The organism is Rhizobium sp. CG4 (assembly GCF_023701965.1).
In the GTDB taxonomy this organism is placed as follows: Bacteria; Pseudomonadota; Alphaproteobacteria; order Rhizobiales; family Rhizobiaceae; genus Agrobacterium.
This window is the reverse complement of the sequence record NZ_JABAEG010000003.1, coordinates 113,386-228,728: the sequence shown is the minus strand read 5'-3', so window position 1 is coordinate 228,728 and position 115,343 is coordinate 113,386. Positions and strand designations below refer to the sequence as shown.

Here is a 115,343-nt window from a genome sequence, read left to right as displayed (position 1 = left end):
GTAATGAGCCATACGCCCTCGCCTCGCTCGAACCGAAGCGGGGCTCTGGAAAAAGTATCGAACAATGGCGCGGCTTCGGCCATGGCAGTATCACTCCTTCGCGCATCTCGCGCTTAAAATCGTTTGTCAAGCGGCGCGGCAGGTTATCCAACGCCTGAAAATCAAAAATGCCGCCTTGCGGCGGCACCGGCACTATCATCACTTCACCCTGCGCTGTCAACAAAAGTCAGCGTTTTCCGGTACTTTCCGGTATTTTTAGATCCCGTTCAACCGCAGATAATTCTTTCGGCGACGCTTCAGGACCGCCGCATTTTCGCAGCAAGTTGGGGAAAACCGGAAAATCGATTCGCGATGATTCCCTCGACTCTTGTCACGGAGTCAGCCTCACACTAGGTTAATAGGCAATTACTAGACTGCAAGCGGCGGAACTAGTCACCACAAAATACCTGTTAGGGCGTGTTCGCGGCTTGCCGCGGCAAGGGTGACGGATTCTGCCTACAACACGCGAACAGCGGAGAGCGGCATGAACTGGACAGACGAACGCGTCGAAAAACTCAAGAAACTGTGGTCCGAAGGACTGAGTGCGAGCCAGATTGCCACTCAGCTCGGCGGCGTAAGTCGTAACGCTGTTATTGGCAAGGTTCACCGCCTTAGCCTGCCGGGCCGCGCAAAGGCTGGCGGCACAGCAACCTCCGCCCGCACCCAAACCAAGCGCACGACATCTGCTCCGCGCGCTCCGAACTACGCTTCGCGCGTTGTTACCCGCACGGTAACCCGCGCTTCCGGCGCCAATCTCATCAAGGAAGAGATTGAAGTCGAAAGCGGTGAAGTTCTCGAGTTTGCACCAGCCAGCAACGTTGTTGTTCCAATTTCGCGTCGCCTTAGCCTGACGGAATTGACCGAACGCACCTGCAAGTGGCCAGTTGGCGATCCAATGGCGGAAGACTTCCACTTCTGTGGTTGCGACTCCCAGGATTCTTCGCCTTACTGCAAGTTCCACGCAAAGATGGCTTACCAGCCTGTCAGCGAACGTCGCCGGGCCTGATCAAATATCCAAGTCACCGAAAAGGCCGCTAATGCGGCCTTTTTGTTGTCTACGTTTCCCGCATTTAAGCGGCGAAGCCAACCCTTCCTCAGGCGACACGCTCTTCCTGCAGAAGACGGATTGCCAGATGCTGCAACAGAATGATTGTCTTGGCATCGCGAATTTCACCGCTGGAAATCATCGTCATGGCGTTCGACAAGCTCACTTGCATAACATCGATGTCTTCGCCCTCGTCTGCGGACCCGCCACCATCACCGACCTTCTGCTTTTCTGAATATTCGCCAATAAAAAACGCCAGATATTCTGTGACAGAGCCGGGGCTCATATAGACATCAAACAGGTGGGTGAGCGCCGACACGTCATAACCGGTCTCCTCGATCAATTCTTCGCGCATTCGCACTGCCGGTTCGGCTCCCTCAAGCAGGCCAGCAGGCGCTTCGATCAGCGTCTCCAAACCGCCATTCAGAAAAACAGGCAGGCGAAACTGGCGGGTCAGCAAAACAGACCCAGTTGCCGGATTATACAACAGGCAGGTTGCGCCATTGCCACGATCATAGGCTTCCCGTTGCTGGCGTTGCCAACTGCCGTCCCTCAGCCGAAGTTGATATTCATATTTGGTCAATCGCCCCCAATCACTCGCCAGAACGCGCTCTGATATCGGCCGAAAAATACTATCACTCATAACGTCACCTCTTTTCAATTCGTGTATTTTCGTGCAAACTCGTGCAGAGTCAAGGATTGAATTGAATGTTGGTACAAGAGCGAAAAGCCCATTTGCTGCGTCTGCTGGCGCAGACAGGTAGCGTGGTTGCAACGGATGCAAGCAAAGCGATGGGCGTGTCCGAGGACACGATCCGCAGAGATTTGCGCGAGCTGGCAAAAGATGGGCAGTTAAAACGCGTGCATGGCGGCGCGGTGCCGCTTTCTCCAGCGGTCGCGCCTTTTGCAAATCGTGTGACGATTGCCAATGATGAGAAGGCAGAAATTGGCAGACATGCGGCAAGGATGATCGAGCCGGGCCAACTGGTGTTTCTGGATGGCGGCACCACGGCCCTGCACATTGCCCGGAACCTTGCACCGGATTTGCGGGCGACAGTCATCACGCACAGCCTGAATGTTGCGCTGGAACTGATGAACCATAACAACATCACCGTAGAGATTGTTGGTGGCCGGCTTTTCCGACATTCTGTGGTCACGGTCGGCGCGGCCACTCTGGCGTGGTTATCGCGTTATCGCCCCGACATCTGTTTTATTGGCGCCACCGGCTTGCACCCGGATCAGGGCATCACGACGGGCGACAGCGAGGAGGCGGAGGTCAAACGGTTCATTATCTCGATATCTGGCGCCGCCTATATCCTCGCCTCATCCGAGAAAATTGGCGCAGTCTCCGCCTTCGAGATCACCGAACTCAAGAATATCGATGGGATTATCGCCACGGCCAAAGCCGAAAAAGCCACGCTCACTGGCTTGGAGCATCGTGGATGCCGGGTAATCCGCGCTGATGAAATGGCGACGTAACGAGCGCTGATAGGCCCAAGGCAATCCGTTAGAGACTGCCTTGGGTCAATTCATGGTCTGTTATTTTTAGATAATGCCACCGCTTCCGGCCTTGGAGGCCGGCCGTTCAGCGGCAATTTTTGCGCGGTAACCACTGGCACGATAGGTCGAAACCGGATCAATCGCACCACCGGCACGGCGGCGGGCTTCCGCCAGGATAGGCTCGACATCAGTGCGATAAGCACGCTTCAATGCATGAGATGCCATCAGCGCATCATTGTCCTGCTGATACCCTTCCAATGCCTTGCGGTCGACCAGCAATGCCTGTGCATAGGCGCGACGAATTTCGTTGGCGCTGGAAATCAGGCTTTCAATGGGGTCCGTGACGTTGTGCGACTGGTCGATCATGTGAGCGGGGTGGAAACCCTTCACGCCGCGATAGTCTGCATCCACCAATTCATTGAACACCAGGAACAGACGGTACGGCTCAATGGAGCCCGCATCAAGATCGTCGTCACCGTATTTGCTGTCGTTGAAATGGAAGCCGCCGAGTTTACCGAACTGGATAAGTCGGGCGACAATCATCTCGATATTGGTGTTGGGCGCATGGTGACCAAGGTCCACAAGGCAATAGGCTTTTTCGCCGAGCGTGTTGGCGATGAGGTAGTTGGTACCCCAGTCCTGCACGACGGTGGAATAGAAGGCCGGCTCATACATCTTGTGCTCGGAGAAGATGCGCCAGTCATCCGGCAGCGCCTTGTAGATATCCGCCATACCGCTGAGATAACGCTCGAAACTCTTGGTGAAATTGCTCTGGCCGGGGAAGTTCGAGCCATCACCAACCCAGACTGTCAGCGCCTTGGAGCCTAGCGCGTTGCCGATTTCGATACATTCGATGTTGTGATCGACGGCCTGCTGGCGGGTCGCCGCATCGGTGTGGCTGAGCGAGCCGTATTTGTAGGAGTGGGCCTGATCCGGCGCATCCGAGAAAGTATTCGAATTCATGGCATCGAAACCAAGACCCAATGCATCAGCGTGAGCTTTGAGGCGCTTTGGGTCTTCCTTGTCCCACGGAATATGCAGCGAGACATTCGGCGTAGCACGGGTCAGTTCATTGATCACCGAGCAGTCATCCAACTTGTCGAAAATGCCGCGTGGTTCACCCTGTCCCGGAAAACGGGCAAAACGGGTGCCGCCGGTGCCAACACCCCAAGAAGGGACGGCGACAAAAAACTCCGACACCTTTTTCGTGACGTTTTCGATGTCAACACCACGGCGTGCCAGCTGGGCACCAAGGGCTGCATAATCGTCCTTCAATGCCGCAGCGTGTTTGGCATTTTCCGCCTCGATCACATCAGCAGCAATTTTCGTATCTGTCATCTTTTCCTCCCCGGCCTATTGAACCAATAGCCGTCAATCGCGTTTCAACAGTCCGGATATTTCAAAAACCAAAGGTTTAATCGTGGACGTTATTCGCATTCTTCTCGCCATCATCCTGCCGCCGGTCGGCGTGTTCTTGCAGGTCGGCATTGGCTTGCATTTCTGGCTAAATATTCTTCTCACGTTATGTGGATATGTGCCCGGCATTATCCATGCCATCTGGGTTATCCTGCGAAAGTAGCGACATCACCCCCGGCCTTAAGGGACCGAGGGTGAAAGCGTTTTGTACTAGCGGGTGAAGCTTTGTGCATTTCCGGCATCGACATTGATGATATTGCCGGTCGATTTTGCCGAAGCATCCGAAGCCAGGAAGTAAATCGCTTCCGCAATATCTTCCGGGAACACATTCAGCTTCAGCATCGAGCGCTTGCGGTAATGCTCTTCCAGATCCGTGACCTCGATCTTAGAGGAAGCCGCACGCTGTTCACGCCATTCGCCATTCCAGATTTTTGAACCGCGCAGAACCGCATCCGGGTTGACCGTGTTAACGCGGATGCCAGCATCTGCACCCTCAAGTGCAAGGCAACGGGCCAGATGGATTTCAGCGGCCTTGGCCGTGCAATAAGCGGACGCATTCGGTGACGAGGCAAGACCGTTCTTGGAGGCGACGAATACGATGTTGCCACCGATATTCTGTCGACGGAACAGTTTGAACGCTTCCCGCGACACGAGGAAATAACCGGTCGCCAGAATGTCGATATTCTTGCTCCACATGGCAAGCGTGGTTTCTTCAACCGGTGCGGATGAGGCAATACCGGCATTGGACACCAGAATATCGACGCCACCAAATTCAACGCTGGCTTCGATAAACGACGCAATCACGCCGTCTTCCTTCGTCACGTCAAGTTTGACGCTACGCACGGTATCTGCGCCGAAACGTTTTTCAAAATCACCCTTTGCACTGGCAAGAGCTGTCTCATCAATATCCGCCAGCACAACGCAGGCGCCCTCACCTGCAAGCCGCTCTGCCGTCGCACGGCCGATGCCGCCAGCACCGCCGGTGACGAAGGCCACCTTGCCGGCAAGGCTCTTTGGTTTTGGCATGCGCTGAAGTTTTGCTTCTTCGAGCAGCCAGTATTCGATATCGAACGCTTCCTGCTCCGGTAGTCCTTGATATTCGGAAACCGTCGAGGCGCCGCGCATCACATTGATGGCATTCACGTAGAATTCACCGGCGATACGTGCCGTTGCCTTGTCCTTGGCAAAGGAGAACATGCCGACGCCTGGAATCAGGAAAATGACCGGGTTCGGGTCACGCATTTTGGGTGAATTGTCGTGTTTGCAGGTCTCGTAATAACGCGTGTAATCGGCGCGGTAGTCTTCGAGTGCCTTGTCCAGGCCGGTCAGCAAACCATCGACGTCAGGATTTGACGTATCGAGATCCAGAATGAGCGGGCGAATTTTGGTGCGCAGGAAGTGATCCGGGCAGGACGTGCCCAAGGCGCCGAGTGGCTTGAGGCTTTGCGAATTGACGAATTCGAGAACAGCATCCTGATCATCGAAATGACCGAGCTTGCGCTCATCACGGCCGATACGGCCACGGATTTCCGGCATAAGACGGGCGGCAATGGCGCGACGTTCTTCAACGGCCAGGCTTTTTGCAACGGCCCCACCAAAGATTGTCTTGCCTTCTGTCTGGGCAGCAAACCATTCAATGGCCTTGTTGATGATGGCCAGAGTCAGCTCATAGCACGTCTTGGCATCGTTATCCCAGGTGAACAGGCCGTGGCTTTCCAGCACAACGCCCTTTGCAGTCGGGTTTGCCTTGACGAAAGCTTCAAGGTCGAGACCAAGCTGGAAGCCAGGACGGCGCCATGGAAGCCAGCCAATGTCCGCACCAAAAATCTGCTGTGTCAGTTCTTTGGAATTCTTCGCCGCAGCAATCGCAATGATGGCATCGGGGTGCATGTGATCGACATGATCGAACGGCACAAAACCATGCAAAGGCGTGTCGATGGAGGCAGCACGCGGATTGAGGTTGAACGTGCAATGCGGAAGGAAGCCGACCATGCGGTCTTCGTCTTCCACACCCTTGTAGATACCCTTCAACGCTTCAAGTTTGTCCATGTAAAGGGTGGCAAAGCCATCGAGCTTGATAGTACCGACGTCACCGCCAGATCCCTTCACCCACATGACACGAACTTTTTCGCCGGTTAGAGGATCAGTTTCCAGCACCTTGGCGGACGTATTGCCGCCACCATAATTGGTAATACGCTTGTCACCGCCCAACAGGTTGGAGCGGTACAGAAGCTTGCCGGGCTCATCGAGTTTTGCGGCGTAAGCATCATCCCAGCGATTTTCGAGAAGGCGGGTTTGGCCCGTCATGTCTTCCTCCCTAGTGTTTCGTTCGCGAACCAAACACGGTCCGCCTCCCGTTGTGTGCAGATATCGCGCAATCAAAACCGCGATGTCAATCAAAAACGATCATAATTTTTCATTGTGCGACGCACCATTGATTAATTTGATCGATCTTGATTGACAACGTAAAGAGTTTGCGAATAATTGCCAATCAGGAGGACCCCAATGCACGAAAGCGAACGCCATCGCATTATCTTGAGCGCCATACAGGAAAAGCCTGTGGTGACGGTGCAGGATATTGCCGAACTGACGGATGCTTCCGAAGCAACGATCCGTAGGGATATTGCGTCCCTTCATGTGCAAGGTAAGTTGCGCCGAGTGCGCGGTGGAGCCGAAGCTGTTCACCCGCCACAGTTGGGAAATCTGGCCGCGCGACCGTTCCGCGTTTCCGAATCAGTCAACATCGATAAAAAACGCGCAATTGCGCGCAAAGCTGTCGATTTGTGCGACGATGGCGATGCAATCATCATCAATGGCGGTACAACGACATTCCAGATGGTGCATTACATGTCGGCGCGTCGCCTTCAGGTCATGACGAATTCATTTGCGATCGCTGAACATCTCGTCAAACATTCCAAGTGCAATGTCAGCGTTCCCGGCGGCGCGATCTACCGCGACCAGAGCCTGATCCTTTCGCCGTTTGACAATGATGCAATCCGCAATTTTTACGCACGCCGTATCTTCATCGGTGCACAGGGTGTTGGCGCACTCGGCATCATGGAATCGGACGCGCTGGTTATTCAAAGTGAACAGAAGCTGATGCGGCAGGCGGAAGAATTGATCGTGATGATCGATTCCAGCAAGTTCCGCAAACGCTCCAGTCTCATTCTCTGTCCGCTGGAAAATGTCTCCACCATCATTACCGACGAAGGCGTGCCCGACGACGCGGCACGCATGGTGGAGGATGCGGGCATAAAACTGATTGTCGCCGGTGCATCGGCGAGCGCGGTGGCCGATGTGCCGCCCGATAAAAGAGGTTCCACGTCGGTTGCTTGAGGAGCGCTGACGGGAGGGTTCAAGTTTTCAACTGGGAGGAAAAGGCATGAAACTTACACGCAGAACATTGTCCCGCGCCTTGATGCTGGGTGTCGCCATGGGCGTCGCCGGCATCGGAGCCGGTTTGAGCACGACGGCACAGGCTGCCGACATGAAGATCGCGCTCGTCGTTAAATCGCTCGGCAACGGTTTCTTTGAAGCTGCCAACAAGGGTGCGCAGGAAGCGGCCAAGGAACTTGGCGGCGTTGAAATCATCTATACCGGCCCAACCTCGACCACGGCAGAAGGCCAGATCGAAGTGATCAATTCACTGATCGCACAGGGCGTTGACGCCATCGCGATCTCTGCAAACGACCCGGACGCTGTCGTTCCAGCCCTGAAGAAAGCTGCGCAGCGCGGCATTAAGGTTATCTCCTGGGACAGCGGTGTCGCACCGGAAGGCCGTATTCTTCAGCTGAACCCGTCTTCCAACGCGCTGATTGGCAAGATGTGCCTGCAGCTGGCAGCAGCCCACCTTGAAGGTGGCAAGGGCGACTTCGCCATTCTGTCCGCTACCACAACATCCACGAACCAGAATATCTGGATCGAGGAAATGAAGAAGCAGCTGGGTGACTTCCCAGGCCTCAACCTCGTCACAACGGTTTATGGCGATGACCTTGCCGACAAGAGCTACCGTGAAGCACAGGGCCTGTTGACCTCGCAGCCAAATGTGAAGGTTATCGTGGCACCGACCACCGTTGGCGTTCTCGCAGCCTCGCAGGCCGTCAAGGATGCCGGCAAGATCGGCCAGGTTTACGTAACCGGCCTTGGCCTTCCGTCCGAAATGGCCGGCGCGATCAAGTCTGGCGCCACCAAGGAATTTGCGATCTGGAACCCGATCGATCTCGGTTACTCCGCAACACAGATTGCCTATCACCTCGTCAAGGGTGACGCAGACGGCAAGCCGGGCTCGGAAATCGAAGCCGGCCGCATGGGCAAGATCAAGGTTGGCGAAAATAGCGAAGCCGCAATGTCGGAACCGTTCATTTACAACTCTTCAAACATCGATGAGTTCTCGAAGATTTTCTAATCTGCGACAGCATATCCCGGCGGCGAAAGCCGTCGGGACCTTAGACCGCAACTGCATACTCAACGTCATCGCCATCTGAGATGGATCGACTTCGTCAACGCGGTTGGATCCCCGGATCCAGCCTGAAGAGTGACGTCGGGTGTGAGGTGCGCTTTCTGCTCAATCATGAGCACCCGGATTCGTGACAATGACCATGGCAATTGAAAAAATGGCTGAACCCACTGCACCAGACATGTTGGCTTCCGCCAGCCAATCGCCCATTCTGGAGATGCGCGGCATCAGCCAGATCTTTCCCGGCGTAAAAGCGCTGGATGGTGTCAATATCGCACTTTATCCCGGCAAGGTCACCGCCTTGATCGGTGAGAACGGCGCTGGAAAATCGACGCTGGTGAAAATTCTGACCGGCATTTACCGGCCTAATGAAGGGGAAATCCTGCTCGACGGTCAACCCGTGCAATTTCAAAGTGCGCAGGATGCCATCGATATGGGCGTCACAGCCATCCATCAGGAAACCGTGCTGTTTGACGAACTTTCCGTTGGCGAAAACATCTTTCTCGGGCACGCACCGAAAGGCCGTTTTGGCCTGATCGACTGGAAAACCATCAACAACCGTGCGCGTGTTTTGCTCGAAAAGCTTGAGAGCACCATCGACCCTTCGATCCGGCTGAAAGACCTGTCCATTGCCCAGCGCCATCTGGTGGCGATTGCCCGTGCGCTGTCGGTCGAAGCACGCATCGTCATTATGGATGAGCCGACCGCCGCACTGTCCCGCAAGGAAATTGACGATCTGTTTCGCATCGTTGAAAACCTGAAAAGGCAAGGCAAGGCGATCCTGTTCATCAGCCACAAGTTTGATGAAGTGTATGAAATTGCCGAAAATTACGCGGTGTTCCGCGACGGTAAAATGGTAGGCGCTGGCCAGCTTGCCGACACACCACAGGAAAACATAGTTCGCCTGATGGTAGGTCGTGACGTCAAGGATGCGTTCCCCAAACAGGCCGTCAATATTGGCGCCACTGTGCTGTCGGTCAAAAACTACTGCCACACGACGGAGTTTCGCGACATTTCCTTCGATCTGCGCAAGGGTGAAATTCTTGGCCTTTACGGCTTGATCGGTGCAGGACGTTCTGAACTCTGCCAATCGCTGTTTGGTATCACCAGACCGGCGTCCGGCACCTTGTCGCTCAACGGCCAGGATATCCAGATACATTCTCCCGGCGACGCGATTGGTGCTGGCATCGTTTATGTTCCAGAGGAACGTGGGCGCCACGGTCTGGCGCTCGACATGCCTATTTATCAGAACATGTCGCTACCTTCTTTGGCGCGCACGTCCCGCAAGGGTTTTCTGGCAGCGGCCAACGAGTTCGCGCTGGCGCGCAAATATGCCACGCGACTTGATCTGCGTGCCGCGGCGCTTTCAGTTCCGGTTGGCACGCTGTCCGGCGGCAACCAGCAGAAGGTTGTTATTGGCAAATGGCTGGCAACACAGCCCAAAGTGATCATTCTTGATGAACCGACCAAGGGTATCGATATCGGCTCCAAAGCCGCCGTGCACGGTTTCATCAGCGAACTGGCCGCAGAAGGCCTGTCCATCATCATGATCTCATCGGAACTGCCGGAAATTCTTGGGATGTCCGATCGCGCGCTGGTGATGCGTGAAGGCCTGATGGCCGGCATGTTTGAGCGTGCCGAATTTTCGCCGGAAGCGCTGGTGCGCGCCGCAACTGGCAATATCTAGGAAATTGACGATGCAGCGACTTTTAAAAAACCGCGAAATTTTGCTGGCCGGCATCATCATCCTGATGATCATTGGCTTTTCGATGCGCGCTCCCGGTTTTGAAAAACCGGCCAATCTCGTCAATATCTTCAACGACACGTCCATTCTCATCATTCTGGCGCTTGGCCAGATGGGCGTGATCCTGACGAAATCAATCGATCTGTCCGTCGCCGCAAATCTTGCATTTACCGGCATGGCCGTGGCGATGACCAATGCAGCTTTTCCCGGTGTGCCATTGCCGCTGCTCATTGCCATGGCTGTTGGTATTGGCGCGTGTCTTGGCGGTATCAACGGCTTTCTCGTCTGGGCGCTGCGCATTCCACCGATCGTTGTGACACTGGGTACACTCACCATCTATCGCGGCATGGCCTTTGTGCTGTCGGGTGGTGGCTGGGTCAATGCACACCAGATGTCGCCGAGTTTCCTCAATATTCCGCGCCTGCCGATCCTTGGTGTTCCGGTCCTGTCCTGGATTGCGGTGTTTATTATCGCCGGAGCATGGCTGGTTCTGACACGCACCTCGTTTGGCCGCTCTGCCTATGCATCGGGCGGCAACCCCAACGCCGCAATCTACGCGGGTATCGATGTCGGGCGGACGCGGTTCCTGGCCTTCGTGTTATCCGGCGCGCTGGCTGGCCTCGCCGGTTATCTCTGGGTTTCGCGTTATGCCGTCGCTTATGTCGATATCGCCGCCGGTTTTGAACTCGACAGCGTCGCCGCGAACGTGATTGGCGGCATTTCGATTGCCGGGGGTATTGGGTCGGTGGCCGGCGCGGTCCTTGGTGCCTTGTTTCTTGGCGTCATCAAAAATGCCCTGCCGGTGATTGGCATTTCTCCTTTCGCCCAAATGGCGATTTCCGGCATCGTTATTGTCCTTGCGGTTGTTTTCAATGCCCGCGCCGAAGCCAAGAAGGGCCGCATTATCCTGCGGGACCAGGCCGCAAAAGATACAGCTAAGGAGGCTGCGGCATGAGTGTCTCGCAAACAGAAAACACACCTGCTCGCGTTATCCCGGACAAGCTCGGCACACCTTTCAAGCGCATCATGGCCAGTTGGGAAGTACTGCTGCTGGGTGTGGCGATCCTGATCTTCATCGCCAACTCCTTTGCATCGCCCTATTTCCTTGATGCCTGGAACCTGTCGGACGCCACCTTCAACTTCACCGAAAAGGCGATGATTGCCTTTGCGATGGCGTTATTGATCATTGCAGGTGAGATCGATCTTTCGGTTGCCGCCATCATTGCACTCGCCTCCACAGCGATGGGTTATGCAGTGCAAATGGGCGTCGGCACGCCGGGCCTGGTTGCCATTGGCATTGGCACGGGCCTTATCTGTGGCGCCTTCAACGGCTTTCTGGTAGCCGGACTGAAACTGCCTTCCATCGTTGTCACCATCGGCACGATGAGCCTGTTTCGTGGTATTTCCTACATGGTGCTGGGTGACCAGGCTTATGGCAAATACCCGGCAGATTTCGCCTATTTCGGACAGGGTTACGTGTTCTGGGTGATTTCCTTCGAATTCGTTTTGTTCATCGTGATGGCTGTCATTTTCGCCATCCTTCTGCACGCCACGAATTTCGGTCGCCAGGTCTTCGTCATCGGCACCAACCCCTTCGCCGCCCGCTTTTCCGGCATCCCGGTCGAGCGCGTGAAATTCATCCTGTTTCTGTTGACCGGATTGATGAGTGGCATTGCTGCCGTATGTCTGACATCCCGCCTCGGGTCCACCCGTCCTTCGATTGCACAAGGTTGGGAGCTGGAAGTGGTCACAATGGTGGTGCTTGGCGGTGTTTCCATTCTCGGCGGCTCCGGCACGATCGGCGGCGTCGTTATTGCGGCCTTCGTGATGGGCCTTGTGACATTCGGGCTTGGGCTTTTGAACGTGCCTGGCATTGTCATGTCGATCTTCGTCGGTTTGCTTTTGATCAGCACCATTGCCCTTCCGATCATCGTTCGCCGCATTCGGACCATGAGGTAACCAATGTCAGAGCTTGAAAAACACGCTTTCAAGATGAAGCTGTTTCCCGGAATGGAAGCGGAATACAAAAAACGCCATGATGAGATTTGGCCCGAACTGGTGACGCTTCTTCGGGAGGCGGGGGTAAGCGACTATTCTATCCATCTCGATCATGAGACCAATATCTTGTTTGGTGTGCTGACCCGCTCGAAAAATCACGGCATGGCGGCGCTGCCCGATCATCCTGTGATGAAGAAGTGGTGGGCCCATATGGCCGATATCATGGAAAGCAATCCTGATAATTCACCCATCGCGACCGATCTTGTGACGGTGTTTCATCTGAAATGATCAATGCTACTCCATTCCGCCACGTCGCCGTTATCGATATCGGCAAGACCAACGCCAAAGTGGTTGTCCTTGATACGGCGAGTGGTGCCGAAATTACGGTTGAACGCCGGCCCAATACGGTCATCAAAAGTGGACTTTATCCGCATTACGACATTGATGCGCTCTGGCAATTCATCCTAGCAAGCCTCAAGACATTCGCCATTAAACCTGGCTTCGATGCCATATCGATTACCACCCATGGTGCTTCGGCTGCTTTGCTGGACGACAAGGGCGATCTGGAGATGCCTGTTCTGGATTACGAGCATGAATATCCGGCGGAGATCCGGCAGGATTATGCCCGCCTGCGCCCAGCCTTCTCGGAGACCGGTTCTCCACCGCAGTCCATCGGGCTTAATCTCGGTGCGCAGATCCACTATCAGAAAACCGCTTTTCCCGAGGCGTTTGCACCGGTTCGCAGCATTGTCACCTACGCACAATATTGGGCGGCACGTCTGACCGGCGTTTTGGCCACTGAAGTGACGTCGCTTGGTTGCCATACGGACTTGTGGAACCCGGGTGCCAACACCTTTTCATCCCTCGTCGATACGCTGGATATTCGCTCGCTGATGGCGCCGGTCCGTTCCGCTTTTGATGTTCTGGGACCGGTCAAACCAAAGATTGCTTCTGAGATTGGCCTGTCGTCAGACATACCAGTTTATTGCGGCATTCACGATTCCAACGCTTCATTGCTACCGCATCTTTTAAAACGGCAGGGCAATTTCTCTGTTGTTTCCACCGGCACATGGGTCGTGAATTTTGCAATTGGCGGTACGCTCGATCAACTCGACCCAACACGAGATACGTTGACCAATGTCGATGCCTATGCCCGCCCCGTTCCATCATCACGTTTCATGGGCGGCCGTGAATATGAAATGCTGAGCCAGCAGTTCGGCGACGTATCGGCCTTAGAGATTGAAGCCGCGTTACCCGCAGTCCTGACACGTGGCATGATGTTGTTGCCAAGTGTGGTGAAAGGGTCTGGTCCCTTTCCGAATGAGGATGCCCGGTGGGTTGCCGACAAGGACGCCAACAATGCCGAGCGGCACGCAGCGGCAGCGCTTTATCTCGCGCTAATGACAGACGTCAGCCTGAGCCTGATTGGTCGCAAGGGACCAATCCTTGTTGAAGGACCATTTGCGAAAAACACCCTTTACCTCAGGGCGCTCTCCAGTTTTGCCAATACGGATGTGATTGCTATTGGGGGCTCCACGGGCACCAGCGCTGGCGCAGCGCTGCTAACGGGGCCATCACCCACCGCACAAGATAGTCGCGAAATTGTTGCAGGAAGGCTGGAAGTTGGTGATTACAAACGCCGCTGGCATGCGGCAATGGAGCGTGTTACCAGCTGATAAGAAATCCATCAATCGCTGAGATCAAGGGCTTCCCGATCAATAAACGGGGAGCCCTTTTTGTTTCAAGCGTCGAGGCTGATGGCGCGAACACCATCCTTGTCGAATACATGCAGATGCTGGCCCGGGAAATCGACCCGGACTTTTGGACCAGCCGACAGGGCAGCGCGATCCAGCGTAAAGATTTTGAACGGCAGACCGTGCAGCGACAGATGGATGATGATGCCAAAGCCAGTTGGTTCGATCAGATCCACATTGGCCTCAATGCCACCGGTTTCGACCATTGTGACGTGTTCCGGCCGAATGCCGAGTGTCACGGATGTCCCCTCTTCCAGTTTCACCGGCTTTGCCAGTTTCATCACCATGTCATCGGCAAGGCGCACACCATGGGTGCCATCCTTGGCGACATAGGTTCCGGTCAGGAAGTTCATGCCCGGAGAACCGATAAAGCCGGCAACGAAGAGGTTTGCCGGAGTGTCGTAAAGTTCAAGCGGCGTACCAACCTGCTGCACCACGCCACCATTCATGGCAACGATACGATCTGCCAGTGTCATCGCCTCGATCTGATCGTGGGTCACGTAGATCGATGTGGCTTTCAGGTCGGCGTGCATTTTCTTGATTTCAGCGCGCATCTGCTCACGCAGACGGGCATCAAGGTTGGAAAGTGGTTCGTCAAACAAAAACGCCTTGGGCTGCCGCACAATGGCACGTCCCATGGCAACGCGCTGGCGCTGGCCACCGGAAAGGGCTTTTGGACGTCGTTCCAGGAAAGGTTCAAGACCAAGCTTGGACGCCGCACCGCTGACGGCAGAGGCAATCTTTTCCTTGGCTGTTTTGCGCAGGCGCAGACTGTAGCTCATATTGTCGGCAACCGACATATGTGGATAAAGCGCATAGGACTGGAACACCATTGCGATGTCGCGGTTCTTCGGTGCAACATCGTTGACCCGGTTTCCCTCAATGTGGATATCGCCGGACGAAATGTCTTCCAGGCCGGCAATCATGCGCAGCAGAGTGGACTTGCCGCAGCCGGACGGACCGACGAGAACGATAAATTCCCCGTCCTGAATTTCCAGATCGACCCCATGCAGCACCGGATAGTTGCCATAGGTTTTGCGAACATTTTGAATATCAATAGATGCCATAATAGAGCTCCTAGCCTTTCACCGCACCGGCGGTGAGGCCTTGAACAAGGTAACGCTGGATCAGCAGGAAGAAGACGCAGGCAGGAATAAGCGCAAGAACGCCCGCTGCCATCATCTGTCCGAAGTCCACCGAGAATTTTGAAACGAAGGTAAGAAGGCCGACCGGGAATGTCGCCGCGTCATTGCCGGAGATCAGCATCAGGGCGAACAGAAGTTCACTCCACGCTGCGGTAAACACGAAGCCGAGGGTTGCCGCCACGCCGGGAAGCGTCAGGGGCAGAATGATCTGCCGGAAAGCAACGAAACGGCTTGCACCATCAATCATTGCCGCCTCCTCAAGATCCTTCGGAATTCCGTCGAAGAAGGACTGCATCAGGAAGGTTGCAAATGGCACGTTGAAGGCGGTGTAGACCACGACAAGTCCGGTCAGACTGTTGGTCAGACCAAGTGGCGACAACATCTTGAAGATCGGCGCAACCAGCATGACCAGTGGGAACATCTGCGTCAGCAACATAAGGCCGACGATCCAGTATTTCGCCTTGAAGTCGAAACGCGACAGGGCGTAACCGGACAGCGATGCAAGGATCGTCACGACAATGGCTGTCGACCCGGCAACGATCAGACTGTTCTTGAAGAACACCGGAAAGGCGCTGTGGGCGATAACGAAGCTGAAATGGTCGAATGTCATGCGCGATGGCCACATGCGCACGCCCTCGCTGTAGAGCAGGTCATTTGGCGTGACCGACACCTTCAACAACCAGAACAACGGGAACAGCGCAACGATGACATAAAGCAGGATCGCAATACGATGAGCGCCGATGGAGATAACTTTACTGGCTCTCATGGGATCAATCCTTCTTCAGCAGTGATTGGCGCAACAGGATAATCAGCATCGAATAGGCTAGGAGCAGCACCAACAACACCAGCGCAATCGCCGAGGCGTAACCAAAATCCAGCCGCTTGAAGGCTTGCGTGAAGATATAGCTGGCAACGATCTGCGTGCGGTCTGCCGGGCCACCATTGGTCATGACAATGATGAGATCTGCGAAGTTGGAAATCCACACGGTTCTCAGCAGCACGGTGATGGCAATGGTCGGTGCCAGAAACGGCAGGGTAATCGACATGAAGCGCTGGACAGGACCTGCGCCATCAATTTCGGCGGCTTCATAAATATCACGCGGGATAGCCTGCAAGGCAGCTAGAAGCGTGATGGCAAAAAACGGAATGCCCCACCAGATATTGGCGACGATCGGTCCCCACATTGCCAGCTGAGGGTCGGAAAGGATGTTGTTTGGCGCATCCAGAATGCCGAGAGCATATAGCCAGTGCGGCAGCGGACCAATCAAAGGATTGAACAGCCATGCCCAGTTGAGGCCGGCCAGAAATGTCGGGACCGCCCAAGGCAAAAACACCAGCGCCTGTACAAGACCACGGCCATAAAAGGGTTTGTCCAATAGCAACGCCAGAATAAGGCCGAACAAGAACTGCAGAAACACCGAGGCGCCAGTCCACCACAGCGTGTTTTTCAACGCTCGGTAAAAGGCCTGATCCTGCGACAGCGTTTTGAAGTGTTCAATACCGATAAAGCCACCGGAAAACGGGTTGAGAAGCTGCACATCCCGAAACGCATAGGACAGGCCGAGTGCCAGCGGCACCAGCATGACGGCGGCAATCAGGATGAGCGATGGCGCGCTGTAGAGCCAAGGCTCACTCTTATGCGCCAGCCGCTGCAGAAACGGTCGTCTGTCCTGGCGCCGCGTGTGCGGAAGGGCAGTGTTATTCATGGAAGGCAATCCTGTTCTGGCCTTTTGGCAGGCGCACTGCACTGCCGCTATTTTCTTGGGCTGGCGCAGAACATTCCGGCCAGCGAGTTGCGGTGCGGGACATGAAGTCCCGCACCGCACTTTGTATTACTTCTTGGCGAGGTGCTTCTGCTGCGCCTTCGTCAGGTAGTCGGCCCACTGGTTGGCCAGATCTTCCGGGGTGATGTCACCCAAGAGAGCTTCCTGCGAGGTCTTGATAACCAGCGAATCCTTGAAGAACGCAAATTCTTCGAGATAGGTCGGCATGGTTGTCGGAACGGCGTTCTTGTCTTCCAGCTCGGCAAACCAGCCCTTGAACTGCTCGCTTGCGTAGAACGGATCTTTTTCAGCCGACTTGTGAACCGGAAGAGCGCCTGTCTTCTTGTTCCACTCGATGTTGCCTTCTGGGCCTTCGAGCGTCTCAATCAGCTTCCAGGAAAGATCCTTGTCCTTGGACGACGCCATCATCGACCAACCGGCAAAACCGATTGTCGGGAAGGTCTTGCCGTCAGGACCCTTTGGCATGGTCATGATGCCGTAGTCTTCCGACTTCATGCGCTCAGCGATCGCAATGAGGGCATCCGGGTCCTGGTCAAGGAAGGCGCAAGTGCCGGTGTAGAAGCCGGCCACGATTTCGTTGAAGCCCCAGTTGACGCTGTCCTTTGGTGCATAACCGTTCTTGTAGAGATCGATCAGCCAAGTCAGCCCCTTGACCCAGCCTTCGCTGTTCATCGTCGAGGTGCCGTCTTCGTTGAAGAACTTGTTGGAGCCGGCCATAGAGGCGCCGAACATGATCCAGCCGTTCAGGCCACCGGGACCACCACGAAGGCAATAACCGTATTTACCGGGCAGAGCTGAGATCTTTTTCGAGGCCTCTGTGAACTCGTCCATGGTCTTTGGCGGCTCGGTCACGCCGGCTTCCGACAGAAGCTTTTTGTTGTAGAACATGGCGCGCAGATAGAAGCCGTATGGCAACATGTAAGCCGTGTCCTTCACATCGCGGCCAAGTTCCAGCGCGCGTGCAGTCAGACCCGGTGTGTGCTCCCACTTAGCGAGATAAGGCTCAAGGCTTTCGAGCATGCCATTGTTGGCATAAAGCGACAGCCATGTATCCGGCATTTCGATGACGTCAGGGACTTCACCGGCCGATACCATGGTCGCGAATTTCTGGAATGCCTCCCCCCAAGGAAGCGAAATGATCTCAACCTTGGTGCCAGGGTTCGCTGCCTCAAACTTGGCAACGATAGACCTCAAGGTTTCGGTACGTTCTGGGCTGGTAATAACCTCCACCAGCTTCAATGTCGTGTCCGCAAGTGCCGTCCCTGCCATCATCGAGGCAAAAACCGCAGCGGTCAGCAGCTTCTTCATCATTCCAGTTCCCCCTATTGTTGGGTTTCGTTGGTTGTCGTTACTCCATCAGGTAGCAGCAGCGATGGCCGCTTCCAGATCTCCCCAAAGCGCATCCGTCCCCTCAAGACCGACATGCAGACGCACCGAACGCGCGCTGATGCCGAAGGTCTGAGCCGAATTTGGCTGCGCTTTTTGTTCCAGCACCACCTCACCGGGAACGATCAGGCTTTCGTGACCGCCCCAGCTGACGCCGAGCTTGAAAAATTTAAGCTGATCCGCAAAAGCGCGCACATTCACGCCTTCCCGGAAAATGAATGAAAACAGGCCCGACGTGCCGTTAAGACCGGTAGGCAGGCGATTGGCCAATGCCGGATGGCAGACGGTTTCCACAACATCGAGTTCCTGAAGCTTGCGGGCAATCGCCAAAGCCGATTGTTCATGCGCCTTCATACGAATTGGCAGCGTGCGCATACCGCGGATCAACAACCAGGCATCAAATGGCGACAGCTTGCCGCCGAGATACGGGTAGGCTTCGCCACGAATGCGGCCAATCAGCTCCTTCGAACCGGCAACAACACCGGCAACCACGTCGCTGTGACCACCCAGATACTTGGAGGCCGAATGCAAGACGATATCGACACCCAACTTTAATGGCTGCTGGAAGATCGGGCTGGCCCAACTGTTGTCGATGACGCTGATGATGCCGTGTTTGCGGGCGATTGCTGCCAGTGCGCCAACATCATGTGCTTCCATGACCCAGCTTGTCGGGCTTTCCATGTAGAACAGCTTTGCACCGGGGAGGGCCTTGGCAACAGCCTCTTCGTCGCGGCCATCCACATAGGTGACCTCAACCTTCATGCGCTTCAGCAACGTGCCAAACAGACGGAATGCGTCCGGGTAGACGTGGCGCACGGCAACAATGCGGTCACCCGGCTCTACGAATGACAGGACAGTCGAAGAAATGGCCGACATGCCGCTGGCAAACCCGATGGCGTCTTCCGCACCCTCCAGCTTGGCCAGCATTTCCTCAAATGCCCGGACCGTCGGGTTCAGACCACGGGTATAGACCGGACGGGATTTTTCGCCGCGATAGGTCGAGACCATCTCGTCATAGCTGGAGAAGGTGAACAGCGACGTCTGCACGATCGGCGGCACAACGGCTTCAAAAGCATTTGTTTCGTCATGGGCCACGATCTGTGATGCAAGATCGAACGTGCCGGCTACATCATTCATTTGGACATTTCCTTGATATCTTCCTCGACGATGTCGAGAATCTTGAGTGTTTCGCGCCGTGCCGCCTCGGTATCCTGGGCGGCGATGGCGTTAAATAGCGTGCGATGGAATGGGAATGAGCGCCTTGCAAAGTCCGGGCGGTCAAATGGCTGATCCCAAAACTGCTCGAAAGCCTCTCGCATCTGTTCCAGCAACTGGCGGAAAAGCGGGTTGTGGGTGGCATCATAGATGGCAAGATGAAACTCGAGGTCCTGGCGACCGGAGGTGCCTTTTTCGATATGCACCCGCTCCATTTCATTAAGTTTTTGTTCGATGTTGGCGACATCTTCAGCGGTACGACGGCGGGCTGCTACCATGCTGGCTTCGACCTCTATGCCGCGCCGCACTTCGAGCGTCTGCAGCAGGATGTCGCGCAGATTTACCGTCTCAAGGGATAGCGGCATATGAATCGTCGCGGTGGTGACGGGCTTTAACAGATAGGTACCGCTGCCTTTACGGGTTTCCATCACGCCGAGCGCCTGAAAATGCCGGATCATTTCGCGGATGGTCGAGCGGCCAACCGCGAGAGCTGCCATCAGCTCGCGTTCGGCAGGTAAACGGTCACCTGTCTTGAGGCTGGCTCTATCAATATAGTCCGACAATGCACTGGTAACCTGTGCCACACGATCGATCGGTGGCAGTGGCGCGATTGGCGGCCTCTCCTGTTTCAGCTTCACTCTTTCTTCCCCGACGACCTATTAATTGGTCTGACATCTTAGCATTATGCCGCATTGGCAATCTGTCAAGGCCGAGGTTGAGCGACTTTGTTCTGTTTTTAAGATGTTGGAAAATGGCTGGAAGGCGCCGACAGCTGTATATGACGACGCAAAAAATCAAACAATAACAATGAAAAAATACTATAGCGCACTATGGAACACGCGAACCAACCGCCACTCTCACGCAATTGAATTGCAGTGCTTGATCGGTAAAACCAATTAGAAGCGATCGGCGACCTGAATGCCTGCAGGCCCGAGAATAACCGCGATAAGCACTGGCAGAAAAAACAAGATCATCGGCACGGTGAGCTTTGGCGGCAAGGCGGCAGCCTTTTTTTCTGCCTCGTTCATACGCTCGTCTCGACCTTCCTGTGCCAAGACACGCAGTGCCTGCGCCAGCGGCGTACCATAGCGTTCTGCCTGAATTAGGGCTTGCGTAACGCTCTTGACGATATCGAGCTGTGTACGGATGCCAAGGTTTTCAAGCGCCGTGCGGCGATCCTGAAGAAACGACAATTCAGCCGTTGTCAGCACCATTTCTTCCGCAAGTTCCGGTGACTGGTCTGCCATTTCTTCCGCCACACGCCGCATGGCTGCTTCCATAGAAATACCAGATTCAACGCAGATCAACATCAGATCGAGTGCGTCTGGCCAAGCACGTTTGATGGAATGCTGACGCTTTTTCATTTGGTTGGAGATGTAGATGTTTGGCGCATAGAAACCGATATACGCCACAACGATCACCACCAGAATACGTATCGGCATGGCCTTCTCGGCCAAGTTCCCAAGTCCAAAAACCCAAAGGACAGCAAGGACCAGAAATACGAATGGCAGAATAAAACGGGCAGCAAGGAACGTGTTGAGCGCATTCTGTGAGCGATAACCCGCCGCCCGCAGCTTGTTCATGGTGTTTTCATCAACAAGGGCTTCGCGAAGGTTGAAGCGTTCCACGATCTTGCGCGCTGACTTGTTGTTGGAGGTGCGTAGTGAGCCCTTGTTGCTTAGCTCCGCTTGCATGCGCTCACGTTCACGGCTGCGGATCTGATCGCGTTCTGTGGACACAGCCTTCATGCGCTTGTTGAGATCACCCTTTTCAAAATAGGGAATGACAAGCGTGTAGAAAGTTGCAAATACGGCCAGCGCAACAAGCAGCGCGATGATCATCGTCGGATTGGTCAGGCTTTTTGCGAGTTCCTCAGACATGCGCTGCCACCCTCAAATATCGAAATTGATCATGTTGCGCATCACAAGGATGCCAATTGACATCCAAACACCAGACACGCCGAGGATGATGTGACCTCGAGGATCGGTAAACAAGTGCATGATGTAGTCGGGCGAGGTCATGTAGACGAGAAAGGCCACAATGAACGGCAAAGCGCCAATGATGACAGCGGAGGCTTTTGCCTCCATCGACAACGCACTGACCTTAGCCTTCATTTTTTTACGCTCACGCAGCACTTTTGCAAGGTTGGACAGCGCCTCTGAAAGGTTACCGCCGGCCTGCGCCTGAATGGTGATGACCGTGGCAAAAAAGTTCACTTCGGAAAGTGGCATGGTCAGCGTCATGCGGGTCGCCGCTTCGGGAATACTCAGCCCAACTTGCTGCGCATCAAGAATGCGCTGGAACTCGGTTTTCACCGGTTCCTGTCCATCGGCAGCAATCAAACGAACAGCGTCATTCAGCGGCAGACCGGATTTGATGGATCGGCACATAACGTCAAGCGAGTTTGGAAATTCATCCAGAAACTTGCGTTGCCGGCGTCCGACAAGAAAACCCAATATCCAGCGCGGTAACCCTAGGCCGCCGACGAAAGAAATGGCCAGAACGATCAAAAACGGCAAGCCCGAGATAAGAGTCAGCAAAAAGATAACCAGACCGAGCACAGCGCTCAGCATGTAAAATTTGCCAATGGTGATGGTTAAGCCGGCCTGCGTGATCTTGCCCTTCAGGGTGACATCACGGTTCTTTTTGGTTTTTTCCTGCTGTCGCTTTTCGAGGTCCTTCAGGTTGTCCTGAACGGATTTTCTCCGTTTGCTCAGTTCCTGGACCCTATCACGGGCAGCCTTGATTTTAACGCGGTCCGTTTCGGCCGATTTGACGCGGTTAACACGGGTTGCGGTCTTGTTTTCAACCTCGATGCGTTGGAAAAGAAACGCATAGGCAAGGGCGGCGGCAGAGATGCCGACCAGCGCAACAAGCATAAATATCGTCAGCCCATTTCCAGCCATTTATCGCTCAAATCCTATTGCGATTTCTTTTCCATCTCATCAAGGGCCGCCGCCAAACGGCGTTCCTCGTTATAGTAGCGCGCACGGTCCCAGAAATGCGGCTTGCCGATGCCGGTCGAGACATGGCGACCAATCAGCTTGCCCTGCGCATCTTCGCCTTCGATTTCGTAGCGCACGAGATCCTGGGTGATGATCACATCGCCTTCCATGCCGATCACTTCGGTGATGTGGGTGATACGGCGCGAACCATCCCGGAGGCGGGTCGCCTGAATGACAATATCAACGGAGCCAGCGATGATTTCACGCACCGTTTTGGCAGGTAAAGTAAATCCGCCCATGGCAATCATCGATTCCATACGGCTGAGGCACTCTCGTGGTGAGTTGGAGTGGATCGTTCCCATGGAACCGTCATGACCGGTGTTCATCGCCTGCAACAGGTCGAAAACCTCTGGTCCGCGCACTTCGCCGACGATGATACGTTCTGGGCGCATACGAAGGCAGTTCTTGACCAGGTCACGCATGGTGATCTCGCCTTCGCCTTCAATGTTTGGTGGACGGGTTTCCAATCGCACCACATGCGGCTGCTGCAATTGCAGTTCCGCGGTATCCTCGCAAGTAATCACCCGCTCATGTTTGTCGATGTAGCTGGTCAGGCAGTTGAGCAGTGTCGTTTTACCCGAACCCGTACCACCTGATATAACCACGTTACAGCGCACCCGACCGATGATCTGCAAAACTGCGGCACCTTCTGGGGTGATCGCACCAAACCGCACCAGTTGGTCAAGCGTCAGCTTGTCCTTCTTGAACTTACGGATGGTGAGCGCGGGTCCATCAATCGCCAGAGGCGGAGCAATAACGTTGACACGCGAACCGTCAGGCAGACGGGCATCGCATATCGGGCTTGCTTCATCGACGCGACGGCCAACCTGGCTCACGATACGCTGGCAAATGGAGAGAAGCTGCGTGTTATCGCGGAAGCGCACTTCCGATTCAATGGTTTTACCATCCACTTCGATAAATGTCTGACCGGAACCGTTGACCATGATATCGGCGATATCATCACGTGCCAGAAGGGGCTCCAGTGGACCATAACCGAGAACGTCGTTGCAGATATCCTCAAGCAGTTCTTCCTGCTCGGAAATCGACATGGCGAAATTTTTGATAGTGATGATATCGTTGACGATATCGCGAATTTCGTCGCGGGCGCTTTCATTATCCAGCTTGGAAAGCTGCGAAAGATCGATCGTGTCGATAAGGGCGGAGAACACCTGCCCTTTGGTCTTATAGTACTCTTCGGTGCGCGCCATTTTTTTGCGCTGAGGCGGTTGAGAATTCGCCTGGAGTGGTGGCGTCGGAACCTGCTGACGGGAGATTACCGGCTCGAGCGTTTCGATTTTTTCGGGTTTCGGCATGACAGGCGCAAGAATTGGCGCAGGCGCCCTCACCTGCCCGATGCCAATACCTCTTCCAGCGTCTTCGTTTCCGCGTTTTCCAAACATGCCAGTTTTCCAGTTTCATCGAGCAGCGGTTTATTTCCGCTTCAGCAATTCCATAATCTTACCCAGCCCCGGTTTCTTGGCCTTCTTGGCGCTCGCACGCCCGGTCACGAGGTGGGCAATCTGCGAAAATGTCTCCGCAACAGGTGATTTCGCATCAATCTCGCTGATCATGCGACCGCTATTGGCCGCATTGCCAAACAACTGGACATCAAATGGAATGATGGCAATCGGAGAGATTTCCAGCGGCTCGAAGAAATCGGCGGGCGCAATCTCCGGGCGTTTCGCCATGCCGACCTGGTTGAGGACCAGATGTGGCGGCTTGTCGTTCGGGCGCATTTTTTTCAGGGAATCCAGCATGTTCTTGGTGTTGCGCAGGTTGGCAAGGTCAGGAACGGCGGTGATCACCACCTCGTCTGCCTCTGCTAGAACGCTGCGTGTCCACTCACACCAACCATGTGGAATATCCAGTACCGCGACAGGCGCGGTTCGCTGCAGCAGTTCCATCACCGGCTGGAATGCAGCGCGATCAAAATCATAGGCACGATCAAGCATTGACGGCGCTGCCAGCAGCGAAAGATGTTCGGAACATTTCGTCAAAAGGCGGTCAAGAAACATCTCATCCAAACGTTCCGGCGAAAACACGGCTTCGGCAATGCCTTGCGCAGGATCCTGATCGAAGTCGATATTGGCAGTCCCGAATGGAAGGTCAAAATCAGCAAGAATGGTTTCTGTCGAAAACAGGTTTGAGATGCCAAAGGCGCAGTTATGCGCAATGGTCGACGATCCAACCCCACCCTTCGCTCCGATGAAGGCGATATTGCGTCCCAAAGGTTCAGCCTCTGGATCGACAAAGATGGCTGAAATAGACGAGAGGAGATCCGACATCTTGACCGGAGCAACGAGATATTCGGAAATGCCGTTGCGGATAAGGTCCCGGTAGAGTGAGATGTCATTGTAATGACCAACAATGACGACACGCGTGGAGGGATCACAGACTTCGGCCAGCGGGGACAACTCATCCATCAGCTTTGATGGATCACATTTCGTTTCGAGAATGATCAGGTTGGGTGTCGGTGACGATGAAAACATGCCTGCAGCGGCTGCAATATCACCATTGGTAATACGCAGGCTGACTTTACCCATACGCCGGTCACTGCCCAGACGCTCCATGACGCGCAGCATAACTTCGCTTTCGCAAAAGCTATGGATGGAAATCCGCGGCAAGGGCCGCAGATTATCCATGTCGGAAGGCTTGTGCAGGTCGTCGAAGTTCACTTCGTCGTCACCACTGCCTTTGATCTCGTATTCTATCGCGCTCATGTTTCACCTGTCAGGAAATGGAGTACCGGCCTGCATTAGTCAGCGGAGGCGGTATTATCTCCGTTGCGGTACCCATCAATGACAACAGACCGGCGTTCAGCATCAATTGGCGTCATGCCACGGGGGGCTACAAGGTCCATCGGATTGGCGATCTGGGCCGCGAGGTTATTTTGCGTCGCGCAACCGAAATTATGCCAGTTACGATTTTTGGAGGTGTTACTGGTCAGATCTTCGGGCCACTCGCCGCACTGCCCTGTCATGGCCGTCACCGCGACATAGCTGAGACGAATTGGCGCTGCATCACCCTGTGGGCCAGCAGCGTACACTGTTTCAACGATCTTGCCGGCAGGGACACCAGAACCCGTCAAGATCGTGCGGATCTGCTTGCCCATGCGTGACGCGGCTGCCGCATTGGGCGAGCCGGATGGCAACTGTATCTGCACGATACCGGTGGACGTTCCCTTGTAGCTGGAAACGAACCCCCTGATATTATCGGCCGCCGGTGTGGTTAAACGGCTGTCGCCTGACGAGACCGGAATATCGATCGTATGTTCCGCTTCATTCAGTGTAATTGGGTGGCGTGTGCGGTAATCGTCCGGGATAGCGCCAGTGTTCATGCCATCCCGCGTGCCACAGGCCTGCAGCAAGCTGGCCATCGCAGTCACGGCAAGCGCAAAGGATACCCTGCGAAGCGGCGAAGCGTAAACGGTTGTCTGTGTTGCCAGCATGGTGGCCCCCCTCGTGCCGGGAGCAGCGGCATACGGTTTCATCTGAAGCTCCATCGTCATTTGTAGATAAACCCAACAGTGCCCTGGTACGGTGCGGCAGGAGCCTTTTCCTTGCGGCCGTACACCTTGTTGACGCGGTTCATGAAATACATGGCGGCATCGTTTTCCGGGTTAAAGTTATCATCCGGGCGAGCAATCTGATTACGCGCCACCGGGCGAACGAGATACGGCGTGGCAATGATGACCAGTTCCGTTTCGTTGCGGATGAAGTCCTTGCTGCGGAAAAGCGTGCCGAAAATTGGCACCTTGGAGATGCCCGGAAGACCGGACATGGCCTGGCGAATGTTATCCTGCACCAGACCGGCAATCACAATCGAACCACCTGACGGTAGCTCTACAGTAGTTGACGCCTCACGTTTGCGAATGGACATATAGGTCGCGCCTGGCGTGCTGCGCATAGTGCTGCCGGTGACGACGCTACCTTCATAGGTCGGTTCGGAAACGTTGGTCTCAATCTTGAGGCTGATACGACCAGGCGACAGAACAACCGGGCGGAAGTTCAGTTCGATGCCGTAATCAACCGTGTTTGTCTGGCGGGTCAGAACTGGACGTTCAGCGCCGGTTACTCCATTTTCCTCAGTGGAAATTTCCTGAGTACCCTGCATGCGGAATTCACCGCCAACATAGAACTTTGCCTGTTCTCCCGAAATAGCGGTCAGGCTCGGTTCTGCCAATGTCCGCATGACACCAGCCTGCTCCATGGCATTGATGTAGGAGGAAAAACGCATGGAGCCGGATCCGATCGAGCCGGTGATCAAACCGGAGGATGGATTGACCGCACCACCGAGATTGGCCGGGTTTGCAAATGAGAAGCCATTGCCACTGCTCGTGCTGCCAATAGAACCACTGAAACCAAGTTGCTTCAGCACCTGCCTGCTGACCTCAGCAACCGTGACCTTCAGCGTGACCTGATCTTCGCCCTCAATCGTCAGCATGTTAACGATCTGTGATGTCTGGCGCTGTTCGGCGAAAATTGCCGCGTCGCCACCATTATCGCCGCCTGTCAATGTTACGTTGCGGGTGGTAGCTTCACCGCCTTTGAGGAAGGCTTCAGCGAGTTGAACCGCACGTGCTGAATCCTGTGGTGTCCGCACTGTGCCCGTCAGAACAATGTTGTCCGAAACGATCTCAACCTTGATATCGGAATCTGTGATGAAGCGACGCAGATTCGCTTCAAGACCATTAATGTCACGCTCGACCTCGAGATCGAGGCTGACGATTTCCTCACCATGGGCACCGAAAATGAAGATGTTTGTCTGGCCGACAGATTTGCCAAACAGGTAGATGCGCCGGGATGTGCGTGTGACAGCGTCTGCCATGCTTGGATCTGCAACGAGAATATCATGCGCATCCTGTGGCAGGTCGACAACCAGCGCCTTGTTCAGGCCAAGTTTCAGACGCTTACGTGTGCCCTTGCCACTTTCGGTAATACGAATGATGCTTTCAGACGCGGCTTGCGCTTCAGCTTGCTGGAAGCCGCGAGGTGTAAAGTCACCCGGAATACCGGAAAAAGCCAGGCAGAATGCCAGGCTTGCCGTGACGGAGGAACGGAGTGTCCGTTTGATGTTTCTCACGTTACCTCTCCCGCTCATTGTGATGCACCTTGCTGTTGGCCGTTCTTGACGATCGAGCCGGATTTAATGACCTGAATTTCAGGTTGGCCAGTGCCGCCGCTCAGCAGGTAATCCGCGGAAACAGTGTCACTTTCCTGGGCGTCTGATACGGAACGCAGCGACAGGGTCAGCCGATCAGCCATCTGCTGCGCAACAGTAATGATGCGGGCCTGATCCGGTGTCAGTTCCAGCGTCGCGGTTGCACCGACAACGGATGACACACCATCTTCGCCCTCACGGATTTGCTGGTCGATTGCCAGAACCCGCACGTTGTTGAGAACATTTTCCGTCTGGAAAGAGCCTTCATCGCCCTTGCGAACCATGATGACATCCACCCGGTCGTTGGGCAGGACAAAACCACCCGCGCCGGTGGCGACCGATATTTCCGTTGCAACAGCGCGTTTGCCGGCTGGCAACAGGGCAGACATGATGCGGCTGCTGGAATCGACAACTTTTTCGGGACGTACGGGTTCGCCTTCAAACATTGGCAAACGCACGATAGCACCAGTCAACTCTGTCAGAGCTTCTGGGCGATTGTCCTGCGTGACATATCCTTCAACGACGCTGCCTTGCGGCCATGGCACCCAACGGACTGAATCAGGATTCAATCGGCTGCCAACCGGCAGGTTGACCGACGATACAAGCACGTTGACCGTTGGCTCTTTCTGTATGATTGCTTCTGCCTTCTCCACGACCTGTGGAGTGCTGGCAAGGTTCATTGCAATCATCCCGGCGAGACCGGCAGCAATGACTGCAACGGACAGAATGATGATGCGTGCGGGTTTCATGACCAATCCTGAGGCTTTGAATTCGCCTTTTAGGATGGCCCGCAATTCGTGTAATTATGGTTAACGCACCACTTACATTCGTGGTTAACAAGAGATTTCCGGAAAATATTGTTGTAAACGGTCTATTTACTGACTGATAATCTCAGGAAAGGCTGGCAATCGCCGCTTTGACGATAGGCGCTTCGACGTATGTTATCAAACCTGCTGCGCCAATAGCGATGCCATAAGGCACTTTCTTCGCCGTCATAAGGGAATTGGGAATTGGTAACCCAGTTGCAAGCAATGTCACCGCCTGCGAACGCATCAGCAGGATCAGCAGTGTCAAAACACCACCTGCATAACCGACAGCTGTCAGAAACAGAAAAAGTGATTGATCAAATCCAAACCACACTGCAGCAGCCGTCAGGAGTTTTGCGTCACCGCCACCCATGACATTCATGGCAAATAGGCAGAAACAGATTGCAAAAACGGCGAATCCGGCCAGTAGGCTCATGCCGATTGCCGACCATGCCATGCCCGTAAAGGGTGCTACAACAAGGAATGCACCGAACAGGATCAAAGAAACCCTATTGGGTATGGTCATAGTGAAAAGATCAGTGAATGCCGCTAGCGTGAGGCATAAAGGCAGGATCAGAAAAATCGCAGCAATAACCATGATTATCTCTCCTTTATGTCTTTGGATACGCGAGTTCAAAAGTTCATCTGAACAATGTGAATAAAACAGTACTGCCCCGAATAAACGGGGCAGCGTCGTTCAACATATATATTGAATTATGGAGCCTTCGCGCCAACTGTCAGGTATGTGGACAAATTGTTGAACTGAGTGTTCAGCTTGTTGCCCAGGGCAGTGGCACCGGTGATGAGCGCGACGGAAATCAGCGCTGCAATCAGGCCGTATTCGATAGCGGTTGCGCCGGATTCGTCCTTGACGAAACGTGCGAAAATCTTGGTCATGGAAACTCTCCTGGTCTGTTGTTTGTTGTTCAGCACACCGACAACTGTTTCCGTTGTTCGGTTGGACAAAACCTACACAGAAGCGATTGCCATCCCCTTAAGAAATCGCCTTAACAAAGTGTGAACGCATTTCTAATTTTGGGATGGTAAATAACTTACTCAATACGTTGAAAAACCGACTCTATTCTGAAAATTACACAATTTCATAAGTATTCGGACTGGCAATCAACCTCGGATATGCTTCATTTCGAGATTCACCCGCGAACCAAAATGAAACGCAGGCGTCCAGAATGCCGACAGCAGTGTTTAATGTGACCCATATTGAAATGGTTAAACCGACTTTCGCCTTAACGCTTCATTAACCAAACCTGAGCATTATCTCTCGAATAGGAAATATTGTTCCGGCGTAAAAAAGGCATTTGATGGCAATGGCACTCCGTTCGCTGGCAAAAATCACAATTGCTGCCATGGCAATCCTGTTGCCAATGGCTGGCATTGCCACGTCTGACGACGACATGCTGCGGGTGTCAATGAACCATGCGCGGGTTCTGCGGCTGGATCGTCCCGTCAGCAAAGTGATTGTCGGAAACGCCAAGGTGGCGGACGCGACGGTTTCAGACGCGCATACAATTGTGCTGACTGGCCGCAGCTATGGGACAACCAATCTTGTGCTTCTGGATGCCGACGGCAACGCCATTGTCGATGAACGCATTCTGGTGTCGATTGACGAAGGCAACACGGTGCGCGTGTTCCGTCAAACTGAACGGACGGTGTTGTCCTGTACACCGAACTGTGAGCAGCACTCACAAAATGAAGGGCCTTAACACATCCCTTCATCAGAAGAAAGAAAAGCGGCCCGAAGACCGCTTCTCTTGAAAATATGGACTGGAAAAATCAGGCGTTATTCTCGTTGATCAAACGCTTTAGAAGTTCAACCTCATGGCCGAGCTTGGTATCTGCGCCAATCAGTTCCTCGATCTTGCGCACGGCATGCAGAACAGTGGTGTGATCGCGGCCACCAAAACGACGTCCGATTTCCGGAAAGGAACGCGGGGTCAGCATTTTTGACAGGTACATGGCGACCTGACGTGGTTTGACGATAACGCGTGTGCGACGGTTCGAGACAAGCTCCTGTCGAGACACGTTATAATGACGGGCCACAATACGCTGGATGTCTTCGATACGAACCCGCTTTGCTTCCCCGGCCCCTACCAGATGCGACAGAAGCTCGTCGACGCGTTCAACCGACAATAATGGCTCGAATGAACGACGGAAAATGAGCTGGTTGAAAGCACCTTCCAGTTCACGACCACTTGCCGTTACGCTGCGCGCAACATGGGTGAGAATTTCCTCGGGAATTTCCAGAGCCGGATCATCCTGTCTGGCAGTGCCGAGACGACGGTTCAGCATTTCATAACGCATGTCGTAGTCGGGGCCTTCGATTTCGACGGCCATACCGCCCTGAAGACGCGAACGAACACGCGGATCGAGCGATTCCAACTCCCATGGAGCACGGTCAGCGGCCACAACAACCTGCTTTGCACTATCAAGCAACATATTCAGCAGATGGCAGAACTCGTGTTGGATCATCTTGCCCTGCAGGAACTGCATGTCATCGATGACCAGAAGGTCGATGTTACGCAGTGTATCCTTGAGGGTCAGGGCATCGTTGTCGCGGATCGCGGTCGCGAAACGCCACATGAAATATTCAGCTGTCAGGTAGACCACGCGCGAATTGCGCGGGCTATCGATTGCAGCATTGGCAATGGCCTGAAGAAGGTGGGTTTTGCCCAAACCAACACCTGCATGGATAAACAGCGGGTTGAAGCGCACAGCACCTGCACCAGCTTCAGCAATCGTCTTGGCCGCCGCCAGCGCAACACGGTTGGAAGAACCTTCAACGAAGGTATCAAAGGTAAAACGGCTGTCGAGCGGCGAACCGAACAGCGGTCCACCCGATGTCTGGCGTGCAGGCTGAGCCTGGCTTGCGGCGGCTGGTACAGACATACCAATCGGCTGGGCTGCTGCAGTTTTGCTGCGGGCAGCGACCGGTGCCATGGTCTCTGTTGCCGGTTCGGCGCGTTCAGCAGTCTGCGGAACGCGAACATTTGTACGGGTTGCCGAACGGACGAGAATCTCGACCTTCAGAACCTCAGGATCCTCACTCTGCACAAGGCTGGTGATCAGATCAATATAACGGTTGTTGATCCAGGACTTCAAAAACGTCGTTGGAACTGTGAAACGAACGACACTCTTGGAAACCGAATGAAGTTTAAGCCGCGCAAACCAGCTTGCGTAAACTTCAGGACCAACCTGCGCCTTCAAGCGTGCACTGAAGCGTTCAAACAGTGCATCTTGAGTCATCTTCGATTTGTCCCCTACCGGTTCAGAGCAAACGTCATCACATGCCTGCGATGCGCGGTCCCCGTTTACCGCCGCACCCATCACCAAATTCATTTGCATATTGCCGCCTTTCAAATTGCCAATCATAGCCTGACGAAAATACCCCGCCAGGGAAAACCTTCTCGTTATTGCCTTGAGCTACCCCCTCGTTAAGAATCGCTCAAAGTTCGTTTATTGCTCGCGAGCCGGTTGTCCCATTTCCCTCTTCATCATGGAGAGGCCTGCGATGCACTTGTCGGTGCTCCTTTCGTTTCAACTTCAGATCACTTTTTTCAAGACAAAGAAATTCCGCTCTACAACCATCACAGTTGCAGTTTGCATCGTGTCGATATCTGAAAAAACGGGATGAAAAACATCCCGCCGCAAGGAACTATCGAACCTTCGAATTCAATACTCGAAACAGTTGATGGATTGTAATCCGTGCCCCCTGACGAGGTGCATTTAGGCAGGATCGTAGGTTGAGATCAATGGTCATTTTTCTGCAAAGCCGAAGATCAGCCATTGACTCTGACTAACCATTTTGCATCACGCCGGGCCTATTTTGGAGAATCGCTTATGAATCAATGAGATTCAAATTTCTAGGCTTTCGCGAGGCTATCCAAATAAAAAAATTAAAAAAAAACTTGACTCGAAACCTCTGCCACCTTTCGCAGAGAAAGATAGGCTACTTGATAAAGACCTCTCGCAAGCATTTGATTTTAAAGGATTTTTTGTGTCATCAGCTTGACTTGGGATTGTCATGTTAAATGCCGAGAAGTTAATAAACGGTTACAAGCACAAAAAGCCCGGTCCGAAGACCAGGCTTTTAAAATTATATTCCAAAAGGATTATATTAGGCTGCGAGAGCCTTAACACGCTGTGCCAAACGGGACACCTTGCGGGATGCGGTGTTGCCGTGAAGAACACCCTTTGTGGCTGCGCGCTGGATTTCCGGCTGAGCGGCCTTCAGAGCTTCGGTTGCAACAGCGAGATCGCCAGTTGCAATCGCTTCTTCAACCTTACGGATGAAGCCACGAACGCGCGAACGACGAGCCTTGTTGACTGCAGTGCGGCGAGCGATCTTGCGGGTCGCCTTTTTCGCCGAAGTTGTATTGGCCATGTATGCCTCTCTTCGAATTCGATTTAATTTCCACAACCACAGGACAGAGTCTTTCAAAGACCTCACGTTCCAGAATTGCGGGAGTTATTTGGACAAGCCTGACGGGCTATCCTTTACCGTGGGCGGGCATATAGCTCGAATGCGCGCGCCCGTCAACGCGCATTTTCAACGAAACCAGAGATTCCGACTCCATTGCGCGAAATATCAGCGATTGCGAAACGCCGGTTTCCGCTTCTCCACGAATGCAGCCATACCTTCTTTCTGGTCCTGTGTGGCAAAGAGCGAATGGAACATACGCCGCTCAAACCGCAGACCTTCTGCAAGCGGCAGCTCAAAGGCGCGGTTGACGCTTTCCTTGGCCATAAGAACGGAGGCACGCGACAGGGAGGCTATACGTGTGGCGGCCTCCACAGCCTCGTCCAGCAGTTTTTCTGGCGCCACTATGCGGGACACAAGGCCAGCACGCTCAGCCTCTGCAGCGTCCATCATACGGCCCGTCAAAATGAGATCCATTGCCTTTGCCTTGCCTACGGCGCGGGTTAACCGCTGCGAGCCACCCATGCCGGGTATAATGCCCAGTGTAATTTCGGGCTGGCCAAACTTTGCCGTCTCCGATGCGATGATGAAATCGCAGATCATGGCAAGCTCGCAACCACCACCCAGTGCGAAACCGGATACGGCGGCAATGACGGGCTTACGGGTAGCCGCAACATCGTCCCAGCCACCGATAAAGTCGCCCAGATAGGCGTCGACAAAATCGAGCGTCTGCATTTCCTTGATGTCGGCACCAGCCGCAAATGCCTTTTCCGATCCGGTGATGACAATGGCGCCGATGGAATCGTCTGTCGTGAACGACTGCATAATGTGGCGCATCTCTTTCATGACCGTCGAGTTCAGCGCGTTCAGAGCCTTGGGACGATTGAGGGTGATGACACCAACCTCATCGCGCTTTTCCACCAGCAACGTTTCATAATCCATGGCCGTTCTCCCTAGGGCTCGTGTCAGGTCTGGCAAACCGCGCAATAAAAAGTAGAGCGACCTGCCTGCGTGATGCGTGTCACCGTACCCGCGCAACCGGGTGTGCGGCAAGCGTGCCCTTCCCGGTCGTAGACGGAAAAGGAGTGCTGGAAATAACCGAGCGTACCATCCGTCTGGATATGGTCTTTCAGTGACGATCCTCCTGCGGCGATGGCATCGGCAATCACGTCACGAATTTTCTGGGTCAGCAGAACCAGTCGGTCACTCGCCTCACCCGCTTTGGTCACCAGCGTACCGGCGGCCCGCTCCGGCGACAGGCCCGACCGCCACAGGGCCTCACAAACGTAGATATTGCCGAGACCTGCGATGATCTTCTGGTCAAGCAACACTGTCTTCAAGGGCTGCTTACGGCCCGCAAAACGGCTGGCAAGATAATCGGCACTCAAGCTGTTACCTGTGGGTTCCGGGCCAAGGCTTTCAAATGCCGGATAGCGATCGATATGGCGCCGATTGATCAGATGCATGAAACCAAACCGGCGCGGGTCATTATAGATCACGCGCTGCGGCCCACTTTCCGTTTGTAAATGAAAGATCACATGATCGTGCTTTTCATCCTTTGAACGTGGGTGATGGAACCCACCCGGCGTCTCAGGTTCACCCTTGCCACTGCTAACGCCCCCCGCCTCGATACGGAACGATCCGGACATACCAAGATGGGCAACGACCGTGCGGTCTTCCTCCAGATCAATCAGCAGATATTTGGCGCGGCGGCCAAGCGACAGAATCTTGCGACCGGCGAGATCAGAGCCAAAACCTTCCGAGAACGGAAACCGAAGATCAGCCCGACGCAATTCCACCGCGTCAACCAGCGCGCCTTCCATGGTGGGCGCCAGACCGCGCCTGACTGTTTCTACCTCTGGCAATTCGGGCATGGCATTCATCCAGTTGTTTATCGATGCGACTTTATGCTCTATAGACCACCTGCACATATCGCGGCCATTTGATACCGCCACAGATAGCGTCGCGAAAGCGTTTCCGCTATGGTCCGCCGCGCAATAAAGAATGGAGACAGACAATGACCGAGGCCCGCACCACCGCAGATGGCGGCATGGAAACGTCTTACGGCTTTCACAAGGTCGAAGAAGGCCAGAAGCAGGGCATGGTCAACGAGGTCTTCCATAAGGTCGCCAAGAAATATGACATCATGAATGATGTGATGTCTGCCGGTCTGCACCGCCTATGGAAAGATGCGATGGTATCCTCGCTCAATCCGCGCAAGGATCCGACCTACAAGGTGCTGGATGTTGCGGGCGGCACGGGCGACGTTGCGTTTCGTATCGTCGAGGCGTCGAACCGGCTGGCGCATGCCACGGTTCTCGACATTAATGGCTCCATGCTGGGTGTCGGTCAGGAACGGGCTGCCAAGAAAGGTCTTTCCGAAAATTTGACGTTTGTTGAGGCCAATGCCGAAGAGCTGCCACTGGAAAGCAACAGCTTTGATGCATACACGATTGCATTTGGCATTCGTAACGTACCGCGTATCGATTTCGCCCTGAAAGAGGCCCACCGCGTTCTGAAACGTGGCGGCCGTCTGCTGGTGTTGGAATTTTCCGAAGTGGAAATGCCGCTGCTCGACCGGGTCTATGATCTGTGGTCGTTCAATGCCATTCCGCAGTTCGGCAAGATGATTACCGGTGATGCCGAGCCCTATCAGTATCTGGTCGAATCCATCCGCAAATTTCCCAAGCAGGAAGATTTCGCGACGATGATCCGCACCGCCGGTTTCTCGCGCGTCAGCTACACAAATTATACCGGCGGCATCGCTGCACTGCATTCCGGCTGGAAACTGTAATCCAATGACTTTCTACCGTCAGAACAGAGCATTTGCATGAGCTTACCGGGTGCATATTTCCGGCTGGCACGGGTCGGCTGGGTTCTCGTGCGTGAGGGCGTGTTTCTGGCACTGCCGTCCGATGATCTGCCCGCATCGGCAAAATTTGCCAAAGCGCTGCTGAAACCCTTTGCGCGCAACCGTGCCAAAAGTCGCGAGCGTAGCGACAGGCTGGCGCGTGCGGTGGAACGGCTCGGGCCGTCCTATGTCAAGATGGGCCAGTTTCTGGCGACCCGCCCTGATGTGGTGGGTGCCGAATTTGCCGATGACCTGGCTGGTCTTCAGGACCGTATGGCATTTTTCCCGATCAGCGCGGCAAAGGCCAATATCGAGGGATCGCTCGGCCGTCCGGTGACCGAGCTTTACCGCGAGTTTGGCGATCCGATTGCCGCCGCTTCAATTGCGCAGGTGCATCCGGCCATCGTGGATACGCCACAGGGACCGCGCAAGGTTGCCGTCAAGGTCATCCGCCCCGGTGTGCGACAGCGCTTCCAGAACGATCTGGAAGCAATGTATCTGATTGCCGACCTGCAGCAGCGTTTCGTTCGTTCTGCCCGGCGCCTGCGTCCGGTTGAAGTTACCCGCGCGCTGGAGCAGACGACCAAGATCGAGATGGACCTGCGCCTTGAGGCTGCAGCCCTTTCAGAGATTGCCGAAAACACCAAAAACGACCCCGGTTTCCGCGTGCCTGACGTGGACTGGGAACGGACCGGCCGTGATGTCGTGACCATGGAGTGGATCGACGGCATCAAGATGTCTGACGTGGAGGCGCTGAAAGTGGCGGGCCACGATCTCGACAAGCTGGCCGATACGCTGATCCAGTCATTCCTGCGCCACACCCTGCGTGATGGCTTTTTCCACGCCGATATGCATCCCGGCAATCTGTTTGTCGATGCCAAGGGCATGATCGTTGCCGTCGACATGGGCATTGCTGGCCGTTTGGGGAAAAAGGAACGCCGATTCCTCGCCGAAATTCTCTATGGCTTCATTACCCGCGATTACATGCGCGTCGCCGAGGTGCATTTTGAGGCGGGTTATGTGCCCGGCCATCATGATATTGCGAGCTTTGCGCAGGCCATCCGCGCCATTGGCGAGCCGATCCACGGTCAACCAGCCGAAACCATTTCAATGGGCAAGTTGCTGACGCTGCTGTTTGAGGTTACCGAGCTTTTCGACATGGAAACCCGGCCTGAGCTGGTGATGCTGCAAAAAACGATGGTGGTAGTGGAAGGCGTTTCGCGCATTCTCAACCCACGCTTCAACATGTGGAAGGCTGCCGATCCGGTGGTTGGCAGCTGGATACGCGACAATCTCGGTCCCAAGCGCATCGTCACTGACTTGAAGGACGGCATGAAGGCGGCTGTAAAGCTGGCCGAGGCCCTTCCGGAAATTGCCGCCAAGACCGAAAAACTGCATGGCGAACTGGTCTATATGAGCGAAAACGGCGTGCGTTTCGATCCGCAGACCGCAGAAGCCATCGGCAAGGCAGAAGCGCGTCACACCCGATGGGGCCGTATCGCGCTTTGGATCATTGCTTTGGTGCTGGTTTACATCGCAATACGGATCAGCTGATAGCGATCCCCAGCTCCGTGCGCAGCTTCTTGGTTAGCCCAGATGCTACCATGTCATAGGAGCGGCGCACATAATGCTCGAGTTCCTCGCGCTTCAGCGGGGAATGTTCTGCGATCGATATCCATTTGCGTTTGGCGAAATAGGGCGCCTGACCTATGCCTTCGAGCGAGGTGAGGATTTCAAAACTTTCCTCGGAGCACTTCACGACAAGACGCCAGTTATCGCTGTTGCCGAGAACGGCAAAAACCTTACCCCCGACTTTGGCAACGTGCGAATCCCACTGGTCGACAAAGGTTACACCCGGCCACTTCGACAACAGGTCATCAAAACCATTGCGGTCAAAAATGCTCATGCCAGTTTCTCCGCAATCATCGCTGCGAGACGGTCGGCAACTTCATCCTTGCCCATATCCGGCCAAGCCTCGACGCCATCTTTCGAAATCAGCTTTACCTGATTGCGCAGTCCGCCCATCACACCGGTTTCTGGGGATACGTCATTGGCGATGATCATGTCGGCGCCCTTGCGTTCCAGCTTGGCGCGGCCATTATTTTCGACGTCCTGTGTTTCCGCAGCAAAACCGATGACCAAAGTCGGACGTTTTTCATGATGACCGACGGTTTTCAGGATATCGGGGTTCTCTGTCAGCATGAGTGCCGGTGGTGCATCACCCGGCTGTTTCTTGATCTTCTGATCGGACGCAGTGGCCACCCGCCAGTCCGCAACCGCTGCCACAAAGACGGCAATGTCGGCTGGCAGACGCTCAATCACCGCATCACGCATTTCCTCGGCCCGCTCGACATGCACGGTGCTGACACCAGCGGGATCGGCAATGGTGACAGGGCCAGAGACCAGGGTCACTTTGGCACCCAGGCGTGCAAGGGCGGCAGCTATGGCGTGGCCCTGCCGGCCAGAGGACCGGTTGGCGATATAACGTACGGGATCAATCGGTTCATGGGTCGGACCTGAGGTCACAATCGCCGTTTTACCGGCCAGTGGTTTGGGCGCAGTATCAAAAAGTCCCGCGACGGCCTCAACGATCTGCAGCGGCTCGGCCATACGGCCCGTGCCGCCCTCGCCTTTCTCGGCCATTTCACCAGCCATCGGGCCAATGAAATGAATACCGTCGTTTTTCAATGTCACGATGTTGCGCTGTGTTGCACTGGCCGACCACATTTTCGGGTTCATGGCCGGAGCGATCAAAATTGGCTTGTCGGTGGCCAACAGCACGGTTGAAGCCAAATCATCGGCCAGACCATGTGTCATCTTGGCCATCAGATTTGCAGTAGCTGGGGCAACCAGAACAAGATCGCAATCGCGCGCCAGCCGGATATGGCCGACATCCTGCTCATCCTGCCGTGAAAAAAGCTCGGTAAAGACGTGGGTGGCTGACAGTGCACCAACCGCGAGCGGCGTGACAAATTCCTGCGCACCTGCGGTCATCACGGGCGTTACCTTTGCGCCACGCTCTTTCAGGCGGCGAATAAGATCAAGGCTCTTATAAGCCGCGATCCCGCCAGAAATGACCAGAAGAATGTGTTTGCCTGAAAGTGTCATGCGCGAAGTAACCGATTGATGTTTCAACCGACCCTAGCGCATCGCCACAAAAATCGGAATCGATTTTCGCAAGGTGCAAAACATCCCTCAAAAGCATGAAAGCGCCGTTCATCTTTGACACACGGCGCTCTCGGCATTGATCCCGGGGATGCTTTTGATCGGCTATCACGCCGCCTTGGCAGCGTGATATTCCTTGATGGCAACCATCTTGATAGCCGGATAACGCTCAGATTCGTAGCGCAGCGAAAATGCATCCTGTGCTAGGAATACCGGATCGCCGTCCAGATCGCGGGCGATGTCGCCACGCTTGACGTTGAGGAACTTGTCCATTTCCGCAGGCTGGTCCGAGGAAATCCAGCGGCAAACCGAAAAGCGCGACATTTCAAACGACACCGGCAGGCCATATTCGCCCATCAGACGCTCTTTCAAAACGTCCAACTGCAGCGCACCGACCACACCGACGATCGCAGGGGAGCCGTCCTCTGGCGAGAACAGCTGCACAACGCCCTCTTCCGCCATCTGTTGTAGTGCTTCTTTCAGCTTCTTGGCCTTCATCGCATCTTCCAGTCGCACGCGACGCAGAATTTCTGGCGAGAAGTTCGGAACGCCTTGGAACACAAGGTTTTCACCCTCGGTCAGCGTATCGCCGATACGAAGTGTGCCGTGGTTGGGAATGCCCACCACGTCACCGGCAAAGGCCGTATCAGCCAATTGGCGCTGCGAGGCAAAGAAGAACTGCGGCGCCGTTAGACCCATCTGCTTGCCGGTACGTGCCAGACGCGCCTTCATGCCGCGCTCCAGCTTGCCGGAGCAGATGCGGGCAAACGCGATACGGTCGCGGTGGTTCGGGTCCATATTGGCCTGAATCTTGAACACGAAAGCCGTCATCTTGTCTTCCGCCGCATGAACGGTGCGAGTGTCTGCCACCTGGTCACGCGGTGGTGGCGCAAAATCGCCCAGCGCGTTGATGAGATCACGAACACCAAAGTTGCGCAGTGCCGAACCAAAGAACACGGGGGTCATGTGGCCTTCGAGAAAAGCCTGACGATCAAATGGGCGGCAAGCTTCTCTCGCCAGTTCCGTTTCTTCGATAAAGGCTTCACGCTCATTTTCTGGCAGACGGTCAGCAACTGCTCTTGGGCCATCAACCGGCAAAGATTCAACCTGCGTATCGACACCACGGAACGTGTTGTTGGCCAGATTATATGCACCGGAGAATGTCTTGGCGCGGCCAACTGGCCAGGTTACAGGCGCGGTGTCCAGCGCCAGTTTTTCTTCCACCTCATCCAGAATTTCAAATGGGTCGCGGCTTTCACGGTCCATCTTGTTGATGAAGGTGATAATCGGGATGTCGCGCATACGGCAGACTTCAAACAGCTTCAGCGTCCGCGGCTCGATACCCTTGGCGGCATCGATAACCATGATCGCGGCATCCACTGCCGTCAGCGTGCGATAGGTATCGTCCGCAAAGTCTTCGTGGCCCGGTGTATCGAGAATGTTGAACACCCGGTCATTATATTCAAAGGTCATAACAGAGGTGACGACCGAGATGCCGCGCTCGCGCTCTATCTTCATCCAGTCCGAACGGGTCTGGATACGGTCCTTCTTCGCCTTCACTTCACCGGCCAGCTGGATAGCTCCGCCGAACAGCAGCAGTTTTTCGGTCAGCGTCGTCTTACCGGCATCCGGGTGCGCAATAATCGCGAATGTGCGACGGCGGGATACCGCCTCGGCGAGTGTTTCAGCCATTGAGAAATTCCTGTTGATTGGCGCCGTCTTTACAGTTTCAAGCCGCGATATGCAATTGACCTGCGCCACCGTGACAAAGCAAATGGCACCATGCCTTATGATATGTCCTCATCTCCGCAGCTTAAACTAATCCGTCTTGCCAATGGCAAGGGGGTGGAACTGCCATCTTACGAAACCAGCGGCGCTGCTGGCATGGACCTGCGCGCTGCCGTGGATGCCGATTCTCCGGTTATCCTGAAGTCCGGTCAGCGCATGCTTGTGCCGACAGGTTTCATCTTCGAAGTGCCCGTTGGCTTTGAAGCGCAAATTCGCCCTCGTTCCGGTCTTGCGATCAAGAACGGTATCACCTGCCTCAATTCACCAGGCACTGTGGACAGCGATTATCGCGGTGAAGTCAAAGTCATTCTCGCCAATCTCGGGCAGGAAGACTTCGTCATCGAACGCGGCATGCGCATCGCACAGATGGTGATTGCACCTGTGACGCAGGTTGTTGTGACCGAGGTCAGTGAGACCTCCGAGACCAGCCGTGGAACGGGCGGCTTCGGTTCAACTGGGACTGCCTGAGGGGTCTTAAAACGCATCGGTTTGCGCGCGTCTGCATCGCCCGAATTGTCATGATTGAAAAGTTCATGCCAGTTGGATACACCGCACAGCAGAATGTGTTTTCGGAGCCTTCCATGACAATCGGTACCCTGCTTGCCTACGCCACAGCCCTGTTCATTGCCGCTGCCATTCCCGGCCCCGGCATGACTGCCATTGTGGCGCGTGCTTTGGGCTCCGGTTTTCGCGAAACCTTCTTCATGGGGCTTGGGCTTGTTCTGGGAGATATGGTCTATCTGACAGCCGTTATTCTTGGACTGGCCTTTGTCGCGCAGACCTTCCACGAAGCGTTTCTGGTGCTGAAATTCGCGGGCGCTGCCTACCTCATCTATATTGCATGGAAGCTTTGGACGGCGGGGCTTTTGTCGACCGACCTGAAAGCGCGTAAATCCACCAGCATCGGCATGTCATTCATGTCAGGTCTTCTGATCACGCTCGGCAACCCCAAAACTATGCTGTTTTACGTGGCACTTGTTCCAACGTTAATTGATATTCGTGTTATCGGTATCACGGAATATCTGACGCTGATTGCCGTTACATTCGTGGTTTTGTTGGCAGTGCTTCTGCCCTACATCCTGCTTGCCACCAAGGCGCGCACTCTGCTGAAGAAACCCCTCGCATTGCAAATTCTCAACCGCACAGCCGCCGGTATTCTGGCGGGAACAGCGGCAATGATTGCCACCCGCGCCAGTTGAAATATTTGTTCGACTAAAGTGGAGATTTCACGAGAATTTTCCAAGTAACGGCTCGCATAAGAACAAACGTTCGCTAGCCTGAAACCGTGATTGCTCCTATTCTGCGCGGTAATTTCTGCCGGTTGCATGTTAAAGGAGACTATCATGTCAGAAGCCCGAAAGCCCGGACGCGGACGTATCTATTCGTCGATCACCGAGACGATTGGTGATACGCCGATCGTACGCCTCGACAAGCTGGCCAAGGAAAAAGGCGTCAAGGCCAACCTTCTGGCAAAGCTCGAATTCTTTAACCCGATCTCCTCGGTCAAGGACCGTATTGGCGTAGCGCTGATCGAAAGCCTTGAAGCACAGGGCAAGATCACCCCCGGCAAGACAACGCTTGTTGAGCCGACATCCGGCAATACCGGCATCGCGCTCGCCTTCGCGGCCGCTTCCAAGGGTTACAAGCTTATTCTGACCATGCCGGAAACCATGTCGGTCGAGCGTCGCAAGATGCTGGTGCTGTTGGGTGCCGAGCTTGTGTTGACCGAAGGCCCGAAGGGTATGAAGGGCGCCATTGCAAAGGCGCAGGAACTGGCAGAAACACTGCCTGACGCCGTTATTCCGCAACAGTTTGAAAACCCAGCCAACCCTGAGATTCATCGCAAGACAACTGCCGAAGAAATCTGGAACGATACCAACGGTTCTGCCGACATTCTCGTGTCCGGTATTGGCACCGGCGGCACCATTACCGGTGTTGGCCAAGTATTGAAGGCACGTAAACCAGGCTTTAAGGTGGTTGCGGTTGAGCCTGCTGACAGCCCCGTTCTGTCCGGAGGCAACCCCGGCCCACACAAGATCCAGGGCATCGGCGCAGGTTTTGCTCCCGCCGTTCTCGACACAACCATCTATGATGAAATCGTCACCGTCACCAATGACGAGGCGTTTGAAACGGCACGCCTCGTTGCGCGCCTTGAAGGTGTTCCGGTTGGCATTTCCTCCGGCGCTGCGCTTGCAGCCGCCATCAAGGTGGGCAGCCGCGAAGAAAACGCTGGCAAGAACATCGTCGTGATCATTCCGTCCTTTGCGGAACGTTATCTTTCGACAGCATTGTTTGAAGGTCTCGGTCTCTAACACAAAAAAAGGCCCGCCATGCTGTCGCGCACGGCGGGCCAATTCTACACCCAAGTTTTTAAGCCTCACGCCGCAGCGGTGAGCCTTTCTCCAGCAATACGATAGGAAATGGCTTCAGCCAGATGGATGCGGCTGACGATGTCGTGCCCCTCAAGGTCGGCAAGTGTCCGCGCCACCTTGAGAATACGGTGATAACCGCGCGCTGAGAATTTCAGGCGTTCTGCGGCATCACGCAGAAGCTGCAAGCCACCGGCGTCCGGTTCTGCAAAACGTTCAATAAGGGCGGTGGAGCAACGGGCATTGGTCCTGATCTCGGCAAAACCGGCACTGGCATACCGTTCCTGCTGACGTTCACGGGCACGCGCTACACGCCTTGCAACATCCACGCTGCTTTCAGCCGCCATTGGGCGGATGAGGTCTGCCGCCGAAACAGCGGGAACATCGACGCGGATATCGATACGGTCCATCAGTGGACCGGAAATCCGGGCCTGATAATCGGAAACGCAGCGTGGTCCTCTGGCGCAGGTGAAGCCAGGTTCGCCTGCCATACCGCATTTGCAGGGGTTCATCGCTGCAACCAGCTGAATTTGCGCCGGATAGCTCACGCGATGATTGGCACGCGCTATGATACATTCGCCGGTTTCCAACGGCTGGCGCAAAGCATCCAGCACCTGCGGTGAAAACTCCGGGAACTCATCCAAAAACAATACGCCATTATGGGCCAGCGATGCCTCACCCGGCTTGGCACGCAAACCGCCGCCGACAAGGGCTGCCATGGTGGCAGAGTGATGCGGCGTCCGAAACGGCCTGCTATCGGACAGTTTTCCGCCAGAAAGCTGGCCTGCAATGGAATGCACCATCGAGACCTCCAGCAATTCTGCTGCCGACAGGGGCGGCAAGATAGACGGCAGTCGGGAAGCCAGCATCGACTTACCAGATCCCGGAGGTCCAACCATCAGCATGTTATGACCGCCGGCGGCAACAACTTCGAGCGCCCGTTTGGCGCTCTCCTGCCCCTTTATGTCGGCAAGGTCAGGCATGTTGGCGGGTGTCGCACGGATGGCGGGTTGCGGGCGCGACAAAAGCTGCGTACCGCGAAAATGATTGGCCAGCGCAATCAGGCTGCGCGGTGCCAGAATATCAATATCCGCGCCGGCCCATGCGGCTTCCGGGCCGCTGTCCGCCGGGCAAATGAGGCCTCTACCCATGGCATTGGCACCGATAGCAGCAGGCAGTGCGCCGGCTACCGCACCAATCGTTCCATCAAGGTTCAGTTCTCCCAAAACAACGTAACCGGCCAGCGCTTCAGCAGGTATGGCCCCGAGCGCCGCCATGAGGGCAAGCGCAATGGGCAAGTCGAAATGACTGCCCTCTTTTGGCAAATCTGCCGGGGCAAGATTGACGGTGACCTTCTTTGGGGGGAGCGCAAGCCCGGACGCATGCAAGGCGGCCTGGACGCGTTCACGGCTTTCCGCAACGGCTTTATCCGGCAGTCCGACGATCTGTATGCCGACGCGGCCCGGTGCAACCATCACCTGAACTTCAACGGGCACACCTTCGATGCCCTGAAATGCGACCGTATTGACCCGAGCCACCATGGCCTGCTCCCGTAAACCGCATCCGCTGGTTCGGCGCCTCATGGCAAGAGACCGGCGGAAGACCTGATTATAGCGGCCATGGCCAGACATGATCTGCCCGTTGTCCGGCCGCTTCAAACAGCCTGACACAAGTGACGTTGCAAAACAAGAACGTTACGTGAACAATTTCACGTATATGGTGTGTTGGAGTTGTAATGGATGCAAAGGAATGGCTATTCCTTCACATCCAGACAGACAGAGCCAATCAGCCCTGCGCTTCGCGCTTGCGCTCAATGGCGTCCCACAACAGGCTTGCCACGTCGGCACCACCGAATTTTTTCACTTCGCGAATGCCGGTCGGCGAGGTCACGTTGATCTCGGTCATGTAGTCACCGATCACATCGATACCGACGAACAGGAAACCGCGCTCACGTAGTGCAGGACCAATCCGCTCGCAGATTTCCTTTTCACGCACCGTCAGTTCTGTCGGCTCGGGGCGACCACCGGCATGCATATTGGAGCGGGCATCATTTTCAGCCGGAACACGATTGATGGCACCAACCGGCTCACCATCCACCAGCAGGATACGCTTGTCGCCCTTGCGGACGTCAGGCAGGTACTGCTGGGCGATATAGGGCTCGCGGAACATCTGGCCGAACATCTCCAGAAGCGACGAAAAGTTGCGGTCGTCACGGGTCGAATGGAATACGCCAGCGCCACCATTGCCGTAGAGCGGCTTCAGAATAATATCGCCCATTTCCTGACGGAAGCGGGCAATCTCGGTCACGTCCTTGGTGATCAGCGTTGCCGGCATCAGGTCTGCAAATTCGGTGACGAAGATCTTTTCAGGCGAGTTGCGTACCCAGGCCGGATCATTGACCACCAATGTTTTGGGGTGAATGCGCTCCAGCAGATGCGTGGAGGTAATATAGGCCATGTCGAAGGGCGGATCCTGGCGCAGATGAATGACATCCATCGTCGACAGATCAACGCGCTCCGGTTCTGACAGCGAATAGTGATCGCCATTGATGTCGCGCAGTTCCATCTGCTCGACAGTGGCGTAAATCTTGCCGTCACGCATGCTGAGACGGTCCGGTGTGTAATGAAACAGCCGGTAGCCTCTGGCCTGCGCTTCAAGGCTCATGGCAAAGGTCGAATCCCCGGCAATATTGATGCCGGCTACATGATCCATCTGGATCGCAACGTTCTTGATTTTTGCCATGCGCAGTCCCTTTTCTCAAAGCCCGACAGATTTAGGATAGAGGGGCTTTAAAGGCAACTGCTGCAACATGCGGCATCTATGAGTTTTATTGATACTCTACCTGGCAAGGCTGTAGGAGCGAGCCGAGAAAATCTTGTTCCAGACACGATAGGCCAGAGCCAGCATTGTCGGGAACGGACGGCGCATAAAAGCCACTTTGCGCACGTAGTTGTCCACGCGCCATGTCGCCCATGTTCCGGCGCGGAAATAAGCAACGTCACCGCTGCGCAACACACTCACCACACCGTTTTCAGCCGTGACATGCACTTCACCTTCCAGGATATAAACGGTCTCATCCCAACCGAAAAACCAGCGAAATTCACCGGCTGTGCAGTCCCACATTGCAGTGCTGGAGGCGCGATCACGACTTCTGGAATGGTCTGCGGCACGCGCACGTGGCGTGCCTGACAAAATCCAGTCCGGATTGATTGGCGCGTCCTTCATATCCATGCCATGGCTTGAAGCGGCAACGACGGCGTCCAGATTGCCGCGACGAGACGTCAAGGGAATAAGCGGCACGCTACGAATTGCCATAGCCAACGAACTTGCCAACATGATCTTGATCGACATACGCTTTCCCCAACCGGTTTTGTCGATTGGGGTTTAGCGCAAACAAATAACGATACCGTTCATCCAGTCCGTTCAATTTTATCGATCTGGCCTCAAATGCAGACGTTTCATCCCGCAAATAAAGGGATAGCAGCGGTCTGTTGTTCTGCATTGAAACGCGCATGTTGCTGCTCAATCCGCTTTCCTGTTTCAACAGAGAAGAAGTGCAGCTTCTCCGGCGCGATGGTCAGCGAGAACTCCAGCGGTACTGGCAGATCCGGCGGGAAGGCAGCCGTCATTGCCTGATCGCCGACAAAACCATGTACGAGGCGCTGCGAACCCAGCTCTTCCACATAATCGACACGGAATGCCAGCCCCTTTTCCTCGGGCCCGGCGATGCGGAAATCTTCGGCTCGCATGCCAACCGTGACAGCACCGGATGCCGGCGCAAAGCTCTTCAGTGTCATGATTTCAGGGCCGATGGCGAGACGATCGCCATGTAATTCACCGGCAACGAGGTTCATGGCCGGCGAGCCGATGAAGCTTGCGACAAATGTCGAGGCTGGCGTGTGATAAACATCCAGAGGTGCGCCAATCTGCTCGATACGGCCACCGTTCAGTACAACCAGACGGTCGGCCAGTGTCATGGCTTCCAGCTGGTCATGGGTGACGTAAAGCGATGTCGTGCCAAGACGCTTTTGCAGACGCTTGATTTCACCGCGCATCGAAACACGCAGCTTGGCATCCAGGTTGGACAGAGGTTCATCGAACAAGAACGCAGCCGGTTTGCGCACGATGGCGCGACCCATGGCAACGCGCTGACGCTGACCACCGGACAGGGCCCGCGGCTTGCGCTCCAGATAGGGCTGCAGTTCCAGCATGCGCGCTGCTTCCTGCACGCGTGCGTCAATCTCAGCCTTTGGTGTCTTGCGGTTTTTCAGACCGTAGGCGAGGTTTTCATACACAGTCATATGCGGGTAAAGCGCATAGTTCTGGAACACCATGGCGATGTCGCGGTCAGCAGGGTCAATATTATTGACAACACGCCCCCCGATTTTCACCGTGCCTTCGGAGATTTCTTCGAGACCCGCGACCATGCGCAAAAGTGTGGACTTGCCGCAGCCGGATGGGCCAACGAGCACGATGAACTCGCCGTCATTGATGGAGATATCGACCCCGTGAACGGCGCGTACGCCACCATGGTAATCCTTGCAGACCTGACTGATTTCGATCTCGGCCATGTTACCTATCCTTTATTTATCGCTTTCGGTGAGGCCCTTGATGAACCACCGCTGGAAAATCACCACGATGAGAACCGGCGGCAGCATGGCGAGCACCGCAAGCGCAAACGCTTCGTTGTAATCGGGGATCTGGGAGCCGATCCAGACCTGGAGAATGGATTTGATGCCACGCATCAAGGTGAAGAAACTCTCATCCGTGGTCATCAGCATGGGCCAGAGATACTGGTTCCAGCCATAGACGAACATGATGATGAAGATGGCGGCCATCATGGTGCGCGACAGCGGCACCAGAACATCAATGAAAAACTTGAGCGGACCGGCGCCGTCGATGCGGGCCGCTTCCAGCAACTCGTCTGGCACAGACTTAAAGAATTGCCGGAAGTAGAAGGTTCCGGTGGCAGAAGCCAGCAACGGCAAGATCAGACCACTATAGGTATTAAGCAGACCAAGCTGGCTCATCACCTGATAGGACGGCATAATGCGCACTTCGAGCGGCAAAAGCAGAGTCGTGAAGATGATCCAGAATGCGAGAGTGGCAAAACGGAAACGGAAGTAGACGATGGCGTAGGCCGCCATCATCGACAGCACGATTTTGCCGACAGCAAAACCGACACCGAGGATCAACGAATTGACGACCATATTGAAGCCGGTGATCTGGCCGGTAAAACCGCCCTTCTGCGTCAGTACCTTCTTGTAGGTGGCCACCATGTTGTCACCTGGCAGAATGGTAATACCATTGCTGTGAATTTCTGCCGCCGTATGGGTGGACGTCATGAAAGCGACCACGACCGGCAGCATCAAAAACAGCGAACCTAGGATCAGCACCAGATGGTCGAGAGGTTTTGTCTTGTACATGTCTGTTTCCCGCTCAGCTGTAGTGAATGCGCTTCTCGAGGAAGCGGAACTGGATGATTGTGAGAGCAAACACCACGAGCATCAAAATGACGGACTGGGCGGACGAACCACCGATATCATTGCCACGGAAACCATCCATGAAGACCTTGTAGACAAGGGTAATGGGGTTGTTGGCGGCCTTGTCCTTTACCATCACGTCAATGATCGCGAATGTGTCGAACAGCGCATAGGTGATGTTGATGATAAGCAGGAAGAAGGCGGTTGGGGTCAGCAATGGCAGGATAACCGTCCAGAACCGGCGGAAACCTGAACGGCAATCGATGGCAGCTGCTTCACGAACAGATACGGGTACGCCCTGCAAACCAGACAGGAAGAAGATGAAGTTGTAAGGGATCTGCTTCCACACGGCGACGGTAATCATCGCAAATGCCGTATCGAAGTAGTTCAACCCAACTTTCATGTCCCAGCCAAACCACGAGGCAAGTTTTACGAACGGACCGATGTGCTGGTCAAAGAACATCATGCCGATCAGGCCCGCCACTGGCGGTGCGATCGCGTATACCGAGATCAGCAAGGTCTTGTAGGCGGAACTGCCACGGATAATCTTGTCGGCCTTGATCGCAAGAAGAAGGCCCAGCGATAACGAAAACAGTGTGACAAGTGCCGTGAAGATTACGGTAAACCGGGCAATATTTCCGTATTCCGAACTGGAAACTGCATCGGTGTAATTGTCGAAACCGACAAAGGTCGAACCGAAACCGAACGGGTCTTCAATATAGAATGAAGACTGAACCGCCTGCACGGACGGCCAATAAAAGAAGATAAAAATAACCGCCAACTGCGGCGCAAGAAACAGATAGGGAAGAAACGACGAGGAAAACTGCACCCGTTTCATGCCAGCCGGTTCGGCCAAAACAGCCGGCTTATTCGCCTTTGTGATAAATCCGGGAAGAAACCGGATGCGGCGAGGTTGAGAGGATGTGTAAGCCACGCTCGTTGCTCCTGAAGCAATCCCGGCAAACCGCATGGCGGACAACCTCTAGAATTGCGCAATAGGGGTAATCGCTGAATGGACCTCCCTTCCACAAGGGAAAGGAGGCCCAGTTTACATTCGACTATCGGGGATCGCTGATATCAGCCAGCCGTCTTGGCGAAACGTGCGAGAAGCTCGTTGCCTTCCTTTTCGATGGTTTCAAACGCCTGCTTCACAGTCGTTTCGCCAGCGAAAATGCGGTTGTATTCGCGTTCCATGATCGAACGGATCTGTGGGTAGAAACCGAGACGGTAACCCTTGGACCAGTCGCCACCCTTGAGCATCAGCTGCTTCATACCAACTTCAGCAACAGGCTGCTTTTCGTAGTAGCCTTCAGACTTCGTCAGCTCGTAAGCAGCATTGGTGATGGCAACATAACCGGTTGCTTCATGGTAGAACTTCTGGATTTCCGGCGATGTCAGGAACTGGAAGAAGTCAGCAGAGCACTTGTTTTCTGCCTCAGGCTTGCCAGCCATCGCAAACAGGGCTGCACCGCCGATGAAGGTGTTGGTGCCAGCGCCTTCAACCGACTTCCAGTAAGGCAGGAAATCAGCCGAGAAAGGCATGGTTGCAGTCTTCTGCAGACCACCGAACGAACCGGAAGAACCGATCCACATAGCAACCTTGCCCTCTTCGAAAGGCTTCTGGTTGTCGGCCCAGCCAGCGCCGTAATAGGCGTAGTAACCGTTGTCAGCCCAGGACTTCAGCTTCTCGAACATGTTGATCAGGTTCGGGTCGGTGAGGTTCATCTTGGTGTCAACAACGCTGTCGTAACCATTGTTGTTGGTTGCGAACTGCAGGTTATGACGCGAGAAGAAGTTTTCGGTGAACTGCCAGGTCAGCTGCGAGGCGGTCAGCGCGGTGTAACCGGCTTCTTTCAGCTTCGGTGCAACAGTTTCGAATTCTTCCCAGGTCTTTGGCACTTCAACGCCAGCCTTTTTGAAGGCTTCGGTGTTGATGTACATGATCGGAGCGGAAGAGTTGAAAGGCATGCCGACAAACTTGCCTTCGGAATCCGCGTAGAAATAACGTACGCCCTGGATGAAGGCTTCGCGGTCGAACTTGTAACCGGCGTTGTTGATCAGGTCTTCAGCAGGAATAACTGCGCCCTTGGCGTTGATGATGGTGGCGGCGCCAGCATCAAAAACCTGAAGGATGTTTGGCTGTTCGCCCGAACGGAATGCTGCGATACCGCTGGCGAGAGCTTCTTCATAAGTGCCCTTGGAAACCGGGGTCAGCGCACATTCGGCCTGCGATGCGTTGAACTTCTGCGAAATCTCGTTGATGACTTCGCCGTTACGACCACCCATGCCGTGCCACCAAGTGATGTTGGTTGCCGCCATGGCAGACGTTGCCGAAACGCTGATGGCCAGTGCGGCCATGGAAAACTTTTTGAGCATTACTCGATCCTCTCCACCAGTTGATTGGGGTGAGCATGCGAATAGTGACGTTCCATGACGCCACTTTAACAGTTACATGTCAGATTTGTTACAGTTGTGCATGGTGCTGATTGCACGTCTTTATTAGAGCACGCCGTTATGCCGATAAATCACTACGCAGACGCAAATATTGCTGAACCGTTGCCAATTGATGCACGCCGAACAAAAACAGCAGCCGAGTTCACCACTCCCGCCCCTGCCATAGGCACGACGCTAACCCTTCCCGATGGCTGAAACGCCTTAGAAAGCGTCGCGGAAATGCCGGGGCCATGACCATGGCAGGATGGCGACAATATCAAACCGCAGCGACAAGTGGCCTGTGCCGCGCATGCGGGCGAGCCAGACATCGGCGGCCGCGCGGATACGTCGTTGCGATTCAAAACTGACCGCATCCACAGCCGTCGTTTCGGCTCTACGCGCCTTGACCTCAACCATCGCCACCAGTTCACCCTTGCGGGCGATGATATCGATTTCACCGAGCGGCGTGCGATAACGCAGCGCCAGAATGCGGTACCCCTTGAGGACAAGGTAAAGGGCGGCGAGATATTCCGCGAGATGGCCGCGCCGGTGCGCCCTTTTTCGTTTCTTTAGCCGGCCTTCAACCGCCATTGGCATTCTTCATGTCGAGCAGTCGCTGATAAAGCTCCTTGCGTGGCAGGCCGGTAAGCCTTGATGCTTCGGCCGCAGCCTTTGCGGTCGGCATGGTGGAGGCCAGATCCTTCAACAGATCCTCTACGTCCTCAATGTCAGGTACCTCGTCAAAGGACGGAGGCTCAATCAACAGCACGATCTCGCCCTTGACCACACGATCCTCATTGTACCACTCGGTCAATTCGCCAAGGGTGCCGCGACGAAACTCCTCAAAGGTCTTGGTCAGTTCACGGCACACCACAGCACGGCGGTTTACCCCGAGAACTTCAGACGCAACCTTGATGGTCGCGCAAATACGATGGGGTGATTCAAAAAAGATCAATGTTGCCGGCGTTTTGGCCAGTTCCGACAAACGATCGCGTTTGCCGCGGTCCTTGACCGGCAGAAAGCCTGCAAACATAAATGCGTCGCTTGGCATGCCCGAACCAACAAGTGCGGCAAGTGGCGCGGACGCACCGGGGATGGGAACTACGCGGTAACCGGCTTCGAGCGCCAATTGACCGAGACGATAACCGGGGTCGGAGACCAACGGTGTGCCTGCATCGGAAACCAGAGCGACGGATTTTCCGGCTTCGAGCGCTGCCAGCAATTTTGGCCCCGCTTCATTGGCATTGTGCTCATGATAAGAAAACGGCCGGTTGCGAATGCCGTAACGGTCCAGCAGGATGCGGGTGACGCGGGTATCCTCGCAGGCCAGAACATCAACCGAGGCCAGGGTCTCGAGAGCCCGCAGGGTGATATCGCCGAGATTGCCGATCGGGGTGGCAACAAGATACAGCGCCACATCCAGCGGGCGGGCCGGCACTGTCACGCCACCAACCAGATATCCCTTCACGCCACCTGATGACGTGCCGCTCGTTTCATTATCCGTCACTCTTATTTCCGATCATTATCCGCATCTTTCCTGTCTTTATGGTAAAGAGACGATGCCTGAACAAGGGCACCAAGGTGTTTTTGGCTGTGGATCATGTTGTATAGCACCAAAATGGCGCGCGCCGTGCGCATTCGCCTCTTGCATTTTTCGGTATATCTCTGCCATTTTGCCCGTCCCACAGTTTCTGGTTCAGCCAGACATGCATACAATTGTCGATCCGGGTTTCCGGTTCGCGCGGTCGAAAGCGGTAGTGTCCATGCGTATTACTCTTGAGCGTTCCAACCTTCTGAAATCGCTAAACCACGTCCATAGGGTCGTGGAGCGCCGGAATACGATTCCGATCCTGTCGAACGTATTGCTGCGCGCCTCCGGTGCGAGCCTCGACATGAAGGCAACTGACCTTGACCTCGAGATAACAGAAGCAACACCGGCCATGGTCGAGCAGGCTGGCGCAACAACCGTACCAGCGCACCTGCTGTACGAAATCGTGCGCAAGCTGCCTGACGGTTCCGAGGTCCTGTTGGCAACCAATCCGGACGGTTCCTCGATGACGGTTACTTCCGGCCGTTCGAAGTTTTCCCTGCAGTGCCTGCCGGAGACAGACTTCCCTGACCTGACAGCCGGCACGTTCAGCCATACATTCAAGCTGAAGGCGTCCGATCTGAAAATGCTGATCGATCGCACCCAGTTCGCCATCTCGACGGAAGAAACCCGTTATTACCTGAACGGAATTTTCTTCCACACGATTGAAAGCGACAACGACCTCAAGCTGCGCGCTGTCGCAACCGATGGCCACCGTCTGGCACGCGCCGATGTCGAGGCACCATCCGGCTCCGAAGGCATGCCGGGCATCATCATTCCACGCAAGACCGTGGGTGAGTTGCAAAAGCTGGTCGATAACCCTGAACTGATCGTGACGGTGGAAGTTTCCGACGCCAAGATCCGTCTGACCATCGGTTCGATTGTCATGACATCCAAGCTGATCGACGGCACTTTCCCGGATTACCAGCGCGTCATCCCGACCGGTAACGACAAGGAAATGCGCGTTGCCTGCCAGAGCTTTGCCCAGGCAGTTGACCGCGTATCGACCATTTCTTCCGAGCGTGGTCGTGCGGTGAAGCTGGCAATCACCAGTGGTCAGTTGACGCTTACCGTCAATAACCCCGATTCCGGCAGCGCGACTGAAGAAGTCGCGATCGACTACGACAACGACTCGATGGAAATCGGCTTCAACGCAAAGTACCTGCTTGATATCACCTCGCAGCTTTCAGGCGACGATGCTATTTTCCTGCTGGCCGACGCGGGATCGCCGACGCTAGTGCGCGACACTGCCGCCGATGATGCTCTTTACGTCCTGATGCCGATGCGCGTGTAACACAGCCGGCTCGACATATAGTCATATCTGTTGAAACGCCGGAGGTTCACCCCTTCGGCGTTTTTCATTCAATGTGATTTAAAGCGTCCAGACGCATTGCAATAGAAGCCTTGAGCGTCAGGCCATCAGGTTATCGCCTGTCGTTATCAAAACACCGTGGCGTTCTTCGGCACGATAAGCTGCAGAAAGAAAATATCTGCAAAGAACCCAATTGCGACATTTTGCCTTGTTTTTGCGGCAAACGAGCGCAACATAACTGCAGACAATGACTGTCGCCGTCAAACGGAGAGGGAACAGATGGGTTTAAGCCTAAAGGAACGTTTTGGGAGAAAATTTGAAGAGGAAATTCGCTTCTTCAAGGGAATGGTCAGCCAGCCAAAGGCTGTTGGCGCAATCGTTCCAACCTCCTCCGTCACCGCACGCAAGATGGCAAGCGTCATCACTCCGCAGTCAGACCTTCCCGTTCTTGAGCTTGGCCCAGGCACCGGCGTTATCACCAAGGCCATTCTGGCCCGTGGCATCAAACCGGAAAACCTGACAGCAATCGAGTTTTCGACCGATTTCTATAACCAGCTTCTGCGTCATTACCCCGGTGTTAATTTTATCAATGGCGACGCGTTTGATCTGGAAAAGACGCTTGGCGAACAAAAAGACCAGATTTTTGACAGCGTCATTTCCGCTGTGCCACTGCTGAACTTCCCGATGTCGGCCCGCACCAACCTTCTGGAACAGCTGCTGGACCGCGTTCCGGTTGGCCGTCCTGTCATCCAGATTTCCTACGGCCCGGTTTCGCCGATCATTGCACAGCCATCGCGCTACCATATTCGGCATTTCGACTTCATTGTCCGCAACATTCCGCCGGCACAGTTGTGGTGTTACACCCGCAGCTGAACCAGCAGACTTCGCCAAGAGCCTTTTCAGTGAACATGAAAAGGCTCTCACCATTTGTGGGGTCCGTTTTTTCTTGCGGAACAGCCCATCTCATGCGACTTGGACGCGACCAAAGCATATTGTGTTTCATCACACCGGTGCAACGCAGCGCCGCGCGTCTTTGCGCGGAATGCTTTCAACGAACGGGGAGCCGAGATGACCGCACGTGATCGCCTGATCGTCGGACTTGATATTCCGACAGTAAAAGAAGCCGAAACAATCGTCAGCCAGCTTGGTGATGACGTTCTGTTCTACAAGGTAGGTTATCAGCTGGCCTTTGCTGGTGGGCTTGAATTTGCCCGTGATCTTGTCCAGAGCGGCAAGAAGGTTTTCCTCGATATGAAGCTGCTGGATATCGACAACACGGTTGCATCAGGCGTCGAGAACATTGCCAAGATGGGCGTTTCCATGCTGACGCTTCACGCCTACCCCAAGGCCATGCGGGCTGCCGTCAAGGCTGCACAGGGCTCCGACCTCTGCCTGCTGGGCGTTACCGTGTTGACCTCCATGGACAATGACGACCTCATCGAAGCCGGCTACAGTGGCGACGCCCGATCACTTGTTCTGCTGCGCGCCAAACAGGCCCGCGAAGCTGGCATGGGCGGCATTGTCTGCTCTGCCGAAGAATCAAGCGCCGTTCGCGAAGTTCTTGGACCAGATATGGCCGTCGTTACCCCGGGTATTCGCCCGGCAGGTGCCGATCACGGAGATCAGAAACGTGTGATGACACCTCTTGATGCCATCCGCGCCGGTTCGAGCCATCTTGTGGTTGCGCGCCCGATCGTCAAAGCTGCTGATCCGAAAGCCGCTGCACGCGCTATTCTCGCTGAAATGCAGACTGCACTTTAAAGGAGTTGAACTGATGGCCAAGGCTTATTGGATTGCCCGCATCGATGTACACGACACCGACCGTTACAAGGACTATGTTTCGACCGCCAAACCTGCCTTTGAGCGGTTCGGCGCAGTGTTTCTGGCCCGTGGAGGTGAGTTTAGCGAACTTGAAGGCAAAGCACGCCAGCGTAACGTGGTAATCGAATTCCCTTCGAGACAGGCGGCCGTCGATTGTTTCAACTCGCCTGAGTACCAAGAAGCCCTGAAAATTCGCCAGGCAGTTTCCGATGCAGAGCTGGTTGTTGTCGAGGGAATTTGACGCAAAACAAGTGTGAATGGAGAACCGTTCATCAAAGGGTAATCCTTGATGCTGTTCTCTCTTCACCTGCTGCCCGCTTTCAGCTAAGAGACCATTAAAACCTCAGTAATTCCGTTCGCAGGAGCCTGTCATGACCTTGGCAAACCTTCCCCCTCTCGTCACCGTGTTCGGCGGTTCGGGCTTTATCGGGCGTCATGTAGTCCGGACGCTGGCAAAGCGCGGTTACCGCATTCGCGTTGCTGTCCGCCGTCCTGATCTTGCCGGCTTCTTGCAACCACTCGGCAATGTTGGCCAGATTTCCTTCGCCCAGGCCAATCTTCGTTACCGCCAATCGATCGACAAGGCTGTCGAGGATGCCGATTACGTGGTCAACTGTGTTGGCCTGCTGCTTGAAAGCGGCCGCAACACATTTGACGCTGTGCAGGAATTTGGTGCTCGCGCAATTGCCGAAGCCAGCCGCGCCGCCGGTGCGAAGCTGACCCATCTCTCGGCAATTGGTGCCGACGCCAACTCTGCATCGTCCTATGCCCGCACCAAGGGTCGTGCGGAAGCTGCCGTACAGAGCATTCTGCCAGACGCGGTTATCCTGCGTCCTTCCGTCGTATTCGGCAATGAAGACGAATTCTTCAACAAGTTTGCCCGCATGGCGCAGACCATGCCGTTCCTGCCGTTGATTGGCGGCGGCAAGACGAAGTTCCAGCCTGTGTATGTTGAAGATGTTGCGGAGGCTGTTGCAAAGTCCGTTGATGGCGCCTTGAAGCCTGGCGCAATCTACGAACTCGGCGGTCAGGAAGTCATGACATTCCGTGACTGTCTTGAGGCAGTTCTGGCTGCCACCTATCGTGAGCGTCCGTTCGTATCACTGCCATTCCCGATCGCTTCGCTGATCGGCAAGATTTCCTCGATGGTTCCACTGATCAAGCCGGCTCTTACTGCTGATCAGGTTACGCTGTTGAAGAAGGACAATGTTGTTTCCGAAAGCGCGGAGAAGAATGGCCTGACACTTGCTGCCATGGGCATTACCCCTGTTCGCGTCTCGTCCGTTTTGCCGACATACATGGTGCATTACCGCGCCCACGGCCAGTTCGCCAAGACTGGAAAAGCCGCCTGAGAGCAAGGCTCAAAATTTTAAAACATCGACAATCGCCCGGGAACCATTTCCGGGCGATTTTCGTTTGGGCCAACAATCGTCAGATACGAAAGCGTGGCACAAGCGCAACGCTGAATAAGACTTTGCATTAACCGAGCATTCAGCAAGCTGTACTATTGATAATGGGCGGTGGGACACATATACCCCAGCCTCGCATCCCCAAGATGGACGACCCGTCATGTGGGCAATATCATTTGAAAGGCATATATAATGGGCAGGTCTATCGCACTGTTTTTTGCGTGTGCGGCATTGGTAGTTCTGGCAGGTTCTTTCATGGCGCCGGGTACTGTGGCCGCCGGAAAGAGTGAATGCGCCCCGGCTTACGGTGTGGATCCCTGCGCAACCGGTGCAATCCACTAAATCACATCTGATTTTCAGGTTTGACGAACGGCGCACGGTATTTTCATCGTTGACGCCATTTTGAGCCTTTCCCGTTTTCATGAAACAGGAAAGGCTTTTGCATTTCTGGTGTCCAGCGGGCCAGACATGATCTTCACATCCAGCTTGGTTTTGTTCTCAAAATTTAGCCGACCGTCAGAAGAGCGATCAGACCTATGGTGCCGATCACTATGCGCCACCAGGCGAAGACGGCGAAACCACGCTTCGACACGAAATCGAGCAGCGAACGCACCACAAAGAGACCGGACACGAAGGCCGCGATAAAGCCAACGGCGATAAGCGCACCATCATCGAAGCTCAGTGCGTCGCGGTTCTTGTAGAGATCAAGTGTGAAGGCGCCGAGCATGGTCGGCATGGCCAGGAAGAATGAAAACTCTGCCGCAGAGCGCTTGTCAGTCCCCATCAACAACGCACCAACGATGGTGGCACCGGAACGCGACGTTCCGGGAATCATCGCCAGGCACTGGAAGAAACCGATCTTAAGAGCCAGTGACGGCGGGTAGTCCATGACGTCGGTATATTTCGGCGTCAGCGTCATGCGATCAACGGCCAGCAGGATAACGCCGCCGATGATCAGCACGACACAGATCAGCATCGGCGTTTCAAATAGCACTTGCTTGATGAAATCATGGGCAAAGGCACCGATGATGGCAGCTGGCAGAAAAGCCAGCAGGACCGCCAAAACAAAGCGGCGAGCCTTGGCACTTGTCGGCAGAGCCATGGCAATCGACAGCAGTTTTTGGAAATAAACCAGCAGGATGGCCAGGATCGCGCCGAGCTGGATCAAAACTGCGAATGTATTGCCAGGAGACTTGAAACCGAGGAAATGTCCGGCAAGCAGCACATGTGCGGTAGACGAAACCGGAATAAACTCCGTCAAGCCTTCTATGATACCAAGCAGCAATGCGCTGATGATCGATTGGTCCGCCATGTGGAATCCTTTTATATGCCGGGGAGAATGTGGATGATGGTCTCTTGGGTTTAAACTTGTTTTGAAATAGCTAAGCTCTTATAGCTTTTGCCACAGGCGCATATTTGCAGCACTGCAGCACGAGCTTTTCACAAATCACCAATCTCTAAATTCGAGCATCAATGCCTACTCTTTATCATTCACCGATGTCTACTGCATCCCGGTTTGTCCGTCTTATTCTGTCAGAATACGGCTTTCAGTGCGATTTGGTGGAGGAGCAGCCGTGGGAGAAGCGTAGGGAATTTCTGGCGCTCAACCCGGCCGGCACGCTGCCGGTGTATGTTGATGATAATATGAGAGCACTTTGCGGCCCGAATGTGCTTGCCGAGTTCCTGGACGAAACCCACGGTGTGCTGAAAAGAGATCGTCGTCTGCTGGCCGAAGATCCGTTCCAGCGCGCCGAAATTCGCCGCTTGACCGAATGGTTCCTTCAAAAGATGGAAAATGACGTCACCCGCCCCTTGGTACGGGAACGTGTCTATAAACTGCAGATGACCGCCGCACAGGGCGGTGGGGCCCCGGATTCCAAACTGCTGCGCACCGCACGCGCCAACATTCGCCAGCATATGCGTTATCTCGAGTGGCTGTCCGGCTCACGGACCTGGCTTGCCGGAGACCGTCTGAGTTACGCCGACCTTGCGGCGGCAGCTGGTGTTTCCGTGCTGGATTATCTGGGAGAAATCGACTGGCTCGAATCCCCCATTACCAAGGAATGGTATCAAAGGCTGAAGTCCCGGCCGTCCTTCCGCCCGATGCTCGGGGAACGGATCCGTGGCCTTGCACCTTCTTCACACTATGCGGACCTCGATTTCTGACCCGGTGACACAAACAGCGACCTCAAACGACCGCGACAGCCAACGTCGCGCGAAGCTGACGGCTTTTGTGCGCTCGGAGGCAGCGGCAGTCGGGTTCGATCTCTGTCGCATCACGGCGCCTGACAGCATTCCGCAGGCGCCAGCACGGCTTAGAGATTTTCTGGAGGCCGATTACCACGGCACCATGAGCTGGATGGCAGAAACCGAAGAGCGACGCGCCGACCCGCGTGTCCTCTGGGAAAGTGTGCGCTCCATCGTCATGTTCGGCATGAATTATGGTCCGGATGAAGACCCGCGTTATCTGCTGGATAAGCCGGACAAGGCTGCAATTTCCGTTTACGCCCGCAACCGCGACTATCACGACCTTATCAAGGGCCGGCTCAAGGAGGTCGCAACGCGCTTTGCTGCCCGTGCCGGTGAGGATGTGAAGGTGTTTGTCGACACCGCACCCGTCATGGAAAAGCCGCTGGCGATGGCAGCCGGTATCGGCTGGCAGGGCAAACACACCAATATCGTCAGCCGCACGCATGGTTCCTGGCTGTTTCTCGGCAGCCTGTTCACCACGGCAGAACTGGATTTTGACAGGCCGGAGCGTGATCACTGCGGGTCTTGCAACTCATGCGTCGATGCCTGCCCAACCGACGCCTTTCCAGCGCCTTACAAGCTGGATGCCCGCCGCTGCATCTCCTACCTAACGATTGAGCACAAGGGCATCATCGACCCTCACTTCCGTCCACTGATCGGCAACCGTATCTATGGCTGCGATGACTGTCTTGCCGCCTGCCCGTGGAACAAGTTTGCGCAAAGTGCATCAGAAATGAAGCTGAAGGCACGTGACGACCTCAGCGAACCATCCATCGCCTTCCTGCTGACGCTTGATGATCCGACCTTTCGCACCTTCTTTAGCGGGTCTCCGGTCAAACGTATCGGTCGCAACCGTTTCATTCGCAATGTGTTGATTGCCGCTGGCAATTCCGGTGACCCGACATTTATCGACCAATGTCTTGATCTCGTGAAAGATCCCTCGCCTGATGTGCGTGGCATGGCCGTTTGGGCCTTGTCGCGACTGATGGACAAAGAGGCCTTCCACTCTTACGCTGCAACACGCGGTTCGGAAGATGATCCGGACGTGCTTGAAGAATGGCGACTGGCAGGAGCATAAGACTATAATGCATGCGATGATTTTGGGAGCCGGATATTCCGGCAAGGCGATAGCGACCAACCTTCAAGCCCATGTCTCGCAAATTTCAGGCACAACACGCACAGCCGACAAGGCCGATCAGCTTGCAAAAAACGGCATAAAGCCCTTTATTTTTAACGGAGAAGAGCTGAGTGACGCATTGCGTGACACATTTTCAAGTGTAACTCACCTCATACAATCCATCGGACCGAACGACGCTGGTGATCCGCTGTTATGCCTTATCGGCAACACACCGATGCAAAGCCTGATGCCGAAACTGGAATGGGTAAGCTACCTGTCAACAGTTGGCGTTTATGGCGACCACGGCGGAGAATGGGTGGACGAAGACACAGCTTGCCGTCCGGTCTCGGTTCGCTCAGTTCAAAGAGTGGCGGCAGAGGACGCATGGATGGCGCAGGCCAAAACCTCCGGCCTGCCACTCTCGATCTTGCGGCTTTCCGGCATTTACGGTCCGGGTCGAAATGCATTTCGAAACCTGGAAAACGGAACAGCACGCCGGCTGGTCAAAAAGGATCAGGTCTTCAATCGCATTCGGGTGGAGGACATCGGTGCGGCATGTGCATTGCTTTTTGCCCGGAAGGCTGACGGTATCTTCAATGTGACCGATAGCGAGCCCTGCCCGCCGCAGGATGTTGTGACCTACGCTGCTCAACTGATGGGGCTTGAGCCACCTCCAGAGCAGGATTTCGAAACCGCTGAACTCTCCGCGATGGCTCGCTCCTTCTACGGCGAAAACAAACGCGTCTCCAATCGTCGTATCCACCAGATGGGCTTTGAATTTCGCTACCCGGATTACCGGATGTCGTTACTGCAAATGTGGGACGACAAGGTCTGGCAAGGGTCAGCGGATGGCTGAATCCAGTGGCTGTTTTGGCATGAAAAATTCATCCAAAGCCAGTTTAGCGGATGAATTTATCAAGAATTTGCCACATTAAGATTTGGTTAAACCGGATTTAGGGCGCCAGATTCACAGTCTTGGAAAATTTTTTCATGACAGTTTTGTGAACGGTCAGGCCTTAAAATTTATTAGCAATTGCTTTTCAATTTGCTGTTGATTCTAAAGAAATTTTTCACCCTTTCTCAAAAAGCTCAACATTTTCAATCATCACGATAAAATCATGATTATTACAGTCATTTATATTTCGTGATTAGAAAAAGGCTCTTTTTTGCCATTTTTCGCCCTTTCTAAGCGCCGCACAGATCAACCGGCGCCCGCTGATGATAAAGGGAAGCACAATTTGATGAAGATCGGCCACAAGACTATCGCCGTTGCGACTATAGTTTGCTGTTCGTTTATTGCTCCACTTCAAGCCAATGCAGCAAATGGCTGCGGCGGGGCATCCTGGTACGCACTAACCTCGAAGACTGCTTCCGGTGAACGCATGAACCCATCCAACCTGACGGCGGCCCATCGCTCGCTTCGGTTCGGCACCAAGGTCAAGGTTACCAACAACCGCAATGGCAAGGCTGTGATCGTTCGCATCAACGACCGTGGACCGTTCATCAAGGGTCGTGTTCTCGATCTTTCCAAGGCTGCCGCACAGCATATCGGCATGGTCAGCTCCGGTACTGCAAAAGTTTGCTACCAGATCATCAGCTAAGCCCTGATAATACGGCTTTACCCGCAAATCGGGTAAACAACGTGAAAGCCTTGCTCTCGCCGCCATTCACCGCTACCAACCAGACTATCATAGTTGAGAGGTAGCATATGCGTTTGGGCGGGCGTTTAGCCGGGGCAATCGAGGTACTGGCCGATATCGAGACGCGCAAGCGCCCTGTGGCCGATGCCTTGAAGGATTGGGGACTTGCACATCGTTTTGCAGGTTCCGGTGACAGGGCAGCCATTGGCAACATCGTTTACGATGCCCTGCGCATGAAACTCTCCCACGCCTGGCTGATGGACGACGATAGCGCAACCGCGCTGGGTTACGGTGTGATGCTGCGCCAATGGAACATGACCGCAGATGCATTGCGGGCCGAGTTCGATGGCGACAAGTTTGCACCAGAGGCGCTGTCCGACAGTGCACTCAATGCATTTCAATCGCGGAACCTTTCCGATGCTCCCCTGCATGTTCAAGGTGATATTCCTGACTGGGTGCAGGCTTCGTTTGAGGAAGCGTTTGGTGAAAGCTGGCTGCAGCAGGCACAATCGCTGAATGAGCGTCCAACGCTCGATCTGCGCGCCAACACCTTGAAAGCCACCCGTGAAAAGGTTCTGAAGGCCCTGGACGACGCCGGGGCGGAAAAGACGCTCATTGCACGGCAGGGCATCCGAATTCCCGCAGGCACAGGCCCATCGCGTCTGCCAAATGTCACCGCCGAACTTTCCTTCCAGAAAGGCTGGTTCGAAGTGCAGGACGAAGGTTCCCAGATCGTTGCCGATCTGGCCGGTGCGCAAGAGGGCGAACAGGTTCTCGACTATTGCGCTGGCGGCGGCGGCAAGACATTGGCCATGTCCGCATCCATGAACAACAAGGGCCAGGTTCACGCCTTTGACACAGACCGGAAACGGCTTGCGCCGATTATCGAGCGTCTCAAGCGCGCCGGAACCCGCAACGTGCAGGTCCATGATCGCGCCGCTGGCCTTAATTCATTCCTTGGCAAATTTGATCGTGTGCTTGTCGATGCGCCTTGCACAGGCACCGGTACCTGGCGCAGACGCCCGGACACCAAATGGCGCATTACCACCCGTAATCTTGATGAGCGTGTGGAACAGCAGAACGATGCGCTGAAACAGGCCAAGGCATTTGTGCGTCCCGGCGGTTTCCTGCTTTATGTAACCTGCTCGGTTCTGCCGCAAGAAAACGAACGCCAGGTCCGACATTTCTGCGCAGAGAACCCAGAGTTCAGCATTCAGTCGGCACTTCCACAGTGGGACAGCCTGTTTGGAAAGGCTGGCAAACGCCCGCATTCGTCCGATGGCGACACCATTACATTGACACCTGCTTCGACAGATACGGACGGCTTCTTTTTCTGCGCGATGCAGAAATCCGCCTGATCTCGAGCATTTGACGCCCGTCAAAATGACGGGTGTCAAATTCGACCCTTTTGTTTGAAAAGGTTCTAAACTAGATAATTTGACACAGGTTTGTGATTGGTTCAGAACTCGGCTGCCCGCGGCGCAGGATATTAGCGTCGCAAAAGGAGGGACCATGATCCGCAAATCCATTCTCGGCGCCACCCTGGCGCTTCTGGCCGCCTCGGCCACATTTACCGCTATTCCTGCCCGTGCAGCGACCGACCCGGCTGCTGTCGTCAAGCATTATGCGGAGCTCGCACATGCCAAATTCGAAGACTCGTTGAACACGGCGAAGGAACTTGAAAAGGCTGTAGACGCGCTGATCGCGACACCAAGCGAAGATACGCTGAAAGCCGCCCGCGTCGCTTGGATCAAGGCGCGTGTTCCTTACCAGCAGTCAGAAGTCTATCGTTTTGGCAACCCGATCGTTGACGAGTGGGAAGGCAAGGTCAATGCCTGGCCGCTGGACGAAGGCCTGATCGATTACGTCGACGCATCCTACGGCACTGAAAGCGATGAAAACGAGCTCTATGTTGCCAATGTGATCGCCAACAAGACGCTGAAAATCAGCGGCGAAGATGTTGATGCCACCAACATCACACCAGAGCTTCTGCAGAGCCTGCATGAAGCCGGTGAAGTTGAGGCCAACGTCGCCACTGGTTACCATTCCATTGAGTTTCTGCTGTGGGGACAGGATCTGAACGGCACCGGCTCTGGTGCAGGCAACCGCCCTTACACCGACTACGACACCAAGAATTGCACCAACGGCAATTGCGACCGCCGCGCTGCCTACCTCAAGGCTGCAACCACGCTGCTGGTTGCTGACCTGCAGGATATGGTCACCGCCTGGGCACCGGAAGGTGAAGCCACCAAGAATGTCACAGCCGATCCCAAAGCAGGCATCACTGCCATCCTGACCGGTATGGGTTCGCTCTCCTATGGTGAGTTGGCAGGTGAGCGCATGAAGCTTGGTCTTTTGCTGCACGATCCCGAAGAAGAGCATGATTGCTTCTCCGACAACACCCATGCCTCGCATCTGAACGATGCTATCGGCATCGCTTCGGCCTACACCGGTGAATACACCCGCGTGGACGGCACCAAGCTGACCGGTCCTTCCGTTTCCGAATTGGTCGCGGAAAAGGACAAGGCGCTGGACGAAGAGGTCAAGGGCAAGCTGAACAAGACGCTGGACGCCATGCATGCCATGGAAAAGCGCGCTGAAGCCGGCGAAGCCTATGACCAGATGATTGGTGAAGGCAACGCTGAAGGCAATGCCGTTGTTCAGGCAGCAATCGACGGTCTCGTTGATCAGACCAAGAGCATCGAGCGCGTGATCACTGCCCTCGACCTCGGCAAGATCGAGTTGGAAGGCTCTGACAGCCTCAACAACCCGAACGCTGTTTTCCAGTAAGAATGAGGAGGGCCGCACATATCCTGTGCGGCCCCGTCCCCCCATGTCCCATTTCCGGCCCTCCCGGTTGCTTCTTTGTGCGTTGGCGGCAACAAGCCTGCTGCGCCCTTCCTTAGCCGATGACAAAACCTCCGCGTTGCGCAGCGATCTTTCAGACGAAGACCGCAACCGCGTGAGTGTGGTCACGGCACCGACGGTGGACTTTTCAAAGCCGGAACCTTTTGAAGCGATGTCTGCTGGAGCAACCACCAGCCGGGCAAAACCAAATAGCGGCGCTTTTTCGCATTTTTCCGCCAATATGCCGTTCGAGCGGCGGCAGGATTTCAAGCTGGGCAATGCGCTGTTTCAGAAATTATGGGTGTCCTCGCCCTCCTCCACACAGGCGTCAGACGGTCTGGGGCCGCTTTATAATGCCCGCTCGTGCCAGAGTTGCCACGTCAATGACGGGCGCGGCCGTCCGCCCCGCGAGGGAGAGGACGCCGTTTCGATGTTTCTGCGGCTGGCCCGCACAGCATCAAGCCAGTCCGAACGAGACGCTATCGCCCGACATGATGTCCTGAATTTTCCCGATCCAATTTATGGCGGGCAATTACAGAACCTCGCCATTCCCGGCTTGAAATCCGAAGGACGGCTGACCGTTACCTATCAGTATATGCCGGTTGTACTTGGTGACGGTGAAGTCATAACACTGCGCAAGCCGACCTATGGCATTAACGCGCTGAACTATGGTCCACTTGATCCCGTCACCACCCTATCGGCACGCATTGCGCAGCCAACACTTGGTCTGGGGCTGATCGAAGCCATCCACGACGACGATATTCTGGCCAAGGCCGACCCTGAAGACCGGGATGGCAACGGCATTTCCGGCAAACCTGCCTGGGTGCGAGACCAAAGAACGGGCGATCTCAAACTCGGCCGTTTTGGCTGGAAAGCGCAAAGCGCCAATGTGCGTGACCAGAGCGCAGCGGCATTCTCCCATGACATCGGCATTTCCACGCCGGACAGACCAAATGCCTATGGTGACTGCACACCCGCACAGACCGACTGTCTTGCCTTGCCGACCGGGGTTCAACCCCGGTTGGGCACGACTGAAGCGCCGGACCCTGTTATGGACCTTGTGACCTTTTATACCGAAAATCTTGCCGTCCCTGCCCGGCGTAAGGTGAGTGACGCTCAGGTTCTGCACGGCAAGGAAATGTTTTATACATCCGGCTGCACGGACTGCCACACGCCGAAATATGTCACGCGGCGCGACGCCACCGACACATTGCAAGCCTTCCAGCTTATCTGGCCCTATTCCGACTTCTTGCTGCACGATATGGGAGATGGTTTGGCCGATGGGCAACAGGTGGGCGAGGCAAACGGCCGGGAATGGCGCACACAGCCTTTGTGGGGCATTGGCCTCACGAAGACCGTCAATGGAAATACGTTTTATCTGCATGACGGGCGCGCACGCGACCTGACCGAAGCCATTCTGTGGCACGGCGGAGAAGCGCAGACGGCACGGGATGCATTTGCAGCCTTGCAAAAATCTGACCGGCAGGCTTTGCTGGCGTTTCTGGAGTCCCTTTGATGCGACCTGTCATGCGAAAAACCTTGTCCCTTCTGCCAATGATGCTGGTTCTGACGGCGTTCCACGCCAAAGCGCAGGATGTGGAACTCTCTCCACCGCCGCCGCTTGATCCTGCCAAGGTGCGGGTCATCATGAAAAAGGCTGTCGATGGCTTTATCAGGCCGGGTTATGCAGCACTTGCCGTGTCTGCAACGTCGTTGGAAGGCAACATGAAAGCACTGTGTGCGGCACCGTCACAGGAAACACTGGATGCTGCTACCGCTGCATTTGCCGACACAGTCAAGAAGTGGTCGACGATCGAAATCGTCCGTGTTGGCCCGGTCATTGAACAGAACCGATTTGAGCGTATCCTGTATTACCCTGATCGCAAGGGCCTCGGTCTCAAGCAGGTTCAGCGTTACCTGACGGAAAAAGACGAAACTGTTACAAATGCGGAGAGCCTGAAGGGCAAAAGCGTTGCCGCGCAGGGTCTGGGCGCACTGGAGTTTGTTCTTTACGGCACCAGTTCCGAAGCGTTGCAACAGGAAAAAGACGGCTTTCGTTGCAGATACGGTGCTGCGGTTGCTGGCAACATTGCCAATGTTGCCAAGGACCTTCAGGCCGTGTGGGACGAGCCGGATGGTGCCGCCAAGAGCTGGACGGAGCCGGGTCAGGACAATCCGGTATTCCGTGATGAGCGGGAAGCGATCGTCGCTCTGCTCGGCATTCTGGTGCACGGCTCGGAAACCATTCGTGACCAGCGCATCGAGACTTTCTACAAGGGTCCGGAAAAGGTGAAATTTCCGCGCACTGCGATCTACTGGCGCTCAGGGCAGACATGGAAAAGCATCGCCGACAACGTCACTGCCGTTCAAAGCCTGATGAAAACAGCTGGCATGGCTGACCTTTTGCCATCCGACCAACGCTCGATCAGCGGCTCCATCGACTTTCTCGCCAAATCCATGGTGCGGGTTGCTGGCACGATCGATCCAGATGTCGAAAAGGCCCTGGCCAATGACGAGCAACGCGCCAAGGTTGATTACCTTCTGCTGAATGGCCGGGATTTCATCTACCGACTGAACGACCAGTACGGCGGAGCTATCGGTCTGAGTTCCGGTTTCTCTTTTTCTGATGGCGACTGAGGCTCAAAGATGACAGGCGCGAAAAGCACTCTGTTGATCGACCGGCGCCATTTCATCAAAGCCGCCGGTGCGTCCTTCCTTGCAGCCCTTGGCCCGCGCTCACTTTATGCGCTCGAGCGGGCTGATGCGGTATTTGCCTCAGGCTTTCGGGCACGCGATGGCTCCTACGGCATTGCGACATTGAGCGAGAGCGGTGAGATCATCGACCGGCTGAAATTGCCAGCACGTGCCCATGGCATGGCCACCTGCCACAGGTCAGGCATGACAGTGGCGTTTGCCCGCCGGCCCGGTACTTTTGCCATGGCCTTCGACCCCGGCGGTGGTGTCGAGCCCATTGTCATGCACACCCCGGAAAATCGACACTTTTACGGGCATGGGCAATTTTCGCCCGATGGTTCCATTCTTTACGCCAGCGAAAACGATTTTGAGGGCAATCGTGGTGTCATTGGCCTTTATGATGCGCGGGACGGTTTCAGGCGCATTGCCGAGTTTGATGCACATGGCATCGGCACCCATGACATGACCGTCAGCGATGACGGACGCCTGCTTGTTATCGCCAATGGTGGCATTGAAACCCATCCAGACTTCGGGCGCACCAAACTCAACATTGACCGCATGCAGCCATCTCTGGTGCTGCTTGATGCCAAAAGCGGGCATCTAGTGCAGAAACACACTATGCCGGAGAAGTTGAGCCAGCTTTCCACGCGTCACGTCGATCTTGGTGAGGATGGGCGCATCTGGTTTGCCTGCCAATACGAAGGACCGCGCAACGACCTGCCGCCGCTGGTCGGATATTTCTCCAAGGGCGAGGATATCACCTTCATTGACCTGCCGGAGGAGACGACCGAACAACTGGCCAATTATGTCGGAGCCATCGCGGTGAACCGCCGTGACGGAGTGGTGGGACTGACCTCACCCAATGGCAATGCTGCAGTCTTGCTTGATGAGACGACAGGCCGCGTTCTGTCGGCAACGACAGTACGAGAGGCGGCAGGCGTTGCCGCTGCGGCCAAGGGAATCATCGTGTCATCTTATGATGGTCATTTTGGCGACAGGCTAACTGATGTGGCTTTCGACCAGCATATTGTCAGGCTGGTCAAATAATCGCTGTCGTATCAGGCGGAAAGCGCTGAAGGTGTCGTGTGGGAAATGGTCTGGCTTTGTTTGCCCATGACGAGCCTGAACGCACTGCCAGCCAGTGCCTGATTGGAATCGAAAACCTTAAGTCCATGCTTTGCAAAACGTGGCATGAGGCTGGTCAGTTCGGTGCAACCGAGCAGAATGGTATCCACCCCTGACAGGCGCAGTTTGGAACACAGACGGTCGAGCCGCTCCAGATTGGCGCCACCAACCACACTGTGAACTTTCACCTCTTCCAGCAGCTGCGAAACAAGCGACTGGTCCTCAGGCGACAGACGGTGGCATGCCATGCCCTGCTTTTCGATTACTGCACCGTATAGATCGAAATCGGCAAGCGACGTCGAGGTGAAAGGCGTTACTAGCTTTGCCTGCTCATGATGGGCAAGGGCAACGGTTTCCTCAACGATATTAGGAACTGGAACAGCTGCGTTTACCGCCCAGCGGTCATAGAGCAGATGCGCGGTATTGCAGGGCAGGACGATGACCGTCGCACCCAAATCCGCCAATTCCCTAATGTTCTCAGCTATGTAAGGCGAAGGGTCACGCTCTCCGAGCTGGAAGTAACGGCCCCGGCTTGGCAACTTGGTGTTGGTGTCCGTGATGACTCGCGGAAAATGCCAGTCCTTGGTGGCTGGAACAAGAGCGTAGAAGGCGCGCAAGAACTCGATGGTCGCCCACGGCGCAACCCCGACAACACCCAGTACGCCTTCGTCTTCCGGCCAGTCTACGTCGCCACCAAGCGGCAGGATCTTCGCCATTTTCAGAAATCCGGCTTGAACTGATAGATGCGCAAACGGGTTTCGGGATATTTATTGAGCGGCGAACCTTCCTCGAACATGTTCTCGTCGCGAACGATGCTGAAACCGGCAGCGGCAAACATGTCGACATATTGCTGGCGTGTACGGTAGGTAGCCGAATAGTTGGACTGGAGATGTTCCGAAAGCCGGTCATTGATCTCATGACGGTTTTCAAGGCCAGTGCCATCGCGCAACAATATTAACGTATTGGAGTTGCACGCCTTGACGAGATTTTTCATCAACTCGTCGGACTGATCATCGTTGAGATAAACGAAAAGACCGGAAATGAAGACGATATCATATGCATCGTCTGCCAGAAATTTCTCGGCTGGCGACACGACGAAGTCAATATTGTCGACGCCCTGACGGACAGCTTCATTGCGACCGATTTCAGCCAGCGGTGCGGAATATTCCACCGCCGTGACGTGCTTGGCGCCACGGGCCGTAAAGCGGAACGTCCACTGACCGACGCCTGCGCCAAGATCAACGATGGTCTTGTCTTTTACATCGCCCAGCCAGTCGAACACTTTTTGTGTTTCGCGGTCGATCTTGAGTTCAAGATTATTTTTGTCTTGCTCAAGATTGGCGATGCTTTCAAAAGCAACCGACTCGAAAGTCGAGGCTCGATCATCCCAGAAGCGTTTGACTTTGTCCTTGTCGAGCATGTTCATTGCGCCTTAGCTATTCAGTGAGTCAGAGAAACGGGGCGAAAGAAGGCCCAGTGAAGGGGTGGAGGTCGCCAGACTGCGATCATGCGCCTGCAAGCCGACAACGCGACTGTCGCACAGAAAGTCCAGGTTAAACTCCGTGAATTCGTTTGGTGATTTGTTCGGAATCGGCAGAACACGCACACCGAGCGGCTTGTGCAGCGACAATGCCATCTGCGCGATATCCAGTGTCAGGCCGGCAATTTCCTCAGGGAAGCTGTTGCCGCTGACCGGCACCATATCAACACCGCAACCACAGACCGCCGACAGGGATACCAGCGCATCCATGTTGATGTTGCGGCGGCTATTGGCGGCGGCAAGCGTGTTGTCTTCCATCAGGGAATACATGACGCCGTTGAAACCGACGCTCAGGGCACCGCTGGCGCGCAACGATGCTCTGATGGCATCGGTGAGCACACCGGTGATGAAAACGCTCCCGTGGCTGCCGACAGGCGCGCCCAGCAGATGTTCGATTAGGGCGGCCACAGACATTTCACCATCCGGGAACGGTGCGAAGGACGCATCCAGCCCTTTGTAAACGGTACCGGTTCTTTCGGCGATCTGCAGACCAAGCTGGTTGATCTCACCCAAAGCTTCACTCAGTCGTTCGACCAAACGATCACGGAACACGTTGATCGGTGGCGCAACGCCCAGTTCTTGCACGACAGAAAGAGCGATACCTGTTGTTTCCAGCGCAAAGCTGAAAGCGATTTCATCACCTTCGTGGCGCGAGAACGGGAAGAATGGCGAGTTGGCCGGCACGCCGCAGGATGCGCCGACCCGGAAATTGTCGAAACCGTTATTGCTCTTGCGGGCAATACGCGTCACCAGAGAGGCGACGTCATTTACCGCCGAGACCGACATCTTGTACTCATCGGCGACGATGAGGTTCATGAACAGACGTGGGAAACGGGTAATGATGTCCAGTGCCGTAGACAGACGCTGGCGTCTTGGACCTTCCTCAACAAAATCGAACGGCAGGCAAAACCAGCGCACATCGGTTTCGGCCGCCAGATTGTCGATCCAACGAAGGGTGGAGAGAACCGTTCCCTCATTTTCACCTTCGAGACCGACAGCCGGAAGCGTGTAACGTATCGTACGTGGCACCATGTTGGCATCGCCAAGAATTTCTCTGGCCGTTGCAATCAGCGCCTTGGCGCCTTCTTCCAGTTCGGCTGGAGACTTGGCGCCAACCGGTATGCCAACCGTTACAGATCTGATCATTGGTTTCGGCACCGTTCCATGAAGTTAAGATAATCGCCGGGCGTGTTGATCTCGACGAAGGGATGATCCTCGACCGCGACAGATGCGACAGGCGCGCCATCACACGGCAGGGTCTGGCCAACGAAGAGGTTGCCGTGGCGTATGCAGAGTTTTTTCCAGCGCTCGAGAAGATCGGAATTGCTGATCTTGAACAGGCCGATTGCCTCGGGGTGGCGCACATTGCGCACCGCGCCCTGATAGGTTTCCTCAACCGTGCCATTGTCGCGCAACATGCAATGGATGGCGGTCAGCGTGCGGTTTTCACGCGCTTCGGTCAGCACCAGATCGGCCGGTGCGGCATCCAGCTTTTCAATCAGCGGACGATCAAAGAACACATCGCCCGACACCACGTAAGTGGGGCGCTCATCCAGTGCCAGACCAAGGCTCATGGCATTGTTGGTCAAGGCCCAGTCGTAGTTCACGACATAGTCGAGCTGCGGATACTGTTCCATGATCTGAACGGCACGGAAGCCGACAACAACTGTGATCTGCTTGCCAGCGAAGGCTTCAATTGCATGGTCAAGGATCGTCTTGCCAGTCTTTGGATGACGGATCAGGATCTTGGTGTAACCATCAAGCTGATGACCACGACCTGCGGCAAGAATGATTGCACGTTCAACACCACTCATCGCAGATCTTCCAGGCTGTAGCTGATGACAGGAAGATCAATCGGGAAACGATGCTTCACAGTCTTGTAAGGATAGATGTCGCCGCTGAGCGCACGCTCGGTGACCATCTTCCAGTCGAATTCGTATTTACCTGGGCGCAGACTCCAGATTTCAACTTCGGCATAGCTGAACTTGACGGCAGGAACGCGCTTGAGACCCAAGGCACGGGCGACCTCCATGCGGTGCTGCCCATCCATGACGAGCGCGTGCTGGTCATCCAGCGCAAGGGGTTTGTTCCAAATCTTTTCGTTCAGAACCTTTTCCTTGAGCCACTCCACGCGGCGCTTGCTGTAGCCTTCGATGTGCTTGAGGCTTTCGACCTCGACGAGTTCGACCTTCACCTTATGCTCCGTGTCCTGCTGTCATTGCTTCAAATTGATGGCTGGCGTTACGGTATGCGGTAACGTCGTTGTAAGAGGCTGCAAAAAATGCGCTGAGGTTAAGCTCGCGACATGGCAGCAGCTCCAGATTTTCCACCCATGGTGTCATGTAATATTGCGCAATGGTGCGCTGCATTGCCTGCTTGCGGATGTACCTGTCTGCCTGAACTTCGTTCTTGCCGACATACAGCGTTCCCAGAAGCTTCGACCACCCCTCGTATTTTGCGTCATATGTGGGGGCATAGACGATATCAATGACATTGCCACCGGCACCGGTTTTCAGCGTGCCACCGGTCAGTTGCTCGCTGTAGAGGCCGCGCGTCGACCATTCGGATGCCGTGCGAGCACCGCGGAAAATGCGCTGCCAACCGGCCTCCTGCATCACGATATCGGTCTCGACAATCTGGTAGCCATGCTGCGGCTGGCGCAAGGCATCGACGCCAATATCCGCCGAGAGGATGTTGGTATCCTCGGCATAACGTTCATTGAATACTGGGCGAACGGCATCGCCATAGGTGGCACGCACGAAGTCTTCAATATCCGTGTTGCGGTATCCGGTCACGATGGTGATATCGCGCGGCTTTGCAGCCACCGCGACATCCAGAATATGCTGCAGGGCAGGTTTACCTGCCACCGGCAACAGCGATTTATGCGTATCGCCCGTCAGTTCCGATAACCGGCTACCCCGTCCCGCCGCCAGAAAAACGATATTCATACCAAGCTCCAAATTACCGCGTCTGCCCCGTGTTTCCGGAGATCATGAGGCCTGCCATTGCTAGTGCCTCAATCTTTTCCCAGGCTGATCTGCAATTGCCAGTTCAAGCCGCAGCAGATGCCCGTTCTTTTCCAAGCCCTTCGGCAATCGCGTCCACAATAACCAGTGCCGACGGACGCTCATTGGGCAGCATGATGTTTTGCAGGCGAGCGCGCGTCTCATTGCGTTCAAGCGGCTTGCCGGCGGCATAGGCGAGAACGGCGGCTTCAGCTTCTGCAAGTGTGTTGACGCTCTCGGCGCAATCCACGGCCAGCTGTCCCAAGGCGTTGAGCTGCACGTGACGGCGCGAGTCGATAAATACCAGCGGTTTGTTGAACAGCTGATATTCGGTCAGGAACGACAGGCCGTCTGTCAGCATGAGATCGGAGGCCGCGAACAGTTCGCCATACTGACCCTCAAAGATCGTGCAGTTTGGCAGGGCCTGCCACTGACGCTTGAATTCATCAAGATTGGCCTGCGACACCAATCCCATGCGCACAACCAGCGCGAACAGTGCCGGGTGCGGCTTTAGCACAAACTGGATATGCGGCGCACGCTGTGCCCAACGCAACATGTCCATATACATGTTATGGAACACACCAAATGCCAGCCAGTCATTACCGACCGAGTGATGCGGTGCCCAGATGACGCGGTAGGGGTTTTCCGGTGTATCCGGCAGCGGCCATTGACCGTGTCCTATCGATCTCAGCAAACGCTCGTGCTTCGGATAGCCCGAAAGGACGAACTTGCTTGGATCCGAATGCTGGAAACTGAGGAAATAAGACTTGGTCTGTTCCGTTTCGCAGAAAACGCGCCACGCAGAGCGGTGATAGGGCTGGTCAAACGCCATCGGCGAAATGGTTGTCGGCAGCGCTTCGGAGTGGCTGAACTTCTGCACGATCGACATGCCGTAAGGCACGATGCAAAGGCGGGTAAAGGCAAGTTCTGCCGTGCTGAATGCCGGCGGGTAATCACGATCCCAATGCGACTGGCGGAAAATGACATCCGGCGCCAGAAACCGCAGTGTTTCCTGTGCTTCGGTAAAGTTCTGCGTGCCAAGGCGAACATGCTCAATACCGAGATTGGTCAGGGCACGGCTGACAACATCCTCACCATTATAGCTGTTATCGCCCGGGAAGGCGCGATTGATACTGACGACAACGGGCTCAAAACGGTCGTCGGCACGCATGGCGCGATAAATGTCGACCTGCGCATCCCAGGACTCAATCATGTGAACAAGAAACACGCTGCGGATCCTGCCGGACGCGACAGGAAGCTTGCGAAGACTGGTCTGCGCCAACTGGCGCAGCACACGGTAATGTTCTGCCGCAGCCTGCTCGCTTTTCGTACCGATGTCCTTCAGGCCACCGGCAACCGCTTCCGTCAGCTTGACGCTCGACTGCATCAGATCATTGGTCTTGTAGATGATTGCTTCCGCCGCACTACGCAACTCCTGAACGTTGACCTGCTGACCTTCCAGAGTTTCCTCACGAAACCGCTGAAAAAACTTGATCAGTTCGACCATAATCTCATCATTGACCTGCTGGCGCTCGGAGAGCGACGCAACGCTGGCCAGAAGCTCATCGAGCTTATGATTGATTGAATTCAGGGGATCGGAAGAGAGATGGGAAACAGTATTGTCCATTGTGAACTTTCGCCTAGGTGTCGGCGAAATATTTCATCAATGGCTTGTGCCAAACTGACGTGACAATACCAAGCTACAACAGCAGGCGCTGATCAAAGGTCATTTTTAACATATTGAAATTGAAGGAAGAAATGGCGCACCCGAAGAGATTCGAACTCCTGACCCTCAGATTCGTAGTCTGATGCTCTATCCAGCTGAGCTACGGGTGCGTAACGCGAAGACTTGTTTTGCTTGCGTGGCGATCCTCTAAAACGTCCTCTGACTGAATGCAAGCGCTTTTCGTCATAAATTTGCATTTTAAGCCATTATGCGGTGCAAAAACTTTGAAAACTCGGCAGAAAAATCCCTAAAATATATTTCATTACAAAAGCTTATAGATTTTACCACCCAGACAAAGATTTAATTGAGCCATAAGAGAGGTCTTTCGTCTTTATCTTTTCCTTATGTCGTGGCGACAAATTCCCAATCGAAACCTGACCTGATGCGGCTCTACCCTTTAGCCATATCAACAGGAGAACCTGACATGTCCGACCTCATCTTTGTGGGAGTGGGCTTTGGCACCCTACTGGCTCTGGCGCTTTATGCCCGCGCCCTCGACAGGCTTTGAAGGGGCACACCATGATTGAAGCACTTTTCGGCCTTCTCGTCGCTCTCGCCCTCGGCGTTTATCTCGTGGTCACGCTTTTGCGACCCGAACGCTTCTGATTCTACAGGAGATTCTCATGACTATTATCGGGTGGCTGCAAATCAGCCTCCTTTTCCTCGCCGTGCTTATCACCATCAAACCCCTTGGCCTGTACATGGCGCGGGTCTTTTCAGGTGAGCGCACCGTTCTGTCATCGATATTCGGCCCGCTGGAACGCGGTCTCTACACCACCGCCGGGGTTAACCCCAGCAGGGAACAGGGATGGCTTGGCTATACGCTGTCCATGCTTGTGTTCTCGATCGCAGGTTTTGTGGTGCTTTATGCAATCTTGAGAGGCCAGGCCTATCTGCCGTTCAACAGCCAGGGTTTTGCCGGCATGGCCCCTGATCTTGCGTTTAACACCGCCGTTTCCTTTGTCACCAATACCAACTGGCAGAACTATGCTGGTGAAACCACGCTCAGCCATTTCAGCCAGATGGCCGGTTTGACGGTACAGAACTTTCTTTCCGCCGCCACCGGCATGGCGCTTGCCATGGCGCTGACACGTGCCTTCATCCGGTCCAAGGTATCGACACTTGGTAACTTCTGGGTCGATATGACCCGGGCCACTCTCTACATATTGTTGCCTATCGCCGTGCTGGTTGCGATTGCTTTTGTCGCCATGGGTCTGCCGCAGACGCTTCAGGCCGCTGTCAACGCCACGACGCTCGAAGGTACCCAACAGGTTATCTCGCTGGGTCCGGTCGCATCGCAGGAAGCGATCAAGCAACTTGGCACCAATGGCGGCGGATTCTTTAACGCCAATGCCGCCCATCCCTTTGAAAACCCAACCACCTACGCCAACTACCTGAACATGTTTGCGATGCTGTCGATTTCGGCAGCACTGATTTACACCTTCGGGCAGATGGTTGGTAACCGCCGTCAAGGCTGGGCGCTGATATCAGCCATGGCGGTGCTGCTGATTGCAGGGGTTACCGTCACCTATTGGGCGGAAGCGCAGGGTAACCCGATCCTGACGGCCCTTGGTGTCGACCCTTCTCTCGGTAATATGGAAGGCAAGGAAGTCCGTTTCGGACAGGCCATGACGGCGCTTTATGCTGCCGTGACAACCGGCCTGTCGGATGGTGGCGTCAATGGCATGCACGGGTCGTTCACCGGACTTGGCGGATTGGTGCCAATGTTCCTGATCCAGCTTGGTGAAGTGCTGCCTGGCGGTGTTGGCTCCGGTCTTTACGGAATGCTGGTTTTTGCCATTCTCTCGGTTTTTGTGGCCGGCCTGATGGTGGGTCGTACACCGGAGTTTCTGGGCAAGAAAATTGAAAGCCGGGAAATGAAATTTGCCATGCTGGCAGTGCTGATACTGCCACTGGTCATTCTCGGTTTCACCGCCGTGTCCGCCATGTTGCCCTTTGCGGTGGCAAGTGTCGGAACCGCAGGTCCGCACGGACTTTCGGAAATTCTCTACGCCTACACGTCAGCAACCGGAAATAATGGCTCGGCGTTCGGTGGCCTCAGCGGCAATACCGTCTGGTACAATACGACATTGGGGATCGCCATGTTGCTTGGTCGTTTTGCCTATGTCGTGCCGGTCATGGCCATTGCCGGATCGTTGGTCAGCAAAGTCAAAGTGCCAGCATCGTCAGGCACATTTCCGACCAATGGCCCGCTGTTTGTGTGCCTGCTGGTCGGCATCATCCTCATTCTCGGTGGTCTGCAGTTTTTCCCTGCGCTCGCACTCGGCCCTGTTGTCGAGCACCTTGCGATGCTTGCCAACCAGAGCTTCTAAAGGAATACATCATGTCAAAGGACCATAAAGCTCCTGGACTTTTCGACCCTGCCATTGTGCTGCCAGCGATGCGCGACGCTTTTATCAAGCTCGACCCACGTCAGTTGGTGCGCAATCCGGTGATCTTTGTAACCGAGGTGGTTGCGCTGGTGGTGACCCTGCTGTTCCTGCGTGACGTTGGCTACAACCCCTCCCAGGCAACTTTCTCCGGCCAGATCGCCGCATGGCTGTGGTTTACGGTACTGTTTGCCACCTTTGCGGAATCGGTTGCTGAAGGCCGAGGCCGGGCCCAGGCCGACAGTCTCAAAAAGACCAAATCCGAACTGGTTGCCCGCAGATTGTTGTCGTCAGGCAAAACGGAAACCGTGCCTGCCACGAACCTCAAAGTTGGTGATATCGTCGTCGTTTCTGCCGGGGAGCTTATTCCCGGCGACGGCGATGTGATTGAAGGTGTGGCTTCTGTCAATGAAAGTGCAATAACGGGTGAATCTGCGCCGGTCATCCGTGAGTCCGGTGGTGATCGCTCTGCTGTCACCGGTGGTACACAGGTACTGTCGGATGAAATCCGCATCCGGATTGGCGTTGCTCCCGGCTCCAGTTTTGTCGATCGCATGATTGCGTTGATCGAAGGCGCCAAACGCCAGAAAACACCAAACGAGATTGCGCTTTCGATTCTACTTTCGGGTCTGACGCTGATCTTCCTGTTCGTGTGTGTCGCCATCTGGGGCCTGGCGGGTTACTCTGGCACAGTGCTGTCGGTTACCGTACTTGCCGCACTGCTTGTGACGCTGATCCCAACCACCATTGGCGGCCTTCTGTCGGCTATTGGCATTGCCGGCATGGACCGCCTGGTGCGCTTCAATGTCATTGCCACCTCCGGCCGTGCGGTGGAAGCTGCAGGAGATGTCGACACGCTGCTGTTGGACAAGACCGGCACCATCACCTTCGGCAACCGTATGGCCAGCGATTTTCTTGCCGCTCCCGGTGTCAGCCAGACCGAGCTGGCAGAGGCTGCGCTTATGGCCAGCCTTTCTGATGAAACACCGGAAGGCCGCTCCATCGTGGCCCTTGCGAAAGGTGAATTTGGTATTGCCACGCCAACCAGCACATTTGACAATATCATCCACTTCTCTGCGGAAACGCGCCTGTCCGGTGTCGATATCGGCCAGCGCCGGTTGCGCAAGGGAGCTGTTGATTCCGTCCTCAAATTTGCAGGCGTGAGCGAGGACGCAGCCCCCGCAGCATTTCGCCAGTCCGTGGATGCCATTGCGCGCAGCGGTGGAACGCCACTGGCCGTGACAGACGGGCAGCGTTTGCTTGGTGCCATCCACCTCAAGGATGTCGTCAAACCCGGGATCAAAGAACGGTTTGCCGCCTTGCGTGCCATGGGCATCCGCACCGTGATGGTCACTGGCGACAACCCTGTGACTGCGGCGGCCATTGCCTCCGAGGCCGGTGTCGATGACTATCTTGCGCAAGCAACGCCGGAAGATAAACTTTCCTATATCCGCCGCGAGCAGGAAGGTGGTCGTCTGATCGCCATGTGTGGCGACGGTACCAATGATGCGCCAGCACTGGCGCAGGCCGATGTCGGCGTGGCCATGCAGACCGGCACCCAGGCGGCGCGTGAGGCAGCCAACATGGTTGACCTCGATTCCAGCCCGACCAAGCTGATAGAAATCGTTGAAATCGGCAAACAGCTGCTGATGACCCGCGGCTCCCTGACCACCTTTTCCATTGCCAATGACGTGGCGAAATATTTCGCGATTATCCCGGCCTTGTTTGTCGTGACATATCCGTCACTGGGTGCATTGAACATCATGCAGCTGGCGTCGCCGCAGTCCGCCATTCTGTCGGCGGTGATCTTCAACGCGCTGATCATCATTGCGCTTATTCCGCTTGCGCTGCGGGGCATCAGCTATCGTCCGGCAAGTGCCGCCCTGCTGCTGCGCCGCAATCTGCTGATCTACGGCTTTGGCGGTCTTCTCCTGCCCTTTGCCGGCATCAAGATCATCGATCTCACCATTACAGCTCTCCATCTGGTGTAACCATGTTGAACCATATTCGCCCTGCCCTGACATTGCTGTTTGCCTTGACGGCACTTACCGGTCTTGCCTACCCGCTTGCCATTACCGGCATTGCGCAAGCCATTTTCCCTGGTGAGGCCAATGGCAGTCTTATCGAACACAACGGAACGATTGTCGGCTCAAAGCTGATCGGCCAGAATTTTTCCTCTGACAAATATTTCTGGCCACGTCCTTCTGCGACTGGACCGGATGCCTATAATGCGGCAGCTTCTTCCGGCTCCAATCTCGGCACCACGTCCATCAAACTGCGCGACCGCGTTGCTGCAGATGTTGAAAACCTCAAAACTGCCGACATAGGCATGCCAGTACCGGCAGATGCTGTCACGACCTCCGGGTCGGGCCTCGACCCCCACATCTCGGTGGACTATGCCCGCGCACAGATCGAGCGTGTTGCCAAGGCACGTGGTTTACCGCCACAAACCGTGGCGGATCTCGTCACCACACATCTGAAAGGTCGTGATCTTGGTTTCATCGGCGAACCGCGTGTAACTGTGCTAGACATCAATATGGCGCTCGATTCCCTGAAACCGTGAGGCACCGCATGGCGGATACTGACCGCAACCCTGTGCGCAGACCAGATCCGGATGCCTTGCTTGCCCTTGCGCAGAAAGAACGCAGGGGCAAGCTGACCGTTTTTCTGGGTGCTGCACCCGGCGTCGGCAAGACCTACGCCATGTTGTCGCGAGCACGGCGGCTGAAGGCCGACGGTTGTGATATCATGGTTGGGCTGGTGGAAACCCATGGCCGGAGTGAAACAGCCGCCCTGATCGATGGGCTCGAGATCCTGCCGCGTATCCGGGTTGCTCATCGTGGCCGCATGCTGGAAGAGTTTGACTTGGACGCAGCCCTTTCGCGTCGGCCACGCATTGTTATTGTCGATGAGCTGGCCCACTCCAACCCGGATGGCAGTCGGCACCCCAAGCGCTACCAGGATATTGAAGAGCTGATTGCTGTGGGCATTGATGTCTGGACGGCAATGAACATCCAGCATCTGGAAAGCCTTGCCGATCTGGTGGCGCAGATTACCGGCGTGACCGTGCGTGAGCGTGTGCCCGACACCGTGTTGAAACGGGCCGACGATGTTCTGTTGGTCGACTTGCCACCAACAGAACTGATCGAGCGTTTGAAAGAGGGTAAGGTTTATCTGCCCGATAGCGCCAGCCGGGCGGTGGATCGCTTTTTCCGCTTAGGAAACCTGACGGCATTGCGTGAACTGGCGCTGCGCCGAACCGCCGACCGCGTTGACGACCAGATGGTTGATTATCTCAGGCAAAATGCCATTGAGGGACCTTGGGCCACCGGCGAAAGGTTGATTGTCTGCATCGGCCCCGATGATCTCTCGGAAAAGGTCATTCGTGTCGCCAGCCGTCTGGCATCCGGTCTCAATGCGCCATGGATCGTCGTGTCTGTCGAACGCGCCGACCGGGAGGTCAGCAATGCCGAACATTTCCAGCGCATGGAGGCACTGTTCAGACTGGCTGAACAGCTGGGCGCTGAAACACAACACATTATCGGTAGCGACTTTGTGGAAGAAATCCTCAAATGCGCTCGTAGGGAACATGCAACGCAAATCGTCATCGGCACCGGGCAACTTCGCGGTTGGGTCAAATTTGGGGCGCTGTCACTACATGAAGCATTGTCACGGCGGGCGGCGGGGCTTGGCATCCATCTGGTCACACCTGAACGCAGCGAAAAACGCGATCGGAAATTGCGTTTCCGTTTGCCGAACCTGGTGGCGCTGCGGCAATCAGCACTGTTTGCCATTGGCTTTACGCTGATAGCGACGGCAAGCGCGCTGATTATTGACCGTTTTATCGACCTGCCCAACATCTCCTTGTTATTTCTGCTCGCGGTGCTTGGCGCGTCGGTGACGGGCGGCTACATGGCGGCATTTCTCGCCGCGCTGATGTGCACGCTGGCTTACAATTTTTTCTTCATCGACCCGTTCCGGACCTTCACCATTTCCACACCGCATGAAGTGTTTGCGCTGTTCATATTCCTGGCAGTGGCGATGATTGCCGGTGGTTTTGCCTCCCGTATCAAGGAGCAGGCCTCCGTCGCGCGTGTGCGGGCCACGGCCTTGCAGTCGCTCTACGATTTTTCACGCAAACTTTCGACGACCGCCAAGGCCGATGACGCCATCTGGCTGGCGGTGTCGCAGTTGCAGGCCAGCCTCAAGCGCAATGTCGTTTTGTTGCTGCCCGACAACAGCGACGTCAAGGTTGCTGCTGCATGGCCCCCGGACACGGAACTGGACATCACCGATCTGACCGCAGCCCGCTGGAGCCACGACAAACAGGAAACCGCAGGCCACGGCACCGGCACGCTGCCCAACAGTCGTTTCGAGTTCCGTCCCTTGCGAGGACCACATGGCGTGGTTGGCGTGTGCGGTGTCGAGCAAATTAGTGAGCGTCTCCATATCAATGAAGAACGTGCGCTCTCGGCCATTCTCGACCAGACAGCAATCGCCCTGGATCGCGCCCGGCTTGCAGAAGAAAGCGTGACGCAGGCGGCCAAGCTGGAGGGTGAGAAATACCGTGAAGCGCTGTTGTCTTCGATATCGCATGACCTGAAAACGCCGCTTGCCACCATCACCGGTGCGGTGACCAGCCTGAGGGAACTGGGCGACAAAATGCCGCCGGAAAGTCGCGACGATCTTCTGCAATCCATTGATGAGGAAGGCAGCAGAATGAGCCGTTTTGTGGCCAACCTTCTCGACATGACCCGTATTGAGGCCGGGAATCTCAAACCGCGTCATGACTGGATTGATGTTTCCGACGTGGTGCATGCCTCCGCCGAACGTATCCGCAAATATTTCCCCGATCGCGTGGTCGAAACCGGCATTGCCGCAGACCTTCCTCTGATCGAAGGCGACAGCGTTTTGCTGGGGCAGGTTCTATTCAACCTTTTGGACAATGCGGTAAAATATGGCGGCAAGGAACCGGTCTACATCTATGCCCGGCGTGATGGAGACGACGTTCTGGTGTCGGTAACTGACCATGGCAAGGGAATTCCACCAGAGGATCTGGACCGGGTGTTTGAGAAATTCTACCGTCGTGGAAAACCGGACGGACGCGCCGCTGGTACTGGTTTGGGGCTATCCATTGCGCGCGGTTTCGTGGAAGCTATGGGCGGCCATATCCATGCCGAAAGCCCAGCCGTGAAGAAAAAAGGAACACGCATTGTCATGCGTTTTCCTGCGTCCAAACACAAGAAAGTCTACTGACCGAGATGACCGTGACGATTGCCAATATCCTTGTTGTCGACGACGAACCGCAGATACAGCGTTTCCTGAAACCGGCACTGATGGCGGCAGGCTACAGTGTCATTGAAGCCGGGACCGGAGCGGACGCCCTAAAGGCGGCGGCAACGGCCGCCCCTGACCTGATCATTCTCGATCTTGGATTGCCAGATATGGATGGCAAAGAAGTGATTGCCAGTCTGCGTGGCTGGTCGGATATTCCGATCATCATTCTTTCTGCCCGCGACCGCGAAAATGAAAAGATTGCGGCACTTGATCTCGGCGCAGACGACTATGTTGAAAAACCCTTTGGTATCGGTGAATTGACGGCCCGTATACGCAATGCACTGCGCCACCGCGGCCAGAAGGCCGACGCCATGCCTTCGGTTTTCGAGGCGGATGGTCTGGTGCTGGATGTGGTGAAACGGACCGTGTCACGCGGTGATCAGCCCATAAGGCTGACGCCAAAGGAATACGACCTGCTGACCCTGCTCGCCCGCCATGCCGGGCGGGTTGTGACCCACAAGACTCTGCTGACCTCCGTCTGGGGACCGGCCCATAGGGACGACCTGCATTACCTGCGGGTGTTCATTGGCCAACTGCGCCAAAAAATTGAACAGAACCCGGTCAATCCGGCGATTATCAGGACCGAACCCGGTGTGGGTTATCGGTTGGTTGCAGATCAGGAATAATTCCTGGCCGCGACTTGGGAGTGACAGATTGCCAACGACATCTGGCGCTTCAAACCCAAGTTCGAAGCGCCATGCGAGCGCCGCCGGGGACGAGGCAGCGCTGCTGTTCAGACCTGATTACTTCAGCTGAGCCTGGACCTTGCTGATGGCGGCAACGGCGCAGGCTTCATCGAACTGGCCGCCTGGAGCACCACTAACACCAATTGCGCCAATGGTTGCGTTGCCAACCTTGATCGGCATGCCGCCGGCCAGAACCAGAAAACCGTCAATCGATGCAAGTTCAGCAGCGGTTGGGTTCTTGGCAATGTTTTCTGCCATTGCGCTGGTTGGCATGCGGGATGACGACGAAGTGTAGGCCTTGTGGCGCGCCGCTTCCGGGGTGTGGGAACCAGCATTGTCAGCCCGCAGAAGCGCACGAAGTACACCGGCGCGGTCAACAACAGCAGCAGAAACATTGTAACCCTCAGCCGAGCAGGCTGCGACAGCTTCGCGTGCAATGGTGCTGGCCAGTTCCATCGAGATATTCTTTTCTTCGAGAACTTGGGCGGAAGCAACCGAGGTCAATACGGCGGCAGCGGTAGCGGCGAGAAGAATGCGCTTCATAGTCGGGTCTCCTTAAAACCATGTCTCGAAAGCTGCTTGCTTTCTGACGCCGGTTTTAACGGCAGCCCGGGTTTGATTGAATCCGCGGTTCCACAGGTGCAACTAGGTAATTCTACCGAGAGGCCGCGGCAACAGTCAGTCGCACGAACTCCGCCACCGAACTGGTTCCGAGTTTTTCAGCAATATTGGCCCGGTGTGCATCTATGGTGCGAGCGGAAATATCAAGGGCGCTGGCGATATCTTTGCTGGCAAAACCCTGACAGACAAGATCAAGCACCTCTCGCTCCCGGCTGGTCAGACTGGCCAGAAGACCTATGGCTTCCTGTCTTTCCAGCGTTGCCTGCAAAAGACCTTGTGCCGACTGGATCGCATCGAGCAACACATCCTCATCGATCGGCTTGCTCAGGAAGTCGCTGACACCGGCCTTGAACGCACGGCGGCAGGCGTTCACATCACCATGACCTGTTATCATGACAATTGGCCAGTCGATGTTCCGTTCAGTCAATTTCTGCTGCACCTGTAAGCCGCTGATCAATGGCATGCGCAGATCAAGCAGCAATATGCCGGGCCGCCTTGTTTCTACATGCGCCAGAAAGGTGGTAGGGTCGGCAAAGGTCTCCACCTGCATGGCGTAGGTTGAAAGCAGCAATGACAGCGCGTTGCGCACAGCTTCGTCGTCATCCACCAGATAGATGCGTGTTGCAGTCAAGCGCCTGTCTCCCGTGTTTGAACTGGCAGCCAGACAGTGAAACAGGCTCCGCCGGTGGCATTATTTTGCGCTTCGATCTGTCCACCGACACGTTCAACCAATGTCGAACACAACGCCAGACCCAACCCCATACCATCTTTTTTGGTGGTAAAAAACGGCTCGAAAAGATGCGGCAACACCTTCTCGTCAATGCCGGGGCCATTATCGCGGATGTCTATTCTCACCCAATCACCGTCACGCATCGTTTCAATCGTGATCTGGGACCCAGCGTCATTCAGTTGTTCAATGCTGTCGGCAGCGTTACGGATGAGGTTGTTAAAGACCTGCTCAAGTTCGACCGGATCGGCCATCAGCAGCGGTAAATCGGCACCGAGTTCCCATTGCAGCGAGATATGGCGTTTGTCGAGCTCGGCGCGCATCAGCTCAACCGTATCGGCGACAACCCGGTTGACCTCGACCGCGACCGGTCTCGGTGGCCGATTGCTGATATAGTCCCGCATACGCTTGAGCATATCGCCGGCCCGTCTTGCCTCACGCACATTGGACGCCAATGCCGTCTTCAAGAGGGTATTGTCGATACCCGTTTGCTCCAGCAAACGCTCGGCAGCGCGGCTCTGGCTCATCAATGCGGTCAAGGGTTGTGCGAGCTCATGGGCAATGCCGGATGCCAGTTCGCCAAGCGAATTGACCCTGGCGGCGTGGGCAAGACGCGTTTCACGCGCCAGCAGTGCATTACGCTGTTCTGCCACAAGCGCTGCTGCCTGCAGGCGTTGAGCTTCCCGCCTCTGCCTTATGATGTAGGCAAGCAGTAAAAGGCCGACAAAAGTGACGGCAGCCACGACCGCAAGCGAAACGAAATCGACGAGATCAAACACCGAAATCGGACGTTCCATCGTCAGCAACAGAGGCTGCGACCGGCTGTCGATCATGCGGCTGAACGACGGCATAGACAGCCAATTGAATCTCTGATGTTCGCTGACACGTTCCATGACCACAGTGCCGTTCAGTTGCAGCCGCATGGTTAGCCAGCTCGGTACTTCTTCCAGATCCACCAGCCTTTGCGGAACGATCTGCAGCACAATGGACAATGCGGGATTGGTGTCTCTTACCTTCTTGGTCAGCAGGTAATTGCCACCAAGCGACGGAGACACATAACTTTTCCCCTCACCAGCCTTTTGCGCAAATATCGCGCTGGCAATTGGTGCGTAATCCGCAACCCTGGCATTTTCCGGAACCGACAGTACCTGTCGCACATCCGTGGCAGCAGACGGCTCCTGCCATGCCAGTTTAATTTCCTGAATAGCGGTGATGCGAGGATAAAAGTGAATGATGCTCTCGCTGACCTGTGACAGCGGCTGTATTTGCCCACCGTCACCTGCGAGGATGAGCGATACCAGTGTCGTCAGATGCGCATCATGTTGTGCCACGCGCTGCGAGATCAGACGATGCAGAAGAAACCCCGCATCATTCAGCTCATCAGTGGCCCGTTTGAGGGAGATATTGACGGAAACAGCCCCATAAAGGCCGACGCAAACGAGCCAGACAGCAAGAATGCTGATTATCCAATTCAACCGGGAATACGTGCCTTTAACCACCTCTGCACACCCCCTCATGCGCGACATTGGTGACAGCATAGGGCATAAAGTGAACGGTTCATCAAGTGTCTGCCACCGGCAATCATGCTCACGGCAGATTGATCCGACACGTCAAGCCGAGACATATCTCTGCCTTTTTAAAGGCTGTAAGACGGTGGAGTGAAAACAAGGGAGTGCTTAGATTGTTGAGGACACGGCCGTTCATGCAGAGATCACTGAGGGTCATGATCCGGGCAATCGCTCTCTATAGCGTAATGGTGGGAGCGGCAATGGCGGAGACAAAACCAGATCTGTTGGAACTCGTGCGGCGCGGTGACCATCCTGCCATCGCATCGACAATCAAGGCCGGTTCTGCATTGGAACTACGCGATGTGCGTGGCCAGACGGCGTTACTGATTGCCACCCACGCCAATGATGTCGAGTCGGCGAAAATGTTGATCGAGGCGGGAGCTGACGTCAACGCCAAGGACGCTATTCAGGACAGCCCCTATCTCTACGCCGGTGCGCGTGGGTACCTGGAAATTCTGCGATTAACGCTGTCGCATGGTGCTGATCTGAAAAGCACCAACCGCTATGGTGGAACGGCGCTGATACCAGCCTCGGAACGCGGTCATGTCGAGACAGTGAAAACGCTGATCGACGCAGGTGTTGATATCGACCACGTCAACAACCTCGGATGGACCGCACTGCTTGAGGCGATCATTCTGAGCGATGGCGGCCCAAAACACGTCGAAATTGTCAAACTGCTTGTCGATGCAGGTGCCGATAAAAATATCGCCGACAATGATGGCATAACACCGCTTCAGCATGCGCAAACCCGGGGTTATCAGCAAATCGTCGATATTCTCGAAAGCAAATAATACTGATGATTGGGCCGTGCACAAAACCCGTCATCTTGGCGCACCAGTTACCTACCGATGCGCCAAGATATTGCGGCTACAGCCTGAAGGTTTTTACGGCATTGCCACGCTCGATTGAACGATTGGCAATAAAACGCTCCGATTTTGCCGTGACGGTTTTCCTGTCCTGAAGATGCTGAAGCATGGAAGCCAGTCGTTTCACCGCCAGAGCCTTGTTGCGGTGTTGCGACCGCTCATTTCTGGCAATGACGCGTAATCCCGTCGGAGTGTGGATTGCACGCACGGCACTATCGGTGGTGTTCTGGTGCTGACCGCCTGGACCTCCGGCTCTAAGCGTTTCAAAGCGTAGGTCCTTGGCATCAATTTCGACATCTTCGCCGACATCAAGGTCAATTTTTTGCACCGAAACAAACCAGTTCTGGCGTTTATGGCCCGGCCGAACAGGGCTCTTGAACAGGAACTTCACAGTGCCACAATAGTCCGCAGCCAGTTGTGCAGCCGCCTCTCCTTCAAGGTTCAGCAGAGCAGACTTGGGACCATGTGCGTCAGGCATCGGCCCCATGTTCAATTCACACAGGCAGTTGTTTTCGCGCGCCTGCCTCTGAAGAATATCCAGCAACGCTTTGACAGCGATGCGGCATTCCGTCGGTCCATTTCCTGAAGTAATCAACAGATCAATAGCGGTCATGTTTATGACCTCCCTTTTTGTGGCCTTCCTTGCGACGGTGATCGGGTTTGCCAGTATGTTGGGTAACGCCATCCTCCCCCACTGCCTTTTTGTAGGTAACAAGCGGGCGCATGGCCGCAAGGCTGTCGATCAGCCCCTCGGCCTGCAGGTCCGTTACCACTTGTCCCGCATCCTTGTACGCGGATGAGGCTTCCTCGATGACCAGATCACGATCATCGCAGATCGCCACGCCACCCCAACTGTTGCGCAAGAGGCCGTCCCGTTCCGACCGTGTTTTGCCAACGCGACCGTGCATGGTGGCACGGTCATATTTGCGCCCGGCACCGTGGGAAATGCCGCCTAGGGAAACACCAACCTTGTCGGTTGCCTTCACGACATAGCTCAGTGTCGCCCGCGATCCTGCAATGGGAGCAATCTCTCCCGGCGTTACGGCTGCAGCGCCCTTGTAGTGGACGAAACCATCTGATGTTCTGCGAACCAGATTATGCGGCACATCCGCCACAAGACGAAGATCGGCGTTGAGTAGAGAAGCTGCCTTTTCGGCGATCATGCGTCGATTGAGCGACGCCCAGGTTACGCATTGATCGTGCTTTTCCAGCCATGAAACCGCAGCGTCAGTGACGGCGTCAAGACCATGTACCAGGTCTGGTATGTGTGCATAAATGCTTGAAAACACATCTGCACCCAAACCACGGGAACCGGAATGAACAAGCAGATATGAGCTCTGCTTCTCCAACGCAGCCCCCTCTACGTCGCCGAGCAGACTTTCGACCGCCTGCAGCTCACAAAAGTGATTGCCGCCGCCGATCGTCCCCAAGGCGTGCGAGAAGAGGTCATTTGGCAGGTCGATGTCGCCAAGCCTTTGCGATGCATCGTCAGTCTTGACGCTGTCCATGCGACGCAGCCGGTTTGCCGCCTTGTCGAGCTTAAGCTTGCGGACCGGAAGATCCAGCTCGAACAAAGACATGCCGCAGCCGATGTCGTTACCAACCAGCAGCGGATGCAGCCTTTCAGACAGCAGGGCAACACCGGTTGCACCGTACTTGCCAGGATGAAGATCAGGGAACGCCGCGACGGCTTTGACACCCGGCAAACGCGACATTTTTTCAAGCTGGTCGAGAGCTGCACCCTCAATCCAGCTTTTGCTGGAGAAATAATGATGAATATTAGCCGGCAAACGTGCTGGCTCGTGGGAAGCAAAAGCGTCCCCGGAAAAAGTGCCCATAAATGATAACTCTGGATACGTGTTCGCTATCCGCCGTCGATGACGGCGGTTGGAGCGACCTAAGTCAGCTTATACTGAGTTAGACCGAGGCCCCGATGGGGCGTGAGGAGATATTTTGCATCGATCCGCTCCCTTTCCAGAAATCAAGATGCGGTGCTTATACGCGAGTTTTGCGAGATTGCAACTCTTCGGTGACAAAGGGGCGAGCCGGAGTCTATCAATACGACGCCCCCGCGATATTTAGAGCCATGTGCAGATGCCCAATAGAATGCAACGCATTTCTCCTTCATGGCCGTGGGAACACCTAAAGCACTGATATGATGATCCATTCTCCATCGCGTTAGATGATGGCATAGCTGAACTGCTGTCCTAGTCCGACCTCGTTACTGAGGCGGACAAGGACAGCTAGCCGCAAGGTTGCTTGAGAAGATCAGGCGGCCTTCGTTAGGTCACCATGTGGGTCCAGCACATATTTTACTGCAGCGCCCTGATCAAAGTTTTCGTAGCCCTGCGCGGCGTCATCAAGCGAAATGATCTTTGCATTGACGATATCCGCAATCGGTAGACGGTCATGGAGGATGGCTTGCATGAGCTGACGATTATATTTCAGCACGGGCGTCTGGCCAGTGTGGAAAGACTGCGCCTTCGCCCAACCAAGGCCCAACCGCAGGGACAAGCTACCCTTTTTGGCAGCATCATCGACCGCACCAGGATCTTCCGTAACATAGAGGCCTGGAATGCCAATGGAGCCTGCCGCGCGGGTGATTTCCATCATCTGGTTCAGAACAATGGCTGGCTGTTCGCCGCCCGAATGTCCGCGGGCTTCGAAACCGACGGCATCAATGGCGCTATCGACCTCATCCGTTCCTGTGACCTGTGCGATCATCTCCCCGAGCCGATCGCTTTTCGACAGATCAATCGGCTCGAAGCCAACCTTGGCAGCATGTGCAAGGCGTTCTTTGTTAAAATCCCCGATCATTACGACCGCTGCACCGAGAATACGCGCTGAAGCCGCTGCCGCGAGACCCACCGGACCGGCGCCTGCTACATAGACGGTCGATCCGACACCAACCCCCGCTTTCACCGCACCGTGAAAACCAGTCGGTAGAATATCGGACAGCATTGTGAGATCGCGGATTTTCGATAGAGCTCTGTCGCGATCGGGAAATTTCAGCAGATTGAAATCGGCATAGGGAACGGTGACGTAACGGGCCTGGCCACCGATCCAGCCGCCCATGTCAACATAGCCATAGGCGCCGCCCGCGCGTGATGGGTTAACGGTCAGGCAGACGCCAGTGTCCTGCGACTTGCAGCAGCGGCAACGGCCGCATGCGACGTTGAACGGCACCGAGACGATATCGCCGATGTTCAGCATCTCGACATCGACACCCTTCTCGATGACCTCACCCGTAATTTCATGGCCAAGGACGAGACCTGGCAAGGCCGTCGTGCGGCCGCGCACCATGTGCTGGTCGGACCCGCAAATATTGGTAGAGATGACCTTCAGAATGACTCCATGCTCGATCCGACGCCCGTCCGGTGCCTCGAGCTTGGGATCGTCAATATCTCTCACCTCGACCTGACCCGGCCGCAAATACACGACACCTCTGTTTCTGCTCATTCCCATTCCTCCTCTGGGTTTAGATTCGAAACTGTTTCTGCTCGGCTGGCAATTCTTTCGACACGTCAGTTCAGCCGGGTTCGAAACCTTTTCCTCCACGAAAAGATTATGCCAGATCGGCAGTACAACTCAGCCCTGCCAGCAGAACATCAACCTCTCTCATCGACTGCCGTGAGAACGACATGGAGAGACGAAATGGCGACGAAGGTCGATTAACGACGGGATCGAACTTATGTATCGGCTGTCGCAACCATGTCGTGCGTCCAAATTGCTGCCGACAGTCGCGTGGCGCTATCTTAAGAAATAGCGCGTGACGATAGATACAGATCAGTTTTGGCTATTATTTGATAATGAGGGAAATGCCTTATATTGAAGGCTGTTATGGCGGAGAGGGTGGGATTCGAACCCACGATACCCTTGCAGGTATGCCGCATTTCGAGTGCGGTGCATTCGACCACTCTGCCACCTCTCCGCGGACACAGGAAGCCATAAAGCTTCAAGTGCGGCGTTCTCATAACGGGCAAAACGGGAGCGTGCAAGGGGTAATGTGCAGTTCGTGACGAGTTTATGTCGAAGCGGTCAAGAAAACTGCGCCCATCCCGCTCATGTTGGTGCAATCACCTCGACATCAGCCATCAGAACATCATCACTCTCTCGTTTCTGTAACCACTGATGAGATGATGGCTGACACCGATTCTGGTCATTTTGTACGTGACCATATCCGTTGTTATCCATTGATATTGCGGATGATCCGCATAAAAATCCGGGCGCCAATATCAATCAACTCATCGGGAAAGTCGTAGTCCGGATTGTGCAGATTTGCGTGGCTCTGCCCAGCCCCCAGAAAAAACATAGCAGACTGTGAAACAGCGCCAAAACGTCCAAAATCTTCTGATCCGCGCATCGGTAGAAAATCCTCGGTATAGGGAATGTTCTCGGCCTTTAGTGCGGTTATGATATGCGCCGTCGCCTCGGGCGAATTTTCGCAATGCAGGAAAATATCATCGTAGGCTATGGAAGATTTCAGACTGTTTTTATTGGCAATATCTGTGACGAGCTCTTCCGCCTGAGCGCACAGGGTATCCATATTGTCATCCGACAATGTGCGCAATGTCGCCCAAAGCTCGGCATCGGCAGGGGAAATGCCAAAGGCGGCTTCACCCATACTGGCATGGGTGACGGTGACCATGCGAAAGTCGGCACCCGGCAAAAATGGCTCGTCGGCCTTTGGCAGCCCTACACCCAGTTTAACCAGCGCAGGCATCAACTCTGACAGTGCCAGCATCGGTGAGATGCCTTGTTCCGGTGACGATGCATGGGCAGTTTTGCCGCTGAGGCTGATCTTGATGCCACGCGAGGCACAGTTGACCACGCCTTCCATGATGCTGACATGGCCAAGCGGCAAGCCGGGAAGATTGTGCAGTGAAACGGAAACGTCAGGCACGATCTCGGCAAAACGCGGATCAGCCAATACAGCGGCGGCACCAGCGCCGGTTTCTTCTGCCGGCTGAAACATCAGGATAACGCGGCCCTTTCGCGGCCTCTGCCGTGAAAGTCCAAGGCCCAGCGACACAAGAATGGTGGAGTGCCCGTCATGGCCACACAAATGGCCCTTGCCATCACTTTGTGAGCTGTAGGCAAGACCGGTCTTTTCAAAGATCGGCAAGGCATCCAGCTCGGAGCGAATGAGCAGTGAGGGACCGGGTTCACGACCTTCGAAGATCACAGCCAGACCATGGCCGCCCAGACCTTCGATGATCCTGTCCGGTTTCATCTGCTCAATGTAAGTGCGGACGCGCTGCGCGGTCTCTTTCTCTTCTCCGGAGATTTCCGGAAACCGGTGCAGCTCCCGGCGAAATGCGGTCAATTCAACAAGGTCGTCATTGCTTAAAAACATCCGAATACCTTAATTTATTGCGGGCAAGCGCTACCCCTGCCCTGCTGCCGTTTCATCCGTCTTTCCAAAGATCATGAACACGTCATAACGTGTATTTTTGCCGTCAATCTGATGATTGGGTTTCGGCAGACCGGGCATCGGGTCCGCCTTTTGCGGCCATTTGAGAACCACACGTTTTTTGGCAACGTCAAGCGCCACACGCATCAACTCGGCCTGATCATCGTCTGCGCCGACAATGTCACGGAGATCGCGCATTTCCTTTTTGACAAGTGCGCTGTTGTGGCGGGGAGGATGCATAGGGTCGACCAACACGACGTCCGTTTCCAGCCCGGGCAGCAGCAGTCTGGAATCGCCGTGCAGCAGCGTCATCCGCGCTACGGTTTCAGCGTAGCGCCCACCTTCGGCCTTAGCAGCCTCAAGCCCTGCCGCAAGCAATGCATGCATCTGCGGCGACCGCTCGATCATCGTGACATTGGCGCCAAGTGAAGCAAGCAGAAAGGAATCGCGACCGAGACCTGCCGTTGCATCAACGATAGTCGGCAAGCGCCCCTTGGTCAGCCCTACAGCCTTTGCCAGGGCCTGTCCCCGCCCCTCGCCGGCGCGAAAACGATGGCCGACAGCGCCACCGACAAAATCCACGACCAGATCTGTGTTGTTTGGTTCCTTGCTCACGCAGCCACCTCAAAACGGACAAGGAACGCGAAACGACACATCGCGCCCGTCCGGGTGACGAAAACCGACTTCCTCGGCGTGCAGCAGCAACCGATCTGCGGCATCAAGCGCTTCACCACTGGCGTAGAAAGCATCACCGAGAATTGGGTGACCGATCGCCTGCATATGAACGCGCAGCTGGTGGGTGCGGCCCGTCAACGGGTGCAGCTTTACCCGGGTAGCCGGTAATGGCAGGCGGTCCAGCACATGCCACTCACTCTGCGCCGAACGGCCATTTTCATGGTCGACGCGGTGGCGCGGTTTGTTGTCCTGATCAATTGCTAAAGGCAGATCAACTAGGCCGCTTTCTTGCGCAAGATGCCCCCAGACAACGGCTATGTAGGATTTGCGTGTCGTGCGGTTTTCGAACTGGGCAGCAATGGTAGCGTGCGCCTTACGGTTCAACGACATCAGGACAAGACCGGAGGTGTCCTTGTCCAGCCGGTTGATCATCAATGCCTTGGGAAACTGCTTTTGAACGCGGGTCGCCAGACTGTCGTAAAGAACAGGGTCACGCCCCGGCACAGACAAAAGGCCACTTGGCTTGTCGAGGACAAGAATGTCGTCATCCCGGTGGACGATGGACAGGTATGGCTCCAGCGGCGGCGTATAAACAGGGTTTGAAAGAGTTGTGGGCATGCCACCCTTTACCACGGTTTGTGCCTGTTTTGCCTTGGATAATTGAATGCCGGGTGCCGCTTTCGCACAGCACCCGGCATTTCTTTTCGACTATGCGCGCTGTTCGCGGGCGGCAGCCTTGGCTGCCATGCGCTTGCGAATGCTTTCGATATCCGCCTGCGGCGTGGCCGCAAACAAGGTGCGGGTGTATTCGTGCTTCGGATCCGAGAAGACCTCTTCACGCGTGCCGTACTCCACCGCTTCACCAAAATACATCACCATGACTTCGTCAGCGATGTATTTCACCACAGAAAGGTCGTGGCTGATGAACACGTATGTCAGGCCAAACTCGTCCTGCAGGTCAGCCAGCAGGTTGAGAACCTGGGCCTGAACAGAAAGGTCGAGCGCCGATACCGGTTCGTCCAACACAAGTAGCTTCGGATTCAGCATCAAGGCACGCGCAATGGCGATACGCTGGCGCTGGCCGCCGGAGAACATGTGCGGATAGCGATTGTAGTGTTCCGGACCCAAACCGACCTTGATCAGCATTTCTGTTGCACGTTCACGACGCTCGGCAGATGACATCTTTGTATTGATGAGCAGAGGCTCACACAAAACATCGCCGATCTTCTGACGCGGGTTCAATGAACCGTATGGGTTCTGGAACACGATCTGAACCTTCTGGCGCATCTCCGCCGTCAGGTGACCTGGACGGGTATCAACCGTCTTGCCATCGATCAGCAGTTCACCAGAGGTCGGCTCGTCGATGAAGGTCAGCATGCGGGCAAGCGTCGACTTGCCGCAACCGGATTCCCCGACGATTGCCAGTGTCTTGCCGGCTTCCAGCTTGAAGGACACACCTTTCACGGCATGGATTGTTCTGCCTTTTTTGAGCATGCCGCCCGGCAGTTCATAATCCCGCTTCAGGTTGCGAATTTCCAGCATGGTCTTGTTGGACTGGTTCGCTGTCATGCTGTTTCTCCCGCAGGCGTTGGTGCGCCATCGAAAAATGCGGAAACGGTCGTCAGACGGTCACCTGTTGCATTTTCCGGCAATGCGGCAAGCAAAGCCTTGGTATAGTTGCTTTTCGGGTTTTCGAAGAGGGTCAGCACGTCGGCCTCCTCCATCTTGCGCCCCTTGTACTGCACGACCACGCGGTCAGCCGTTTCCGCCACGACACCCATGTCATGGGTGATCATGATCAGACCCATGCCGTTCTGCGCCTGCAGCGACATCAGCAGATCGAGGATCTGCTTCTGGATGGTCACGTCAAGCGCCGTTGTTGGTTCGTCAGCAATCAGAAGTTTGGGGTTGCAGGCAATGGCGATGGCAATCATCACACGCTGGCACTGACCACCGGACATCTGGTGCGGATAATGCTTGAGCCGTTCAGCCGGATCCGGCAGGCCAACCAGCCGGAACAGTTCGAGAGCACGTTCACGACGCTCCTTGCGGCCAAGGCCAAGGTGAATGCGCAGAACTTCCTCGATCTGGAAACCGACGGTGAAGCAAGGGTTCAAACTTGCAACCGGCTCCTGGAAGATCATGGCAATATCCTTGCCGATCAGCTTGCGGCGTTCCGCAGCAGACAGCTTCTGGATATCCTTGCCCTGAAACAGCATACGGTCAGCGGTGATGCGCGCTGTCCACGGCAAAAGGCCCATGACAGCCAGCATGGACACCGACTTGCCGGAGCCCGATTCACCAACGATGGCGAGAACTTCACCCGGATCGACCGAAATCGAAACGCCATCAACAGCCTTGAACCAGCCATTGGCGGTTTCAAACTCAACGGTGAGATTATCAATTTGCAGAAGTGCCATATCAGGACCTCTTCAGTTTCGGGTCAAGCGCATCACGCAAACCGTCGCCCATCAGGTTTATGGCAAGAACGGTGATGAGAATGGCAAGACCAGGGAATGTAACAACCCACCATGCGCGCAGAATAAATTCGCGTGCTTCGGCGAGCATCGTGCCCCACTCAGGTGCAGGCGGCTGAGCGCCCATACCAAGGAAGCCGAGAGCGGCCGCATCGAGAATCGCGTTGGAGAAGGACAGGGTTGCCTGAACGATCAGTGGCGCGGTGCAGTTCGGCAGAATGGTGCGGAACATCAGGCGGAACGGACCAGCACCGGCCAGACGTGACGCGGTGACGTAGTCACGGGTCTTTTCCGCCATGACGGCAGCACGGGTCAAGCGCACGAAGTGCGGCTGCAGAACCAGCGCGATCGCGATCATGCCGTTGGTCAGGCTTGGTCCGAGAATGGCGACCAGAACCAGAGCCAGCAGCAACGATGGAAACGCCAGAATGATATCCATCAGGCGCATGATCATCGTGTCGACCCAACCACGGTAATAACCGGCAATGACACCAATCACGATACCGCTGGTGAGCGACAACGTGGTGACGAACACACCAATGAACAGCGAATACTGCGCACCGTAGATCAGGCGGGACAGAATATCGCGGCCAACCGGATCTGTGCCGAGAAGATATGTGAGGCGTCCGCCTTCCATCCATGACGGTGGAACAAGAATAGCATCACGATACTGCTGAAACGGCGAATGTGGTGCGATGATCGGTGCGAAAACAGCAACGATAACCAGAGCAATGAAAACATAGAGACCAATGACGGCACCCTTGTTTTCAGAAAAATAGAACCAGAACTCCTTGAGCATCTGGCGACGCATCGCAGAGGCGGAAACCGGCTCTGCGGATTTGGAAATGGCGGTATCGGCCATGGGAATTTCTCCTTCTTAGTGCCGGATACGTGGATTGATAAGGCCATACAGAACATCAACGATAAGGTTGACGATCATGATGATGCCCGCAATCAACAACAAACCACCCTGGATAACAGGGTAATCACGGCGGAAGACCGAATCGACCATCCATTTGCCGATGCCCGGCCAGGAGAAAATCGTCTCGGTGAGGATAGCGCCAGCCAACATCACGCCGACCTGAAGGCCGATGGTGGTGATGACAGGGATCATGGCGTTACGAAGCGAGTGAATGCCGATAACGCGGAAGGGCGACAGGCCCTTGGCGCGCGCGGTACGGACGTAATCCTCCGACAGCACTTCCAGCATGGCCGAACGTGTCTGGCGGGCGATAACAGCCAGCGGAATGGTGGCCAAAACGATGGATGGCAGCGCCAGGTGGCTGAGAGCCGACGCAAATGCGCCCTTCTGGCCCGACAGCAGCGAGTCGATCAGCATGAAGCCGGTAACTGGCGGGAAGAAGAACATCAGCGAGATGCGTCCTGACACCGGTGTCCATTGCAGGATGCCAGAGAACAGGATGATCAGCAGAAGCCCCCACCAGAAAATCGGCATGGAGTAACCAACAAGTGCAACGCCCATCAGGCCTTGATCGAAGATCGAACCACGTTTGATGGCGGCAATGATGCCCGCCGGAATACCGATAGCGATAGCCAGCACGATCGCACAGAAGGAAAGTTCAACCGTTGCCGGGAACAGTGCGAGAAACTGGCCGAGAATAGGCGACTTGGACACAATGGATGTGCCGAAATCGCCCGTGAGAACGCCGCCAAGGTAATCCAGATACTGGATGACCAGCGGGCGATCCATGCCGAGCGCAGCACTGATCTGTGCGTGGCGCTCTGGGGACATGACGCGTTCACCCGACAGCAAGGCAACCGGGTCACCCGGAAGCAAGCGAATGAACAAAAATGCAACGATAGAAACCCCGATGAATGTCGGGATGAGCACAGCTATGCGCCGTACAAGGAAGCCAATCATAGTAGACCTTCGATCTGTTCCTTCAGGAACCTGTTCGTTGGTAGGTGTGGCGATTTTGCCTACATCTTAATTTGTCGGAACTGCACAAAGCAAATGCCGCGCGCCTTTATTAAAAGGCACGCGGCACGCTTAACGATGACAGCTTACTCAGCGATGTCCACATTTTCGAATGTGAAGTCACCCAGCGGGCTCTGAACGAAGCCGCTGACTTCCTTACGCATCGGAACGATGGACAGGGAGTGGTCGATGGTTGCCCAAGGAGCTTCCTTCTTGAAGATAACCTGAGCTTCTTCATAGAGCTTGGTGCGCTCAGCCTGATCGGTCGTAACCTTGGCCTTCTTCACCAGATCGTTGAACTCCTTGTTGCACCACTGCGCACGGTTGTTACCGCCAACAGCTTCGCAGCCGAGAAGTGTGTCGAGGAAGTTGTCTGGATCGCCATTGTCGCCAGTCCAGCCTAGGAATACAGCGCCGTCACGGTCCTTAGCCTTTGAACGGTCGAGGTATTCGGCCCATTCGTAGGACACGATCTCAACCTTTACGCCGATCTTTGCGAAGTCGTCCTGGATAACTTCAGCAGCGCGACGTGCGTTGAGCATGTAAGGACGCGAAACCGGCATTGCCCAGACCTTCATGGAGAGGTCCTTCACGCCTGCTTCTTCAAGCATCTTCTTGGCAGCGTCGAGATCGTAAGAATCATCTTCGATCTTGTCGTTGTAAGACCACATTGTCGGTGGGATCGGGTTCTTGGCAGGCGTTGCCATGCCCTGGAACACTGCATCAACGATAGCTGGCTTGTTGATAGCCTTGTTGAGCGCCTTGCGGACTTCGACCTTGTCAAACGGAGCCTGCGTTGTGTTGTAGGCGAGGTAAGCAACGTTCAGGCCTTCCTGTTCCATAACCTGCAGGTTTGGATCAGCCTTCATGGACTGTACGTCAGCAGCGTTCGGGAACGGCATCAGGTGGCATTCGCCAGCCTTGAGCTTCTGGTAACGAACAGCAGCGTCGGTGGTGATCGCGAATACGAGATCGTCAACCTTAGGCGCGCCGCCCCAGTATTCCTTGTTAGCCTTGTAACGGATAACGGCATCCTGCTGGTAACCGACGAATGCGAACGGACCGGTGCCAACTGGCTTCTGGTTCAGCTGTTCCTTGGTGCCGTCAGCAGCGAGCTTGTCGGTGTATTCCTTCGAAACGATCGAAGCGAATGGCATCGCAAGGTTTGCCAGGAAAGGTGCTTCAGGACGGTTCAGGGTGATCTTGACCGTCATGTCGTCGACTTTTTCAACGGACTTGATCAACTCTGGGAAGCCCATGCCGGCAGCATATTCCCAGGATGTACCAGCAACATACTGGTGCCATGGGTTGTCAGTCTTGATCTGGCGCTCGATGGAGAAAACAACGTCATCGGCGTTCAGTTCACGGCTTGGCGTGAAGAAATCAGTTGTCTGGAACTTTACGCCCGGACGCAGCTTGAAGGTGTAAACCGTGCCGTCTTCCGAAACTTCCCAGCTTTCAGCAAGACCAGCAACTGGCTTGGTTGTGCCGGGCTCGAATTCGAGCAGGCGGCTGTAAACAGTGTGTGCAGCGGCGTCAAAGGTGGTGCCGGCGGTGTAGAGGCCCGGGTCAAAACCTTCTGGAGAACCTTCGGAGCAGTAAACGAAGGTTTTCGCGCTTGCTACATTGGCGAAGCATGTTGCAGACAGCAAGGCTGCCGCAATGAGGCCAATTTTGGAATTCATGTATAGCTCCCACTTTTATGTTCCCGTTTGTGCCAACAGACGGGAATGGTTGAGTCATTATCGTAATTTCAGTCTGTTCCGATGCCGGAGCCACAACACGGGAAGAGCTTCACAAGGCAGTTTCCGTTTTGCTGTTCCAGCCTCGCTGCCCCCATTGCCAAAATAACGGGCGCTGTAACCGAAAAGCTGTCTTAGCATCACGAGAGGCAGAGGCGGAAGCCCCCTTTTTGCCTAAAGATATGATTTATTCTGTTACAACCAGAGATTCCTGTATCGATACAGGCCAGCCTTATTTAAGGCTCTGATATGTGAGGGAATTGGTGCCACGCAAAACCAGCATCTTGGCAAATCAGGCAAAACGCAGAATCCGCATAAAACAAGGGCTTAGAGGCTGTGCAAAACCATGCGCGGAAATTTTCACGTAAAAATACTATTTATTTTCAATTAGTTGAATCGCCAATCCGTATGACTGAAAACAATTTGTCATAAAAAATAAAAAAGTCCGTTGACATAGAGCGCTGCTCGCCGTACATCGCTCTCCGTCGCCCAGATGGCGGAATTGGTAGACGCGCCAGCTTCAGGTGCTGGTACTCGCAAGGGTGTGGAGGTTCGAGTCCTCTTCTGGGCACCAATTTCTTGATTTAGTTATCTAAATCAGCCTGCAAAAAAGCTCCGGTCTCCGGAGCTTTTTTGCGTTTAGGGCCTTAATTACTCCTCACAGCCTGTCCGAAAATGATAGATTTCGACCAGTTCGAGCACGCAGTTTTACTCGTCGGATTGGGCGTGTCTGAAACCGCAAGTTTTCAGGCCAATTTTGCCCCAAAGCGGGGATGCCAAGTCCTCATATCGAAGGACGGTAGCAGCGATGAGTTGCAAGCTCATGGGTAGTGAAAGCTCTCCCAAAAACAAAAAGCGCGACTATGAGCCGCGCCTTTGATGTTTTTATATGATGAAAAGCCGGATCAGGCTTCCATCGAATAACCCGCACCACGAACTGTGCGAATGACATCCTGCATATTGGAGAAGTTTAGCGCCTTGCGCAGACGTCCGACATGCACGTCGACAGTACGCTCGTCGACGTAGATATCATGCCCCCAGACACCGTCGAGCAGCTGCGAACGTGAGAACACGCGTCCCGGTGAGGACATCAGGAACTCCAGCAGGCGGAACTCGGTTGGCCCAAGGCGCACTTCACGGCTTTTACGGTGAACGCGGTGCGTTTCACGATCAAGCTCGATATCACCGCATTTCAGCACCGAAGACAGCACCTCGGGCTTCGCACGGCGCAGCATGGCTTTCACACGTGCCATCAATTCTGGCGTGGAGAACGGCTTGACGACATAGTCATCCGCTCCGGTGGCGAGACCGCGAACGCGTTCACTTTCTTCACCACGCGCCGTCAGCATGATAATCGGCAGGCGTTCTGTTTCAGGCCGCATTCTGAGGCGCCGGCACAGTTCGATGCCGGAAACACCCGGCAGCATCCAGTCCAGCAACAGAAGGTCAGGAACCCGTTCCTGCAAACGAATTTCTGCTTCGTCTCCACGGGTGATCGTGTCGACTTCGTAGCCTTCGGCTTCTAGATTGTAACGCAGCAGAACGCTCAGGGCTTCTTCATCTTCTACGACTGCGATCTTCGGCAACATGGCTGTACTCCGCTCAAGTCCGTCTATCTATTATTCGGTTACAGCACCGAGCGTGTTGGAGCTGTCGTCCTTCGGACGATCACCTTCAAGCTGGCTGCCTGTTGCCATGTAATAGATGGTTTCGGCGATATTGGTTGCGTGGTCACCGATACGTTCGATGTTCTTGGCGCAGAACAGCAAATGCGTGCAGGTGGTGATGTTGCGCGGATCTTCCATCATGTATGTCAGCAGTTCGCGGAACAGCGAGGTATACATAGCGTCGATTTCTTCATCACGCTCACGGATGGCATTGGCCTTCTCGGCAGAACGCGTTGCGTAAACATCAAGCACTTCCTTGAGCTGAACCAGTGCCAGCTCGGACAGGTGCTCCAAGCCGCGTGCCAGCTTGCGTGGTACGCCCGTGCCCTGAACAGCGATTACGCGCTTGGCAGTGTTCTTGCCAAGGTCGCCAACGCGCTCCAGGTCGCTTGCAATACGCAGGGAACCGATGATTTCGCGCAGGTCGGCCGCCATTGGCTGACGCTTGGCAATGGTCACAATTGCCTTGTCACCAATTTCGCGTTCCGCGTGGTCAAGTACGACGTCTTCTGAAATGACCTTCTGGGCCAAAGCCGCATCGGAGTTGACCAATGCGCGAACTGCATCCGCGCACATTTGTTCTGCAAGACCACCCATCTCAGAGATGCGGCGTGTCAGGAATTTCAGCTCATCGTCATAAGCAGACAAGATATGCGAATGTGTCGATGTCATTTCAAAGTCTCCGGCTTCTGCAAGGACGCGAGACGAAGCTAAATGGCTCCAAGTCGCTCCGGCACAATTCTTTCACGTTAACAGCGGGCGATTACTCCAGGATTAGCCGAAGCGTCCCATGATGTAATCCTGCGTGCGCTGGTCGTCTGGATTGGTGAACATCTTGTCAGTGTCGTTTTCTTCGACAAGATGGCCGAGGTGGAACATCGCCGTGCGCTGCGAAACGCGAGCTGCCTGCTGCATCGAGTGCGTCACGATGACGATCGTGTAGTTGGTGCGCAGTTCGTGGATCAGTTCTTCCACACGTGCCGTTGCAATCGGATCCAGAGCCGAGCAAGGCTCATCCATCAGGATGACTTCCGGGCTAACGGCAACCGCACGGGCGATGCAGAGGCGCTGCTGCTGACCACCGGAAAGACCGGTACCAGATTCATGCAGGCGATCCTTTACTTCGTTCCAGAGACCGGCTTTGTGAAGGCTGGATTCAACAATCTGGTCCATGTCCGCACGCGACTTTGCCAGGCCGTGAATACGTGGGCCGTAAGAGATGTTCTCATAGATCGTCTTCGGGAACGGGTTTGGCTTCTGGAACACCATGCCGACGCGGGCACGCAGTTCCACCACGTCGATGGCCGGATCGTAGATATCATCCGTATCGAGGGTGATCTTGCCGGTAACGCGGCAACCATCAATGGTGTCATTCATGCGGTTCAATGTGCGCAGGAATGTGGACTTACCACAACCCGATGGGCCGATCAGCGCCGTTACGGTGTTTTCGCGAACGTTGAGGTTCACGTCGAAAAGCGCGCGCTTCTCTCCGTAATAAACCGAAACGTCCTTGCCGATCATCTTAAGCGAAACATCATTCATTTTCTTGTCCAGCGCCTTTTCAACTGCTGCTTCCGACATCATGTTCATCTGCTTCAAGCTCCTTTTACCAGCGCCGTTCGAAACGTCGACGCAGAAGGATTGCGCCTACATTCATAACAATCAGGAACAGAAGCAATATGATGATTGCTCCCGATGTACGCTCTACGAAAGCGCGTTCTGCTTCATTTGCCCACATGTAGATCTGGACTGGCAAGGCAGTAGCAGGGTCCATTGGTGTGGTCGGGTAGTTGGCAACGAAGGCCACCATGCCGATGAGAAGCAGCGGTGCGGTTTCACCCAGAGCATGTGCAAGACCAATGATCGTGCCGGTCAGAATACCCGGCATGGCCAGTGGCAATACGTGATGGAAGATCGTCTGCATTTTCGATGCACCGAGGCCAAGGGCCGCAGCGCGGATAGATGGCGGGACTGCTTTGAGTGCCGCACGGGTAGCAATGATGATGGTTGGCAGGGTCATCAGGGTCAGAACCAGACCACCAACAATCGATGCCGAACGTGGGAAGCCCATGAAGTTGATGAACACCGACAGACCAAGCAGACCGTACACAATGGACGGAACGGCCGCGAGATTGTTGATGTTAACTTCGATGAGGTCCGTGAAGCGGTTCTTCGGAGCAAACTCTTCCAGATAGATGGAAGCGGCAACACCGATTGGCAGCGACAGCACCAGAACGATCAGCATCATGTAGAAGGAGCCGATCAGCGCAACGCCCACGCCAGAGGCTTCCGGACGGCTGGATGCGCCATTGAAGAAGATGCCGGTGTTGAAGTGCTTGGCCAACTGGCCAGCCTCAGCAAGCTGGTTCATCCAGCCAACTTGGTTGTCTTTTACCTTGCGGCTGGCTTCGGCCACCGACAGGTCGATCTGACCCTTGTAAGCAGAGTCGATGTCACCCGCCGCCAGCAACGACACGTTGCGGGTCGTACCGATAACCGACGGATCCTTGGTCACGATATCGCGAAGCTGAGTGCGCACGCTATCGGAGATCATGGCATTGACAGCGCGCAGGTCTGCACGGTTGTCAGGTGCAATACCCAGAACCTTGGCAACGGCGTCGCGTGCCAGGATAGGGTAGTTGGCGGTCATCAACTTTGCAGGATCCTGAGCGCGCTCATTTTTCGGGTCGATAACCTGTTCGGAGAACTCGACAGGCACCGTGATCATCGTCTGCTGGAAGGCGGTATAGCCCTTGCCAATAACCGACCACAGCAACAGCGCGAGAAAAATCAAGCCAAACGAGATCGCAGCGACACCATAGGCACGGAACCGGCGTTCAGCAGCGTAACGACGCTTGATACCGATATCGCGACGGTTTGTGGACGCCTTGGCAGACGGAGTGGAGGCCGGCGAGGAAACTGCGTCGGTCATTCATACTGCTCCCGGTATTTGCGCACGATGTAAAGCGCGTAGATATTGAGGCAAAGCGTGATGGTGAAAAGCGTAATGCCGAGGGCAAAAGCAACCAGCGTCTGGGGCGAGGTAAATTCAAGGTCGCCCGTCAACTGGCTGACGATTTTCACGGTCACGGTCGTCATCGGTTCAAATGGGTTGAACTGGATGCGCGCGGCAACACCGGCGGCCAGAACAACGATCATGGTTTCACCGATAGCGCGCGATGCCGTCATGAGGATAGCACCAACAATACCCGGCAAGGCAGCTGGCAGAACAACGCGCTTGATGGTTTCCGAACGGGTTGCACCAAGGCCGAGCGAACCGTCACGCAGTGCCCGCGGCACGGCGGTGATGATATCGTCCGACAGCGACGACACATAAGGAATGAGCATGATGCCCATAACGAAACCAGCGGTCAGAACACTCTGTGCCTGGATGAAGGTGGTGTAGTTACCCGTTGCCAGACCGTTGATCTGGGTGGAGATGTCACGCAGGAACGGACCAACAGTCGTCAGGGCGAAAAAGCCGTAAACGATGGTTGGGATACCGGCGAGCACTTCGAGAAGTGGCTTGGCCATCGAGCGAACACGCGGCGAAGCGTATTCCGCCATGTAGATAGCCGAGAACAGGCCAACCGGTACGGCCACGAGCATGGCAACCAGACCGATGTACAGCGTACCCATCAACAGTGGGATGAGACCAAACTGACCGGAACTGTCCGTTGCACCAGCAGCCGCAAAACGTGGGTCCCACACGGTTCCGAAGAAGAACTCATGTGCCGGCACCATATTGAAGAACTGGATCGCTTCCGTCAGCATCGACAGGATAATGCCGACCGTGGTCAGGATCGCGATCGAGGAGGCAAGTATCAGACCGGTCAGAATGAATTTTTCCACTCTGTTACGGGCGCGGAAGCGCGGCGCAATCGAACGGAAAGACACGGCTGCACCGCCAAGGGCCAGACCAAGCACCACAACGATCATCGCAATGCGGCTCATCGAGGTCAGGTCGTTCAGTTCCTTGGCAGAAACGATCATGTAGGGCTGAGGGTCGCCGGCCAAGGCAATACCACGGGTAGACAGAAGCGGACGGATATCTGTCGTGCCAGCCTCAACCGCGGCGAGTTCTTCAGCCGAAAGGGCGTTCATGCCGCGCGCAATTGCGCCGACCATGCCGTAAGCCAGTCCCTGCTGGGCTTGCGACTGGGCGCGAACGTCTTCCGGGAAACCGCCACGCACGGTGGAGGTGATGACCATTGGGCTGACAATCAGCCAGATACCCAGAATGATGGCGGCTGGAATGACGGCCCACAAAAGAACATAAGAACCGTGATAACCCGAGCGGGAATGCATGACGGCGGAACGGCCGCCGGCAAGCGCCGCAGCACGGCGGCTACCAAGCAGGTAGCTGGCAATGCCGATCAATGCCAGTATGAGCAAAAGGATCGATGTGTTCATAAAATTTCCTCGGCATGCCGGGGCGGCAGGGTGCAGCAAAACAACGTAACGGTGGCAAATAACACGCCTCTGTGGGCAGCCTGACCGTTTTCACAATCCCAATACGCCAAGGGTGAAACCGGAACAAGCCAGACACCCAAGGGAATAAACGGCGCGGGGAAAACCCCGCGCCGTCAAGATATTAGAGAGTCTTACCGGATTCGAAGTTAGCGCGGATTTCGTCGCGCTCTGCGTCAGGCGCAGCAACCAGACCGTAAGCGGCCAGCGGAGAGTCTGGGCCGATCATTTCTTCAGACGTGAAGAACTCAACGTATTCCTTCAGGCCTGGGATAACGCCCAGGTGAGCCTTCTTCACGTAGAAGAACAGCGGACGGGATACTGGGTACTTGCCAGAAGCAATGGTTTCCGTGGAAGGAACAACGCCGCTGATGGTAGCAACCTTCAGACGGTCAGCATTGTTTTCGTAGAAAGCCAGGCCGAATACGCCCAGACCGGTCTTGTTGGCGTCGATACGAGCCAGGGTCTCTGTGTAGTCGCCGTCAATATCAACCGAAGCGCCGTCCTTACGAACAGCTACGCACTTAGCAGCAGCCTGCTTGGCATCAGCAACCAGACCCTTGATGGCATCAGTTGCACCAGCTTCCTTGCAGCCTTCAGCCATAATCTTCTCTTCGAAGACTTCGCGTGTGCCGTGCTTGGAACCAGGGATGTAAGCAGCGATTGCTACATCAGGCAGTTCCTTGTTGATTTCGGACCACTTCTTGTAAGGGTTGGCAACGAGCTTGCCGTCCTGAACGATTTCAGCTGCGAGAGCGAGGTAAATGTCCTTCGGCTCAAACTTGACGTCTGGGTTGGACGAGTCCATCGCGAAAACGATGCCGTCATAACCGATCTTGACTTCCTGAACTTCAGTGACGCCAGCAGCCTTGCAAGCTTCGAGCTCTTCGCCCTTGATTGCGCGCGACGCATTGGCAACGTCGATGGTGCCTTCACCAACGCCGGAGCAGAATGCCTTGAGACCGCCACCGGTGCCGCCGGATTCAACAACTGGCGCCTTGAAGGCAGGGAAGGTTTCGGAGAACGTCTCGGAAACGATCTTCGCGTATGGAAGAACGGTCGAAGAACCTGCGATCTGTACCTGGTCGCGAGCAGCGGCGGCGCCTGCAAATGCAACGGAAGCCACCAAAGCTGCTGCGGTCAATTTAACGATGTTCATTTGTCTCTCCCATGATGGGTTTGTAAGGACGCAGCCTATGCGGCACTCGCACTTTCCTGCGTTCGGCGCGTCCTTATTAGCCGCGCTTGGCTTATGCTTTTATGTCATTTCAATGAAACATTTGTGACACAACAAGCCATTGATATAAAACGTTATTTTATATCAGTTGAAAAACTTGATGACTGAGTATGTCAGAATCTGACGGTAAACTCGGTTCCTTCGCCCAATTCGGATTTCACGATCAACCGTGCCCGATGGCGCGTCAGGATATGCTTGACGATCGCAAGACCGAGACCTGTGCCCTTTTTGGAGCGACTGTCAGTGACGCTCACGCGATAAAACCGCTCCGTCAAACGCGGCAAATGTTCCTTGGGGATGCCCGGCCCCTTATCAATAACGCTGACTTCTACCGGCTTTCCGGGCGGTGTCTTCAGCCAGATATCGACGACCTTGCCTTCCTGGCCGTATTTACAGGCGTTCTCGACCAGGTTCTGGAATACCTGCACCAATTCGTCGCGCTCGCCCTGCACTTCGACAGCCCCTTCGGGCACATGCAGATTGATCGAGACATCAAGTTCATTGGCCAATGGCACCAGAGCATCCCGCACATGTCCGAGAAGCGGCACAAGATCGACCTTCTGATCCGGAGCGATATGAGCGCGTAGCTCCAGCCGCGACAATGACATGAGATCATCGACCAGACGGCTCATGCGGGTTGCCTGATCGAGCATGATGCCCAGAAAGCGCGTCTGCGCCGCAGGATCATTCTTGGCTGGTCCCAACATGGTTTCAATAAATCCACGCAAAGAGGCGAGCGGTGTACGCAGTTCATGGCTGGCATTGGCAACGAAGTCGCTGCGCATGCGGTCGATACGACGAAGTTCGGAAATGTCGCGGAATGAAAGGATGTAATAACGTTTGTCTTGCGATTTCGGTAGGTCGGCCGGTGCAATACGGACAATAAAGACCTGTTGGGACGGCAGTCTTTCGGAATGCTCGATCTGGTTCGGCTCTCCAGTCATGATGGTTTCGCGGATCATGTCCAGTATACTGGGCGAACGCAGGCGGGCGGAAATATGCGTGCCGGTGGTAAGCTGACCGAAGATTTTTTCAGCAGCCTCGTTTTCAAACAGAATGGCCGCCGACTTGTCCAGAATGAATATTGGGCTGTCCAGCACGGCAAGACCGGCCTTGAAGCTGGCGAAGCTTTCCGGCACCGCATCATCGGCTTCGACGACAACAGGTGGCAGCATGCGGGGGATTTCTGGACGGGCTGATTTATCGCGCAGCAACAATGCGACCAGCGCCAATATCCAAGCGCCGCCCACCAGCCAGGGCGAACCTTTTTCCAGAACAGCCAGAAGCGCCAGCAAGGTCAAAGACAAGATAACGAGCCAGTTCCGTCCCATCTTAGCGATGACACTGTTGCCAGCATTGTTGTTGTCATCCGTCGCCATTGCCATGTCCGCTTCCAAACGTCGCCAGTTATAATGCATTGCACATCATGTCCGCAGAATCGCGAAACGTTTGGCGCATCGATCCGTCATATCGTGACTTCATGACAGATATTCATCAAGCCAGCGGTTATTAAACAGCTCATTATCCCCGAGAATAAAAAAGGGCGATTTTCCTTAGCCGGCGACAAAAATCTGTTCTTGAAATTGCTTGAATTTCAACATGCAATATGTGCTGATTGGTTGATAATTACACGTCCTGTGCGCGTGGAAAAGGGAGATACCATGGCTGATACCAGCAAGAACCGGGCAGTTGAGCTTGATATCAATGGCAAGACACGGACATTCGATATTGATGACCCAACGTTGCCCTCCTGGGTCGAAGACTCCAAGCTTTCCGCCGGAGGTTATCCCTACGACAAGAAAATGAAGCGTGAAGATTATGACAATGCGCTGGAAGCGTTGCAGATTGAACTGGTAAAAGTGCAGTTCTGGCTGCAGTCAACAGGCAAGAAGGTTATGGCGGTCTTCGAAGGCCGTGACGCTGCCGGTAAGGGCGGCACGATTTTCGCTACCAAAGCCTACCTCAATCCTCGCTCCGCACGGGTTGTTGCGCTGACCAAGCCGACGGAAACCGAACGCGGTCAATGGTATTTCCAGCGTTACATCTCTCATTTTCCTACAGCGGGCGAACTCGTGCTGTTTGACCGCTCATGGTACAACCGTGCCGGCGTTGAACCGATCATGGGTTTTTGTACGGCGGAAGAGCACAAGCGCTTCCTGAAGGAAACGCCACGGCTGGAAAAAATGATCGTCCATGACGATGTGCATTTCTTCAAGTTCTGGCTGGATATTGGTCGTGAAACGCAGATCGAGCGTTTCCATGATCGCCGTCACAGCCCGCTGAAATGCTGGAAACTGTCGGATATGGACATCGCCGCGCTGACAAAGTGGGATGATTACACCGCAATGCGCGACCAGATGCTGGATAAGACCCATACGGATGACGCTCCATGGACAGTTGTCCGTGCCAACGACAAAAGGCGCGCACGCATCAATGTCATCCAGCACATTCTCAAATCGATCGATTACGAGGGTAAGGATAAAAAGGCCATCGGCGATATCGATGACAAAATCCTTGGTTTCGGCCCTGACTTTTTGAAGTAAAACACCTCTGACGTCTTTATAAAGATCAGGCCGTTTTCATTCCGGTTTCGGTTGTAACGGCACGATCCGATATTTCGATGCGAAAACGGGTTCCCGGCTCCGGCTTTTCCACCAGCGCAATCGTACCACCATGGGCAAGTACAAGTTCACGGGCAATGACGAGGCCAAGGCCCGTGCCGCCGGAGCGGGCAGAGCCACGAAACGCGGAAAACAGGTTTTCACGTGCCTTGAGTGGCATGCCCGGGCCATTATCATCAATGGTGATGCTGACAGAATTGCCGTTGCGCTGGCCGGAGACAATCAGCGTGCGCGGCGGCATGCTTTCGTCCCACTCCATATTCAACAATGCTTCCACCGCGTTGCGACAGATATTGTGAATAATGCGGAAAAGTTGCTCTGCATCGGCATCGACAACCAGTTCCGACTGCAGCTGCGACACAAATTCAATGCCACTTTGCGGGCCAATGGCCAGAATATCGCGCACTTCTTGCAGCGTTGTGCTCAATCTCAATGGACGACGTCTTGGCGCAGCTTCGGTAGCCTGCCCATAGGTCAGCACTTCATTTGTGTAACCAACGGCCCGGTCGATGGTTCTCAGAAGCTTGGGCGCAAAACTGCGGACCATTGGATCGTTTACGTCCACCAGTCTGTCCGACATCAGTTGCGCCGATGACAGAATATTGCGCATGTCATGATTGATCTTGGATACGGCAAGACCGAGGTCAGCGAGGTTTTTCTGCTGCTTCAACGTCCGGTGAAGCTGTGTCTGCATATCTGCGAGATGCCGTCCGGCCACCGAGAGCTCATCAGGACCATTATCGGGCGTGAAAATTCGTGACGGATTATCCGGCTGCTCTGAAAAGTCCTGAATGCCACGGGTGATACGGCGTATTGGCCGGATCATGATGCGGTTGATCGAAACGAAAATCAGAAATGAGGTAATCAGCGAAAGGACGATCGACAGCAGGAAGACATTGCCAGCATAGGCCAGCATTGCCTTGCGCAGATGTTTGTCCGGCATGACAAGTTCAATGATGGTGTCGGTCTCACCGACCACGCCGAACACCCGCATCATGCGATCACCACCAAAAAGCAGAGTGGAGAAGGCATCCCTGACGGCGCCGAGTTGCGACACGTGGGAGAGATCAAACTGCTGATCGACACTTGGTGGCATTTCGGTCGCCGCCAGAAGACGCGAGGTTCCGTCTTTACGAAGGGCAATCAGCTTTGCGCCTATTGCCGACAATGTGTCATCCTGCACGGAGCGAGGAAGTTCCGCTTGTAAACCATCGATGACGGCACCGGCCGCAGCAGCTGTGTTGAGGCGGTCATTGAGCCAGGACAGGCGCATGTTGGCGACAGATGGTGGAAAAATCAGCACTTCCGCCACCATGATAAAAATCACGGTCAAGAGCAGCAGACGTCCGGACAGACCTTTGGTCAGCCCCGGCATGTCATTGGGAGCTTTCTCCAATGCTGGACCTGCCTTGTCTGCTCCTTCTGAAAACAACGGCTCATTCCTGTCTGCGATGCCACATCCACGTTGTTGGGCATCCGTTGGGCATTATCTGACAGACATAATAAGGGGTCATCCGTGTTTTTCCAATGCCTGCCAACACGTTCCTCGCATAACACAGAAACGCCACCTGAAAAGGTGGCGTTTGTTATTTCACGGAGGATTACCGCTGATCACTCACGATATCAGAAGTCTTCCCATTCGCGGGTATTCTGGGCAACAGCGGCCGATCCGTTAAACGCACGGGCGACATCACCCATCATACGACGGGCTGGAGAGGCAACCGCCGTCGCGCCATTCTGGCCGGAACGGGCAAGTGTCGGACGGGACTGTGCAACCGGGTTACCCTCGCCAACTCTGAACTGGCTGACCAAACGCATCAGATTGCCAGCTTCTTCCGTCAACTTATGGGTTGAGGCAGAGGTTTCCTCGACCATGGCCGCATTACGTTGTGTGACTTGGTCCATCTGGTTGATGGCAGTGTTAACTTCCTGCAGGCCGGTCGACTGTTCCTTGGCAGCTGTTGCAATCGAGTGAATGTGCTCATTGATGCTGAGAACACGGCTTTCGATTTCATCCAGCGCTTCACCGGTTTTCTGAACCAGTGTTACGCCCTGCGACACCTCAGAACCGGACTTGGTAATCAGCGCCTTGATATCCTTGGCAGCGTTTGCAGAGCGCTGCGCCAGTTCACGCACTTCCTGCGCAACCACCGCAAAGCCCTTGCCGGCTTCGCCAGCACGGGCGGCTTCAACACCGGCATTCAGCGCCAAGAGATTGGTCTGGAAAGCGATCTCATCAATGACGTTGATGATCTGGCTGATTTCACGCGATGCCTGTTCGATACGCCCCATTGCCGAAACGGCTTCACGAACCACCTTGCCAGACTTCTCTGTTGTTTCCTTAGCCTCGGAAACCATGGTGCTGGCTTCCTGAGCTCGCGAGGTCGAGTTACGTACGACGGCGGTAATCTCGTCCAGAGCGGCAGAGGTTTCTTCCAGTGCCGCAGCCTGCTGTTCGGTACGCTTGGAAAGATCGTCGGCAGCCGAGCGGAGTTCGAGACCGCTGTCATTAATACTATGCGTGCCCAAACGAACGTCGCTCATAGTGACGCGCAGCTTAGCGAGGGTATTGTTGACGTTGCCCTGAAGTTCACCGAACACACCGTGGAATTCACCACGCATGCTCTGCGTCAGATCACCATCAGCAAGGCTTGCAATAACGCGGCCGGTTTCGGATACGCCATTATCAACGCTGACCAGCAGCGTGTTGATGTTTTGCGCGAAGCGATTGAGGTTGTCGTCGCCGTAATCCTTGTTGATACGGCGGCTGAAGTCACCTTCTGCGGCAGCGCCGACAACTTCGGCCATACCGGCCTGAAGATCATCGCTCTTTGCTCGCATGGCAGCTTCCTGCGCATTCATCTGGCGCACTTGAAGACCATTGCGCTTGAATACTTCAACGGCGGCGGCCATTTCACCAATCTCATCCTTGCGGTCAAGATAAGGGACATCCGCCTCCAGATCACCTTCAGCGACAGCATTCATCACGCCGGAGACTTTAAGAATAGGGCCGCTCAGTTGCTTGGAGCCAATGTAAAGGCCAAAAGCCGAACCAACGATAACGCCAGCAGCCGTCACCAGAGACACGATCCAGAACATCGCCTGACCGAAATTCTCGATACCGGCTTTTAGCCCGTTCAACTCGTCGACGTCAGCCTTGACGATTGCGTCAATATCAACCTGATAAGCTTTACGGTTTTCTCGGTTGGCGTCATTATTACCCTGTTCATTGGCCGCTTGCGGGCTGACATCGCGACCAAGACGGACTGTTTCGGTACGGAACTTCCTGAATTCGGCAAAACGGCTTTCAAGATTGGAGAAGGCGGCGGACTGTGCAGCAGGAACCATTGGCTTCCACGCGGCAATCAGGCTTTCCATGGAATCGAGGTTCTTCAATAGGCCATCGCCAAACTTCGATGCGGTTGCTGTGTCCTTTGCCGCATAGATACCGCGTGCTTCCATAACAACGGCGGTTACCAGACGATTGAGCGATTCCCCCTTATGCGCACGATCGGCAGCCGCATCAAAAGCAACAACCCGGCTGTGGTACTCATTGACGGCATAGATAGACAAGCCCCCGATGGTACACGCGACAAGGCTTAAAAGCCCCACGAGAAGATTAATCTTGCCCCGAATTTTCACTGCAATCCCTCCAAAGTGCTGCCCCCTCACGCAATAGTGAAAAAAGGAAGCCGCCATGACCTTTCGTCACAACAACATTTATCTACGCACCATTAAGAAAGAATTTCCGATTTTAATTACTTGCCATTGCTGGAACAAAATTTATACATTCTGAAGTGATGCAATTGTTCCTGCTACGCGACAAAGTCGTTCCGGCTGTTTATCTTGCAGACAAAACCAGCTGCGGTTCAGCAATTGACTTTAGAGGTCTTAAGCCCTTATAAGCCCGCACGTCTGGCTATTATGCGCTTAATGCGCGTGCCGGGCATCAATCGAAACGCTCCTGCCCATAAGGGCAAAGCCAAGAAGGGCCGCACACCGCGGTATTAAATAAATGTCGAAGCGTACATTCCAACCATCCAAGCTTGTTCGCAAGCGCCGTCATGGTTTCCGTGCCCGTATGGCTACCGCTGGTGGTCGTAAGGTTCTGGCTGCTCGCCGCACACGCGGCCGCGCCCGTCTGTCGGCTTAATTGCCGATTGCCCGATTGAAAAGTCGCGGGCAGATGACTGAGACGAAGAAATCCCCCGGGCGGTTGAAAAACCGGCCGGATTTTCTTTCCGTGCAAAAGGGAGAGAGACGCAAGGGGGCAAATTTCCTTCTTGAAGTTCTTGACCGCAAAGAACCTGAGAGCGACGCTCGTGTCGGTTTTACGGTCACCAAAAAGCAAGGCAATGCGGTCGAGCGCAATCGAATGCGCCGTCGCCTCAAGGAAGCCGTCAGGCTGTCAGCCGGGTTTGCAATGAAACCCGGACATGACTATGTGATTGTCGCACGGCGTGACGTGTTGAAAACACCTTTCGCCCAACTGTCCTCCCAGCTTGCCGATCGTATCGAAGGCCGTGGGAAACCGAAACGGTCCCAGGAGACCCGCTCCAGGAAAGAATGATGGAAAAGAACCGCAATTACTTCATCGCGATAGCCCTTTCGGTTGTCATCGTCCTTGCCTGGCAATTCTTTTACATGAACCCGCGCATAGAACAGCAACGTCTGGCTGAAGAAGCGCGCAAGGCACAGGTTGAACAGACGCAGGCAGCCAATGGCGCCGCGTCGACAACGTCGGGTGCAACGGTAGACGGCACGCTTCCAGGTGCTGCAGGCCAGCCAGCCGCAACCGCGACCCGCGAAGAATCCCTGGCCAAGTCACAGCGTATCACAATCGATACCAGCGCAGTTGCCGGTTCGATCAATCTGACAGGCGCACGCCTCGATGACATCCGTCTCAAGGACTACCATGAGACCGTTGATGACTCGAGCCCGATCATCACGCTATTTTCTCCATCGGACAGCAAGGACGGTTACTTTACTGAGCTTGGTTACATTGCTGGCGAAGGCGCAGGCTCTGTACCAGGCCCGTCGACTGTCTGGACTGTCGCTTCTGGCGACAAGTTGACCGAAACGACACCTGTTACTCTTTCCTTCACCAACGAAAAGGGCGTGGTTTTCACCCGTACCATTTCGATTGATGAACACTATATGATTACCGTTGCCGACAAGGTCGAGAACCCGGGACAGGAAGCTGTTTCCTTCTCCACTTACGGCCGCGTGACACGTAACAACAAGCCGACCACCCCGTCTGTTTTCGTTATTCATGAAGGCTTCATCGGTGTGACTGGTCCTGATGCCAGCCTGACGGAAGAAACTTACAAGAAGGCTGAAGAAGGCGCGCTTACCCTGCCTAAGGGCACTGGCGGCTGGATCGGTATCACCGACAAGTACTGGGCAGCAGCGATTGTTCCGCCGCAGACCGTACCTTTCGAAGGCCGTTATTCGCACTTTACCGATGGTCAGCCACGTTACCAGGCCGATTATCGTACCGACGCCGTTACGGTCGCCCCTGGCCAGTCCACGGAACTGAAGAGCCTGGTCTTTGCCGGCGCCAAGGAAGTTCCGCTGGTCGACCGCTATGAGACATCGCTGTCCATCCCGCGCTTCGATCTGATGATCGACTGGGGCTGGTTCTACTTCATCACCAAGCCAATGTTCAAAATGATGGACTTCTTCTTCCGTTATTTTGGCAACTTCGGCGTTGCGATCCTGATGACGACCATCGTCGTGAAGGCGCTGTTCTTCCCGCTTGCAAGCAAGCAGTACGCTTCCATGGCCAACATGAAGCGCATGCAGCCGAAAATGGAAGAGCTGAAGGCCAAGCATGGCGATGACCGCATGGCATTG

At 55.1% G+C, this 115,343-nt stretch carries 107 protein-coding genes and 3 tRNA genes (2 of these 110 only partly in view); 42 read left to right on the top strand and 68 right to left on the bottom strand.

The window, feature by feature from the left end:
* Window positions 1–83, bottom strand: partial view of an aspartate aminotransferase family protein gene (locus HGO37_RS11335; protein ID WP_250983405.1) — the beginning only. The gene continues 1,117 nt to the left of window position 1, outside the view; 83 of the gene's 1,200 nt are visible here — the first part of the coding sequence; the start codon lies at window positions 81–83; the stop codon falls past the left edge of the window.
* Between the two features lie 440 nt (window positions 84–523).
* Here HGO37_RS11335 and HGO37_RS11330 point away from each other — a divergent pair, with 440 nt between their 5' ends.
* On the top strand, window positions 524–1,045 hold the full coding sequence (locus HGO37_RS11330; protein WP_192486783.1) for a GcrA family cell cycle regulator: 522 nt from the start codon (window positions 524–526) through the stop codon (window positions 1,043–1,045).
* An 88-nt stretch (window positions 1,046–1,133) separates the two neighbouring features.
* On the opposite strand, the gene HGO37_RS11325 is transcribed toward HGO37_RS11330, so the two are convergent.
* Window positions 1,134–1,727: an NUDIX domain-containing protein gene (locus HGO37_RS11325; RefSeq protein ID WP_250983404.1), complete on the bottom strand. Its 594-nt coding sequence runs from the start codon at window positions 1,725–1,727 to the stop codon at window positions 1,134–1,136.
* A gap of 65 nt (window positions 1,728–1,792) precedes the next feature.
* On the opposite strand from HGO37_RS11325, the gene HGO37_RS11320 reads away from it, so the two are divergent.
* Complete coding sequence (locus HGO37_RS11320) at window positions 1,793–2,563, top strand: DeoR/GlpR family DNA-binding transcription regulator (protein WP_250983403.1); 771 nt, start codon at window positions 1,793–1,795, stop codon at window positions 2,561–2,563.
* 66 nt (window positions 2,564–2,629) lie between these two features.
* On the opposite strand, the gene rhaI is transcribed toward HGO37_RS11320, so the two are convergent.
* Window positions 2,630–3,922, bottom strand: a complete 1,293-nt coding sequence (gene rhaI, locus HGO37_RS11315; RefSeq protein ID WP_250983402.1) for an L-rhamnose catabolism isomerase — start codon at window positions 3,920–3,922, stop codon at window positions 2,630–2,632.
* 82 nt (window positions 3,923–4,004) lie between these two features.
* Here rhaI and HGO37_RS11310 point away from each other — a divergent pair, with 82 nt between their 5' ends.
* On the top strand, window positions 4,005–4,163 hold the full coding sequence (locus HGO37_RS11310; RefSeq protein ID WP_148146741.1) for a YqaE/Pmp3 family membrane protein: 159 nt from the start codon (window positions 4,005–4,007) through the stop codon (window positions 4,161–4,163).
* A gap of 47 nt (window positions 4,164–4,210) precedes the next feature.
* Here HGO37_RS11310 and HGO37_RS11305 read toward each other — a convergent pair whose 3' ends face one another.
* Window positions 4,211–6,307, bottom strand: a complete 2,097-nt coding sequence (locus HGO37_RS11305; RefSeq protein WP_250983401.1) for a bifunctional rhamnulose-1-phosphate aldolase/short-chain dehydrogenase — start codon at window positions 6,305–6,307, stop codon at window positions 4,211–4,213.
* Between the two features lie 198 nt (window positions 6,308–6,505).
* Between HGO37_RS11305 and HGO37_RS11300 the strand changes: the two genes are divergently transcribed.
* The 7 genes from HGO37_RS11300 to HGO37_RS11270 all read left to right on the top strand — a co-directional run bounded on the left by HGO37_RS11300 (window position 6,506) and on the right by HGO37_RS11270 (window position 13,874).
* Window positions 6,506–7,336 carry a DeoR/GlpR family DNA-binding transcription regulator gene (locus tag HGO37_RS11300; protein WP_192486778.1) on the top strand — a complete coding sequence of 277 codons (831 nt, stop codon included), beginning with the start codon at window positions 6,506–6,508 and terminating at the stop codon, window positions 7,334–7,336.
* A gap of 46 nt (window positions 7,337–7,382) precedes the next feature.
* On the top strand, window positions 7,383–8,405 hold the full coding sequence (gene rhaS, locus HGO37_RS11295; protein ID WP_192486777.1) for a rhamnose ABC transporter substrate-binding protein: 1,023 nt from the start codon (window positions 7,383–7,385) through the stop codon (window positions 8,403–8,405).
* 208 nt (window positions 8,406–8,613) lie between these two features.
* Complete coding sequence (locus tag HGO37_RS11290; RefSeq protein ID WP_250983696.1) at window positions 8,614–10,143, top strand: sugar ABC transporter ATP-binding protein; 1,530 nt, start codon at window positions 8,614–8,616, stop codon at window positions 10,141–10,143.
* 10 nt (window positions 10,144–10,153) lie between these two features.
* Window positions 10,154–11,155 carry an ABC transporter permease gene (locus HGO37_RS11285; RefSeq protein ID WP_250983400.1) on the top strand — a complete coding sequence of 334 codons (1,002 nt, stop codon included), beginning with the start codon at window positions 10,154–10,156 and terminating at the stop codon, window positions 11,153–11,155.
* Entirely contained in the window at window positions 11,152–12,159 is a 1,008-nt protein-coding gene (locus tag HGO37_RS11280; RefSeq protein WP_250983399.1) for an ABC transporter permease, read from the top strand. Before HGO37_RS11285 ends, HGO37_RS11280 begins: the two co-directional genes overlap by 4 nt.
* A gap of 3 nt (window positions 12,160–12,162) precedes the next feature.
* A complete protein-coding gene (gene rhaM, locus HGO37_RS11275; RefSeq protein WP_250983398.1) occupies window positions 12,163–12,486 on the top strand; it encodes an L-rhamnose mutarotase in 324 nt (107 codons plus the stop codon).
* A complete protein-coding gene (locus HGO37_RS11270; protein ID WP_250983397.1) occupies window positions 12,483–13,874 on the top strand; it encodes an FGGY-family carbohydrate kinase in 1,392 nt (463 codons plus the stop codon). The genes rhaM and HGO37_RS11270 overlap by 4 nt, the downstream gene beginning before the upstream one ends.
* Window positions 13,875–13,939: 65 nt before the next feature.
* Here HGO37_RS11270 and HGO37_RS11265 read toward each other — a convergent pair whose 3' ends face one another.
* The 15 genes from HGO37_RS11265 to HGO37_RS11195 form a co-directional block, all read right to left on the bottom strand.
* Window positions 13,940–15,019, bottom strand: coding sequence for an ABC transporter ATP-binding protein (locus HGO37_RS11265; RefSeq protein ID WP_250983396.1), 1,080 nt, complete (start codon window positions 15,017–15,019; stop codon window positions 13,940–13,942).
* A gap of 10 nt (window positions 15,020–15,029) precedes the next feature.
* Window positions 15,030–15,863 carry a carbohydrate ABC transporter permease gene (locus tag HGO37_RS11260; RefSeq protein WP_192486771.1) on the bottom strand — a complete coding sequence of 278 codons (834 nt, stop codon included), beginning with the start codon at window positions 15,861–15,863 and terminating at the stop codon, window positions 15,030–15,032.
* A gap of 4 nt (window positions 15,864–15,867) precedes the next feature.
* The gene (locus tag HGO37_RS11255; RefSeq protein WP_192486770.1) at window positions 15,868–16,803 is read right to left on the bottom strand and encodes a carbohydrate ABC transporter permease; all 936 of its coding nucleotides are present in this window, start codon (window positions 16,801–16,803) and stop codon (window positions 15,868–15,870) included.
* 126 nt (window positions 16,804–16,929) lie between these two features.
* Window positions 16,930–18,189, bottom strand: a complete 1,260-nt coding sequence (locus HGO37_RS11250) for an ABC transporter substrate-binding protein (RefSeq protein WP_250983695.1) — start codon at window positions 18,187–18,189, stop codon at window positions 16,930–16,932.
* Between the two features lie 48 nt (window positions 18,190–18,237).
* Window positions 18,238–19,404, bottom strand: a complete 1,167-nt coding sequence (locus HGO37_RS11245) for a PLP-dependent transferase (protein ID WP_250983395.1) — start codon at window positions 19,402–19,404, stop codon at window positions 18,238–18,240.
* The gene (locus tag HGO37_RS11240) at window positions 19,401–20,120 is read right to left on the bottom strand and encodes a FadR/GntR family transcriptional regulator (protein WP_250983394.1); all 720 of its coding nucleotides are present in this window, start codon (window positions 20,118–20,120) and stop codon (window positions 19,401–19,403) included. The genes HGO37_RS11245 and HGO37_RS11240 overlap by 4 nt, the downstream gene beginning before the upstream one ends.
* A 258-nt stretch (window positions 20,121–20,378) precedes the next feature.
* The gene (locus HGO37_RS11235) at window positions 20,379–21,362 is read right to left on the bottom strand and encodes a type II secretion system F family protein (RefSeq protein ID WP_250983393.1); all 984 of its coding nucleotides are present in this window, start codon (window positions 21,360–21,362) and stop codon (window positions 20,379–20,381) included.
* A 12-nt stretch (window positions 21,363–21,374) separates the two neighbouring features.
* The gene (locus HGO37_RS11230) at window positions 21,375–22,388 is read right to left on the bottom strand and encodes a type II secretion system F family protein (RefSeq protein WP_192486766.1); all 1,014 of its coding nucleotides are present in this window, start codon (window positions 22,386–22,388) and stop codon (window positions 21,375–21,377) included.
* Window positions 22,389–22,402: 14 nt separating this feature from the next.
* Window positions 22,403–23,887, bottom strand: coding sequence for a TadA family conjugal transfer-associated ATPase (locus HGO37_RS11225; protein ID WP_250983392.1), 1,485 nt, complete (start codon window positions 23,885–23,887; stop codon window positions 22,403–22,405).
* Window positions 23,888–23,917: 30 nt separating this feature from the next.
* Entirely contained in the window at window positions 23,918–25,207 is a 1,290-nt protein-coding gene (locus tag HGO37_RS11220; RefSeq protein WP_250983391.1) for a CpaE/TadZ family protein, read from the bottom strand.
* Between the two features lie 35 nt (window positions 25,208–25,242).
* On the bottom strand, window positions 25,243–25,977 hold the full coding sequence (locus HGO37_RS11215; RefSeq protein WP_285200561.1) for a CpaD family pilus assembly protein: 735 nt from the start codon (window positions 25,975–25,977) through the stop codon (window positions 25,243–25,245).
* Between the two features lie 14 nt (window positions 25,978–25,991).
* Window positions 25,992–27,587, bottom strand: coding sequence for a type II and III secretion system protein family protein (locus tag HGO37_RS11210; protein ID WP_192486763.1), 1,596 nt, complete (start codon window positions 27,585–27,587; stop codon window positions 25,992–25,994).
* Entirely contained in the window at window positions 27,584–28,396 is an 813-nt protein-coding gene (gene cpaB / locus HGO37_RS11205) for a Flp pilus assembly protein CpaB (protein WP_250983390.1), read from the bottom strand. The genes HGO37_RS11210 and cpaB overlap by 4 nt, the downstream gene beginning before the upstream one ends.
* A gap of 142 nt (window positions 28,397–28,538) precedes the next feature.
* Window positions 28,539–29,051: an A24 family peptidase gene (locus HGO37_RS11200; RefSeq protein ID WP_250983693.1), complete on the bottom strand. Its 513-nt coding sequence runs from the start codon at window positions 29,049–29,051 to the stop codon at window positions 28,539–28,541.
* A 116-nt stretch (window positions 29,052–29,167) separates the two neighbouring features.
* Window positions 29,168–29,350, bottom strand: a complete 183-nt coding sequence (locus HGO37_RS11195; protein ID WP_192486760.1) for a Flp family type IVb pilin — start codon at window positions 29,348–29,350, stop codon at window positions 29,168–29,170.
* A gap of 467 nt (window positions 29,351–29,817) precedes the next feature.
* On the opposite strand from HGO37_RS11195, the gene HGO37_RS11190 reads away from it, so the two are divergent.
* A complete protein-coding gene (locus tag HGO37_RS11190; protein ID WP_405049446.1) occupies window positions 29,818–30,174 on the top strand; it encodes a pilus assembly protein N-terminal domain-containing protein in 357 nt (118 codons plus the stop codon).
* A gap of 70 nt (window positions 30,175–30,244) precedes the next feature.
* Here the strand turns inward: HGO37_RS11190 and dnaA are convergent, their stop codons facing one another.
* The 4 genes from dnaA to mutM all read right to left on the bottom strand — a co-directional run bounded on the left by dnaA (window position 30,245) and on the right by mutM (window position 34,762).
* A complete protein-coding gene (gene dnaA, locus HGO37_RS11185; RefSeq protein ID WP_192486759.1) occupies window positions 30,245–31,813 on the bottom strand; it encodes a chromosomal replication initiator protein DnaA in 1,569 nt (522 codons plus the stop codon).
* Between the two features lie 772 nt (window positions 31,814–32,585).
* Window positions 32,586–32,852: a 30S ribosomal protein S20 gene (rpsT, locus tag HGO37_RS11180; RefSeq protein WP_192486758.1), complete on the bottom strand. Its 267-nt coding sequence runs from the start codon at window positions 32,850–32,852 to the stop codon at window positions 32,586–32,588.
* Between the two features lie 204 nt (window positions 32,853–33,056).
* Window positions 33,057–33,830: an enoyl-CoA hydratase gene (locus HGO37_RS11175; protein ID WP_250983389.1), complete on the bottom strand. Its 774-nt coding sequence runs from the start codon at window positions 33,828–33,830 to the stop codon at window positions 33,057–33,059.
* A 23-nt stretch (window positions 33,831–33,853) separates the two neighbouring features.
* Entirely contained in the window at window positions 33,854–34,762 is a 909-nt protein-coding gene (mutM, locus tag HGO37_RS11170; RefSeq protein ID WP_250983388.1) for a bifunctional DNA-formamidopyrimidine glycosylase/DNA-(apurinic or apyrimidinic site) lyase, read from the bottom strand.
* Between the two features lie 143 nt (window positions 34,763–34,905).
* Between mutM and ubiE the strand changes: the two genes are divergently transcribed.
* Window positions 34,906–35,682, top strand: coding sequence for a bifunctional demethylmenaquinone methyltransferase/2-methoxy-6-polyprenyl-1,4-benzoquinol methylase UbiE (ubiE, locus tag HGO37_RS11165; RefSeq protein ID WP_192486755.1), 777 nt, complete (start codon window positions 34,906–34,908; stop codon window positions 35,680–35,682).
* Between the two features lie 36 nt (window positions 35,683–35,718).
* A complete protein-coding gene (ubiB, locus tag HGO37_RS11160) occupies window positions 35,719–37,293 on the top strand; it encodes a 2-polyprenylphenol 6-hydroxylase (protein WP_250983387.1) in 1,575 nt (524 codons plus the stop codon).
* Here ubiB and HGO37_RS11155 read toward each other — a convergent pair.
* From HGO37_RS11155 to HGO37_RS11145, 3 genes are all read right to left on the bottom strand, one after another.
* Window positions 37,286–37,645, bottom strand: a complete 360-nt coding sequence (locus HGO37_RS11155; protein WP_250983386.1) for an MmcQ/YjbR family DNA-binding protein — start codon at window positions 37,643–37,645, stop codon at window positions 37,286–37,288. The genes ubiB and HGO37_RS11155 overlap by 8 nt on opposite strands.
* The gene (gene coaBC, locus HGO37_RS11150; protein ID WP_250983385.1) at window positions 37,642–38,847 is read right to left on the bottom strand and encodes a bifunctional phosphopantothenoylcysteine decarboxylase/phosphopantothenate--cysteine ligase CoaBC; all 1,206 of its coding nucleotides are present in this window, start codon (window positions 38,845–38,847) and stop codon (window positions 37,642–37,644) included. Before coaBC ends, HGO37_RS11155 begins: the two co-directional genes overlap by 4 nt.
* Window positions 38,848–39,012: 165 nt before the next feature.
* Window positions 39,013–40,596: a peptide chain release factor 3 gene (locus HGO37_RS11145; RefSeq protein WP_250983384.1), complete on the bottom strand. Its 1,584-nt coding sequence runs from the start codon at window positions 40,594–40,596 to the stop codon at window positions 39,013–39,015.
* A gap of 90 nt (window positions 40,597–40,686) precedes the next feature.
* Here HGO37_RS11145 and dut point away from each other — a divergent pair, with 90 nt between their 5' ends.
* The 3 genes from dut (at window position 40,687) to cysK (ending at window position 43,004) form a co-directional block, all read left to right on the top strand.
* Window positions 40,687–41,160 (top strand): dUTP diphosphatase, encoded by a 474-nt coding sequence (gene dut, locus HGO37_RS11140; protein WP_250983383.1) that lies wholly within the window; start codon window positions 40,687–40,689, stop codon window positions 41,158–41,160.
* Window positions 41,161–41,273: 113 nt separating this feature from the next.
* Window positions 41,274–41,891, top strand: coding sequence for a LysE family translocator (locus HGO37_RS11135; RefSeq protein WP_250983382.1), 618 nt, complete (start codon window positions 41,274–41,276; stop codon window positions 41,889–41,891).
* A gap of 144 nt (window positions 41,892–42,035) precedes the next feature.
* Window positions 42,036–43,004: a cysteine synthase A gene (gene cysK, locus HGO37_RS11130; RefSeq protein WP_250983381.1), complete on the top strand. Its 969-nt coding sequence runs from the start codon at window positions 42,036–42,038 to the stop codon at window positions 43,002–43,004.
* A 65-nt stretch (window positions 43,005–43,069) separates the two neighbouring features.
* Here cysK and HGO37_RS11125 read toward each other — a convergent pair whose 3' ends face one another.
* The 9 genes from HGO37_RS11125 to rsmI all read right to left on the bottom strand — a co-directional run bounded on the left by HGO37_RS11125 (window position 43,070) and on the right by rsmI (window position 52,445).
* Window positions 43,070–44,602, bottom strand: coding sequence for a YifB family Mg chelatase-like AAA ATPase (locus tag HGO37_RS11125; protein WP_250983380.1), 1,533 nt, complete (start codon window positions 44,600–44,602; stop codon window positions 43,070–43,072).
* 244 nt (window positions 44,603–44,846) lie between these two features.
* Window positions 44,847–45,803 carry a glutathione synthase gene (gene gshB, locus HGO37_RS11120; RefSeq protein WP_250983379.1) on the bottom strand — a complete coding sequence of 319 codons (957 nt, stop codon included), beginning with the start codon at window positions 45,801–45,803 and terminating at the stop codon, window positions 44,847–44,849.
* 96 nt (window positions 45,804–45,899) lie between these two features.
* Complete coding sequence (locus HGO37_RS11115) at window positions 45,900–46,412, bottom strand: cupin domain-containing protein (RefSeq protein ID WP_250983378.1); 513 nt, start codon at window positions 46,410–46,412, stop codon at window positions 45,900–45,902.
* A gap of 107 nt (window positions 46,413–46,519) precedes the next feature.
* Window positions 46,520–47,632 (bottom strand): sn-glycerol-3-phosphate import ATP-binding protein UgpC, encoded by a 1,113-nt coding sequence (locus tag HGO37_RS11110; RefSeq protein ID WP_250983377.1) that lies wholly within the window; start codon window positions 47,630–47,632, stop codon window positions 46,520–46,522.
* A gap of 12 nt (window positions 47,633–47,644) precedes the next feature.
* Complete coding sequence (ugpE, locus tag HGO37_RS11105) at window positions 47,645–48,487, bottom strand: sn-glycerol-3-phosphate ABC transporter permease UgpE (RefSeq protein ID WP_250983376.1); 843 nt, start codon at window positions 48,485–48,487, stop codon at window positions 47,645–47,647.
* Between the two features lie 13 nt (window positions 48,488–48,500).
* Entirely contained in the window at window positions 48,501–49,478 is a 978-nt protein-coding gene (locus tag HGO37_RS11100; RefSeq protein WP_250983375.1) for an ABC transporter permease subunit, read from the bottom strand.
* A gap of 143 nt (window positions 49,479–49,621) precedes the next feature.
* A complete protein-coding gene (locus HGO37_RS11095) occupies window positions 49,622–50,920 on the bottom strand; it encodes an extracellular solute-binding protein (RefSeq protein ID WP_250983374.1) in 1,299 nt (432 codons plus the stop codon).
* 279 nt (window positions 50,921–51,199) lie between these two features.
* The gene (locus HGO37_RS11090) at window positions 51,200–51,568 is read right to left on the bottom strand and encodes a YraN family protein (protein WP_250983373.1); all 369 of its coding nucleotides are present in this window, start codon (window positions 51,566–51,568) and stop codon (window positions 51,200–51,202) included.
* Window positions 51,558–52,445 carry a 16S rRNA (cytidine(1402)-2'-O)-methyltransferase gene (gene rsmI, locus HGO37_RS11085; RefSeq protein WP_250983691.1) on the bottom strand — a complete coding sequence of 296 codons (888 nt, stop codon included), beginning with the start codon at window positions 52,443–52,445 and terminating at the stop codon, window positions 51,558–51,560. Before rsmI ends, HGO37_RS11090 begins: the two co-directional genes overlap by 11 nt.
* Window positions 52,446–52,740: 295 nt before the next feature.
* Between rsmI and dnaN the strand changes: the two genes are divergently transcribed.
* From dnaN to HGO37_RS11060, 5 genes are all read left to right on the top strand, one after another.
* Window positions 52,741–53,859, top strand: a complete 1,119-nt coding sequence (gene dnaN, locus HGO37_RS11080; protein ID WP_192486741.1) for a DNA polymerase III subunit beta — start codon at window positions 52,741–52,743, stop codon at window positions 53,857–53,859.
* A 297-nt stretch (window positions 53,860–54,156) separates the two neighbouring features.
* Window positions 54,157–54,750, top strand: a complete 594-nt coding sequence (pmtA, locus tag HGO37_RS11075) for a phospholipid N-methyltransferase PmtA (RefSeq protein WP_250983372.1) — start codon at window positions 54,157–54,159, stop codon at window positions 54,748–54,750.
* A gap of 195 nt (window positions 54,751–54,945) precedes the next feature.
* A complete protein-coding gene (gene pyrF / locus HGO37_RS11070) occupies window positions 54,946–55,638 on the top strand; it encodes an orotidine-5'-phosphate decarboxylase (RefSeq protein WP_250983371.1) in 693 nt (230 codons plus the stop codon).
* 13 nt (window positions 55,639–55,651) lie between these two features.
* On the top strand, window positions 55,652–55,939 hold the full coding sequence (locus HGO37_RS11065; RefSeq protein WP_250983370.1) for a DUF1330 domain-containing protein: 288 nt from the start codon (window positions 55,652–55,654) through the stop codon (window positions 55,937–55,939).
* Between the two features lie 130 nt (window positions 55,940–56,069).
* Window positions 56,070–57,050 carry a complex I NDUFA9 subunit family protein gene (locus HGO37_RS11060; protein WP_250983369.1) on the top strand — a complete coding sequence of 327 codons (981 nt, stop codon included), beginning with the start codon at window positions 56,070–56,072 and terminating at the stop codon, window positions 57,048–57,050.
* 562 nt (window positions 57,051–57,612) lie between these two features.
* Here HGO37_RS11060 and HGO37_RS11055 read toward each other — a convergent pair.
* Window positions 57,613–58,419 (bottom strand): undecaprenyl-diphosphate phosphatase, encoded by an 807-nt coding sequence (locus HGO37_RS11055; protein WP_250983368.1) that lies wholly within the window; start codon window positions 58,417–58,419, stop codon window positions 57,613–57,615.
* A 161-nt stretch (window positions 58,420–58,580) separates the two neighbouring features.
* Between HGO37_RS11055 and HGO37_RS11050 the strand changes: the two genes are divergently transcribed.
* The 9 genes from HGO37_RS11050 (at window position 58,581) to HGO37_RS11010 (ending at window position 68,702) form a co-directional block, all read left to right on the top strand.
* Complete coding sequence (locus HGO37_RS11050) at window positions 58,581–59,273, top strand: glutathione S-transferase family protein (protein ID WP_192486735.1); 693 nt, start codon at window positions 58,581–58,583, stop codon at window positions 59,271–59,273.
* On the top strand, window positions 59,254–60,435 hold the full coding sequence (queG, locus tag HGO37_RS11045; RefSeq protein ID WP_250983690.1) for a tRNA epoxyqueuosine(34) reductase QueG: 1,182 nt from the start codon (window positions 59,254–59,256) through the stop codon (window positions 60,433–60,435). The genes HGO37_RS11050 and queG overlap by 20 nt, the downstream gene beginning before the upstream one ends.
* Window positions 60,436–60,442: 7 nt before the next feature.
* Window positions 60,443–61,330 carry an SDR family oxidoreductase gene (locus tag HGO37_RS11040; protein ID WP_250983367.1) on the top strand — a complete coding sequence of 296 codons (888 nt, stop codon included), beginning with the start codon at window positions 60,443–60,445 and terminating at the stop codon, window positions 61,328–61,330.
* Between the two features lie 385 nt (window positions 61,331–61,715).
* Window positions 61,716–62,075, top strand: a complete 360-nt coding sequence (locus HGO37_RS11035; protein ID WP_192487804.1) for a septal ring lytic transglycosylase RlpA family protein — start codon at window positions 61,716–61,718, stop codon at window positions 62,073–62,075.
* 107 nt (window positions 62,076–62,182) lie between these two features.
* On the top strand, window positions 62,183–63,472 hold the full coding sequence (locus HGO37_RS11030; RefSeq protein WP_250983366.1) for an RsmB/NOP family class I SAM-dependent RNA methyltransferase: 1,290 nt from the start codon (window positions 62,183–62,185) through the stop codon (window positions 63,470–63,472).
* A 154-nt stretch (window positions 63,473–63,626) separates the two neighbouring features.
* Entirely contained in the window at window positions 63,627–64,904 is a 1,278-nt protein-coding gene (locus tag HGO37_RS11025; RefSeq protein WP_250983365.1) for an imelysin family protein, read from the top strand.
* Between the two features lie 43 nt (window positions 64,905–64,947).
* Window positions 64,948–66,477 (top strand): di-heme oxidoreductase family protein, encoded by a 1,530-nt coding sequence (locus HGO37_RS11020; protein WP_250983364.1) that lies wholly within the window; start codon window positions 64,948–64,950, stop codon window positions 66,475–66,477.
* A complete protein-coding gene (locus tag HGO37_RS11015; protein WP_250983363.1) occupies window positions 66,477–67,598 on the top strand; it encodes an imelysin family protein in 1,122 nt (373 codons plus the stop codon). The genes HGO37_RS11020 and HGO37_RS11015 overlap by 1 nt, the downstream gene beginning before the upstream one ends.
* A gap of 9 nt (window positions 67,599–67,607) precedes the next feature.
* On the top strand, window positions 67,608–68,702 hold the full coding sequence (locus HGO37_RS11010; protein WP_250983362.1) for a DUF1513 domain-containing protein: 1,095 nt from the start codon (window positions 67,608–67,610) through the stop codon (window positions 68,700–68,702).
* 11 nt (window positions 68,703–68,713) lie between these two features.
* Here HGO37_RS11010 and HGO37_RS11005 read toward each other — a convergent pair whose 3' ends face one another.
* The 8 genes from HGO37_RS11005 to HGO37_RS10970 form a co-directional block, all read right to left on the bottom strand.
* Complete coding sequence (locus tag HGO37_RS11005; RefSeq protein ID WP_250983361.1) at window positions 68,714–69,496, bottom strand: aspartate/glutamate racemase family protein; 783 nt, start codon at window positions 69,494–69,496, stop codon at window positions 68,714–68,716.
* Window positions 69,497–69,498: 2 nt separating this feature from the next.
* Window positions 69,499–70,200 (bottom strand): class I SAM-dependent methyltransferase, encoded by a 702-nt coding sequence (locus tag HGO37_RS11000; protein ID WP_250983360.1) that lies wholly within the window; start codon window positions 70,198–70,200, stop codon window positions 69,499–69,501.
* A gap of 12 nt (window positions 70,201–70,212) precedes the next feature.
* A complete protein-coding gene (locus HGO37_RS10995; protein ID WP_250983359.1) occupies window positions 70,213–71,466 on the bottom strand; it encodes a DUF711 family protein in 1,254 nt (417 codons plus the stop codon).
* Window positions 71,463–72,134 (bottom strand): phosphocholine cytidylyltransferase family protein, encoded by a 672-nt coding sequence (locus HGO37_RS10990; RefSeq protein ID WP_250983358.1) that lies wholly within the window; start codon window positions 72,132–72,134, stop codon window positions 71,463–71,465. The genes HGO37_RS10995 and HGO37_RS10990 overlap by 4 nt, the downstream gene beginning before the upstream one ends.
* Window positions 72,131–72,514, bottom strand: coding sequence for a ParB N-terminal domain-containing protein (locus HGO37_RS10985; protein WP_192486724.1), 384 nt, complete (start codon window positions 72,512–72,514; stop codon window positions 72,131–72,133). Before HGO37_RS10985 ends, HGO37_RS10990 begins: the two co-directional genes overlap by 4 nt.
* A gap of 1 nt (window position 72,515) precedes the next feature.
* Window positions 72,516–73,268 carry an NTP transferase domain-containing protein gene (locus HGO37_RS10980; RefSeq protein ID WP_250983357.1) on the bottom strand — a complete coding sequence of 251 codons (753 nt, stop codon included), beginning with the start codon at window positions 73,266–73,268 and terminating at the stop codon, window positions 72,516–72,518.
* 103 nt (window positions 73,269–73,371) lie between these two features.
* Complete coding sequence (locus HGO37_RS10975; protein ID WP_250983356.1) at window positions 73,372–74,952, bottom strand: hypothetical protein; 1,581 nt, start codon at window positions 74,950–74,952, stop codon at window positions 73,372–73,374.
* Between the two features lie 132 nt (window positions 74,953–75,084).
* A tRNA-Arg gene (locus HGO37_RS10970) sits at window positions 75,085–75,161 on the bottom strand.
* Between the two features lie 409 nt (window positions 75,162–75,570).
* On the opposite strand from HGO37_RS10970, the gene kdpF reads away from it, so the two are divergent.
* Genes kdpF through HGO37_RS10945 form a run of 6 tightly spaced genes read left to right on the top strand, consistent with a single transcriptional unit; the run spans window position 75,571 to window position 83,404 of the window.
* Window positions 75,571–75,657 carry a K(+)-transporting ATPase subunit F gene (gene kdpF / locus HGO37_RS26500; RefSeq protein ID WP_352230564.1) on the top strand — a complete coding sequence of 29 codons (87 nt, stop codon included), beginning with the start codon at window positions 75,571–75,573 and terminating at the stop codon, window positions 75,655–75,657.
* 17 nt (window positions 75,658–75,674) lie between these two features.
* Window positions 75,675–77,384: a potassium-transporting ATPase subunit KdpA gene (kdpA, locus tag HGO37_RS10965; protein WP_250983355.1), complete on the top strand. Its 1,710-nt coding sequence runs from the start codon at window positions 75,675–75,677 to the stop codon at window positions 77,382–77,384.
* Window positions 77,385–77,395: 11 nt separating this feature from the next.
* Window positions 77,396–79,432, top strand: coding sequence for a potassium-transporting ATPase subunit KdpB (kdpB, locus tag HGO37_RS10960; protein ID WP_250983354.1), 2,037 nt, complete (start codon window positions 77,396–77,398; stop codon window positions 79,430–79,432).
* A gap of 2 nt (window positions 79,433–79,434) precedes the next feature.
* The gene (gene kdpC / locus HGO37_RS10955; protein WP_250983353.1) at window positions 79,435–80,004 is read left to right on the top strand and encodes a potassium-transporting ATPase subunit KdpC; all 570 of its coding nucleotides are present in this window, start codon (window positions 79,435–79,437) and stop codon (window positions 80,002–80,004) included.
* A gap of 8 nt (window positions 80,005–80,012) precedes the next feature.
* Complete coding sequence (locus HGO37_RS10950) at window positions 80,013–82,697, top strand: ATP-binding protein (RefSeq protein WP_250983352.1); 2,685 nt, start codon at window positions 80,013–80,015, stop codon at window positions 82,695–82,697.
* Between the two features lie 11 nt (window positions 82,698–82,708).
* Window positions 82,709–83,404, top strand: a complete 696-nt coding sequence (locus tag HGO37_RS10945) for a response regulator (RefSeq protein ID WP_250983351.1) — start codon at window positions 82,709–82,711, stop codon at window positions 83,402–83,404.
* 117 nt (window positions 83,405–83,521) lie between these two features.
* On the opposite strand, the gene HGO37_RS10940 is transcribed toward HGO37_RS10945, so the two are convergent.
* The 3 genes from HGO37_RS10940 to HGO37_RS26495 form a co-directional block, all read right to left on the bottom strand.
* Window positions 83,522–84,007 (bottom strand): GlcG/HbpS family heme-binding protein, encoded by a 486-nt coding sequence (locus tag HGO37_RS10940; protein ID WP_250983350.1) that lies wholly within the window; start codon window positions 84,005–84,007, stop codon window positions 83,522–83,524.
* A gap of 112 nt (window positions 84,008–84,119) precedes the next feature.
* Entirely contained in the window at window positions 84,120–84,716 is a 597-nt protein-coding gene (locus tag HGO37_RS10935; RefSeq protein WP_250983349.1) for a response regulator transcription factor, read from the bottom strand.
* The gene (locus HGO37_RS26495) at window positions 84,713–86,311 is read right to left on the bottom strand and encodes a sensor histidine kinase (RefSeq protein WP_250983348.1); all 1,599 of its coding nucleotides are present in this window, start codon (window positions 86,309–86,311) and stop codon (window positions 84,713–84,715) included. The genes HGO37_RS10935 and HGO37_RS26495 overlap by 4 nt, the downstream gene beginning before the upstream one ends.
* Window positions 86,312–86,514: 203 nt before the next feature.
* On the opposite strand from HGO37_RS26495, the gene HGO37_RS10925 reads away from it, so the two are divergent.
* Complete coding sequence (locus HGO37_RS10925; RefSeq protein WP_502941408.1) at window positions 86,515–87,171, top strand: ankyrin repeat domain-containing protein; 657 nt, start codon at window positions 86,515–86,517, stop codon at window positions 87,169–87,171.
* Window positions 87,172–87,247: 76 nt separating this feature from the next.
* On the opposite strand, the gene prfH is transcribed toward HGO37_RS10925, so the two are convergent.
* The 12 genes from prfH to HGO37_RS10865 form a co-directional block, all read right to left on the bottom strand.
* Entirely contained in the window at window positions 87,248–87,859 is a 612-nt protein-coding gene (gene prfH / locus HGO37_RS10920) for a peptide chain release factor H (RefSeq protein ID WP_250983347.1), read from the bottom strand.
* Window positions 87,846–89,084, bottom strand: coding sequence for an RNA ligase RtcB family protein (locus HGO37_RS10915; protein ID WP_250983346.1), 1,239 nt, complete (start codon window positions 89,082–89,084; stop codon window positions 87,846–87,848). Before HGO37_RS10915 ends, prfH begins: the two co-directional genes overlap by 14 nt.
* A 430-nt stretch (window positions 89,085–89,514) precedes the next feature.
* Window positions 89,515–90,705, bottom strand: coding sequence for a formaldehyde dehydrogenase, glutathione-independent (fdhA, locus tag HGO37_RS10910; RefSeq protein ID WP_250983345.1), 1,191 nt, complete (start codon window positions 90,703–90,705; stop codon window positions 89,515–89,517).
* 382 nt (window positions 90,706–91,087) lie between these two features.
* Window positions 91,088–91,177: transfer RNA gene (locus HGO37_RS10905), tRNA-Ser, on the bottom strand.
* Window positions 91,178–91,432: 255 nt separating this feature from the next.
* The gene (locus HGO37_RS10900) at window positions 91,433–92,602 is read right to left on the bottom strand and encodes an amidohydrolase (RefSeq protein WP_250983344.1); all 1,170 of its coding nucleotides are present in this window, start codon (window positions 92,600–92,602) and stop codon (window positions 91,433–91,435) included.
* A 30-nt stretch (window positions 92,603–92,632) separates the two neighbouring features.
* Window positions 92,633–93,274 carry a class I SAM-dependent methyltransferase gene (locus tag HGO37_RS10895; protein ID WP_250983343.1) on the bottom strand — a complete coding sequence of 214 codons (642 nt, stop codon included), beginning with the start codon at window positions 93,272–93,274 and terminating at the stop codon, window positions 92,633–92,635.
* A 9-nt stretch (window positions 93,275–93,283) separates the two neighbouring features.
* Entirely contained in the window at window positions 93,284–93,952 is a 669-nt protein-coding gene (locus HGO37_RS10890) for a pseudouridine synthase (RefSeq protein WP_250983342.1), read from the bottom strand.
* A 90-nt stretch (window positions 93,953–94,042) separates the two neighbouring features.
* A complete protein-coding gene (locus HGO37_RS10885; RefSeq protein WP_250983341.1) occupies window positions 94,043–94,903 on the bottom strand; it encodes a dipeptide ABC transporter ATP-binding protein in 861 nt (286 codons plus the stop codon).
* Complete coding sequence (locus HGO37_RS10880) at window positions 94,900–95,754, bottom strand: ABC transporter ATP-binding protein (protein ID WP_192486696.1); 855 nt, start codon at window positions 95,752–95,754, stop codon at window positions 94,900–94,902. Before HGO37_RS10880 ends, HGO37_RS10885 begins: the two co-directional genes overlap by 4 nt.
* A gap of 1 nt (window position 95,755) precedes the next feature.
* The gene (locus HGO37_RS10875) at window positions 95,756–96,673 is read right to left on the bottom strand and encodes an ABC transporter permease subunit (protein ID WP_192486695.1); all 918 of its coding nucleotides are present in this window, start codon (window positions 96,671–96,673) and stop codon (window positions 95,756–95,758) included.
* A 15-nt stretch (window positions 96,674–96,688) separates the two neighbouring features.
* Complete coding sequence (locus tag HGO37_RS10870) at window positions 96,689–97,693, bottom strand: ABC transporter permease subunit (protein WP_250983340.1); 1,005 nt, start codon at window positions 97,691–97,693, stop codon at window positions 96,689–96,691.
* Window positions 97,694–97,836: 143 nt separating this feature from the next.
* On the bottom strand, window positions 97,837–99,435 hold the full coding sequence (locus tag HGO37_RS10865; RefSeq protein ID WP_192486693.1) for an ABC transporter substrate-binding protein: 1,599 nt from the start codon (window positions 99,433–99,435) through the stop codon (window positions 97,837–97,839).
* 544 nt (window positions 99,436–99,979) lie between these two features.
* Between HGO37_RS10865 and HGO37_RS10860 the strand changes: the two genes are divergently transcribed.
* Window positions 99,980–100,066, top strand: a tRNA-Leu gene (locus HGO37_RS10860).
* 331 nt (window positions 100,067–100,397) lie between these two features.
* On the opposite strand, the gene phoB is transcribed toward HGO37_RS10860, so the two are convergent.
* From phoB to phoR, 7 genes are all read right to left on the bottom strand, one after another.
* On the bottom strand, window positions 100,398–101,081 hold the full coding sequence (phoB, locus tag HGO37_RS10855; RefSeq protein ID WP_192486692.1) for a phosphate regulon transcriptional regulator PhoB: 684 nt from the start codon (window positions 101,079–101,081) through the stop codon (window positions 100,398–100,400).
* Between the two features lie 30 nt (window positions 101,082–101,111).
* The gene (gene phoU, locus HGO37_RS10850) at window positions 101,112–101,831 is read right to left on the bottom strand and encodes a phosphate signaling complex protein PhoU (RefSeq protein ID WP_192486691.1); all 720 of its coding nucleotides are present in this window, start codon (window positions 101,829–101,831) and stop codon (window positions 101,112–101,114) included.
* Between the two features lie 102 nt (window positions 101,832–101,933).
* Window positions 101,934–102,749, bottom strand: coding sequence for a phosphate ABC transporter ATP-binding protein PstB (pstB, locus tag HGO37_RS10845; RefSeq protein ID WP_192486690.1), 816 nt, complete (start codon window positions 102,747–102,749; stop codon window positions 101,934–101,936).
* 16 nt (window positions 102,750–102,765) lie between these two features.
* Complete coding sequence (gene pstA, locus HGO37_RS10840; protein WP_250983339.1) at window positions 102,766–104,091, bottom strand: phosphate ABC transporter permease PstA; 1,326 nt, start codon at window positions 104,089–104,091, stop codon at window positions 102,766–102,768.
* Window positions 104,088–105,572 carry a phosphate ABC transporter permease subunit PstC gene (gene pstC, locus HGO37_RS10835; RefSeq protein WP_250983338.1) on the bottom strand — a complete coding sequence of 495 codons (1,485 nt, stop codon included), beginning with the start codon at window positions 105,570–105,572 and terminating at the stop codon, window positions 104,088–104,090. The genes pstA and pstC overlap by 4 nt, the downstream gene beginning before the upstream one ends.
* A gap of 181 nt (window positions 105,573–105,753) precedes the next feature.
* Window positions 105,754–106,788 (bottom strand): substrate-binding domain-containing protein, encoded by a 1,035-nt coding sequence (locus HGO37_RS10830; RefSeq protein WP_250983337.1) that lies wholly within the window; start codon window positions 106,786–106,788, stop codon window positions 105,754–105,756.
* A 191-nt stretch (window positions 106,789–106,979) separates the two neighbouring features.
* Entirely contained in the window at window positions 106,980–108,251 is a 1,272-nt protein-coding gene (gene phoR / locus HGO37_RS10825; protein WP_405049439.1) for a phosphate regulon sensor histidine kinase PhoR, read from the bottom strand.
* A 276-nt stretch (window positions 108,252–108,527) separates the two neighbouring features.
* Here phoR and ppk2 point away from each other — a divergent pair, with 276 nt between their 5' ends.
* A complete protein-coding gene (ppk2, locus tag HGO37_RS10820) occupies window positions 108,528–109,409 on the top strand; it encodes a polyphosphate kinase 2 (protein ID WP_250983336.1) in 882 nt (293 codons plus the stop codon).
* Between the two features lie 25 nt (window positions 109,410–109,434).
* On the opposite strand, the gene HGO37_RS10815 is transcribed toward ppk2, so the two are convergent.
* Window positions 109,435–110,862, bottom strand: coding sequence for a sensor histidine kinase (locus tag HGO37_RS10815; RefSeq protein WP_192487802.1), 1,428 nt, complete (start codon window positions 110,860–110,862; stop codon window positions 109,435–109,437).
* A 248-nt stretch (window positions 110,863–111,110) separates the two neighbouring features.
* A complete protein-coding gene (locus HGO37_RS10810; protein ID WP_250983335.1) occupies window positions 111,111–113,129 on the bottom strand; it encodes a methyl-accepting chemotaxis protein in 2,019 nt (672 codons plus the stop codon).
* A gap of 373 nt (window positions 113,130–113,502) precedes the next feature.
* Between HGO37_RS10810 and rpmH the strand changes: the two genes are divergently transcribed.
* The 3 genes in view from rpmH to yidC are tightly spaced (at most 33 nt apart) and all read left to right on the top strand, a layout consistent with a single transcriptional unit that may run on beyond the window.
* On the top strand, window positions 113,503–113,640 hold the full coding sequence (gene rpmH / locus HGO37_RS10805) for a 50S ribosomal protein L34 (protein WP_111839965.1): 138 nt from the start codon (window positions 113,503–113,505) through the stop codon (window positions 113,638–113,640).
* Between the two features lie 33 nt (window positions 113,641–113,673).
* Window positions 113,674–114,057, top strand: a complete 384-nt coding sequence (gene rnpA / locus HGO37_RS10800) for a ribonuclease P protein component (RefSeq protein WP_250983334.1) — start codon at window positions 113,674–113,676, stop codon at window positions 114,055–114,057.
* Window positions 114,057–115,343: the 5' portion of a membrane protein insertase YidC gene (gene yidC, locus HGO37_RS10795; RefSeq protein WP_250983333.1), read on the top strand. 516 nt of this gene lie beyond the right edge of the window; only the first 1,287 of its 1,803 coding nucleotides appear in the window; it begins with the start codon at window positions 114,057–114,059; the stop codon falls past the right edge of the window. Before rnpA ends, yidC begins: the two co-directional genes overlap by 1 nt.

Coding starts and splice junctions, on each gene's coding strand:
- HGO37_RS11330 (WP_192486783.1), top strand. CDS start 524: ATGAACTGGACAGACGAACGCGTCGAAAAACTCAAGAAACTGTGGTCC.
- HGO37_RS11325 (WP_250983404.1), bottom strand. CDS start 1,727: ATGAGTGATAGTATTTTTCGGCCGATATCAGAGCGCGTTCTGGCGAGT.
- HGO37_RS11320 (WP_250983403.1), top strand. CDS start 1,793: ATGTTGGTACAAGAGCGAAAAGCCCATTTGCTGCGTCTGCTGGCGCAG.
- rhaI (WP_250983402.1), bottom strand. CDS start 3,922: ATGACAGATACGAAAATTGCTGCTGATGTGATCGAGGCGGAAAATGCC.
- HGO37_RS11305 (WP_250983401.1), bottom strand. CDS start 6,307: ATGACGGGCCAAACCCGCCTTCTCGAAAATCGCTGGGATGATGCTTAC.
- HGO37_RS11300 (WP_192486778.1), top strand. CDS start 6,506: ATGCACGAAAGCGAACGCCATCGCATTATCTTGAGCGCCATACAGGAA.
- rhaS (WP_192486777.1), top strand. CDS start 7,383: ATGAAACTTACACGCAGAACATTGTCCCGCGCCTTGATGCTGGGTGTC.
- HGO37_RS11290 (WP_250983696.1), top strand. CDS start 8,614: ATGGCTGAACCCACTGCACCAGACATGTTGGCTTCCGCCAGCCAATCG.
- HGO37_RS11285 (WP_250983400.1), top strand. CDS start 10,154: ATGCAGCGACTTTTAAAAAACCGCGAAATTTTGCTGGCCGGCATCATC.
- HGO37_RS11280 (WP_250983399.1), top strand. CDS start 11,152: ATGAGTGTCTCGCAAACAGAAAACACACCTGCTCGCGTTATCCCGGAC.
- rhaM (WP_250983398.1), top strand. CDS start 12,163: ATGTCAGAGCTTGAAAAACACGCTTTCAAGATGAAGCTGTTTCCCGGA.
- HGO37_RS11270 (WP_250983397.1), top strand. CDS start 12,483: ATGATCAATGCTACTCCATTCCGCCACGTCGCCGTTATCGATATCGGC.
- HGO37_RS11265 (WP_250983396.1), bottom strand. CDS start 15,019: ATGGCATCTATTGATATTCAAAATGTTCGCAAAACCTATGGCAACTAT.
- HGO37_RS11260 (WP_192486771.1), bottom strand. CDS start 15,863: ATGAGAGCCAGTAAAGTTATCTCCATCGGCGCTCATCGTATTGCGATC.
- HGO37_RS11255 (WP_192486770.1), bottom strand. CDS start 16,803: ATGAATAACACTGCCCTTCCGCACACGCGGCGCCAGGACAGACGACCG.
- HGO37_RS11250 (WP_250983695.1), bottom strand. CDS start 18,189: ATGAAGAAGCTGCTGACCGCTGCGGTTTTTGCCTCGATGATGGCAGGG.
- HGO37_RS11245 (WP_250983395.1), bottom strand. CDS start 19,404: ATGAATGATGTAGCCGGCACGTTCGATCTTGCATCACAGATCGTGGCC.
- HGO37_RS11235 (WP_250983393.1), bottom strand. CDS start 21,362: ATGTCTGAGGAACTCGCAAAAAGCCTGACCAATCCGACGATGATCATC.
- HGO37_RS11230 (WP_192486766.1), bottom strand. CDS start 22,388: ATGGCTGGAAATGGGCTGACGATATTTATGCTTGTTGCGCTGGTCGGC.
- HGO37_RS11225 (WP_250983392.1), bottom strand. CDS start 23,887: ATGTTTGGAAAACGCGGAAACGAAGACGCTGGAAGAGGTATTGGCATC.
- HGO37_RS11220 (WP_250983391.1), bottom strand. CDS start 25,207: ATGAGCGCGATAGAATACGAGATCAAAGGCAGTGGTGACGACGAAGTG.
- HGO37_RS11215 (WP_285200561.1), bottom strand. CDS start 25,977: ATGAAACCGTATGCCGCTGCTCCCGGCACGAGGGGGGCCACCATGCTG.
- HGO37_RS11210 (WP_192486763.1), bottom strand. CDS start 27,587: ATGAGCGGGAGAGGTAACGTGAGAAACATCAAACGGACACTCCGTTCC.
- cpaB (WP_250983390.1), bottom strand. CDS start 28,396: ATGAAACCCGCACGCATCATCATTCTGTCCGTTGCAGTCATTGCTGCC.
- HGO37_RS11200 (WP_250983693.1), bottom strand. CDS start 29,051: ATGGTTATTGCTGCGATTTTTCTGATCCTGCCTTTATGCCTCACGCTA.
- HGO37_RS11195 (WP_192486760.1), bottom strand. CDS start 29,350: ATGACCAAGATTTTCGCACGTTTCGTCAAGGACGAATCCGGCGCAACC.
- HGO37_RS11190 (WP_405049446.1), top strand. CDS start 29,818: ATGGCAATCCTGTTGCCAATGGCTGGCATTGCCACGTCTGACGACGAC.
- dnaA (WP_192486759.1), bottom strand. CDS start 31,813: ATGCAAATGAATTTGGTGATGGGTGCGGCGGTAAACGGGGACCGCGCA.
- rpsT (WP_192486758.1), bottom strand. CDS start 32,852: ATGGCCAATACAACTTCGGCGAAAAAGGCGACCCGCAAGATCGCTCGC.
- HGO37_RS11175 (WP_250983389.1), bottom strand. CDS start 33,830: ATGGATTATGAAACGTTGCTGGTGGAAAAGCGCGATGAGGTTGGTGTC.
- mutM (WP_250983388.1), bottom strand. CDS start 34,762: ATGCCCGAATTGCCAGAGGTAGAAACAGTCAGGCGCGGTCTGGCGCCC.
- ubiE (WP_192486755.1), top strand. CDS start 34,906: ATGACCGAGGCCCGCACCACCGCAGATGGCGGCATGGAAACGTCTTAC.
- ubiB (WP_250983387.1), top strand. CDS start 35,719: ATGAGCTTACCGGGTGCATATTTCCGGCTGGCACGGGTCGGCTGGGTT.
- HGO37_RS11155 (WP_250983386.1), bottom strand. CDS start 37,645: ATGAGCATTTTTGACCGCAATGGTTTTGATGACCTGTTGTCGAAGTGG.
- coaBC (WP_250983385.1), bottom strand. CDS start 38,847: ATGACACTTTCAGGCAAACACATTCTTCTGGTCATTTCTGGCGGGATC.
- HGO37_RS11145 (WP_250983384.1), bottom strand. CDS start 40,596: ATGGCTGAAACACTCGCCGAGGCGGTATCCCGCCGTCGCACATTCGCG.
- dut (WP_250983383.1), top strand. CDS start 40,687: ATGCCTTATGATATGTCCTCATCTCCGCAGCTTAAACTAATCCGTCTT.
- HGO37_RS11135 (WP_250983382.1), top strand. CDS start 41,274: ATGACAATCGGTACCCTGCTTGCCTACGCCACAGCCCTGTTCATTGCC.
- cysK (WP_250983381.1), top strand. CDS start 42,036: ATGTCAGAAGCCCGAAAGCCCGGACGCGGACGTATCTATTCGTCGATC.
- HGO37_RS11125 (WP_250983380.1), bottom strand. CDS start 44,602: ATGGTGGCTCGGGTCAATACGGTCGCATTTCAGGGCATCGAAGGTGTG.
- gshB (WP_250983379.1), bottom strand. CDS start 45,803: ATGGCAAAAATCAAGAACGTTGCGATCCAGATGGATCATGTAGCCGGC.
- HGO37_RS11115 (WP_250983378.1), bottom strand. CDS start 46,412: ATGTCGATCAAGATCATGTTGGCAAGTTCGTTGGCTATGGCAATTCGT.
- HGO37_RS11110 (WP_250983377.1), bottom strand. CDS start 47,632: ATGGCCGAGATCGAAATCAGTCAGGTCTGCAAGGATTACCATGGTGGC.
- ugpE (WP_250983376.1), bottom strand. CDS start 48,487: ATGTACAAGACAAAACCTCTCGACCATCTGGTGCTGATCCTAGGTTCG.
- HGO37_RS11095 (WP_250983374.1), bottom strand. CDS start 50,920: ATGCTCAAAAAGTTTTCCATGGCCGCACTGGCCATCAGCGTTTCGGCA.
- HGO37_RS11090 (WP_250983373.1), bottom strand. CDS start 51,568: ATGGCGGTTGAAGGCCGGCTAAAGAAACGAAAAAGGGCGCACCGGCGC.
- dnaN (WP_192486741.1), top strand. CDS start 52,741: ATGCGTATTACTCTTGAGCGTTCCAACCTTCTGAAATCGCTAAACCAC.
- pmtA (WP_250983372.1), top strand. CDS start 54,157: ATGGGTTTAAGCCTAAAGGAACGTTTTGGGAGAAAATTTGAAGAGGAA.
- pyrF (WP_250983371.1), top strand. CDS start 54,946: ATGACCGCACGTGATCGCCTGATCGTCGGACTTGATATTCCGACAGTA.
- HGO37_RS11065 (WP_250983370.1), top strand. CDS start 55,652: ATGGCCAAGGCTTATTGGATTGCCCGCATCGATGTACACGACACCGAC.
- HGO37_RS11060 (WP_250983369.1), top strand. CDS start 56,070: ATGACCTTGGCAAACCTTCCCCCTCTCGTCACCGTGTTCGGCGGTTCG.
- HGO37_RS11055 (WP_250983368.1), bottom strand. CDS start 58,419: ATGGCGGACCAATCGATCATCAGCGCATTGCTGCTTGGTATCATAGAA.
- HGO37_RS11050 (WP_192486735.1), top strand. CDS start 58,581: ATGCCTACTCTTTATCATTCACCGATGTCTACTGCATCCCGGTTTGTC.
- queG (WP_250983690.1), top strand. CDS start 59,254: ATGCGGACCTCGATTTCTGACCCGGTGACACAAACAGCGACCTCAAAC.
- HGO37_RS11040 (WP_250983367.1), top strand. CDS start 60,443: ATGCATGCGATGATTTTGGGAGCCGGATATTCCGGCAAGGCGATAGCG.
- HGO37_RS11035 (WP_192487804.1), top strand. CDS start 61,716: ATGAAGATCGGCCACAAGACTATCGCCGTTGCGACTATAGTTTGCTGT.
- HGO37_RS11030 (WP_250983366.1), top strand. CDS start 62,183: ATGCGTTTGGGCGGGCGTTTAGCCGGGGCAATCGAGGTACTGGCCGAT.
- HGO37_RS11025 (WP_250983365.1), top strand. CDS start 63,627: ATGATCCGCAAATCCATTCTCGGCGCCACCCTGGCGCTTCTGGCCGCC.
- HGO37_RS11020 (WP_250983364.1), top strand. CDS start 64,948: ATGTCCCATTTCCGGCCCTCCCGGTTGCTTCTTTGTGCGTTGGCGGCA.
- HGO37_RS11015 (WP_250983363.1), top strand. CDS start 66,477: ATGCGACCTGTCATGCGAAAAACCTTGTCCCTTCTGCCAATGATGCTG.
- HGO37_RS11010 (WP_250983362.1), top strand. CDS start 67,608: ATGACAGGCGCGAAAAGCACTCTGTTGATCGACCGGCGCCATTTCATC.
- HGO37_RS11005 (WP_250983361.1), bottom strand. CDS start 69,496: ATGGCGAAGATCCTGCCGCTTGGTGGCGACGTAGACTGGCCGGAAGAC.
- HGO37_RS11000 (WP_250983360.1), bottom strand. CDS start 70,200: ATGCTCGACAAGGACAAAGTCAAACGCTTCTGGGATGATCGAGCCTCG.
- HGO37_RS10995 (WP_250983359.1), bottom strand. CDS start 71,466: ATGATCAGATCTGTAACGGTTGGCATACCGGTTGGCGCCAAGTCTCCA.
- HGO37_RS10990 (WP_250983358.1), bottom strand. CDS start 72,134: ATGAGTGGTGTTGAACGTGCAATCATTCTTGCCGCAGGTCGTGGTCAT.
- HGO37_RS10980 (WP_250983357.1), bottom strand. CDS start 73,268: ATGAATATCGTTTTTCTGGCGGCGGGACGGGGTAGCCGGTTATCGGAA.
- HGO37_RS10975 (WP_250983356.1), bottom strand. CDS start 74,952: ATGGACAATACTGTTTCCCATCTCTCTTCCGATCCCCTGAATTCAATC.
- kdpF (WP_352230564.1), top strand. CDS start 75,571: ATGATTGAAGCACTTTTCGGCCTTCTCGTCGCTCTCGCCCTCGGCGTT.
- kdpA (WP_250983355.1), top strand. CDS start 75,675: ATGACTATTATCGGGTGGCTGCAAATCAGCCTCCTTTTCCTCGCCGTG.
- kdpB (WP_250983354.1), top strand. CDS start 77,396: ATGTCAAAGGACCATAAAGCTCCTGGACTTTTCGACCCTGCCATTGTG.
- kdpC (WP_250983353.1), top strand. CDS start 79,435: ATGTTGAACCATATTCGCCCTGCCCTGACATTGCTGTTTGCCTTGACG.
- HGO37_RS10950 (WP_250983352.1), top strand. CDS start 80,013: ATGGCGGATACTGACCGCAACCCTGTGCGCAGACCAGATCCGGATGCC.
- HGO37_RS10940 (WP_250983350.1), bottom strand. CDS start 84,007: ATGAAGCGCATTCTTCTCGCCGCTACCGCTGCCGCCGTATTGACCTCG.
- HGO37_RS10925 (WP_502941408.1), top strand. CDS start 86,515: ATGCAGAGATCACTGAGGGTCATGATCCGGGCAATCGCTCTCTATAGC.
- prfH (WP_250983347.1), bottom strand. CDS start 87,859: ATGACCGCTATTGATCTGTTGATTACTTCAGGAAATGGACCGACGGAA.
- HGO37_RS10915 (WP_250983346.1), bottom strand. CDS start 89,084: ATGGGCACTTTTTCCGGGGACGCTTTTGCTTCCCACGAGCCAGCACGT.
- fdhA (WP_250983345.1), bottom strand. CDS start 90,705: ATGAGCAGAAACAGAGGTGTCGTGTATTTGCGGCCGGGTCAGGTCGAG.
- HGO37_RS10900 (WP_250983344.1), bottom strand. CDS start 92,602: ATGTTTTTAAGCAATGACGACCTTGTTGAATTGACCGCATTTCGCCGG.
- HGO37_RS10890 (WP_250983342.1), bottom strand. CDS start 93,952: ATGCCCACAACTCTTTCAAACCCTGTTTATACGCCGCCGCTGGAGCCA.
- HGO37_RS10885 (WP_250983341.1), bottom strand. CDS start 94,903: ATGACAGCGAACCAGTCCAACAAGACCATGCTGGAAATTCGCAACCTG.
- HGO37_RS10880 (WP_192486696.1), bottom strand. CDS start 95,754: ATGGCACTTCTGCAAATTGATAATCTCACCGTTGAGTTTGAAACCGCC.
- HGO37_RS10875 (WP_192486695.1), bottom strand. CDS start 96,673: ATGGCCGATACCGCCATTTCCAAATCCGCAGAGCCGGTTTCCGCCTCT.
- HGO37_RS10870 (WP_250983340.1), bottom strand. CDS start 97,693: ATGATTGGCTTCCTTGTACGGCGCATAGCTGTGCTCATCCCGACATTC.
- HGO37_RS10865 (WP_192486693.1), bottom strand. CDS start 99,435: ATGAATTCCAAAATTGGCCTCATTGCGGCAGCCTTGCTGTCTGCAACA.
- phoB (WP_192486692.1), bottom strand. CDS start 101,081: ATGTTGCCGAAGATCGCAGTCGTAGAAGATGAAGAAGCCCTGAGCGTT.
- phoU (WP_192486691.1), bottom strand. CDS start 101,831: ATGACATCGACACATTCGCATATCTTGTCTGCTTATGACGATGAGCTG.
- pstB (WP_192486690.1), bottom strand. CDS start 102,749: ATGAACATGATGTCGGAAGCAGCAGTTGAAAAGGCGCTGGACAAGAAA.
- pstA (WP_250983339.1), bottom strand. CDS start 104,091: ATGACCGACGCAGTTTCCTCGCCGGCCTCCACTCCGTCTGCCAAGGCG.
- pstC (WP_250983338.1), bottom strand. CDS start 105,572: ATGAACACATCGATCCTTTTGCTCATACTGGCATTGATCGGCATTGCC.
- HGO37_RS10830 (WP_250983337.1), bottom strand. CDS start 106,788: ATGAACATCGTTAAATTGACCGCAGCAGCTTTGGTGGCTTCCGTTGCA.
- phoR (WP_405049439.1), bottom strand. CDS start 108,251: ATGGCAATGGCGACGGATGACAACAACAATGCTGGCAACAGTGTCATC.
- ppk2 (WP_250983336.1), top strand. CDS start 108,528: ATGGCTGATACCAGCAAGAACCGGGCAGTTGAGCTTGATATCAATGGC.
- HGO37_RS10815 (WP_192487802.1), bottom strand. CDS start 110,862: ATGCCGGGGCTGACCAAAGGTCTGTCCGGACGTCTGCTGCTCTTGACC.
- rpmH (WP_111839965.1), top strand. CDS start 113,503: ATGTCGAAGCGTACATTCCAACCATCCAAGCTTGTTCGCAAGCGCCGT.
- rnpA (WP_250983334.1), top strand. CDS start 113,674: ATGACTGAGACGAAGAAATCCCCCGGGCGGTTGAAAAACCGGCCGGAT.